Consider the following 115,343-nt stretch of genomic DNA (forward strand, 5'->3'; position numbering starts at 1 on the left):
TCACGCCTATGCGGTGATCACCACCTCAGCCTTGCCGCCGACGATCTCCGGCGGGATCGGCTGCAGGTCGGCCACATTCTCCTGCAGCCACTTGGCGGCGATCTCGTTGGAATCAAGCGCCATGCGCTCGGTCGAGAAGACGCTGACCGTCGCCATCGTGCCCCCACCACAGTCAACCGCGTAGTAGGCGATAAAACCAGGCGATTTGCGGAGCAACGGTACGAACGTCAGCGCGATCTTGCGACAGACCTCGGCGACAGAGACCACCTTCTCATATTTACGAATACTCACATGCACGAGCGTTTACTCCCCGTCCGGGGACGGACTGTGCAACGCGACGCGGCGCACGCCGTCCCAGCGCTGATCCGGCTTACGCGCTCTGATAATCGAAGAAACCGCGTCCGGTCTTGCGACCAAGGTAGCCGGCATCGACCATCTGCTTCAGCAGCGGGCTCGGCCGATATTTCGGATCTTCAAAGCCTTGGTACAATGTTTCCATGACATTGAGGATGATATCGAGGCCGATCAGGTCGGCGAGCGCCAGTGGGCCCATCGGGTGGTTGGCACCCAATTTCATCACCGCATCAATGTCCTCCGGCTGGGTCAGGCCTTCGTACAGGCAGTTGACCGCCTCGTTGACCATCGGGATGAGCACCCGGTTGACGACGAAACCGAAGCTGTCCTTCACCACGTGCGGTGTCTTGCCGATCTTTTTGCCGGTTGCTTCGATCGTAGCGACCACTTCTTCCTTCGTCTGCAGCGCCCGGACGATCTCTACCAGTTGCATCACCGGCACCGGGTTGAAGAAGTGCATGCCGATCACCTGCCCTGGGCGCTTGGTCGCCGCGGCGATCTTGGTGACCGAGATCGAAGAGGTGTTGGTGGCGAGGATCGCCTCCGGTTTGGCGATGCCATCAAGCTCGCGAAACAGTTGCAGTTTCAGGCTGACCTCTTCCAGCGCCGCTTCGACGATGAGATCACGATCGGCAAACGGGGCCAGTTCGGTGGTGGTATGAATATTGGCTAGCGCCGCGTCCTTGGCCTCCGCCGCCATCTTGTTGCGCGAGACCATTCGCTCCAGGTTTTTCTTGATCGTCGACAAGCCGCGCGCGACGAATTCATCTTTGATATCGCGCATCAGCACGTCATAGCCGGCAGCAGCAAACACTTGCGCGATGCCGTTGCCCATGGTGCCGGCACCGACTACGCCTACCTTCTTGATTTCCATAATGATCCTCCCCATCGGATATTGCCTTGGCGATGTTTTGGGCGCCGAGCGGGGCGTTGCCTGCACTCGCCCAGCCACCATCTCGCACGGTAGCCGCGGTAAACGGAAGCAAAAAGCATTGCCTGGCAGCTATGGTCGGACACGCCATCGAGGCAACGTGGGCGGGCGTACAAAATTGCTTCCGCGCTGGCACGCTGCTTCGGTGGCCAGGTGCAAGTAACCAAGTCCTGAGCACTGCTCTATACGCCGGCGGATATGCAGAGGTTGCCCGGCGGTATGCAGTGAGCTGCCGCCGCGTCTGGCGATATTACGTAACGCAGGCTTGGAGATGCTGTGAACCGCCGAGACCCTCGCCGCTGACGCGAGGCAACAGTCCGCCGCCTCTCTCCGCGCAACGCCGATCTTTGTTACACGCGGAGGCAATGCGCTATGCTCCCTGGCCAATCCGACCGAACAGACCCTCCGCACAAGCAAACTGGACTTAAGTCATGACCACTCTGGTCGTCTTCGACATTGAAGCCGTACCCGACTTCGCTGCGGCACGCCGCCTCCTGGCCAGCCCGGAGGATATGCCCGATGCCGAAGTGCGGCGGAAGCTGGGCGAACGCTACGCGCGCGACGGCGCCGATCCGGCAACGACCTTTCTCAAAGTACCGATGTACCGGATCGTCTGCATCGCGGCCCTGAATGCAAAGCGCGAGGATGCGGGAGGCCCGTGGGCGGTGAACCTGATGGGTAGCCGGCTGGTGGGCGAGAAGTCCGAGGCCGAGGTTCTCCTCGGTTTCCTCAAGGCGTTGCCGCTGGATGGCCGNGGGGTTGGCCCGATGCTGGTCACCTTCGGTGGCAACGGTTTCGATCTGCCGTTGTTGCGCTATCGCGCCTTTGCCCTGGGCCTGCCGGTGCCGACGCTGCATGGCGGCGGCCGCCGCGACTACTGGCACCGCTTCGGTCAGGACCACATCGATCTCTGCGATGTTCTGAGCACGTTTGGTGCCTCGACAAAGCCCAGTCTCGCCGAGCTGGCGGCGCTCGCCAGCATTCCGGTCAAGATCGGCGGCATCGATGGCAGCCAGGTGGAAGCCTACGTGGAGGCCGGTCGGCTTCCCGAGGTGGCGGACTATTGCCTGACCGACGTGCTCGCCACCTACAGCGTGTTCCTTCGCTTTGGACTCGTTCGCGGAGATCTCTCGCCGGCTCACTATGAAGCGTCGATGGAGAGCATGCGGGCGACGGTCAGGAAGCACGTCGACCGGCGCCCGTTGCTGGAGGCGTTTCTCACTTAGGCGGGAAACGCTTGGCGCTCAGCCTTGCTCGCTGGCCGCGGTCATGCGAGTGGCTTCGACGAAGCGCTCGGTCGCATCATCGATCGCCCGTCCCTTCCGCCCCTGCGGGGCGTGGATGTAGAGATCGCGGCGGACTAAGGGCTGGCCCGGGGCCGGTGGCGGTCGCAAGGCATAGCTGATCGGCCGGGCGTGATCGGCCAGCAGCAGCTTGGCATCGAAGACGCTGTTGAACTTCCACAGCGAGCGGACGAAGTTGGTTTGTCCGCGCAGCAACAGTCCGCCAATCTCTCCTGCCAGCTGGCGAACGATGGTCCAGCCGAGGTGCTTCATGTTCAGCACCCGCTGCGTTGCTACCAGTTCGGCGTAGAAGACGTCGAGCGGCAGTTTCGTCGGCACCACCGCATGCTGGATATCGAACAGACGATAATCGAGGGTAGCAAGGTCGCCTCCGTGCGTATGCCACAGCTCGGTGCCGGGGTAGGGGGTGCTGACGCTGATGTTGACGATCTCCGGAATCTCCAGGCACCACTCGCGGATGACGCGGAAGCGTTCGCGATCCCAGTCCGGCTCGGCGATGATGTTGATCGCAACGTTGAGGCCAAGCGAGCGAGCATACTCTAGTGCCTCGAAATTGTGACCGAGCGGGACTCGCTTGCGAAAGCGGCTGAGCCCGTCCTCGTCGATGGCCTCGATGCCGATAAAGATGAATTCGAGCCCCAGGTCGCGCCAGAACCGAAACACCTCCTTGTGGCGCAGCAGTACGTCGGCGCGGGTTTCCAGGTAGTATTGCTTTTTCAGTCCTCGCCGGGCGATCGCTTCACCGATGGCCATACCGTGTTCGGAGCGAATAAACGCCACGTCATCAACGATAAAGATGCCGGGTTCGCGAATACCGGCGATCTCCTCGGCTGCCACTTCGGCGCTCTTGGTCCGGTAGCTGCGGCCGTAGAAGGTCCAGGCGCTGCAGAAGGAACAGTCCCAAGGACAACCGCGGGAAAACTCGATCGAGGCGCACGGATCCATCCGGCCGAGGAAATACTTGCGCCGGTTGCGCAACAGATCGCGCGCGGGGAGGATATCGTCCAGGTTGCCGACGAATTGCGGCGCCGGGCCGGCACCATCGGCAAACACCGCCCCGGGGATGGTGGCGAGATCGTAACCGCCTTCGGCAACGGCCTCCAGCAGCTGGATGATCGACACTTCGCCTTCGCCTTTGAGAATGCAATCAAGCGCTCCCTCGGCGTGGGCCAGCATGTCATTGGCGATAAACGATACGCTGTGACCGCCGGCGAAAACAAAGGCGTTCGGGCAGGTCTCTTTCGTTCGCTTGGCGAGGTCGATGATTTCCGGAACATTAGCGAGGTAGTTTCCGGCCAGCGCCACCACGTCAGGCTGCCATTGCCGCAGCTGCTTGTCGAAGTATTTGAGCGTGTCTGCCTGCAAGTCGATCAGGCGCACGTCATGACCGGCACGTCGTGCCGCTGCCGCTATCAACTCAAGGCCGAGCGGTTCCAGGCGTAGAAACACCTTCGTGTACATTAGAGGGCCTGGATGGACGCATAACAGCTTCATGCCGATTGACTCGCTTCATTGCTATCGTTGTTCGGCCTCAGAGTAGCCCAGGTGGCTGCAGCGACGAAGCATTCCTGTGCCAAGGGTGGGGTTGTCGCCCCATACGCTTGCCTCAGGCCGCCTCGTCGCTCAGGCCAGAGCCAACTCGCTGGCGAGTTCGGCCACCAGCCTTGCTGCCGGCTGGCAGCGGGCAAGCGGTGCGCCCTGGCCTGCCCAATGGGCGCCAAAGCCTGGTTTGCCCGCCGCTTTCGCTGCCGCATTCAGTGCCTTGCCGGCATTGTAGGCGATGGGATAGTTCGGGATCCGGTCGACGGGGATGGTGGCGCCGAGTGTGGTAAAGCGGTTGGCGAGACAGCGGGCAGGACGGCCGGAGATGGCCCGTGTCATCACCGTGTGTCGGGAAGCCTCACTGTGTAGCGCCGCTCGAAAATCGTCATTGGCCAGCGACTCGGGGCAGGCGATGAAGGCGGTGCCCGGCTGGGCGGCGCTGGCGCCAAGCATCAGCGCCGCGGCAATGCCTGCACCATCCATGATGCCGCCGGCGGCAATCACCGGAATATCAAGGCTGCGCACGAGCAGGCGGGCAGGGAGAGTGACGTTGCAGCGGGCGAATTCGGGCACCTGCCGCGCCAGCCACGCCGCGTTCCGGATTCGCCATGGCCGGAGAATGACAGAACACGTTGACGTTGAAGGCGCGCGCGGTCGCCACCCGCATCGCGGCGATCATCGCCGATGTGTGTATGGCGGTGACAAATTAGGCCACGTAGCGGCGGCGATTGGTGCGGCCGCGCCGGAGTAAAATCTGGCCAGTGGTTAGGCGGTCTCTTTTTTGTGGGGGGCGGCCGGGGATGTTTGCCGTGGAAGTCTACGCCGCCGTTCGGCATTTCGTTTTCATCGAGGGCAACAGCCGGCGTGAGGCGGCCCGGGTGTTCGGGCTGAGCCGTGAGACGGTTTCGAAGATGTGCCGGTTCTCGTTGCCGCCCGGCTACACGCGAACGAAGCCGGTGAAGAAGCCGAAGCTCGGGGTGCTGCTGCCGGTGATCGACGCCATCCTCGAGGCCGACAGGACGGCGCCTTCGAAGCAGCGGCATTCGGCCAAGCGGATCTTCGAGCGACTGCGCGACGAGCACGGTTATGCCGGCGGTCTGACGGTGGTGAGGGACTACGTCCGGGTNTGCTCGGGGAGATTGCGGGAGACCTTCGTGCCGTTGGCTCATCCGTCCGGTCATGCGCAGGTCGACTTTGGCGAGGCGATCGGCGTGATCGGCGGCGTCCGGCAGAAGATCCACTTCTTCTGCATGGACCTGCCGCAATCGGATACTGCTTTCGTGAAGGCCTATCCGGCGGAGACGACGGAAGCCTTCCTCGACGGGCATGTGTCGGCATTCGCATTCTTCGGCGGCGTGCCGTTGTCGGTGCTTTACGACAACACGACGCTCGCGGTGGCGAAGATCTGCGGCGACGGCAGGCGGGAGCGCACCCGGGCCTTTACGGAACTGCAGAGCCATTACCTGTTCCAGGATCGCTTCGGCCGTCCCGGCAAGGGCAACGACAAGGGCAAGGTCGAGGGGCTGGTGAAGTATGCTCGATCGAACTTCCTGACGCCGATCCCCCAGGCGGCAAGCTTCGACGATCTCAATGCCATGCTGGAAGATCGCTGCCGGCAGCGACGAGGCGAACGCGCCGGTCGCCACGGCGAAACCATCGGCGAGCGTCTCGTCGCCGACCTCGAAGCCTTCCGGGATTTGCCGGCGGTGCCATTGGAGCCGAGCGAGAAGCGGGCGGCCCGTGTCTCATCGACCGCCCTGGTCCGCTACCGCGGCAACGACTACTCGGTACCGACGGCATACGGCTTCCGGGATGTTGTGGTGAAGGGCTTCGTCGACGAGGTGGTGATCCTTTGTGCCGGCGAGGCGATCGCCCGGCATCGTCGCTGCTATGGCACGGGCACCTTCGTATTCGAGCCGCTGCACTATCTGGCGCTGATCGAGACGAAGCCGAATGCCCTCGACCAGGCGGCGGCGCTGAAAGACTGGGATCTGCCGGAGGCGTTCCAGCACCTGCGCCATCTCCTCGAGGCGCGCATGGGCAACCGCGGCAGGCGGGAGTTCATCCAGGTGCTGCGGCTGATGGAGGCGATCCCGATGGAGATGGTGGCGAGCGCGGTCAGCGAAGCGATCCGGCTCGGCGTCATCGGCTTTGATGCGGTCAAGCAGATTGCTCTGGCGCGCGTCGAGCGGCGGCCGGCCCGGCTCGACCTGACGGCCTATCCACATCTGCCGAAAATGGACGTCAGGATGACGGCGGCGGCTGACTACGCCGTTCTCGTTCCCGGGACAACGGCATGACCGGCAAGGCGGGCGCTGATGCGATGCCGGCGGGAACGACAAGCGGCACACCGCAGGTTCTGCTGGCGCATCACCTCAAGCAGTTGAAGCTGCCGACCGTTCTGCGGGAATACGACAAGATCGCCCGCGAATGCGCACGCGACGGCGTCGATCATCCCCGCTATCTGCTGCGCCTGGTGGAACTCGAACTGATCGACCGAGAACGCCGAATGGTCGAGCGGCGGATCAAGGCAGCACGCTTCCCGGCGGTCAAAAGCCTCGACACCTTCGACTTCACCGCGATTCCCAGCCTCAACAAGATGCTGGTGCTCGAGCTGGCCCGCTGCGAGTTCATCCTGCGCCGGGAGAACGTCATCGCGCTCGGCAACAGTGGCACCGGCAAGACCCATGTCGGGCTCGCCCTCGCTCTTGCCGCCTGCCAGAAGGGGTTCACCGTCGCCTTCACCACCGCAGCCGCCCTCGTGCACCAGTTGATGGAGGCGCGTGACGAGCGCCGCTTGCTGAAGCTGCAACGCGATCTCCAGTCGGTGATGTTGCTCATCGTCGACGAACTCGGTTACCTGCCGCTGTCGCCGACCGGGGCGGAACTTCTGTTCGAGGTGTTCTCCCAGCGCTACGAGCGCGGCTCGACCCTCGTCACCTCCAATCTGCCGTTCGAGGACTGGACCTCGGTGCTGGGATCGGAACGGCTCACCGGCGCGCTGCTCGACCGCCTGACCCACCACGTCCATATCCTCACCATGAACGGCGACAGCTACCGGTTGAAGCAATCCGCCGGACGTCGTCGTCCCCCCACCGCAGCCGATCGGGCGGAGCAAAACCAGACCACCGCCGAGACCGTCGATCCCGAGACCGGCGAAACCAGCAAGCCCTGATCCCCGAGGCAAAGCCGACGCACGGCAAGGGGCCCGATCGGGCCCCTTGCCGTGATTGCACCGCTCTCGCCCAAATGGCCTGCTTTGACTCCGCTACAGTGGCCCAGAATTGCTCCGCCGTTGACACCGATGCCGCATCGACGTTGCTGGCGCCGATGACAATCGAGCCCAAAGCCCCGGCATTGCGGACGGCCGCCGCCATCGTCGGGGTGGACACGCCGGCCATGGGTGCCTGGATAATCGGCTGGTCGATAGCGAGACGATCACTGAGGTGGCGAGGCTGCGCGAGAGTCTTCCGGCAGCTTCCTCTCTTTTACCTGCCTCATAGCAAAAAGGCAGTGGGGAGCCCACTGCCTCAAAGTATTTAGATTTTGCGTCTGCGTCTTGATTTGTTATGCGCTCGCGCTGGTCCGAAGTTGCCGCTTTCCCTCGCCTTCCCTGGACGGAAGTGGCAATCCGGCGGAGCTATGACGGTGAATGGCCCGCGACTGCGGCGGCCGTCCACCGATCTCGATAAAAAATGTGCCTGCCAATCTGCGTGATCCGGGACATGGTCTGCGACCAGCTTGGCCGAACATAGTCAGCATGGAAGTAAAGCGCGCCGCCGGTCGGATCAAACCAGTCGATATGCAGGAGGATATTGGCCACATCCTTCGCCTCTTCCCAGGCGATGCCGCGCGGCATCCGGTTCTTGCGCCCAGTGCACATCCAACTGAATTGGCAGATTCCCGATCGCTGTTGGACGACGCCGCAGATCGTCTTCGGATACCGCTCATCCTCAACCCGGTTGAGGGTAACCGCAGCGATCGCCACCTTGCCTTCGAAGGGCTCGCCGCCGCCTTCCCAATAGATGTTGCGAGCGAGACAGTCCTCCTCATCGCTCTCGCTGGCGCGGCCGGCAGTTGCGAGCCAACCGCGCTGCGTTGGGATATCCTGCGTCATGCCCGACCCATCGGCGGCGACGTTGGAGGAGGCAGCGAGCCGCTCGCCAATGGCTCCGAGGCTCAGCATCTCGGCCCTGGATTGCGCCGGCAGAAACAGGGCGATCGCCCACAAGAGAATTCCGATCCCAGCCCCGATCTGGATAACGCGAGACTTCTGTCCCAAGAGCCACTCCTTCCCAAGCGAACCTTGCTTCGGTTCATCAATCTCCTTGAATTCCTGCCCACATCACGCAAGCAAGACAGTATTGTTGAAGGCCACCTTACGGACGAAGCTGAAGCTGTCAATGCAAATCTGTTTTGATTGCAGCGGAAAGACCCTGTCTGTTGGCAGGGTATAGCAAGCCGCCTACGATATATTGTGGAGTTCAGCATTCTGGCGATTTGCTTAGAAGCTATGCTTATCGCCAGCGCGAAGCCTGTAACACTTTGAAATTTCAGTAAATGCCGTAAGACTAGCAAGAGCGGCGGGTACCGTCCCGGTCACGCGGGCATAGCCCCATATCTGCCCCGTCCCGGAGAGGTTGGCGGGAGCGAAAAAAGCGCCGACGGCGCTGCAATGCGGTGAAACGTGGGCGGCAAATGAGACGCAGGTGCACAAAAATGGCGATGGTGGATCAGGCCGTTCGGCTTCTGAGGGCGGCCGCCGGCATCCTCACGCCGGGGAGGCGGGGGATCCGCTGCACCTGCGGCAGCAGCGAAAAGGCGGTGCAGTTCGTCCCACAGCGTCGCTGTATCGGTGGCCGGGCGGATAAACGGCACCCGCGCCCAACGGCTCTTTCGGCCCAGGTCGCAACCATCCGGATCGATGCCCACCATCTCCCAGCCCTCGCCGGTGAGGCCGAGCCGCCGGGAGGCAAGCGTGGCGATGGAGGTGGCATGCAGGGTGTTCACGGCGGCGAGCACCGTCTCCTCGCAGGCTGCGATCGCCGCCGCCCCCTCTGGCTGAAGCAGACCCTCCGCCGGCAGCCATTCGGCGCGGCCGAAGCCGCCGATGGAATGAGCGCGCTCGATCGCCAGCCGAAAGACGTGAAAATCGGCGAAATCGGCGTAGAGTGCGGCGCCGGGATGGCGGGCGAGGAATCGTCGCCGCAAGCGTGGTTCGGCGTCGGCGATGACGCGGCCAACGAGGGTGACCCGGGCGCCCGTTTGCGGATTGGCGCGCCGCGACGCTTCCTCCAGCATCAACGAGGCGCGCGCATCGGCCTGCAGGTTGCGGGTGTGATCGGACAGGTTGGACAGCAGCAGGATCGGACTGAGGTCGGTGTCGCAGGCGAGCGTCACCAGCGAGACGTACGGCCAGCCCTCATCTGCAGCGAGGGCGGTGGCCAGCGCACCACAGCGGGCGCGCCGGATGAGAGCACGAATAGCGTCGACGGCCACGTCAATTACCCTCCCGATCGAGACACTGCGCCTTGTCCGCATCCCCGGGACAACGGTGAACCTCCACCGTTGCGTGGACGATGCGCGCCGCGGGCGGCAGCCGTCGCTTGTAGTCTTCGGCCGTGAGCGGCTGCTCGCTGACCACCGACAGGGCGGCGGCATAACCGGCCGTGCCCACCGACCACAGGTGCAGATCGGCAACACGGGCGTCGTCGCTTTCGATGGCGGCGCGGACCGTGGCAGTGACGCTTTCCTCCACCTCGCGGTCCAGCAGCACGAAGCCGCTCGAGCGCAACAGGCCGAGCGCCCAGTGCCCGACCATGACCGCACCGACGATGCCGATCGTCGCATCGAGCCACGACCAGCCGAAATACTTGCCACCCAATAGTGCCAGAATGGCGAGAACGGAGGTGAGCGCGTCGGCGATCACGTGCAGATAGGCGCCGCGCAGGTTGTGGTCACGAGGCCGCGCCTGCTCGTGGTCGTGATGGTGGCCTTTCCCCTGCTGCGGCGTGTGATCATGCGCATGATGACCAGCATGCGTATGGCCCGGCTGATGTCCATGACCGGCATGGTCGTCGTCTTCGCGATGGCCAAGTAACAGGGCGGAAACGCCGTTGACCACGAGGCCAACGACGGCAACCAGCAACGCGTCGCTGAAGGCAATCGGCACCGGCGACAGCAGCCGTTCGGCGCACTCGGCGGCCATGACCAAGGCGAAAAGCGCCAGTAGCAAGGCGCTCGAATAGCCGGCAAGGGCGTTGATCTTGCCAGTGCCGAAGCTGAAGCGATGGTCTGTGGCGTGACGGCGGGCGTAAACATAGGCAACGTAGGCGATGCTGAGGGCGGCGAAATGCGAGCCCATGTGCAAGCCGTCGGCGAGGAGTGCCATTGAGCCGAAGGCGATGCCGCCGACGATCTCCACCACCATCATCACCGCCGTGAGCACGGCAACGAGCAGCACCCGCCGTTCGCCACCGTGCGGCCGATCCTGGCCGAAGACGTGATGGTGCTGCCAGGGCTCGAGCGATTGGGTGTGCATGCCGGCCTCCGTGTTGAGCTCGAACGGTTGTTCGCGTCGCCAGCGAGTTTACGGTTCAATGGCCCTGGATGCCACCGACCTGGACGGCTGATATCACTCATGCGCGACGAGACCGTGGGATGGCGCTCAGCCGAGGGCAAACTTGAGGCAGAAGAGCAGGGCGACGGCGATCACCGGTAGCGATACGTCGCGCCACCGGCCGGCCGCCAGCTTGATGGTGGCGTAAGTTATGAAACCGAGACCGATGCCGGTGGCGATCGAGTAGGTGAGTGGCATGGTTATCGCGGTGACAATGGCTGGCGCGTACTCGGTGACATCCTCCCAGTCCAGTTCCGCCAGACCGCGCGCCATCAAACAGGCGATCGACATCAGGGCGCCAGCCGTTGCGTAACTCGGGACCATCGCCGCCAGAGGTGCCAGGAACAGGGTGAGGAGAAACAGCACTGCGGTGACGGCGGCGGTGAGGCCGGTGCGTCCCCCGGCGGCGACACCTGCAGCACTCTCGATGTAGCTGGTGGTGTTGGAGGTGCCGATGAGGGCGCCGAATACGGTGGCCGAACTGTCGGCGAGCAGGGCGCGGCGCAGGCGAGGCCGCCGTCCATTGGCATCAAGGAGGCCGCCGCGATGGGCGACGCCGATCAGGGTTCCGGCGGTATCAAAAAAGTCGACGAACAACAGGCTGAAGCCGACGAGTGCGAGGATGGCTGGTGCCTGGGTCAGGTCACCCGCAGCGATAAGGGTCGCCGGATGGGCAACGACGATGCCGGCATGCATCAGGGCGATGATCGCGAGAAACAGGCCGATCCCGGCCGAGGTCGCCCGCCTGAGGCTGGCCGGAAAAGCGCCGAGGATGCGCTCGCGCAGTCGTGATAGGCTCAGCAGCACGAACAATACGCCGGAGCAGAACACGGCGCCCAGCGCCTGCTGCCAGGAATAGCCCTGGCTGGCAACTACGGTGAAGGCGAAGTAGGCGTTGAGGCCCATGCCCGGAGCAAGGGCGATTGGGTAGTTCGCCGCGAGCGCCATCACCAGACTGCCGAAGGCGGCGGCAAGACAGGTGGCAACGAAGACCGCACCCGGCTCCATCCCCGTGGTGGCGAGGATCTGCGGATTGACGAAGACTATGTAGGGCCTGTTGAGATTCAGGATTCCATCCTTGGCTTGATTGTGATTCAAGCTATGGATGGAACGTTTTGTACTGACAGACGCCCAATGGGCGAGAATGGAACCGCACTGCCTGGGCAAGCCAACGGACGCGGGTCGCAGCGGCAGAGACAATCGGCTCTTTGTCGAGGCGGTTCTGTGGGTGGTTCGCACGGGCAGTCCCTGGCGTGATTTGCCGGCCTTTTTCGGCAACTGGAACACCGTCTTCAAGCGCTACCGAGACTGGGTCAAAGCCGATGTTTTCATTCGGCTTTTCGAGGCTTGCTCGGATGATCCCGATATGGAGTACGCCATGGTCGACGCCACCATCGTCAAGGTTCACCGCCATGGCCAGGGCGCAAAAGGNGGGACTCAGAGCCAGGCCATAGGGCGCTCCAAAGGCGGCATGACGACCAAGATCCTGGCCCTGACCGATGCCCTGGGCAATCTCGTGCGCTTCGCACTCCTGCCGGGCCACCGCTTCGATACCGTCGGCGTTGCCCCGCTCATCGACGGCCTCCAATTCGACGCTTTCATCGCCGACAAAGCCTTCGACAGCAACGACATCGTCGCTGAGCTCAACGAGCGCGGCGCCAAGATCGTCATCTCCCAGCATCCGCGCCGGAGCAAGCCTCTCCCATTCGATGCCGAGATGTACAAATGGCGCCATCTCATCGAAAACTTCTTCTGTAAGCTCAAAGAGTTCAAGCGCATCGCCATGCGTGCCGACAAAACAGACCAAAGCTTCAGCGCCAATATCTATCTCGTCGCCGCCGTCATAAACTCACGGTGAATCTCAACAGGCCCTAGACCATGGTCAGAAAGGTGCTGACCCCCGCGAGTGTTTCGGTGCGCAGGGACGTTCCATGTTGCCGCAGTTTGAAGCAGGTTTCCAACATTGGCAGGCATCCCCCATCGCCTGCCAACCCGCGAGACGACCCTTCAGTGGCAGCGCCGGCTGTAGGCAACGCAGGCCGTTGCCAGGGGCGCCCCCTCAGTGGGAATGCCCAAGCAACACCGATGCCAACGAGCAATTGACAGCGGCGCTGGTCGCTCGCTTACGGCTTGCAGCAGTCGCTGCCGGACACGCCACTGGCCAAGTCTGCCGTTACACCACTTTGCCCCTCGCTGCCGGGGTGTACAGTGTCACTATTGGAGGAGGTGGTGGGCGAGAAAACGCTCTGCGGCGCGGGGGCCTGCGCCACATGAGTTTCGCGGGCACCGGCGCCTGCGGAGCTGGCTTGGCGGGGTTCGCACCCCTGCGGCCAGTCCCGCAAGTATAGGGGTCAGGACAGAGGTCTAGTCTCAGTTCAAGGTTGACTGGACGCCACCGGTGCCGGATGTGCGGTGACCCAGGGTGGGAGGCAGCGAGCGAGGGAGGCAGGCGGCGGCCCCACGCCGCAGACGTGGCTGCAACTGCGCAAGAGGGGCCGTAGCGGATGGCACGGCCACGCCGCGTGGGCTCACCGATCCGATCCGACGCGTCTGCCGATAAAGCGTCTCGCCAGTAAAAAGTGCTAGCATGAACAGCACCGTTAGACAGTAGCAGGATGGAACAGCAGGCTCTCAAGGAAATTATAGAGGGCAATGGCCAGGATGACGGCGAACATGGTCGCGATCAGCCGCTGCTCTTCGCTGCTCCAGTGACGCTGGCGCAACAGGTTGGCGTAGACCCAGATTGCCCGCAGGATCGTTGCAACCAGGAGCAAGAGACCAACCAGCCCCGCCTGCAGCCACATGTCGATGTAGCCGTTGTGAGCGGTATTGATCTCGGTGGCGCGCAGTACCCAGCTCCGCGGCGGCGCATTGATGGGATTAATTGGTGAGCCGGTTTCCCAAAAGGCACCCCAGCCCGCGCCGAGGTACGGGTGACGATCAATGTTGCCTTGCAGGTACGCCCAGAGTTCGGTGCGTAACGTCAATGTCGCATCACCGAAGACGAATTCGAAGACATCGTCGCGCGAGTAGCCGGCGATGCCGACGAGCAGGACGATGAAGGCAACTGCGCTCACCAGCAGCACCGGAACCACCGCCGGAGCCGCCGACCAACGCTTGAAGAAAAGATAGAACGCGGGAAAGGCGGCATAGATCACCGCCAGGAGGCCAAGGCTGGTCTTCGATTTGGTGAGAACGATAAAGACAAATCCGAGTAGAATAACTGGTACCAGTCCGGCGCGGATTCGCCAATTGCGACAGGCAAGAAAGGACCNCCCGCAGAATATCAGCGCGATTAGGGTCACCGCGCCAGCCGTGTTCTTGTTGGAGTGTAGCCCGAATGCTCCCATCGGTCCAATCGTCTGACCAGGTAGCAGTATCACGACCAGCATATCACTGAGGATGATCACCACCGCAGCCACAGCGATGGGATAGACAATCTCTCGCCAAGAGCGCATGGCGCAGGTGGCTGCGGCAACCATCGCAAGCAATAGCGTTTCGGCGATGATCCGGCGTAATGTCAGTGGCGGATGCATCGACCAGAGAGCCGTGGTTGCCAGCCAGGCATAGATGCTGAGCGGCAGGATGTTCGTTCGCAGCACGTCGGCAAGGCGACGACGGTAGACGAAGAGGATGGGCAGTGAGCCGCAGAACAGGCTGATGATCAGGATTTGGCGGACTACGTTGGTTCCACCGGTCGTCTGTGGTGCTGCACCGTGGTTTAACGGCGTTGGCTCGATGCCGACAAAGCAGAAAAGGAAATAGATGAACAGCAGACACGTCATCCAACGCGAGCCGTAGTGGTCGACGAGTGCCACCAGGCGTTGCCGTTGATCGACGGTCTGTGGAAAGGCCGCATTGGCGTGCTGCATAACCAGCCTCGAACGTTGTCAGTCGAGTAAACAATATCCCTCTGGCGTTGCGGGTCAGTGAGACACATCACTGATAGGCGTCGCATGAACGATTAAAACGGACGTGAACTGCCGGCGGGATTACCTGATCGGCGCGCGCTGTTTGTATCGGAGATGGTGCCAAATCTCCGTACCGAGAGGAATTCGCTCGATGCCAGCAAACGAGGCCAATACCACCGGGCGCCGCTTGTTTTCGCGCACGGAAATTCCCATGCGGATTACTATCGATGGCCAATCGATCCCAGTACTCAACTGGTCGCTGGGTGGATTGGCGCTTCCCAGTTCCTGTCAGCTGTCCATCGCCGAGGACGACACTGTCGTCGGTATGCTGGAATTGCTGGTAAGCGGTGTCGATCTTTCGGTTAAGGTAACTCTGCGTCTCGTCAATGAAGGCGCTGACCGGCTTGGTTTTGCCTTCGTCGGTATGACGCCGGAACAGATGGGGATGCTGCGGGCGCTTCTGGTGCGCGGCGGCCGGAGCCCCTTGAACGTCCTCTGGTACCAGCGTCGGCAGCACCGCTGCCTACAACGCCGCAACGCCGTGCGAGGCCCGCAAGGCGCAAACGGTATGTCGGGCGCTGGCTGATGCGGGTCGCTGCCGTTCTGGCACTGATCGGTACGTTTGGCGCCATGGGCGCCTACGCACTGGTGAAGAAATCAAAGATTGAGTCCGCCGAGGCAGCGGTCGTCCCATTCCCTCACAACTCGCGGTCAGCGTCGATCGTGGCTACGTGGATCAGATTATCACCAAGCCTGGGCAGTCTGTCGCCGTGGGACAGCCGCTGTTGAGCATCCGCCGGCGGGCCGAACCGGCGAAGGCGGTACAGGTTACGAGTCCCTGTGCGTGCACCGTCATCAATGTGCTCACCCGCGCTGGTGATGACGTCATGGTCGGGCAGCCGCTCGTGCAACTGGCGTCTTCGAAGGCTGGAGAGCCGTTTATCGAGGCGCTGGTACCGGCCGATATCGATCTCGCCGTCGGCAGGCAGGTGCGGGTCGCCGTTGAAGGGTCGTCGACCATGGGCCGCGGGCGGATTACCGCCATTGGCAGCGACCGTCCTGCGTTCAGCCACTACGGCCTTCCCGAGGTACTTCGGCAAGACCCACGTTACCAGCTGGTCATTGTCAGCGATTTGGCGGGGCTTCGCGCGTTGCCACCCGGCGCCGCCGCGCGCCTGCGCCTGAGCGACGATGTGAGTTGGCCGGAGCGGCTGCGTGGCGAAGTGGTCAAGCTGGGCGAACAGGCACGCCAATTTCTCGATCAGCGGCACGCGGAGGGCGAGGATGCCAATGGCTGAGGGCCGCGTGCCCCGGGTGCCGGTCGCTCTTTCAACAATCGGCGACACCTTCTTGCGTTACCGATGGCGGCGAGCGGCCTCTCGTCACGGGGAAGGCGACGCATTCGGGGACGGACGTTCGGCTGACGGACGGGCGGCTAAAGGGTCGTTCCACCGCGTCCTGGCGACAATCGCATGGTCGAGGAGAGAGCCAGCAATGGTCGGTGTGCCGCTTAGTATAATGCCACATTCTGTCAGTCGTGTTTCGCCTACCGCATTCGCCGGTCGAATGACCGCGACACCGCCTGCGCCAGCACTTGCGCCTGTGGATCTCAGTATCGTTGTTTGTACCTATCGCCGCCCTGAGTTGCTCGCCGCTTGTTTGCGTTCCTGTCTCGCGCAGCAGCGGCCAACGGACATTCGTTACGAGATCATTGTCGTTGACAACGATGCTCAGCGTTCAGCGTGGCCGGTAGTCACTACGGTGGAGGCTGAGAGCCCGATCACATTGCGCTACTGTCACGAGTCGGTGGCGAACATCGCCACGGCGCGCAATCGCGGGATGCGAGAGGCTGCTGGCACCTTCATCGCGTTTATCGATGACGATTTCATCGTGCCGCCCGGCTGGTTGGCCGCAGTCCTGCGTGCATTCGCCGCCACGGGTGCCGATGTGGTGCTGGGGGACGTGCAGCCGATTTTCGAGGGTACCGTAACGCCGGATGCCGGCTTGGTGGCGGCGTTCACCCGTCACGCGCCGGAACGCCAGGGGCGGGTGACCGTGCGGGAAGATGGTTTCACGTCCGGCGCCCGCAGTGGCAATGCCATATTGCGCCGGTCCTTCTGCTTTGTCGACGATGAGCCTTGGTTCGATCCGGCGTTTGGTCGCTCGGGCGGCGAGGATGCGGAGTTTTTCCTCCGATTGNNGGGGCGTCGCCGGCCGCATATCGTCGCTAGCAGCGATGCCTATGTCTTCGATTTCGTCCCGTTGGTGCGGCAGTCGGAAGCCTATGCCGTCAGCCGTGCGGAACGCGAGGGACGAAACTATGCCCGACTGGTGTGCAAGAACGCACGTCATCCACGCTGGCGAGCGCTCGATCTGATCGGCCGTGGCATGATCCAGACCCTGGTTCTTTCCCTGCAGCTTGCGCTTGCGCCAAGGCTCACCGCCGAACGGCGGCTCGATCTGCGGATTCGCCGCGGACTAGCGCGCGGCAAGGCCTTTATCGCCGGGCGGGCGGGCGATGAACCCTATCGCTGATCGGGACATTTGGGCATCGATGGCCAACGGCGTGGTACGCTGCCATTCTTTGCTGCAGCTTGGCTGATGCGGCTGGGCCACCAGCTACGGGATCAGGCATGCGAAACCGGCGTCTGCCGCCAAATTCCGCCACCGTCACGCGCTGGCTTAGCGGCTCGCGGGGCTGACCGGTATCACCGCGATGCGGCCGCCTTCGCTGCCACATGCCAGCACCCGGCCATCACAGCTCCATGCCATGGACGTAACCGCTCCATCCCCGGGGGCAAGCGCGGGAAGGGTGCGTCCGTCGGCGAAGTGGATCAACTCGACGCAGCCGTCATCGTAGCCGGCGGCGAGAACGTCTTCCCTGGGGTGAAATGCGAGTTGTGTGACGAGCACGCCGGTTCCGTCGGTATCGGGCACTGCGCCGTGGTCGCCGCGGTGTAACGGAGCCTTGCCCATCGGCCCGTCGCTGCCGGTGAACGGCCAGCACACAACCTGCGGTGCACCGGCGCTGGCCAGCCAGCGGCCCTTCTGCGACCAGGCAAAGGCGCGTGTTTTCGCCGTATAGCCGGACATCCGCATGTGCATTTCATCGTCAATCCGCCATCCGTGCAAGGTGTGCTCCTGCATGGCGGTGATGACGAAGCGGCCGTTGGGGCTCCAGGTGGTTGCCAGGTGCGATCCCTTCCATTCCAGGCAACGAGGATTGCCGCCGTCGATGCCGAGCCACCACAGGTTGACGCCGCCGTAGTACGAGGCGGCGATCCGCCGCCCCTTGGGATCAAGTGCGAGGCCACCGATGGAACTGGGATGCGGAAACTGTCGGATGGATTCGCCGCTGCGGACATCGAAGACGATCAGGTCCTTGCCGGCGGCGGCAGCGACAAGGTGAAGCGGCGGCGACAGCAGTAGATGCTCGATCCAGCGGCCGGGCAAGCGTGCCATCTGCACACTGGCTTCAGGACCAACGTGGCGCATGAGCTGACCATCGTCACCACCAGTGATCAGCGCGGTGGCATCGGCGGCGGCGCACAGTACCGCGCCAGTGTGCGCCGCTTGCATCTCCACCTGCGGCGCCGCCGGGTCGATCCAGCCGATCCGTCCCTCGCCGTCGGCAATTGCCAGCCGCCGGCCAACCCAGACGCAGCTGACGACCACCGCGTCGATGGTGCCAATCCATCCTTGCCGTTTCGCCAGCGTTGTGGCGATGTCACCGCTCATCCGATGCAGGCCTCGAACTCGCGACGCAGCCTAGCCGCATCCAGATTACGACCGATGAACACGAGGCGACTGCGCCGTGGCTCGCCATCCGCCCAGGGGCGCTGCAGGTTGCCATCGATGATCATGTGTACGCCTTGAAAGACGAACCGTCGGTCTTCACCGGTAAATGCGAGAATACCCTTGCTGCGCAGGATGTCGCCGCCCTGCTCCGCCAGCAGCGTCTCCACCCAGGGCACGAAGCGATCGGGGTTCACCAGTTGATCCGTGCTAAGGGCGACACTGAGGATACCGTCGGTGTGTAATGCCGCAGCTGGCGGCGTCGCCTCGGCGTCATCCTCGTGATGGTGGGCATGGCCATCGTCGCCGTGTTCGTGATGATGCTCATGCTCATGCTCATGCTCATGCTCATGCTCATGACCATGGTCGTGTTCGTGTTCGTGCTCCGGATCGGCGGCGGCGGTGAGGAAGTCCGGCTCAAGTGTCAGGATGCGGTCGAGATCGAAGGCGCGCCGATCGAGGATCGCCGCCAGATCCACCTCGCAGTGGCTGGTCCGATGCAGTCGGGCATAGGGATTGATCGCCCGAACTAGCTGTTCCGCCCGGCCAAGTCCTGCTGCGTCCACCAGATCGGACTTGTTGAGAAGAACCACGTCGGCGAAGGCAATCTGTTCGGGGATCTCGCTGCTGTGCTCCAGGCCGCGAGGCAGATGGTGAGCGTCGACGATGGTGACGATGGAATCGAGCCGTGTCTTGGCGCGAACCGCGTCGTCGGTGAAAAAGGTCTGTGCGACCGGGGCAGGGCGGGCAAGTCCCGTCGTCTCTACCAGGATCGCATCGAGCCGCCGCCGGCGCTTCAATAGGCCGTCGATGATCCGGATCAGGTCGCCGCGCACGGTGCAGCAGACGCAGCCGTTGTTCATCTCGAAGATTTCTTCGTCGGCGGCGACGACGAGGTCGTTATCGATGCCAATCTCGCCGAATTCGTTGACGATGACGGCGTAGGTGCGGCCGTGTGGTTCGGAGAGAATGCGGTTGAGAAGCGTCGTTTTGCCGGCACCGAGATAGCCGGTGAGGACGGTTACGGGGATCTTGTCCAAAGTGTTACGTCTCCTGCGGCGTACGTGCGGCATTCGGTCGCGGACCAGGGGGCGGCGCGGATCAGGCTCAGGTTTTCAGCGGACAGCCGCGCGGCCAGCATGATGCCAAGGCGTCGCGCCGACCACCAGCGGTTAACGCATCGCCGCGACGCCGGGCGGCGAACGCCCGGACCACTCCTGGTGTCGTCGATAGTATCCTCTTCACCGGTTTTCTCGTCGCCTGGCGTCCTGGCGATGGTCTCGCGCCAACGCTCGGCAGGGTGAAAACGGCAAGCTGGGTCAATTCGCCGGATCGACCGCCGCTGCCTCGCCTGGTCGCTCGCCGGTCTTCTCTGCCACCAGTGCGGCCATCATGAACGCATCGAGATCGCCGTCGAGCACTCCTTGCGTGTTCGATGTCTCGATGCCGGTGCGCAGGTCCTTGACCATCTGGTACGGGTGCAGGACGTAGGAGCAGATCTGGTGCCCCCAGCCGATCTCCGATTTCGCCTGGTGTTCGGCGTGCACCGCCTCCTCGCGCTTGCGCAGTTCGAGCTCGTAGAGGCGTGCGCGCAGCATCTGCATCGCCATCGCCCGGTTGCGGTGCTGCGAACGGTCGGTCTGGCACTGGACGACGACGCCGGTGGGCAAGTGGGTGATCCGTACTGCGCTATCGGTGCGGTTGACGTGCTGGCCGCCGGCACCGGATGCGCGGTAGGTGTCGATGCGCAGATCCTTGTCCAGCACCTCCACCTCAATGGAGTCGTCGATCACCGGATAGGCACCCACCGAAGCAAAGCTGGTGTGGCGCCGGGCGCTGCTGTCAAAGGGCGAGATGCGCACCAGCCGGTGGACGCCGCACTCGGTCTTCATCCAGCCGAAGGCGTCGGTACCGAGGATACGCATGGTCGCTGATTTGATGCCGGCTTCTTCGCCCGGACTCTCTTCGATCCATTCGACTTTGAAGCGTCGCCGCTCTGCCCAGCGGGTGTACATCCGCGCCAGCATTTCGGCCCAGTCCTGCGCCTCGGTGCCGCCGGCGCCGGCATGCACCTCCACATAGCAGTCGTTGCCGTCCGCTTCGCCGGAGAGAAACGCCTCAAGCTCCGCTCGCGCCGCCGCCTTTTGCATGTCGGCGAGCGCCGCCTCGGCCTCGGCGACCACGCCGACGTCGCCCTCTGCCTCCCCCAACTCGACCAGTTCGATGGTGTCGGTTAGCTCGCGCAGCAGGTCATCGATTCGGTCGAGCCGACTCTGGACGCGGGTCCGTTCGCGCATCACCGCCTGGGCGCGCACCTGATCGTTCCACAAGGCCGGGTCTTCTGCCGCGACGTTCAGTTCGTTCAGTCGTGCCGTGGCCGCATCGTAGTCNNAAAGATGCCTCCGCAACCGGTCAATGGAGCGGCTGATCTGCTGAGCGAGGGCCTCGGTTTCGGCGCGCATTCTCAATTCACTCCCATTCCGTCGCGGTTACGAGGATGTAACGAGCGTCGCCCGTGGGAGCAAGCCGGGACAAGGGCGTGTGAGCTGCCGTGATGGGCGCCCGCATCAATAGAGGCCGCCGGTCCCGGTAATGGGCCCCGCGGTATATTGTGACGGCTTGCGCGGCGCACTGCCTGCGGCCACTGTATCTGGGGTGGTTCCCGGCTTGAACGCTTCGAGGATGGCATTGGGATTGCCGGAGTTGGTCGGCTTGCCGGACTTGGCGTCGACGCGGACAAGCCGTGCCTCGGCGGGAACGCGGAAGGGGGTAGGCGGGGTACCCTCCAGCGCTTTTTCGATGAAGGCGCGGAAGATCGGCGCCGCAATCGTGCCGCCGGCGGCGTGGTCGCCCAGCGAACGCGGCTCGTCGTAGCCGATGAAGACGCCGGCCACCAGGTCGGGCGTGAAGCCGATGAACCAGACGTCGCGGGCCTCGTTGCTGGTGCCGGTCTTGCCGGCGAGAGGGCGATCGATGCCGGCCATGGCCTTTTGCGCTGTCCCACGCTCGACGACGCCCTGCAGCAGCGAAACCACCTGATAGGCACTGGCTTCGTCAGTGACTTGCGGCCGGTCGTCGATGACCTCCGGGATGACTGCACCTCCGTCGCCGCCAAGACAACCGACGCAGATGCGCGGGTCGTAGCGGTAGACGATGCGGCCATAACGGTCCTGGATCCGGTCGATCACTGTGGGCACGATCTGATGACCGCCGTTGACGAGCATGCCGTAGGCTGCGGTGAGCCTCATCAGCGTCGTTTCGCCGGCACCGAGGGCATAGGCGAGGTAGGGGGNCATGTTATCGGTGACGCCGAGACGTTTTGCCGCGTCGACGACCCGATCCATGCCGATCTCGTCGGCGAGGCGGACGGCGACAACGTTGCGCGACTGTTCGAGGCCAACGCGGAGCGTGGTCGGCCCGTAGTATTTGTTGGAGTAGTTGCCGGGCGTCCAGGGGCGCATCCCCGGCCCCTGGTCAGCGACGAAGGGGGCGTCGTTAATGATCGACGACGGCGTGTAGCCCTGTTCAAAGGCGGCAAGATAGACGATGGGCTTGAAGGTCGAACCCGGCTGCCGCATCGCCTGAGTGGCGCGATTGAACTGGCTCAGCTTAAAGGAGTAGCCGCCAGTCATCGCCAGGACGCGGCCGGTGTGCGGGTCGAGCGCTAGCAGTGCGCCTTCGACCATCGGCGGTTGGTGGACGGCGTAGGTGTCGGCGCCGATGGGGTCGACGCCAATAACATCGCCCACCGCCACCGTGCCGCCGTGGTAGCTGGTGGCGGGGCGCATCCAGCGGGTCTGCGCCGCCGGGACCGTTCCTTGAGTGCCGTCGGCAAAGCCGATCCTGAGGCCGGCATCCGTCCGCTGCAGCACGGCGGCCAGCCGCAGCCGCTCGTAGCCTCCCGGCGTTTCGATCGCCGCCAGTTGGGCTTGCCAGTCGGCAGGCGGTGTTCCCTTTTTCGCGCCGCTACCCGTGAGTTCGGCAATCGGCCCCCGCCAGCCGTGCGGGCGGTCGAGACGTTCGAGCGCATTGTGCAGCACCGAGTCGGCGATAGACTGCAGCCGCGCATCGAGGGTGGAATGAACGGTCAGGCCGCCTTTGTAGAGGGCGTTCTCGCCGTAGCGTTTGGCGATGTCGCGGCGCACTTCCTCGCCGAAGTAATCAGCCTGGACGAGGCCGGCGGCCTGCCGTGGCTGGGTGACGAGTGGCGTTTGCCGCGCTACTTCCGCCTCCTCGGCGGTGATCCGGCCGTCTTCCTGCATCCGGCCGATAACCCAATCGCGTCGCGCCTTCGCCATCGCCGGCTGGCGAACCGGATCGTAGGTGCTGGGCGCTTTCGGCAGGCCGGCGAGGAAAGCCGCTTCGGCGATGGTCAGTTCGTCGAGGTTCTTGTTGAAGTAGTTGAGCGCGGCCGCGGCGACGCCGTAGGCACCGCCACCCAGATAAATCTCGTTCAGGTAGAGTTCGAGGATATGATCCTTGCTGAAGGCGCGTTCGATGCGGAAGGCCAGGATAGCTTCCTTGACCTTGCGCTGCAGTGTCATGTCGTTGCCGACGAGAAAGTTTTTCGCCACCTGCTGGGTTATCGTCGACGCACCGATCGGTCGCCGGTCCGATCCCAGGTTGTTCAAGTTGGTGAGCGCCGCGCGCACGACGCCGGAGATGTCGATGCCAGGGTGGGAGTAGAAGGTCTTGTCCTCGGCGGAGATGAAGGCATCGATCACCCGACGCGGAATGGTATCGATCGGCAGAAAAATTCGCTTCTCGGTGGCATACTCTGCCAGCAGACCGCCGTCGCCGGTGTAGACCCGGGTTGCCACTGGTGGCTCATAGCGCGCCAGCTGCGTATGGTCAGGCAGATCCTGCTGCAGCGTGTGCACAAAAATCACGCTGCCGGCGATGCCGACGATGACGACAACCGCGAGAGCGGCGAAGAGCGACGAAATAAAACGCAACACTTGTCCCAGTCCCAGAAAGCGTCGATGCGGTTCGCGCTTATTGATACAGGGATAAGGTTAACCGATTTGCTACCAGTCTGTACATGCCATTGCGGAACCGCCACCGATGGTGGCGGCGGTCGCGCCAGTGCATCACACGCTTGTTATCACTGCTCCGCTAGCTAACGGCTGTTCGCCATCTCGACACGGGCGAAGTAGGCATCGATGCCGCGCGCCAGCGCGCGCACCAGTTTGCGTCGGCCGTCGGCGGAGGCGAGCGTGGTGGCGTCCTCCTTGTTGGAAATAAAGCCGAGTTCGACGAGGATAGAGGGAACATCCGGCGCCTTTAGCACGGCGAAGCCGGCGAAACGGTGCGGGCGGACCAGCAGCGGCCCGTCGCGCCCTACCCGATCGACCACCAGCGAGGCGAGACGGGAGGAACTGTTCATCGTCTCCCGCTGCGCCAGATCGATGAGAATGTTCGTCACTTCGGGCGTTGCCCCGCGAAGGTCGAGATGGCTAATCACATCGGCCTTGTTTTCCGACTCTGCCAGCGCAGCCGCCTCGGCATCAGAGGCGTTTTCCGAGAGGGTGTAGACTGAGAGACCACGAATGGAGGGATTGTCCAGCTTGTTGGCGTGGATTGAAACCATCACGTCCGCTCCGGCCTTACGTGCGATGGCGATCCGGTCACGCAGCGCAATGAAGGTATCGCGGTTGCGGGTCAGGATTACCCGATAACCGCCGATTGCCTCCAGTTCGCGCCGCAGCTCACGCGCGGTCGCTAGGGTTATCGCCTTCTCCATCAGCCCCGATGGGGTCATCGCCCCAGGATCGTGGCCGCCGTGGCCGGGATCAAGCGCCACCACCTTGCGCACCGGCAGCAGGCTGTCGCTGCGCACTTCGCCCGGTGGACGGCGCGGCGGCGGCGCTGTCCAGCCGGTGGCCGCATACCGCCCGGTGGTCGTAGGGGGAATGACCGCTGCCAGACCGGAGTCGCTGCGGGACTTGGCTGACCGCAGGCTGACGGTCAGGATATGACTGCGGCCCTGCTGCGTCGGGCGCAGCTGCGTCGCGGCGACGGTGACCGGCTCGGTGCATTCGATCACTAGGCGGGAGGACCCGGCACTGGGTCGCCCGGTACGAACGGTGCCGATCAGGCCGGTATCGCGCGGCAGGTTGCGCGACGTCAGTTGCATCTCGGGCAGGTCGATGACAATCCGATCCGGGTTGGCCAGGGCAAAGACATGGTAGGTCACCGGCTCACTGAGCGTCAGCGACAAGGTGGAGAGAGGCCCATTGGCTTGGGCGTTCAATGCCGTCAGACGCGGCGTGCTGGCAAGGAGCGGCCCGGGAAGCAGTGCCGCCATGAGTAGCACGGCCAGAAGAAGCATGCGGGCGCGGCATGCGAAGCCCCGCGGGGCGATTCGCCAAAGGGGCCTTGCCATTGACGGACGGTGAGGGCGTTCGGGTGAATTTGTCGGCGCTACGACAAAGCGTCGCGCGATAGCCAGCAACTGGGAGGCGAGCATCGTTGACCCCGTAAGCCGACACACGAAGTGCCTGGAGGACGGCAAATTCATGACACGCCATCGCAGGATTACGCTGGAGACCTCGGATTTTCAACAGGTTTCGCCGTATCGCAACGGTAGGACAGGCGAACTTTGTGTTTGTTCTCGAACGCGCGTGGCCTTATTGTATCAGATGTGGGATGCTTGGGGGCAAGTGTATTCCCGAATGCAGATCTGGATGCGACGCTCGCGGTAAAGATGACCTGATGAAGGCGCGCTCGCGGTAGCCACCAGGAACGCAATGCAGCTGGAAGAAGCCAAATTTTGATCATGCCGATGCAAGCAGCGCGTTTTGACCGTCAACCGCTCCTCTCGTGTGGAGCGGCTGGCGAGTTGGGCGCAAGCGCCTTCGGCATTCTGTTGCCACGCCGCCGTTGGTCGGGTCGCACGCGACCGGGGCCGAGTGCGGCGCCATGGAGTTCTATGTATGCCATCGAAGCGAATGTTAATCGACGCCGCGCATCCCGAGGAGACCCGGGTCGTGGTGATCGACGGGGCGCGCCTTGAAGAGTTTGACGTCGAGGTAGCTTCTCGGAAACAACTAAAAGGCAATATCTACCTTGCGAAAATTACCCGCGTAGAGCCGTCGCTGCAGGCGGCCTTCGTCGACTATGGCGGAAACCGCCATGGTTTTCTCGCCTTCAACGAAATTCACCCTGACTACTATCAAATTCCGGTCGCCGATCGCGAACGGCTGCTGGCCGAAGAGGCCGCGCTGGCGCGCGAGGCAGAAAGCCGTGCCGCGGCTGAGGAGGCTGAGGACGGCGAGGCCATCGACGATGACGACGACATGGAGCGACGGCACCTACGCTTGCCGTCGCGTCACTACAAAATCCAAGAGGTGATCAAGCGTCGTCAGATCATGCTGGTGCAGGTGGCGAAGGAAGAGCGCGGCAACAAGGGCGCCGCACTCACCACCTATCTGTCGCTGGCTGGCCGCTATTGCGTGTTGATGCCGAACACGGCGCGCGGCGGCGGCATCTCGCGCAAGATCACAGTCACCACCGATCGCAAGCGGCTGAAGAAAATCCTTACCGATCTGGAGGTGCCGGAGGGGATGGCGGTCATCGTCCGCACCGCCGGCTCCGGTCGCAGCAAGGCCGAAATCAAGCGCGACTACGAATACCTGATGCGATTGTGGAGCAGCATCCGCGAAACCACGCTAGGATCGACAGCGCCCGCCCTCGTCTACGAGGAAGGCAGCCTGATCAAGCGATCGATCCGCGATCACTACGAGCGCGACATCGAAGAGATCATCATCCAGGGCGAGCCGGAGTACAAGATCGCCCGCGAATTCATGAAGCTGTTCATTCCGAGCCACGCCAAGCGGGTCAAGCTTTACGAGGAGCCGGAAGGCGGGCTGTACCAAGCGTACAACGTGGAAGACCAGCTGGACGCCATGCACCAGCCGGTCGTCCAGCTGCGCTCGGGTGGGTATCTGGTGATCAATCCCACCGAAGCGCTGGTGACGATCGACGTCAACTCCGGCCGCTCCACCCGCGAACGGCATATCGAGGAGACGGCGCTTCGGACCAACCTGGAGGCTTCGGACGAGATTGGCCGCCAATTGCGGCTGCGCGATCTGGCCGGGCTGATCGTCATCGACTTCATCGACATGGAGGTCCCGCGCAATCAGGCGCTGGTGGAGCGGCGGCTGAAGGACGCGATGAAGGGCGATCGGGCCCGCACCCAGATCGGCCGCATCAGTCCCTTCGGTCTGCTCGAACTGTCCCGCCAACGGATGCGTCCGAGCCTGCTCGAAACCAGCTTCGAGGTTTGCCCGCATTGCCGCGGCGCGGGGGTGCGCCGCACCACCGAGTCAACGGCGCTCGCCGTGCTGCGCAAGATCGAAGAAGAAGGGAGCCGGCATCGCGCCGCCGAGATCAGCGTGGCGATGGCGTCGGCGGTGGCGAATTATCTGCTCAATATCAAGCGTCGTTCGCTGGTGGCCATCGAGGACCGCTACGATTTGATCGTCGCCGTCACCGCCGATGACTCGCTGATCCCGCCCGATTGCCGCATCGAACGCCTTCGCGGCATCGAAGCGCGCGTTGAAGAGGTGGCCGCTGCCGCGGTGGTCGAGGAGGTCGCCGCTGTTGCGGCGGTCGAGGACGAGGCAGAGACGCAGGCAGAGCAGGAGGACAGCGCCAAGCGAGGACGCCGTCGTCGCGGTCGTCGACGTCGGCGCCCGGAGGACGAAGCAGCGGCGATGGAGGCGCTGCCGGTTGCCGATGCTGGCTACGATCCGGCCTTGGAGTTCGTCGACGAGGACATGGAAGACGACGAAGAGGAACTCGACGATGCGGGCGAGGCGGACGGCGAGAGCGAAGCCGAAGCCGGCGCCGGCGCGACGGCCGAACCGGCGAAGAAGCGCCGGCGGCGCGGCAAGCGCGGCGGTCGTCGGCGGTCGCGCCGCAGCGATGATCGGGAGATCACCGGCGACATGGCCGCGTCAGCGCCCGTCGAGCAGCCGGAGGATGACGCCGACATCGCTGCCAATACCTTTACGGTCGACGACGAGCCAGAGGACTTTGTTGACGACGACGAAGTCCGCCCGTCGGACGGGTTGCTCACCGAAGACGCAGCCGACGTGGTTGCGGCGCAAGACGATGTTGGCGACGATGGCACTGACAACGATAGCGAGCCATCAATCGCCGCGGTGCTGAGCGAGGAGAGGGCGGCGGAGAAGAGCGATACGCCGGCGGACGGCGCTGCTGCAGCCCCTGCTAAGCGGCCGCGGACACGGCGGCGGACGCCGCGTCCGCGCAAAACGGCGGAGAGCGAACCACCAGCAGAACCGCAGATGGATTTGCCGCCAGTAGATCCATTGCCGGTGGCACCGATCGTGGAAGAGCCGCAAACGGCCGCGTTCACCTTTCTCGATAGCGTGGTCAATCCACCCCTGACCGGGTTCGTTCCGGACTATCGCGATCGGGCGGTCATCGGTGAAACCTTCGTGGCGAGCGATCCACTACCGCCGTTGGAGCCGATGCCCGAAGCTGTCAGCATGGACGACGGTGGCTTCCCTGCCGCCGGCGAAGCGGATGCAGATGCGCCGCGTGCCGACTCTGCCTGGACCGCTGCTGAGCCTATCGTCATTGAGCCAATGGCGGCCGAAGCGATCGCAATCGAAGCCGTCACCGCCGAGGCGAGCGATGCCCCGGCACCGGCAAGTGATGCCCCCGAGATCGACGCCCCGGAGATGGCCGCTGCTATCGATGCGGACGTCACGACTGCCGTTGCGAGCGATGTCGCCGATCTTGCGGGCGAGACGGTAGCCGATGCGGCGTCAATGCCGCTGACACCGCCAGCTGTCGACGTTGTCGACGACGCGACCCCGCCATGGCGATGCAACTTGAAGCGGACTTTGCGCCGGCGGAGCCGGAGTTCATCCAGCCAGCGCGCCGTCGTTTGACGGGGAGCCGTTTGTGGCCGTGCCGGTGGAAGACGCGCCGCCGCCGGTTTTCGCCTTGCCGGGCGACTTACCTGCGGAGCCTGCCGAGGCCGCCATGGTTGGCGAGGATCGCGGGCAGGCAGAGGGCGAAATGCTCGAACGAGAGTCCGAGCCGTCGCCAGCGACGGAAGATCTGCGCCGTACCGAGGTTATCCACGTCGGCGAGGATGACGACGACGAGCAGCACAAGGCCCGTCGTGGTTGGTGGACACGGTTCCTGACCTAGCAGGACAAGGACTGAGCGCTAAGATGATGACGTCGCGGGCGGCCTGGTGCCGCCCGTGGTGCCACGCCACGCCGCTAGACGGGCGATGGCGTCTTCGATTTCGCTGGTGGCGCCGGCGTAGGACAGACGCAGCCAGCAATGGCCGTTGACCGGATCGAAGTCCACCCCCGGGGTGGTGGCGACACCCGCCTCGGCGAGCAGGCGCTGGCTGAAGCGCAAGCTATCGTTGGTATCAGCGCTCACGTCCACGTAGGTGTAGAAGGCCCCGTCGGCAGGGGCAAAGCGTGGCCAACCGAGCTCAGGCAGGGTCGCTGCCAGTAGCGCCCGATTGCGTGCGTAGCGGGTGACGTTGCGCTGCAACTCCTCTTCACAGTCGAAGGCAACGATCGCCGCGTGTTGCGACAGGCTGGGCGGTGAGATGTAGAAGTTCTGCGCCAGGCATTCGATCCGCCGCGTCATCGCCTCAGGGACGACGAGCCAGCCGATCCGCCAGCCGGTCATGGAAAAATACTTCGAAAAGCTGTTGACGACGATGGCATCGTCGGTGGCGGCCAGGGCGCTGCAGGCCGGCGCATCGTAGGTGATGCCGTGGTAGATCTCGTCCGAGATCAATGTGATATCCCGCTCGGCACAGATCGCCGCCAGATTGGCGAGGGCCTCGCTGCCGAGCACGGTACCGGTGGGATTGGCCGGGCTGGCGACGATGAGCCCCTGCGGGGGCACCTCCGCGGTGACCATCGCCGCCGTCGGCTGAAAGCGCGTCGCCGCTTCGACCACGATCGGCGCGGTGACGATGCCAAAGGCGCTGGCGATGTGACGGTAGGCAGGATAGCCGGGGATAGCCATTGCCAGGCGATCGCCGGCATCGAAGGCGGCAAGGAAGGCGAGGACGAAGCCGGCAGAGGACCCGGTGGTGACGACGATGCGTCGCCAGTCGATGCTCAGGTCATAACGTTCGCCGTAATGGCGGGCGATCCGTTGCCGCAAAGCAGGCAGGCCGAGCGCATCGGTATAGCCGAGGCGATCACGCAGCAATGCCAGGCGTGCCGCCTCGATCACCGGCGGTGGCGCGGAAGTGGAGGGTTGGCCCACTTCCAGATGCACCACAGGGTCACCGGCGGCGGCACGCGCGTCGGCGGCGCGCATCACGTCCATGACGATGAACGGCGGAATGGCGCTGCGGCCGGACAGTCTCACCATCGGCTACCGCGAGGAGCGCTCACCGCGTGGTCAACGCCACGCCGAAGCCGCGCTTATCGGTCGCCGGAACACAGAGGTCCGGACGGTCCGGCACGCCGCTCGGACAGAAGATGGCATTGACCTGACCAAGCAACCGCGTCGGCACCGGCACGTGGCCGGCCTGCTGCAGCGCGGCCGTATCGGCGCCATTCATCGATTCTTCTACCAGTACACGCTCGGTTTCCGGCAAGGCAACGAGACGGGGATAGGCCATTGCTTCGGCAAGGGGCTGATCAGCCAGCAGCGTGCGCGCGGCCACGTTCATCAGCGCCTGCGGCGCAGCGACGCCGCCGGCGGCGGTGGAAGCGTAATAGAAGTAGCGCGTCTTATCGTCGGTGGCGATCATCGGTGCCAGCATCGCTGAACCGCGTCCTCCCGTCCCCGGATCGGCGGCGAGGACAATGCCGGTGCCGGGGGCAATCCGGCCGGTTCCGAACAGGTTGTTCATCGTCACCGTACAGGCCACGGCGTTGCCGCCGCCATCAACGGCAATCAGTCCGGCGCCGGCGGGTGTTTCCAGGCGCGGACTGACAGTGCTGCTTGTTGGGGCGGTTCGCCGTCGGGGCGAGTAGTCGGTAAACAGGCCGGCGATGTGCGGCGCGTTGACCAGAGCCTGCTTGTCGCCCGTAGCGACAGTCTCTCCTCTGTCGGCGGCGGCGAAGGCGCGAATGGCAGCTTCAGCGAGCATATGCACGCGCTCTGCCGGGGACGCGTCGGCGAAACGGTCGTCACCTGCAAGGATGGCCCACATCTGCCCTTCGATGCCGCCGGCGAGCGGCGGGACCGATGGGAAATAGGCTTTACGGTCGTTGGCGGTGACAACGATCGGGGCGTTCCAGCTGGGGAGCATGGCCGCGAGATCGGCACGGTCGAGCGAACCGCCGGCGCGTAACGTCGCGGCGACCAATTGGCCCGCAGACTGTCCGGTGTAGAACTCGCTCGGCGTCTCGGTGCGCAGGCGGGCGATGGTCGTCGCCAGATCGAGTTGGACCACGGTATCGCCGTCGCCAACCAGGCCATTGCCGTCGGCCCGGCCGAAGATGCGCCGGAACTCCGGATCACCGGCGAGGGCCGGAGCCATCGGTGCCAGGTCACGGTCAAGCTGGCGCGACACCGGGGTGCCGAACCGGGCGAGGTTTTCTGCCGGTGCCAGCAGTTCCGACCAGCGCATCCGGCCGAAGCGCGCGTGCAGGGCGAAGAAGCCGCGTGGATTGCCGGGCACAGCGCTGGGGCGGTCTGCCGTCGGCGGAACTGTCCCCGGCGAACGCGGAAGGAAGTCGAGTGTCTCCACCTTTTTGTCGGCAGCAGAAAAGACGAGACAGAGGCCGCCACCACCCAGGCTGGCGTTCGCCGGCGCAGTTACCGCCATGGTAAAATACATGGCGACCGCCGCATCGGCGGCGGTACCTCCCGTAGATATGATATCGCGGCCGATGAGAGCCGCTTGCGGATCGTCAGCCGCCGTCGCACCATACTGCGCCGACTGGACACTGCCCGTCCCCCTCGGCAGGCGGGGCCCGCTACTGCAGCCAACCACACAGGCGAGCCCGATCGCCACTGCCGTAATCGCAACCTTCGATTGACGTGGGCGGTTTCGGTTACTAGCTAAGCCCAGCGGTCGTTGTGGGTATTCTCCGGTGCCGGTGCTGTTCAAATCCGTTCTCGCTCTTGTTCTGACGCTGGTGCTGTGTCTGCCGGCCCGCGCCCAGAGCCAATCCATTTCGCTCATTCGCGACACGGAAATCGAGACGACGATCCGAGCCTATGCGACGCCGGTGTTTCTCGCTGCCGGGCTCGATCCGTCCTCAGTCCGGATCTACCTTGTCAATGACAGGCAGATCAATGCCTTCGTTGCCGGCGGGCAGAATCTGTTCATCAATACTGGGTTGTTGGTGCAAAGCGAGAACGCCGGGCAGGTGATCGGGGTGATCGCGCATGAAACCGGTCATATTGCCGGCGGCCATCTGATTCGGGTGCAGGAAGCGCAGAAGCGCGGGACGGCGGAAAGCATCCTTGCCTTCGTGCTCGGCACCGCGGCAGCAGCGGCCGGCCGGCCGGACGTGGGTGCGGCGGTGATGTCCGGCGGCCAGAACATCGCCCTGCGCAATTATCTGCAGTATTCACGGACGCAGGAAGGGTCTGCCGATGCGGCGGCGATGAAATTCCTCGACGAGACGCATCAGTCAGCGCAGGGACTGCTCGACTTCATGCAAATCCTGTCGAATCAGGAGCTGTTGGCGCCCGCACGTCAGGACCCTTACCTGCGCACTCATCCGCTCAGCCAAGATCGTATCGAGGCGCTGGCCGATTTCGTCGCCAAATCGCCTTATAGCAAGGTCCCGGTCAGCCCGGCGCTGGAACGGCAGCACCAGCGCATGGTCGCTAAGCTGCGCGCGTTTCTCGACGAGCCGGGAATGACCATGCGGCGCTATCCGGAGAGTGACCAGAGTGATGAAGCGCTTTATGCCCGTGCCATCGCCGCCCATCGCGCTGCCGACTCGAAGAAGTCGATTGTGCTGATTGATCAGTTGCTGGCGCATCATCCCGATGATCCGTACTACTATGAACTGAAGGGACAGGTTCTGTTCGAGAGTGGCCACCCGCTGGAGGCCGTGGGTCCCTACACCACCGCCGTTCGCTTGCTGCCGGACGCGCCGCTGCTACGCCTTGACCTTGCTCGCTGCCAACTTGCGACCAACGATCCGAAGATGCTGCCATCGGCGATCGAGAATTTGCAGGTGTCCCTTGCGATAGAACCAAACCGGCCGTTTGTCTGGCGGCAGCTGGCGATCGCTACCGGCCGCAATGGCCAGGAAGCGGAGAGTTCGCTGGCGCTGGCAGAAGAGGCGATGCTGCTGAACAAGCCGGCAGAAGCGAAATTCCACGCCGGGCAGGCGGAACACCTGCTGCCGACGGGGTCGCCAAATTGGCTAAAAGCACAAGATATTATTGCCGCCGTCGATCAGGCGCGCGAAGAGTGACGCTCACTCGGTTCGCAAGCATCTGGAACGGCAGCGCACCCTCTGTTTAACCCCTATAGCCATCATATTGAACGAAAGGTCGCAACCGTGCGCATGAAATGGGCTTTCTGGATACTATCAGCGGTTGTCGTCGCCTCCACCGTCACCCCAGCGACCGCGCAGGATCCGAGTGATGCCGAGCGGCGGCGGATCGAGGCGATTGTCAAAGACTACCTGACCGCCAATCCCGAGGTGATCGTCGACGCGTTGCGTGGATATGAAGCCAAGCGTCAGGCCTCCGCCGAGAAGGATGCGCAGGCCGCTATCGTTGCCAATCGCGCCGCCCTGGAAAACGACTCGACGTCGCCCTCGGTGGGCAATCCGAAGGCCGATGTAACCGTCGTCGAATTCTTCGACTACCATTGCGGCTATTGCAAGAAGGTGCTGCCGTCGCTGCAGGAGGTACTGAAAGGGGATCCGAAGGTTCGCACCGTATTTATGGACCTGCCAATTCTCGGCCCTGGCTCGCAACAGGCGGCGCTGGCCGGTCAGGCGGTTTGGACGCTGGCTCCGGCGAAGTTCTTCGACTTCCATGTGGCGTTGATGCAAACCCGCGGGGCGCTGGACGAAACCGTCATCATGGACACGGCGAAGAGTGTCGGCATTGATCCGGCGAAGCTGAAGACGGCGATGGCCAATCCGGCGCTGAAAGCGAAGATCGACGCCAACATGGAACTGGCGCAGAAACTGAATATCAACGGTACGCCGGCGTTTATCGTTGGTGAACAGTTGATGCCAGGCGCCGTCGATGCCGACACCTTGAAGCAGGCCATCGCCGACGCGCGCAAACAATAGCGCCATCGCCGGCAAGCGATCAGGGGCGTTTCGGGAGGTTCGCTTCGAACAACGTGCGGAAAGCCGCGAGTTCATCGGCGTTCAGGTCGGAGACGGCGATGTAGCTCACGCCGCCGGCCTGCCAGCCGAGCAGGTTGTAGCCCTGGCGTTTCGCCGCAGGTTNGCTCCAAGGGAAGGCGGACCCGGTTTCGCGTGCGGCAAAGACACTGATTACGTGTTGCCGCCTCCGGTAAACGAGCGCCGCCACCATCTGCTGACTGACGTAATCCAGCCGTCCCCNCTCCAGCGCAAATCCCTCAGCGCCCAAGTCGGGCGCCGCCGGGGCGAAATCGAGGCGGCCGGCGAACCACGGCCGTACCGAATNGCGATCGTCCGACGCGATCCGGGCCGGTTGCTCGTCGAGGAGCAGACGAACGTGCGCCGTCAGCACGTCTGCCAGCGGGTCGGTGATGTCCTTGCCGCCGCCGCTCGGGCCGGCAAGGATGAACGCGGTGATCGCGGCTGCGGCCGTTGCCGATAGCAGGGGAGCGATCGCTATCGCTACACGTTTGCCGGCACGTGCCCGCCGCATGCGGCTTTGTTCGCGCAAGCCCGCTCGCACGCGCGCCTCGAAACCCTCCGGCAACCTTGGCTGCGGCGCGGCACGGATTCGGTGAGAAAGGTCTGCAAGTTCTTCGTGAACGCGGCGGCAGCGGGGGCATGCGTCTAAATGACGGATGACGGCATCCTGCCGTTCGATCGGCAATTCGCCGTCGACAAATTCGCTCAAGGATCGCAACACCGCATCGCAGGTCATTCTCGTTTCCCGCTGGTTTCAGGGTCCGCCAGCATCGCCCGAAGCTGTTCNGCGGGCGCGATGCAGCCGTGACATCACCGTGCCCACCGGCACGCTCACCACGGCGGCGATCTCCTGATAGGAAAGCTCTTCCACCTCGCGCAGCAGGATCGCCTCGCGATAGGCGGCCGGCAACTCGGCGAGGGCGCTTTGCACCCGCTCGAATTCACCGCGCTGGGCTGCGATGTATTCCGGCGATGGCTCGCCGCTGACAGCGAACGCACCGTGGAGACCGGCGTCGAAGGGGATGACATTGGCATGCTTGGCGCGCGTCCGTAGCGCTTGCCGCGCTTCATTGCGGACGATGGCAAGCAGCCATGCCCGCTCGCTGTCGCCGCGATATTGCTTGAAGGCGGCGTGCGCACGCAAGAACGCCTCTTGGACGACGTCGGCGGCATCGTCGCTGTTACCCAATATCGCGCGGGCCAATCGATATGCCGCCGGCATCCATGGCAGCATCAGCCGTTCGAATTCCTGCAGACGGCGATGTTCCCACCACATGCCCGATCCAACCTCGCAGCGACCTCGCAGCCGTGCTGACCCTGACGATCGCTTCTCAAGGAGATGACGCTCGACCGTAGAATATTCCGCAGAATATTCCGGTCGGTGCGGAATAATGGCGGGATGCCAGCCATCTTTGTCCTCGACCCGGCCACTGGCTCGGGTTTGTCCCCTTCTCAAGGAGGCTTCAAGGATGTCTGCACCTGTCCAGCTTCGCCGTAGATGGTCGGTCGTGCCGCTGGCGGCAACCGCCCTCGCGATGTTCGCAGCCGCTGCCGCACCAGCCATCGCGCAGCCGGCTAAGGAATATCAGAAGGCCGCACCTGCCGCTGCCGGAGCGGGCCCAGTCGGTGGTCGGCGACAGGGACGTGTTCATCGCTACGGTCCACCTCGACGGCAATGCCAACATCAAGGGTGATGGCATGCACCCCACTGAACCGTTTCCGACCGATGCGTTACCGCCCGGTGGCGGGCTGCTGCTGACGTCGCCGGGGAGGATGGTGCGTGGCATGTCCGCACCTTCGTCTTTGAGCCGCGACAGGTGGTGGTCTTTCAGGGGGCACCAGTGACGCTCCACTTCACCGGCATCCAGGGGCCGTCCTATCGGATTCAGGTCGACGGCCACAGCGAGATCATCGAGTTGAAGCGTGGCGAGGTGAAAACCGTTACCCTTGCCGCCGATACCCCCGGTGTCATCGGCTTTCGGTCACTTGATCACCTGCCATCGATGCAGGGTAGCGTCGTCGTCTTGCCGCACCCTTAAGCCAACGAACGAAATCGGTAGCGAACCGGAGTGGGTCGCCCGGTGGAAGGCCGGACGGGCACGCGTTCGCTCGCAACGCGTCCACGTTCTACACCGTCACCGGGCGAGTCCGCACCGAGCGCAAGGCCGGCGCGCCAGCGATAGCCTTTGTCGTCCTTACTCCTTCACCTCCGGCGTCGTTCGCATCTGCGTCGCCCTGCCCGCCTGAATGGCGGCGATGTCGCGGGCGACCTTGGCCACACTCTCCCGGTCGGTCAGGATGGTGTAATCGAGGTCGAAGGATTGTGACTTCCCTGCCGCCAGCTTCGGCACCCGCCCGAACGTCCGCTCGATTACCCGCGGGTAGGCAAAGCCGGTTCCCGGTTCGAGACCGGTGACGTAGCCCTCGCGCAGCGTGTCGGTGTTCTTCCACAAGGTGAAATAGGGCAGCGCGGCGACGCCATAGGTCAGCCGGATGCCTCGGTCAGCCGCCTTGTTGCGCAGCATCACCGTCGTCGAGCCGTTGGCATCGACGAAGGGGATGACGTTGTAGACCTGCTCGCCAAAGTTCTTGGTCGGTCCCAGGTAGGTGGTCCAGGTGTCGAGGCCTTTTGCCGCGTCGTCGTTGAAGGGAGTGACCTGCTTGACCGGGGCGACGAATTCGGATCCCGCCTCCAACAGCGGCGGACCGAAGTTGCCGTGATAGAGCACCTGGTATTCGCGGTCGTAATCGCTTTGGTTGGTCAGCGTATCGCTGATGCGCAGGCTTTCGCTGCCGGGTTCGGTCGACACCTCGGTCCAGGCCTCGTAGTCGGCGAACTTGAACACCTTCTCGTCGACGCGGCCGCGGATATGAATGCGGCGCGGCGCGGCATCGTCGACCACCACCACCACCTTCGACGCCGGGGTGTTGCCGACGCGGCCATGCAGGGTGAGGAGCTTGCCGTCGTCCATGCCCGGATGGCCGGCCCACTCGTAGCCGCAGCGTACCAGCCACTCGTTGAAGCCATCGAGCCAGCCGAGGCCGGCGCGGCTGTCGAGGGTGATGAACGCCGGATTGACGATCTCTTTCACCGGCGAGTTCCAGCCGAGGGTGACATCGCCGCTGGTGACCCGCTCGATGTTCATCCCCCGCGTCGGTACCACGGTGAACGACAGCCGGCCGTTGTCGACATCGATCACTTGGACGCCTTCCTGTTTGCCGCCATCGAGCATACGCGAGTGCACACTGAACGCGGGGCCGGCGGCGATGCCCAGATCGCGGCTGGTGATTGACCACTCGGTCTCGCGCTTGCCGGCCTCGGCATCGACGAGAACGAATTCCTTCGCCACCGCGGCACTGGAAAGGAGGCCGAAGCCGACACTCAGCAATGCTGAAAGGATCGGGTGCATGCTGCCCTCCTACCGCGCTTGCGGTGTGGTCGATGAAAGTGCCGCCACCGGTTTCGGCTCGTTAAGCGGCCGTTTGACGATGAGCAGGGCTGCGGTGGTCACCAGAGTGCCGGCGACGATGGCGATGGCGTAGCCGCCGAGGTGGCTCACTGCGTTGGGGATGGCGAGGACGAACACGCCGCCGTGGGGTGCTCGTAGACCACAGCCAAAGTACATCGACAGCGCCCCTGCCACCGCCGAGCCGGCAACCATCGACGGGATGACGCGTAGCGGGTCCTTCGCCGCGAAGGGAATGGCACCCTCGGTGATGAAGGAGAGGCCGAGAACGCCGGCGGCCTTGCCGGCCTCCCGTTCGGCTTGGGTGAAGCGGCTGCGGCCGATGAGGGTGGCGATACAAATACCGAGCGGCGGCGTCATCCCGGCGGCCATGACCGCAGCCATCGGCGTGAAGGTGTCACTGGTCAGGAGACCAACGGAAAAGGCATAGGCCGCCTTGTTCACTGGACCGCCCATGTCGATGGCCATCATCCCGCCGAGGAGCAGGCCGAGCAGCACGGCGTTGGTCGTCCCCATCCCTTGGAGGAAGCGGGTCAGGCCGTCCATGATCGCGTGCACCGGACCGCCGACGACGTAGACCATTAGCAGGCCGACGACGAGGGTGGAGAGCAGCGGGATGACCAGTACCGGCTTCAGTCCCTCGAAATTCGCGCCGGNCAGGCGGACGTAGTCCCGCACCGCCTTGGCCACGTATCCGGCGAGGAAACCGGAGACGATACCGCCAAGAAAGCCGGCCTGCAGGTTGACCGCAAGCATGCCACCGATCAGCCCTGGTGCCAGGCCCGGCCGGTCGGCGATCGAGTAGGCGATGAACCCGGACAGCACCGGGATCATGATGGCGAAGGCGGCACCGCCGCCGATTTGCATCAGCGCCGCCGCCAGGGTGCCTGGCTCCTTGAACGCCTCGATGCCGAAGATGAACGACAGCGCGATCGTCAGTCCGCCGGCGACAACGATCGGCAACATGTAGGAGACGCCGGTGAGAAGGTGTTTGTACGGCCCGGCCGCCTTTTCCTGTGCTCTTGGCTTCGCGGCCTCCTTCACATGCGCAGCGGGCGCTGCCGTCGCCGGCATGGTGAGCGCACTGTCGATGACGCCTGCCGCCTGTTTCACCGCCGATCCCACCGACGTCTGGTGCAGCGGTTTGCCGGCAAAACGGCCGAGATCCACGTGGGTGTCGGCGGCGATGATCACCACGTCGGCCTGGGCGATGTCTTCGTCGCTGAGCTGGTTCTTCGCCCCGACCGAGCCTTGCGTTTCCACCTTGATCGTATGTCCGGCCAATGCCGCCGCCTTCTTCAGCGCCTCCGCGGCCATGAAGGTGTGGGCAATGCCGGTGGGACACGCGGTAATGGCGACGATCCGCTTGCCGGCCGGTTCGGCGGTCGCTGCCGGTTCGGCGGGCCGGGCGGTGGCCGGCGGCGCTGCGGACAGGGTGACGATCCCCGCTGCGGCGAGCGCCGACGCCAACACCGCGTTGGTTTCGCGAATGGTGCGGCTGGTGGAGACCTCGAACGTTGGCAGGCTGCCAAACCGGTCGCGTTCCACATGGATATCGGCAGCGAGGATGACCACGTCAGCGGCGGCTATGTCCTCGTCGCTCAGCGTGTCGGTGGTGCCTTCGGCGCCCTGGCACTCGATCTTCACCGTGTGGCCGGCGATGCGGCCAACGTTGCGCAAGGCCTCTGCGGCCATTAGAGAATGGGCGATGCCGGTCGGGCACGCGGTAACGCCGATAATGTTCGCCATTTTACTGTTTCCTCCGCCTCAAGCCGCAATGAGTCGCGTCGTGACCTGGTAGGTGAATGCCTCGATCACGTCGCGCGGCGGCAGTCGTGGTCCGATTTCGCCGAGGGCACCGAGCGAGAAGGCGGTGGCGAGGCGTGCGCACTCCTCAACACCCAGGTGTTGCAGGGTTGAATGGATAATTCCGGCGACCATCGCGTCACCGGCACCGACGGTGCTCTTGATCGATACCGGCGCCGCCGCTGCGTGAACCGCCGCATCGGCGGACACAAAGATTGCACCGCGGCTGCCCATGGAGACGACGACCAAGTGGATCCCTCGCTGCCTGAGGGCGCGCGCCGCGGTGACGATCGCCGTCTCGTCCTCGAGATGATGGCCAACCAGTTCTGCGAGTTCGTCGATGTTGGGCTTGATGACGTCGGGAGCGGCTTCGATCGCCTGGGCAAAGGCCTCGCCACTGGTATCGAGGACGACGCTGCGGCCACGTGCCTTCAGCCGCGTCACGAACTCACGGTAGATCGACGGACTGGCGCCTGCCGGCAAGCTGCCGGACAGCACGAAGATTTCCCCTCCCTCGTCGCTCAACGTATCGATCGCCGCGGACACGGCACCCAGGTCTTCGCCGTGGGTGGTGATTCCGGGAAAATTGATATCGGTCACCCGATGGCCCACCTCGTCGACGACCTTGACGTTCACCCGGGTATGGCCGGGGACGCGAACGAACCGATCGATCAGCCCCTTTTCGGCGAACAGGCGAACGAACAGCTCTTGGTTGGCCGCCCCAAGGAGGCCGGTCACCGCAACCGGATGGCCGAAATCGGCCAGAAACGAGGCGACGTTCACTCCCTTGCCACCGGCATCCGATTGCTCCCAGGCGACGCGGTTGACCTCGCCGGCGGTAAAGTTGGGGATGCTCGCGGTCTGATCGATCGAAGGGTTGAGCGTCACCGTGACGATGCTTGCTCCAGCGCTCATGCTCTTTATCCTTGTTCCATCATCGCGCCGGCGTTCACGCCAGGGCCCTAACTTCGGCGGCAGTACGGCAGGCGAGCGCGCGTTGCGCCAGGGCGCGCGTCTTCTCCCGTGACAAGCCGCGGATCTGCGCCTTGACGGCGGCGATGCTTGGGATGCTGACGCTGAGTTCGTGCACGCCGAGGCCGCTGAGGAGGACGACACCGAGCGGATCGCCGGCAATACCGCCGCAGGCGCCCACCCATTTGCCCGCGGCGTCGGCCGCCCGTACCGTTTGGTCGATCATCCTGAGGACTGCCGGATGGAGACCGTCCGCCTGCTTCGCCAACTGCGGGTGCAGGCGGTCCATGGCCAGGACGTACTGGGTCAGATCGTTGGTGCCGATCGAAAAGAAGTCCACCTCAGGGGCGAAGACGTCGGCCATCACTGCCGACGACGGGACCTCGATCATCATGCCGATCTCCACCGGGTCGGCGCCGAGCGAGTTCCGTACCTCCTCGGTGATCTCCTTCGCCTTCTGCAGTTCCTCGAAGGTGGCGATCATCGGATACATGATCCTGACCGGCCCCGTCGCCGCGGCGCGGAAAATGGCACGAAGCTGGGTGCGGAACAGATCCTTGCGGGCGAAGCACAGGCGGATGCCGCGCTCGCCGAGGAAAGGGTTCATCTCCGCCGGCATCTGCAGATACGGCACCTCCTTGTCGCCGCCGATGTCGAGGGTGCGGATGATGATCGGCAGGCCATTCAGCGCCTTGGTCATAGCCGCATAGGTCTCGAACTGCTCGTCCTCGGTGGGCGCACTGTCCCGCTGCAAGAAGAGAAACTCGGTGCGTAGCAGGCCGACGCCCTCGCCGCCGGCTTCCACCGCGGCCGCGGCCTCGGCCACATCGCTGATGTTGGCAACCACTTCGATGCGGGCGCCATCGGTCATGATCGCCGGCTTGTAGCATGCCTTGCGCTCGGCATCGCGCTGCGTCTGGTGATCCACCAGCGCCTGCCGTGCCTGTGCGGTGTCCGCTTCCGTCGGCTCGATCACCAGCAGGCCGCCGTTGCCATCAAGGATGGCGAGGGTCCCGTCGGCTAGATTGAGCACCGAGTCACCGGCACTGACCACCGCCGGAATATCCAGCGAGCGGGCAATGATCGAGGTATGCGAGGTGGGACCACCACCGGCAGTGCACAGGCCGAGGGCGAATTTCGGATCGAGCCGGGCGGTATCCGACGGCGTCAAGTCGTCGGCGACGAGGATGACCGGCTGATCCGGCAGCTGAGGCTCGTCTTCAATCGTCTCGGCCAGCAACTTGAGGACGCGACGGCCGGCGTCGCGTAGGTCGGATGCCCGTGCCGCCAGCACGGCGTCTTTCATCGACGCCAGAATCCCCGCCCGCTCCTCGTAGACGTGCTGCCAAGCCCAGCCGGCGCTTCGGCCCTCGCGGATCAGGCTGCGTGCCGCATCCAGCATCTCCGGGTCTTCGAGGAATTCGGCGTGCGCCTTGAAGATGCCGGCCTTGGCCGGACCCGACTTCTTCCACACTTCGTCGAACAATTCTTCGAGCTGGCGCTTGGCACTTTCGATCGCCCGATCGAGTTTCTTCAGCTCCGCCGCTGCGTCACGCGCCGTCGCCTCGACGACGATCTTGGCGCGGACGAACTGCCGGATCGGACCGATGGCGAGACCGGGTGAGGCGGATATGGCGGCTACGGTCCGCGCTTCGTAGCGGATGGTCTGTCGGGCATCAACGATGGGCAGGGCGGCATCGGCGGCAGCCTGGGCTTCGTCTTCCAGACCTTTCTCGATCGCCGCCTTCAGGGTCGCAAGCGCCTTGGCTGCGTCCGCACCATCGGCGGTTACGCGCAGCTTGGCGCCCTTCTCGGCGCCTAGCTTCAACAGCGAGATCAGGCTTTTGCCATCCGCCACCTTGTCGCCATGACGCACCCGGACGGTTGCCTGAAATGATTTCGCCAAATTGACAAAGGCAGTTGCCGGGCGGGCGTGCAGGCCATGCGGGTTGTCGATAGTGACGTCAAAGCCGTCCCCCAGTTCCTCCACCACCGCTGCCGGGGCGGATGCCGCCGCCGCGGCGCTGGCAGCGCTTCCCGACAGGCGGGCGGCGATCCGCCCCGCATCGGTCGTCTTCGCCAGTTGCGCCGCTTCTTCCGGCTCGCCCAGGACATCGGTGAGATTGGCGAGGATCTCGAGGTGTTCGTCGGACTTGGCGGCGATACCAACGACGAGATGCACCATCTCGCCGGGATTCCATTCGACCCCGAGCGGCACCTGCAGCACCGCGACGCCGGTCTTGCGGATCAGCTCCCGGTCCTTGGGAATGCCATGCGGAATGGCGATGCCGTTGCCGAGGAAGGTGTTGGCAATCTTTTCCCGTGCCAACATGCTGGCAACGTAACCGGGATCGATATGGCCAGCTTCGACCAGGAGCTCACCAACCTGACGGATGGCCTCTGCCTTGGTGTGGGGGTTGCTGCCGACGCGGACAGCTTTGGCGTCGAGAGCGAGCATGTCTCGGATCCTCCCAGGAAAGATGGGCGCTAAGTGGTTGGCTGTGGTCGTGGGGAGAAGCGCGCGGCTACTCCATCGCTTCCAGCTCTATCCCTTTAGTTTCCTTGATGAAACGCAGGACGAAGAAGAATGACAGCGCCGCAAAGCCGGCGTAGAGGCCATAAGCGATCCCGAGCCCCAGGTTGAAGACGATCGGCGGGAACGAGGTCGAAATGATGAAGTTGGCGATCCATTGCACGCCGGCGCCGAGAGCGAGAGCGGAGGCGCGGATCCTGTTATTGAACATTTCGCCCAGCAGCACCCAGACGACCGGACCCCAGGAAAAACCGAAACAGAAGACGTAGATATTGGCGGCGAAGAGCGCGATCAGCCCAGCGGTGGAACTCAACACTGGAAAGCCTTCGGCGTTGACCGGTGCGGTGCCGAACACCCAGGTCATCGCACCCAGTGTGACCACCATGCCGATCGAGCCGAGAAGCAGCAGCGGCTTGCGGCCGAACCGGTCGATGAAGGCGATCGCCACCAGCGTCGTGATGATATTGATGAGGCCGGTGATCATGGTGATCAGGAGTGCGTTCGCTTCGGTGAAGCCAACGATCCGCCAGAGCGCGCTGCTGTAGTAGAAGATGACGTTGATGCCGACGAACTGCTGGAACAGCGACAGTGCCATGCCAACCCAGACGATCGGCAGGAGACCGAAGCGGCCGCGCAGGTCGTTGAAGCTCGGCTTACGCTCGCGGCGGACGGTCCGGGCGATCTCCTCGACCTTGACGGAAGCGTGCGGGCCAATCATTCGCGCCAGCACGGCACGCGCCTCGGTGTGACGGCCCTGGGCGACCAGATAACGCGGCGNATCCGGGATGACGAGGGCGAAAATGCCGTACATGATCGCTGGTGGCACTTCCGACCAGAACATCCAGCGCCAGGCTTCGAAACCGAACCAGAAGGGCGCGCTCGCCGAGCCGGCCACCGAAGCAATGCCATAGTTGCCAAGAAGGGCGGCGAAGATGCCGACGACGATCGCCAGTTGCTGCAACGAGCCGAGGCGACCACGCATCTCGGCAGGTGAGCACTCTGCGATATAGGCGGGGGCGATGACGCTTGCTGCACCGACACCGATGCCGCCCAGGATCCGCCAAAAAATGAAGTCGTATAGCCCGATCGGCGCGCCGGAACCAATGGCACTGATGGTGAAGAGGATGGCGGCGATGACCATGCAGTGGGTACGGCCGATGCGGTCAGACAGTGGGCCGACGATGAAGGCGCCTGCAGCCGACCCGAGGAGTGCCAGCGAAACGGCAAGTCCGATCCCGAGGCTGGACGCGTTGAATTCGCTCTTCAGTGCCAGCACCGCGCCGTTGATCACCGCAGTATCGAAGCCAAACAGGAACCCACCCATCGCCGCCGCGGCGGCGATCAGGATCACGTAGCCGATGTTGGGGACGACGACGCGTTGCGAAGCCGTTGTAGCCATTGGATGTCCACTCCCAAAATATTGCTCTTCGAGCAGGGTTCGCTTGTATTGGAGGCTAGAAATCGATTCCAGCCTCGAAGCCGATTACGAAAGCGTTGTCGATATCCTGGTATCCACTCGGATTGAACACGAATTGGACATCGGGCCGAACATAGAAGAACTTCGTGACTTGAACCTGATAGTTTAATTCAAGAATGGTTTCCGCGTGTTGCTTTTCAACATCGGCGTTGCTTTGGGCATTGCGTAGATCGTTGCTGTAGAAACCGCTGGCGACAGCAAAGGCCGCCTTGTCCTTTGGCCGTGCATCAAACAGGCCTTCGTAGATGAGGCCGCCGGAAACGAAGTAGGGGATGACGTTTTGCTGCTGATCCGGCGCGGCAACGAAGACGAACAGGCCGTATAGTCCCTGTGTTGCGCCTGGTTCTTCGCGATAGAGCATTTGGTCGACGAGGGTGTAGATGCCGCTTGCCCCGGAATGAGTCTGCGGCGCCCTGGTGGNAATTGAAGATCGTCCCCCGCCTTGCGCCTTGGCGACGTCGTTGAAGTCGCCTGTGTGATAGTAGCCGCCGATCTTGTAGGCGGCGGGGAGACCGAGCAGCCCCTGCTGCGGCTTGTAGCCTGCCTCGGTCAGGATCAGGACGCCGTTGTCGCCAAAGGTAAAGTCGGTGCCGTGGTCGTCGCGGCCTTCCTGGCCCGGATCACCGTCATAGACGCCGACCTGGAGATAGGTATCCTGCGTCGGATGCACCCGGGCGCGGGCGCCCCAGGTGGCTTGCGGATAGGCAGTGATACCGTCCGGCATGTTGAAGAATGGCGCCGGCGGCTGGCCGCAGATGGCATTGCTGACGAACTGGCAGTAGAGCGGTGAGGTCAGGAAGTCGTTGGTGGCAGCGAGGCGCCCATAGGCGAGGTTGAGTCGGCCATCGAACAGGTCGTGATCCATCTCTCCTTCGACCAGCCGCCAGGTCTGGCCGCCGCCGTAGAGTTGTTGCACGCTGAAGGCGTTGCCGATGTAATCCTTGCTGAGGCTGTCGCCGGAGCGTTGCGAGCCGCGAATGCGAAACTTCGAGTTCGGCAGGCCGATCAGCTTGTCCAGGTCAAAATTCAGGCCAAGCAGCACGTTGTGAACGTAGGTTTGTCCCTGATCGTCACCACCGACGGGATTGGCCATGAATTCCATCGCATAGCCGAGCTCGACGGTGAAGCCTTTCTCGGACAGCGTGTTGCGCAAGCCGCCCCAATCTCCGGTGAGATTGGTATCCCAGCTATACTTCGGCGGCGGCGCTTCGCTGCTCGCCTCCGGCTCTTCCGACACGCCGGTTCCCGGCTCCTGTGGTTCGTCAATCTGTGCCAGCGCCGGCGAGGACACAGCACCAAACAGCCCGATCGTCGCGGCCAGGAGTATCAAGCGCGTGCGCCGTTGTGCCAGTCCTTGCCGCTGAGGACCGCTCGCTTGACTTGGAGCCTCCAGGCAAGTGGTTGCCGGGATTTTCGAGCTGTCTTTCGCTGTCACGACGTCATCTCCCTCAAACACGATATTGTTGTTCGCGTTAGAAAGATCTGAACAAGTTGATATGAACCGTTAATCTCATCAAAGCACCGTGAGCTTGAAATAATTGCAACATGGCGTGCCCGGGAGTTGCTGCGGTCGCATGCACCGCGGGTCGCTGCTGACGGGAAGCCGCAACGTCCGGGTAAATTAAAAGGCCGGGACAAAAAAAAGTGCAGGCGACGTGATCGTCGCCTGCACCGATATGACCGACATGCAATCGGTCCGGGCTTGGGAGGAGGCTCTATCCAAGCGGTTTCGTGTGAACCGATGATGTCAGCGACAGCCGCTAGTTCGTAAATTTTGTCATATGGAACGATGACGTGACGGCGGAGGCAACGGGCACGGGCAGTGATGGGACGTTGATTCGACGCCGGACGGTGCTGCGGACGGCTGCCCGGTGCACTACTGCTGGGGGTGAAGGCACCTGCGGCGATCGCCTCGCCGACTCCGCTCACTGTGATCACCCGCGACACCGAAGCCATTGCCGGCCCGGCGGCCCGGCATGGGCACAGCTTCGCCGCTGCTACCGGCATCGCGGTCAAGGTTGTCCGCGCTCCCTTCGACCAGCTGTATGACGATATCATGGTCGGCTTCATCACCGGCCGCAGCCTCTACGACGTGGTCATCGTGCCGTCGACGTGGCTGGCCGATCTGGCTCCCTACCTGGCGCCGGTGCCGGACTGGCTGGTCAAAGGCATCGATCTTGCCGACATCTATCCCGCCTATCGCGATGTGATGATGCGTTGGCAGGGCGACTGGAAGGCGGTCACCATCGACGGTGACCTGCAGATCGGCGCCTATCGGACCGATCTGTTTGCCGATCCGTCGCATCAGCGCGCCTTTGCCGCGGCGTATGGGCAACCCCTGGCGCCGCCGGAGACCTGGGAGGATTACCATCGCATCGCCGAATATTTCCATGGCCGGACCGATGCGGATGGTCGAACAGTGGCCGGGACAGTGGAGGCGTTTGCGTCGCGAGGCCAGCGACTGTGGACCCTCTTCAGTCGCGCCGCCGCCTACGTCAATCATCCAGCGCAACCGGGGGCGATGTTCTTCGATCCGCAGTCGATGATCCCTTCGATCGACAACCCGGGATGGGTGCGGGCGCTGAGCGAGTACGCTGGCGTCCGCGCCTTCGCGCCGGTGGACGCGGCTCGGATGGACAGTTTCGAGATCCGCGCCCGCTTCATCGCCGGGCGATCGGCGATGGCCGTTGACTGGACCGATGTGGGCGTCCTTGCCGCCGATGCCCGCGTTTCGACCATTGCCGACCGAGTGGGGTTCTTCATCCTGCCGGGCAGCAGCTCGGTGTGGAATCCGACGACGCAACAATGGGATAGCCTAGATCGGGTTCGCCGCGTCCCTTTTATTGCCTTCGGTGGCTGGATCGCCGCGGTACCGGCGGATCGGCAGCGGCGTGACGACGCCTGGCGGTATGTTGCCTGGCTTGCCGATCCCACGCGTAGCGCCGTCGATGTCATGGACGGGAGCTCCGGGATCAATCCCTACCGCATCTCGCATCTGGCCGACGTGACGCGCTGGCGGCGGGCCTTCGGCTCAACGGTGCAGGCTTCGGCCTACCTTGCGGCTATTCGCGCCAGCCTGGAGTCGCCGGAGGTTGTCGGCGACCTGCGGATCCCCGGCTTTCGTGCCTACGCCGCGGCGCTGGACGCCGCAATCGAAGCGGCCTTGAGTGGGAAAACGGAGCCGCAGGTGGCACTGAGCGAGGCGGCTGGCGCCTGGGAGCGCATTACCGACCGGCTGGGACGGCAAGGGCAGCGGCAGCATTACCGCCGGGCAATGGGGCTGGATGAATGAGGGCAGCAGACCGGGTGGCGAGCCGCAGCATCCAGCAGCGCCTGTTCCTCATTTTGGCGGTGGCGTCCGCCTTGGTGACGATTGCCAGCCTGCTTGCCATTTTCGCCATGAGCCGGATCCGCGCCGAATTCGAAAGCGTCTCGGCGCGTGAGCTGCCGGAAACCACCGCAGCGCTGCGTCTGGCGCAGATCGGCGAGCGGCTGCAGGGGAGGGCAGGGGCGCTGATTGCCGCCAAGGATGCCGTTCAACGCACGATGCAGATGCGGCTGATCGCCGCCGATGTGGATGCCCTCGCGCACGAGGTCCAACAGCTGAAGGCGGCGCAAAGCCACGAAACCGACCTTATCGGCGGCATTTCGACCAATGCGCTGGCGCTGCGGGAGAACCTGACCGCCATCGGCGAGTTGTTGACCCGTCAGTCGGACCTGACGGCAAGGCTGAACGAGGGGCTGTTGCGAACGCTTCAACTGCAGGACAGCATCCGGCAGATTCTTGGTCCATCCATTCTGGCGATCACCGACGCTGTCGATCGCGGCTTGGCGCGGTCGATCGCAGGAACGGCGGCAGGGCCGGGAGATGCGTCGAAGGAGACGTTCACCGCCGCAGTCGCCGCGCAGGCACCCTTGCGTGAAGCGGAGCGGCTGGCTGATGCGGCGCTCAACAGTCTGCTGATCGCGATCGAGGCGGGCGACGAAGCCGAACTGGAGGCAACGCTCGACCGCTTTCGCCGCGCCCTCGGCGAATGGCAGCAGTTGATCCCGACCATGCCGGCGGGCCTGCGCCTGCCCTTGCGCGTGGTGACCGGCCATCTCACCCGGCAGGTGCAAGGGTCGGAAAGCATATTCCGCATTCGCCGTGAGGCACTGGCGACGCTGCAGCGGGCGGATGCGCTGATGGCCGACAATCGCCTCCTCGCCGATCGGTTGTCGGAACAAGTAGATCGGCTTGTCGCCTCCGCCAGCGCGACGGTAGCCCGGGCCGAGCGCTCGATGAATTCAACCATCGTTCGCTACACGTTTCTCCTCGCCGGCCTGAGCATTGCCGCCATCGCTACCGCCGTGTTCATTTCCTACCTCTTCATCATTCGCGATCTCGGCGCCGGCATGCGCAGCATCACCTCGGCGATGATGCGCCTGGCTGGCGGCGAACATGACACCGCCGTGCCGGCGATCGACCGGCGTGACGAAATCGGCGATCTGGCGCGCGCCTTCGCCGTTTTTCAGGCCAACGCCCGCCGGATGGTGACCCTCGACCGGCAACTGGTCGAAAAGTCCAATCTGCTCGTCGCCACCTTCGACAACATGAACGACGGCTTCAGTGTCTACGACGGGAAGGCGCGGCTGGTGGCGTGGAACGCGCAATTCGTCCACCTGTACGAACTGCCGGAGGATATTCTCGTCCCTGGCACGCCGATCGAGGCGATCCAGCGGATTGTCGCCAACCGCGGCGTGGTGATCCGGACGCCTGTCGGCCGGCAGGTGGAGCCGCCTGAGCTGTCGCTGCAGCGGCTGCGAGTCGCTGAGCGCTTCGAAATCGATCTCACCAACGGACGCACCATCGAACTGCGCAGCAATCCGATCCCCACCGGTGGTTTCGTCACCATTCATATCGATATCACCGAGCGCAAGGCGATCGAGCTGCAACTGCGCCAGGCGCAGAAGATGGAGGTGGTGGGTCAACTGACCGGCGGCCTCGCGCACGACTTCAACAACCTCCTGGCGGTGATTCAGGGCAACCTTCACCTGCTGGAGGACCAGCTCCATGACCAGCCGCAGCTGCAAGAGCGGGCGACGCGGGCGCTGGCCGCGGGCGAACGGGCGGCGATGCAGATCGAACGCTTGCTGGCGTTTTCGCGCCGGCAGAAGCTCCACCCGGAGAGCGTCGATATCCGTGAGCTTGTGGTCGGCATCACCGATCTCCTTGCCTACAGCGTGGGTGAGGGGGTGGAGATTCGCACCGAACTGGCAAACGGGCTGCCGCCGGTGCTGGTGGACCCGGGGCAGCTGGACAATGCACTGCTTAACCTGGCCCTGAACGCCCGCGACGCCATGGATGGACGGGGAACTCTGACCATCGGTGTCGGCCCGGCGACCACCTCCGGCGCTACTGGCCAGCCGTCGGGAGCATTCGTGGAAATCAGTGTGCGGGATACCGGCCGCGGCATGTCAGCTGACGTCATCGAGCGCGCGATCGAGCCCTTCTTCACCACCAAGGCGCCAGGCAAGGGCAGCGGCCTCGGCCTCAGCATGGTTTACGGCTTCGTTCGCCAGTCGGGTGGCGTGTTTCGCCTCGAAAGTGTGCCGGGTGCCGGCACGTCGATCATCTTCACCCTTCCCGTGACCGATCAAGCCAGAGCTGCAGCTGCGCGCTCAGGCGAAGCCGCTGTCGTTGCTGTCGCTGCCGATCACGACCGGCCGCTTGGCGACGTGGCGGGCACGACGGTGCTCGTCGTCGAGGATGATCCCGGTCTGCGCGAGATCGTCTCCGCTCAGGTGCGAGGGCTTGGCTATCGTGTTGTCGAAGCGGCCGACGCCAACGCGGCTCTCGAGTGCTTGCGTGCCGACGCTGCCATCCGGCTGCTCTACACCGACATCGTCCTTGGCGACGGCGCCAATGGCTTCGTGCTCGCCAGCACCGCGCGGGCGATGCGGCCGTCGATCGGCATCATCTTCACGTCAGCCGAACGGCCGGCTGCCCTCGAAGCGTTGACCGATGATCCGGGACTTCGTGACCTGCTGCAAAAGCCGGTGCGTCTGGACAATCTCGCCGCGGCGTTCACCCGTTGCCTGGCGCAAGCGGCCGACGCTCACACCTCCTCAACCAGCGAATCAAAGACATAGCCGGCACCGCGTTCGGTGCGGATGAGATGCGGTGCATGCGGGTTCGGCTCGATTTTCCGCCGTAACCTGAGGACGAGGACGTCGATCGTCCGATCGAAGACATCGCCGCCATGGGAGCGGGTCAGATCCAGCAGTTGCTCACGGCTCAGCACCCGCCGGGGTGCACCGACGAAGGCCTGCAACAGGAGAAACTCGGCATTGGTCAGCGGCACCGGCTTGCCGTCGGGGCCGATCAGCCGGTGCGCCGTCAGATCGAGGAGGTAGCCGGCGAAGCGCCGGCAGCAATGGCCCAGCGTCGGCGCTGAAGAGACGTCGCCGGCGGTGCCCTTCACCCGCCTGAGCACGGCCTTCGCCCGCGCCACCAACTCGCGCGGGTTGAAGGGCTTGACCACGTAGTCGTCGGCGCCGAGCTCAAGGCCGATAATGCGGTCGACGTCACCACCTAGCCCGGTGAGGATAATGATCGGTACGTCGGAGGTCAGTCGCAGCTTGCCGGCAATCGCCAGTCCGTCGCTGTCGGGCAGGCGAATATCGAGGAGGATCAGGTCGGGTTGGCCGTTGCGCAGCCGCTGCGCCAGCTCATTGCTGTCGGCGGCGTCCTCCACCGCAAAGCCCTGGGATTCGAACGCATGGCGCACCACGTCGCGGACCTCGGCGTCGTCGTCAACAACGAGGATGCGCGATGCCATCATAGCTCCCGGCCTCTCATCCGCTGGCCATGCAACCGAACAGACAGGTGCAGCACTTCAAATGTACTCACCCAATGCGTCCCAACAACGACCGAGGCTGGCCGTCTTCAATGCCGGAAGGATGCGCGACACCGATCGGGGATGTTCCGCCGCAGGATAGGCCGCTGCCGGCTTCGCACCGTCACGGCTTCGCATCCTCAGGCGGAGTGACAACATGACGGTCGTTGTCGCGCGCTGGGTTCAGGCGGATTTCTTCAAGTCGGGGAAATCCTCCTCCCAGAACTCGAGTTCTCCCCGCTCGTCGCCCTTACGACGCTGGTCTTCGAGGCGGCGCAACTCCACGCGGCGAATTTTGCCGGAGATGGTCTTCGGCAATTCGGCGAACTCGATGCGGCGGATCCGCTTGTACGGCGCCAGTCGATCGCGGACGAACTTGAGGATGTCCTCGGCCAGTTCTCGGCTCGGTCGATACCCGTCCACCAGCGTCAGCACCGCCTTCGGCACCGCTAGACGCAGCGGATCGGGGCTCGGCACCACCGCTGCCTCNNGGGCGACAGCTTCATGCTCGATCAGCACGCTTTCCAGTTCGAAGGGGCTGATCCGATAGTCGGAGGCTTTGAACACGTCGTCAGCGCGGCCAACGTAAGTAATGTAGCCGTCGGCGTCACGCATGGCTACGTCGCCTGTGCGGTAATAGCCGCCGGCGGTAACCTCTGCCGTTTTCGCCGCATCGTCCTTGTAGCCGAGCATCAGCCCCGTGGGGCGCGGGTCGAGCATGAGGCTGAGTTCGCCCTCGTCGGCCGGCTTACCGTCCACATCCACCAGTACCACCTGGAAGCCGGGCATCGGCCGGCCCATCGAACCAGGCTGCAGCTTCTGGCGCGGCGAGTTGCCGATCTGGCAGGTGGTTTCGGTCTGGCCGAAGCCGTCGCGCAGCGTTAGTCCCCACGCCTTTTCGACCTGCTCGATCACCTCCGGATTGAGCGGTTCGCCAGCACCGGCCACTTCGCGCAGCTTCACCGGAAAGGCCGCCATGTCCTCTTGGATCAACATCCGCCAGACGGTGGGCGGCGCGCACAAGGTCGTCACCCCATGGCGGACGATGGCGTCAAGCACCACCTTGGCGTTGAACCGGCTGTAGTTGTAGATGAAGATCGTCGCGCCGGCATTCCAGGGAGCGAAAAAGCAGCTCCAGGCGTGCTTGGCCCAACCGGGCGAACTGATATTCCAGTGAATGTCGCCTTCCCGCAGGCCGAGCCAGTACATGGTGGACAGATGGCCGACGGGATAGCTCTGGTGTGAATGCTCCACCAGTTTCGGCTTGGACGTGGTGCCCGAGGTGAAATAGAGCAGCAGCGGATCATTCGCCATGGTTTGCCCATCCGGGGTGAACGCGGACGGTGCGGCAGCGGCGTCGGCATACGATTGCCAGTCGGCAGCGGCGCCGCCGACGATGATCCGGGTATAATCGCCAGGAAGATCTGCGAACTTGCCGATATCGGCGGCGCCGACAACCACGTGACGGACGCCGCCGCGATCGAACCGGTCAAGCAGGTCTTCGCGGGCGAGCAGCGTCGTCGCCGGGATGACCACCGCGCCCAGCTTGATCGCCGCCAGCATGACTTCCCACAGCGGAACGACGTTGTTCAGCATCAGCAGCATGCGGTCGCCGCGCTTGACGCCGAGGCCACGGAGGAAGTTCGCCGTACGGTTGGAGCGTTCCAACAGCTCGGCGAAGCTGAGCTNGCTCTCGCTGCCGTCCTCGTCGACCACCCAAAGCGCTGGCCGAGCGTTGTCGCGGGCGATGACGTCGAAGTAATCGAGTGCCCAGTTGAAGGTGTCGAGCTGGGGCCAACGAAACTCGCGGTAAGCGGTATCGTAATCTTCGCGGTGGGCAACGAGGAAATCGCGCGCAGCAAGAAACGCCTTCGTGGACGACATAAGACCCTCCTATGTTGTTGTTCGTGCGGGACGCTACCTCGCAGTCACGTCGGGCATCCGACGCCTACTGGCAAAGGGGCGACCATCATCTTTTCCGTGAGGGTATCTCAAGTAACTAGCCTCGGCGCAAGTACGCATTGAAGCGATGCAACTGCAGCGGCTGGCATGTGCTTAATCATCACCAACCGACCAGTCGATATCGGCGGCGAAGATGTAGCCGGCACCGTAGACGGTCTTGATGATCTGCGGTGTCTTCGGATCGCTCTCCAGCTTCTGACGCAGTCGCGAGATGCGCACGTCGATGGAGCGATCGAAAGGAGAGCGGTCCTCGGCGCTGCGAATGCCGAGGAGCATGTCGCGGGTCAGCACCCGATTTGGCGCGCGGCAAAACGCCAACAGCAACCGGGCCTCGGCGGCACTTAACTCAGTGCAGCTGCCGCCGGCGTCGGTCAGCGTTAGCCGGTCAAAGTCGCAGGTCCAGGAAGCGAAGCGGGCGATACCGATGGCCTTGTTCGCCGCAACGGTCACGGCGCGCTCGCTTCGGCGTAGCACCGCTTTCACCCGCGCCACCAATTCGCGCGGATCGAACGGCTTGACCAGGTAGTCGTCGGCGCCGAGTTCCAGTCCGAGCACCCGGTCGACCGGATCGCTGCGGCCGGTGAGAATGATCACCGGCACTGGGTCGCGGCCGTGCACGTCGCGGATCACCGCTAGGCCATCGCGGTCGGGCAGTCCCAGATCGACGATGCAGAGGTCCGGCCGGCGAACCCGTATCTGGTTGAGGAACGCGGCGGCGCGCGGAAACCATTCGGTGTGAAAACCGTGCTCTTCCAGCGTCCGGCAGACCAGCCGACCAATCTCCGGATGGTCTTCGAGCACGAACACCCGCTGTCCTGCCGCAGCCATTGGTCCGTCCGATCTCATTGCCAGGATGGGCTCTGCCGACCGGCGGCGCGGCGCTGGTACGGCGTCAATCTCGGCGAAGCATACGTGGGAATGCCGCCGGCTGAAAGGCGCACGGTTACCGCCGGGCAGCCTTGTTCAGGCATAGTCCGCATGCTGCTGTTCACTTAAGCTCATGCCGATTGCGTCGCCTGGCGCAGGGCTTCGATCAACTGCGCCCTGTCGAAGGGCTTGCGGAGAACCGGAAACGGGCAGCGATCGAATTGCCGGGAGCGGTCGCGGCCGGCGTAGCCGGTGATCAGGACGATGCCGAGCCTGGGTCGCAATTGGTGCGCCGCGTGACCGAGGTCGATACCGCTCATCGAGCCCGGCATCACCACATCGCTGACCAGCAGTGTAAAGTCCTCGATGCGTTGCAGCAGAGCCAACGCCTCGTCGGCCGCCGCCGCTTCAACCAACCGGAACCCCAGGTCGGTCAACTGCCGGCGGATCACCGCGCGGACCCGCTCGTCGTCTTCCACCAGCAGGACCAGGTCTTCGGGCAGGGCGCGAAACGCGCTGGCCGGCGCGGCACCGTCCATGGCATCGGACTCGTCGGCCTGCGGCAGCAGGATCACCACTCGTGTTCCCTCTCCCGGCGCACTGTCGATCTGTACCGCACCGTGTGACTGGCGGACGAAGCCATAGACCATGCTGAGGCCGAGGCCGCTGCCGTCACCGACGGCCTTGGTGGTAAAGAAGGGCTCAAACANCCGCGCGCGCGTTGCCGCATCCATGCCGGTGCCGGAATCGGCGACGACGATCTGGACATAACCACCGGGGGCGACGCCGAGGCTGGCCGCGGCATCGGTGTCCAGGTGGACGAACGTCGTTTCGAAGGTCAGCCGGCCACCACGCGGCATGGCGTCACGGGCGTTGAGGGCGAGATTCAGCAGCGCGTTTTCCAGCTGATGCGGATCGACGAGGGCGGCGTAGGGGCGGCCGCGGGTGGCAATGACGATCTCGATGTGACTGGGCAGTGAGCGACGCAGCAAGCGGACCATGGTGCCGATCCGCTCCTCGATATCCACCGCGCGCGGTTCCAGCGACTGGCGGCGGGCAAAGCTCAGCAGACGCTGCGTCAGTTCGGCGCCCTTGCGCGCGGCTTCGATCGCCGGATCGATGAACTCAGCGAGGGCCGCCTCGGTGGTCTGTTCACGCAACGGCAGCAGGTTGCCGAGGATGACGGTGAGCAGATTGTTGAAATCGTGGGCAATGCCGCTTGTCAACTGGCCCACCGCCTCCATCTTCGCCGCCTGGACGATGGCGGCCTCCGCCTGCTTCTGCCGGGCGATGTCGAGCGACAGGATGAAGAAGCCGACGATGCCGCCCGGTTCCTGGATCTCCGGGACCAGCCAGGTGCGGATCGCCGTTCGCCGTCCCTGGGCATCGGCGGTCTCGTACTCAAAGGTGACGTCCTTGCCGTCGAGCACGGTGGCGATGTGCGGGCGCATCTCCGCCAAGGTTTGCTCGCCCACCACCTCCAGCGCCGGTCGGCCGACGATGGCAGCCTTGGCGAAACCGTAGGCGGCGGCGAAGCGGCGATTGGCAAACAGACACAGCAGATCGCGGTTCCAGTAGGCAATGCCGGCAGGGAGGCTGTCGGTGACCAGCAGCAAGCGTGACTCGCTGCTGCGCAGTGCCGCGGCGATCTCCTTCTGCTTGGCGACGGCACCGAGAAGCTTGTCGTGTGCGGCCTGCAGTTCGGCCGTTCGCACCTCCACGCGTCGCTCCAGATCCTCGTTGTGCGCGCGGACCAGGCGCTCGGCGCGGCGCTGGGCGGTCACGTCAGTATAGACGCGGAAGAAGCCGCCGCCCGGAAGCGGCTCGCCCCGGACGGCGAGAATGGTGCCGTCCGGCCGCACCCGCTCGAAGCTCTGCGGCTGCAATGCGGCCGCCTGCTGCCGGCGTTCGTTCACCTGCGTTTCGATCTCGCCGCAGCCATACTCGCCGCGCACCGCGTTGAAGCGGATCAGGTCGGCGAAGGCGACGCCGGGGCAGACAAGCTCGGGTGGGAGGGCGAGAAGCTCAATAAAGCGCTGGTTCCAGCCGACCAGACGCAAACGGCTGTCAAAGACGGCAATGCCCTGGTCGAGGCGGTCCAGTCCTGCTTGCAGCAGCGCGTAAACTTCGGTCTCGGTGGATCTCGCGGGCAGCGCCAGCGTCATCGTTCGCCTCCCGTCTGCGACATCTGCAGCGATTGTACGAGACGGCAACGAAGGGCGACAAAGCCTTTACCGGTAAATGGCGTCGCCGTTACAATTCGATACATTGAGCAGACAGTTCTGCAAGATCGCTTGGCTAAAAGTACTCAGCGGAACGAGATGATCGTCTGGAGGTGAAGGTCCGGGCATTCGGAGACGAAACTGCGTCGCGAATACCGTCCGCCTTTGAACGCAAGGATCGTCGCCGGCCAATGGCGGTTGCTCTGACGATTGCCTCTCCGGATGCTATGACGCTGAACGCGGCACCCGCCCCGCGAGCGGCGGCTGACCGGGCAAAGAACATCGCGCCGCAACAGTGACGGCGCTCAGGGAAGGAACGGCGCGACCATGACCATCTACACGGCACCCATTCGTGACATGCGCTTCATCATGGAAGAGCTGTGCGGTCTCGATGAGATTGCGAGCCTTCCCGGTCTCGAGGAAGCGACGCCCGACGTGGTNGGCGCCGTCCTCGAAGAAGCAGCGAAGGTCGCTGGCGAGGTCCTGGCGCCGATCAATCAGCAAGGCGACGTGCAGGGGTCGGTTTGGAGTGATGGCAAGGTAACGACGCCGGACGGCTGGAAAGACGCCTACGCCACGTTCATCGCCGGCGGCTGGAACGGCGCGGTCAATGAACCGGAGTGGGGCGGCATGGGGCTACCGTGGCTGGTCAATGCCGCGGTGCAGGAGATGATTCATTCCGCCAACATGGCCTTCGCACTATGCCCGATGCTGACGCAAGGCGCGATCGAGGCGATCACCCTTAACGGCTCGGAAGAGCTGAAGCAGCGCTTCCTGCCGAAGATGGTCAGCGGCGAGTGGACGGGGACGATGAATCTGACCGAGCCGCAGGCCGGCTCGGATCTGAGCGCCGTTCGCAGCCGCGCCGAGCGCGCCGACGGCCACTACCTGATCTCCGGGCAGAAGATCTTCATCACCTACGGCGATCACGACCTCACCGACAACATCATCCACCTGGTGCTGGCCCGCTGCCCCGATGCGCCTCCGGGAGTGAAGGGCATCTCGCTGTTCGTGGTGCCGAAGTTCATCCTCGACGACAACGGCGCGCCGGGCGAGTTGAACGACGTCCAGTGCGTCTCGATCGAACACAAGCTCGGCATCCACGGCAGCCCGACGGCAGTGCTGTCGTTCGGCGACAAGGGCGGCGCCGTCGGCTACCTGGTCGGCGAGGAAAACCGCGGCCTCGAATACATGTTCGTGATGATGAACCTGGAGCGTCTCGTCGTCGGCATCCAGGGCCTCGGCATCTCCGAGCGCGCCTATCAGCAGGCGGTAAGCTACGCCCGCGAGCGGGTCCAGGGCCAGCCCGTCGGCACCAAGGGCGAGCGGCTGCCGATCATTCATCACCCGAACATCCGCCGCAAATTGCTGGCGATGCGCGCCGAAATCGAGGCGATGCGGGCGGTGGCTTTTGCCGCCGCACGGGCGAGCGATCTTTACGATCGCCATCCCGACGCCGCGGTGCAGGCGTTCAATAAGGCGCGGCTGGAGCTGCTGACCCCGATCGTCAAGGGCTGGTGCACCGAGCGCTCGGTTGAACTGACATCGATCGGCGTCCAGGTGCACGGCGGCATGGGCTACATCGAAGAAACCGGTGCCAGCCAGCACTTCCGCGACGCGCGGATCACGCCGATCTACGAAGGCACCACCGCCATTCAGGCCAATGACCTGGTCGGCCGCAAGATCATCCGCGACAAGGGCCAGACGGTCCGCGCTTTGCTCGACGAGATGCGTGGCCTCGAGAGCGCACTCGCGTCCAACCGCGACGACCAAGCCTCGGCAGCGGCGTTATCGGCAGCGCTGATGGCCGGTATCGCCGATGCCAGCAGCGTCGTCGACTGGCTGCTCGACGCGGCCGGGCGCGACCAGCGGCTGCCGTTGGTGGCGGCAAACTATGTCCTGCTGCTGTTTGGCACCCTGATCGGCGGCCACGAAATGGCGCGCGCCGCGCTGGCGGCCGGCCGGCGGCTGGCGGCGGGTGAGGGCGATCCGGCGTTCCTCACCGCCAAGATCACCACCGCGCGCTACTACGCTGAGCACGTGATGCCGCGCATTGCCGGCTTCACCCGCGCCATCATCGACGGCTCGGCAACGGTGCTTGCGCTCGATACCGAACTTCTCTGATCGCCGGCGCGTCGCCGCCGCGGCGGCAGCACACCGGCGAGAGTGACTTCAACGGGCCCGGCGCGTCGGCGTGGGCCCACGCAGCGCCGCAGGCGCGGCAAGAGTGGAGATTGTTGAAATGCCTGATGACCTAGTGGTTGTGGACCGGCAGACCGAGGCTGATCCGGCGCCGGCGGAAGCGGCGAAAGCCCGAGGCCCGGTACGGTTCGTGACCGCGGCGAGCTTGTTCGATGGCCACGATGCGTCGATCAACATCGTTCGCCGGGTGCTGCAGGGTGCCGGCGCCGAGGTGATCCATCTCGGGCATAACCGCTCGGTCGAGGAGATCGTCAACGCCGCGCTGCAGGAAGACGTCCACGGCATCGCCTTAAGTTCGTACCAGGGCGGTCACATGGAGTTCTTCAAGTACATGATCGACCTGCTGCGCGAGCGGGGCGGCGCGGAAATCCAGGTCTTCGGCGGCGGCGGCGGCGTCATCGTCGCCGAGGAGGTGGCCGAGCTGCACGCTTACGGCGTTGCCCGCATCTACACGCCGGAGGACGGCCGGCGGATGGGTCTGCAGGGGATGATCGACGATATGATCGCCCGCTGCAATTTCTCGCTCTCGGAGTCGGTGCCGACCGACTTCCATGCCCTTGCAGAAGGCAACCTCCGCGACCTGGCGAAGGTGATCACCGCGCTCGAAGACGGCGTCCTCGACGAGGCCGCCCGTGACCAGCTGCACGCTCTGGCGCACCGCCGTGGCGTCGTCCCGGTGATCGGTGTCACCGGCACCGGCGGTGCCGGCAAGTCTTCGCTCAACGATGAGTTGATCCGCCGCTTCCGTATGTATTCTGGCGAGCCGAAGATCGCGGTGATCGCCATCGATCCGTCGCGGCGCAAAACCGGCGGTGCCTTGCTCGGCGACCGCATCCGGATGAACGCCATCGACGCGGCCAATATCTACGTCCGCTCGCTCGCCACCCGCTCGCCCAACGCCGAAGTGCCGGAGGCGATGAAGGACATCATCACCGCCTGCAAGGCTGCCGGCTTCCAGCTGATCATCGTCGAGACGCCGGGTATCGGCCAGGGTGACGCCGGCATCGTGCCGTTCGTCGATCTGTCACTGTACGTGATGACGCCTGAGTTCGGTGCTGCCTCACAGCTCGAAAAAATCGACATGCTCGATTTCGCCGACATCGTCGCCATCAACAAGTTCGACCGGCAGGGGGCGCAGGACGCACTGCGCGATGTGGCGAAGCAAATTCAACGCAATCGCGAGGCGTTTACCACCCCGGTCGATACGATGCCGGTGTTCGGCACCATGTCGTCGCGGTTCAATGACTTAGGCGTGACCGCGCTCTACCAGGAGCTGATCCGCCAGTGCAACGACAAGAGCCTTGGCCGCTGGCAGAGCAGTGCGGCGGAGGTGACCGCCAAGCATGCCGAGCCGGGGGCGGGGATCGTCCCGGCGGCGCGGCGCAACTATCTGGCGGAGATCGCCGATACCGTCCGTGGCTATCATACCGCCGTCCGCGGCCAGGTGGCGATCGCCCGCAAGCGGCAGGCGCTGCGCCAGACCAAGGAGATGCTCGCCGCCGCGGGCCGCCCCGCCGCCGACGTGGAGGCGCTGCTGGACGACCAGAATGAGGCCCTTGATCCGCGCTGCCGCAAGCTGATCGACATGTGGCCAACCGTTGTCCAGGCCTACTCGGGCGACGAGTATGTGGTCCGGATGCGCGACAAAGAAACCCGCACCGCTCTGACCAGTCAGTCACTCTCCGGTACCCGCATTCCCAAGGTGGCGCTGCCGCGGTTCGAGGATGAAGGCGAAATCCTCAGGTGGCAGTTGAAGGAAAATGTCCCCGGTGCCTTCCCGTTCACCGCCGGGGTGTTCTCCTTCAAACGTGAGGGCGAGGATCCCACCCGGATGTTCGCCGGCGAAGGTGATCCGTTCCGCACCAACCGCCGTTTCAAGTTCCTGGCCAAGGACATGCCGGCGAAGCGGTTGTCCACTGCCTTCGATTCCGTGACCCTCTACGGCTTCGACCCCGACGAGCGGCCGGACATCTATGGCAAGGTGGGCAACTCCGGGGTGTCGATCGCCACGCTTGATGACCTGAAGACGCTCTACGACGGCTTCGAGCTGTGCGACCCGCAGACGTCGGTGTCGATGACGATCAACGGTCCGGCGCCGTCCATCCTGGCGATGTTCTTCAATGCCGCCATCGACCAGCAGATCTGTCGCTTCGAGGCGGAGAATGGCCGTCGTCCCACCGAGGATGAAGCGCTCAAGATTCGCGACTGGGTGATGAAAAACGTCCGCGGCACCGTGCAGGCTGACATCCTCAAGGAAGACCAGGGACAGAACACCTGCATCTTCTCCACCGAGTTTGCCCTGAAGATGATGGCGGATATCCAGGAGTATTTCGTCCACCACCAAGTGCGAAATTTCTATTCGGTGTCGATCTCCGGCTACCACATCGCCGAGGCTGGCGCCAACCCGATCAGCCAGTTGGCCTTTACTCTCGCCAACGGCTTCACCTACGTCGAGGCGTATCTGGCGCGCGGCATGCACATCGATGACTTCGCGCCCAACCTGTCGTTCTTCTTCTCCGCCGGCATGGAGCCGGAGTACGCGGTGATGGGCCGGGTCGCCCGGCGCATCTGGTCGACGGCGCTGCGGTTCAAGTACGGTGCCAACGAGCGCTCGCAGAAGCTCAAGTACCACACCCAGACCTCGGGCCGCTCGCTGCACGCCCAGGAGTACGCGTTCAACGACGTGCGCACGACGCTGCAGGCGCTGATCGCCACCTACGACAACACCAACAGCCTGCACACCAACGCCTACGACGAGGCGATCACCACGCCGACCGAGGAAAGCGTCCGCCGCGCCCTGGCGATCCAGATGATCATCAACCGTGAGTGGGGCCTCGCCAAGAACGAGAACCCCAATCAGGGCGCATTCATCATCGATGAGCTGACCGACTTGGTGGAAGAAGCGGTGCTGCAGGAGTTCGAGCGCATCTCGGCGCGTGGTGGGGTGCTGGGGGCGATGGAGACCGGCTATCAGCGCGGCAAGATCCAGGACGAGTCCCTCTACTACGAGCGGAAGAAGCACGACGGCTCGTACCCGATCATCGGCGTCAACACCTTCGTCAATCCCCAGGGGAGCGAACTACCGACACCGGAGCTGGCGCGTTCCACCGACGAGGAAAAGCAGGGTCAGCTCGCCCGGCTGGCGGCATTCCATGCGCGCAACGCGGATCAGGCCGAGGCGATGACGGCACGGCTGAAGGCGGTGGCGGTTGCCGGCGGTAACATCTTCGAGGTCCTGGTGGACGCGGTTCGCGTGCTTTCCCTCGGCCAGATCAGCCAAGCGCTGTTCGAGGTCGGCGGCAAATACCGCCGCAGCATGTGATGTGCGCCTGATGCCGCCGCCGGCGGCCGGGGTGCCGAGGCGCCCCGTTCGCCGGCGGAAGCCTTCGCTCAGAGGATGAAGTCGCCGGCAACCCACTGGCTCGGCAGCACGGTGCCGTCCTGGACCAGGATTTCGAAGTCGGCCACTTTGTCGCCGTTGATGTCACCCTGGACGAGGGTGTTGGTGCCGCTTGCCACCACATGCAGCTGACCGGCGACGCCGCTGAACGCCGCGGTGCCAATGAAGGTGAAGGCCTGGTTGCCGGCAACGAGCGTGCTGGCATCGATCAGCGACAGATCGATCTGATCGCCGGCGGCGGCGCCGACGCCGTCGAAGGCGACGATACTGTCATGGTTGACGCCCACGGCAGAGTCGGTTATCGCGGCGAAGACGAACTTGTCGGCCCCGGTGCCGCCACTAGGATGTCGGTGCCAGCGCCGCCGAGGAGGGTGTCGAGCCCGTCACCGCCGCTCAGGCTGTCATTCCCGGCACCCCCGTCGTGGGAGTCGTTGCCGATGCCGCCGGCGAGCGTATCGTTACCGGCCGCGCCGATCAGCGAGTCATTGCCGTTGCCGCCATCAAGGCTGTTGTTGAGGGCGTTGCCGGTGAGCGTGTCGTTGAACGCCGAGCCGACGACGTTTTCCACGTTGGCGAGGGTATCGATGCCGGCGCCGACGGTGTTCTGTGCCGTGGCGAGCGCCAGGTTGACCGTCACCCCGGTAGCGGAGGCGGCGTAGCTCACCGTATCGATGCCGCCCCCACCATCGATGGAGTCGTTGCCGGCCCCGCCGTCGAGGACATCGTTGCCAAGGCCACCGATGAGAGTGTCGTTGCCGACCGCGGCGCTGAGTGAATCATTGCCGCTGCCGCCATCGAGGCTGTTGTTGAGGGCGTTGCCGGTAAGCGTGTCGTTGAACGCCGAGCCGACGACGTTTTCCACGTTGGCGAGGGTATCGATGCCGGCGCCGACGGTGTTCTGAGCCGTGACGAGCGCCAGGTTGACCGTCACCGCCGCCAGCGCCGAGGCGTAGCTCGCGGTATCGATGCCACCACCGCCATCGATGGAGTCGCTGCCGGCGCCGCCGTCGAGGACATCGTTGCCGAGGCCACCGATGAGCGTGTCGTTGCCGGCCGCGGTGGACAGCGAATCATTGCCGCTGCCGCCATCGAAGCTGTTGTTGAGGGCGTTGCCGGTAAGCGTGTCGTTGAAGGTGGATCCCAGGATGTCTTCGATGTTGGCGAGGGTCTCGATGCCGCCGCCGCCAGTGTTTTGCGCCGTGGTCAGCGAGAGATTGACCGTTACCCCGGCGGCGGTTCCGGCGTAGCTCACCCGATCGATCCCGGCGCCGCCGTCGATGGAGTCGTTGCCGGCACCCCCGTGCAGGGAATCGTTGCCGATGCCGCCCGCCAGGGTGTCGTTGCCGTCGCCACCCCAGATCTGATCGTCACCGCCGCCACCATCGATGCTGTTGTTGTCGGCGCTGCCGGTGAAGATATCAGCGAAGGTCGAGCCGAGAAGGTTTTCGATCCCGACAAGGGTGTCGATGCCGCCGCCAACGGTGTTCTGCGCCACGGTGAGCGCCAGGTTGACCGTTACTCCGGCGGCGGTTCCAGCATAGCTCAGCGTATCGATCCCGGTACCGCCATCGATGGAGTCGTTGCCGGCACCCCCGTGGAGGAAATCGTTGCCGATGCCGCCCACCAGGGTGTCGTTGCCGTCGCCACCCCAGATCTGATCGTTACCGCCGCCGCCATCGATGCTGTTGTTGCCGGCACTGCCGGTGAACACGTCGTGGAAGGTGGATCCCAGGATGTTTTCAATGTTGATGAGGGTGTCGACGCCAGCACCGACAGTGTTCTGCGCCGTGGTGAGCGCCAGGTTGACCGTCACCCCGGCGGCGGTTCCGGCGTAGCTTACCTCTGTCAATCCCGATGCCGCCGTCGATGGAGTCGTTACCGGCACCCCCGTGCAGGGCATCGTTGCCGATGCCGCCCGCCAGGGTGTCGTTGCCGTCGCCACCCCAGATCTGATCGTCGCCGCTGCCGCCATCGATGCTGTTGTTGCCGGCACTCCCGGTGAGTACGTCGGCGAAGGCGGATCCCAGGATGTTTTCGATGTTGACGAGGGTATCGATGCCGGCACCGACGGTGTTCTGTGCCGTGGCGAGTGCCAGATTGATCGTCACCCCGGCGCCGGTTCCAGCATAGCTCACCGTATCGATGCCATCACCGCCGTCGATGGAGTCGTTGCCGGCACCGCCGTGCAGGGAATCATTGCCGGTGCCGCCGGCCAGGGTGTCGTTGCCGTCGCCGCCCCAGATCTGATCGTTACCGCCGCTGCCATCGATGCTGTTGTTGTCGGCACTGCCGGTCAGCAGATCGTTGAAGGTGGATCCCAGGATGTTTTCGATGTTGATGAGGGTATCGATGCCGGCGCCGACGGTATTCTGCGCTCCGGTTAGCGCCAGATTGACCGTCACCCCGGTGGTGGTTCCAGCATAGCTCACCGTATCGATCCCATCGCCGCCGTCGATAGAGTCGTTGCCGTCACCGCCGCGGAGAGTATCGCTGTCAGCGCCTCCGAGGATGGTATCGTTGCCAGTGCCGCCGATTAACAAGTCAGCCCCGTCACCCCCGGACAGGGCATCCACGCCGTCGCCGCCGTCTACCGTGTCGTTGCCGGTGCCACCGTCGATGCTGTCGTTGCCGATATTGCCGAGCAGAGTGTCGTTGCCGTCGCCGCCGCGGATGGTGTCGTCGTCGGCACCACCTGCAACCGTGTCGTCGCCGGCACCGCCGATCAGGAGTCGTTGCCGCCACTGCCGGCCAGCGCATCTGCGCCGTCGCCGCCGTCGACCGTATCGTTGCCTTCGTTGCCGTCGACGCTGTCGTTGCCGATATTGCCCAGCAAGCTGTCGTCGTTGCCATCACCTCCCTGGATGCTGTCGTTATCGGCTCCACCCGCCGCCGTGTCGTCGCCGGCGTCACCACTCAGCGAGTCATTCCCGCCGCTGCCGGCCAGCGCATCCGCGCCGTCGCCGCCGCCAACCGTATCGTTGCCTTCGTTGCCGTCGACGCTGTCGTTGCCGGCATCGCCTTGCAGGGTGTCGTTGCCGTCACCGCCCTGGATGCTATCGTTGCCGTCGCCGCCGGACACCGTGTCGTCACCAGCATCGCTGCTCAGGGAGTCATTGCCGCCACTGCCGGCCAGCGCATCCGCGCCGTCACCGCCGGACACGGTGTCGTCACCGGCATCGCCACTTACGGAGTCATTTCCGCCACTGCCGGCCAGTGCGTCCGCGCCGTCACTGCCGCTAACCGTGTCGTTGCCGTCACCACCGTCAATGCTGTCGTTGCCACCACTTCCGAGGAGTACATCACTCCCAGAACCGCCAGTGATGCAGTCATCTCCTAGGCTGCCGACGCTAATCGTATCATTGCCGGCTCCGCCCGTGATCGTCGCGCTCAAATTGTTGGCAGCGCCAATTATACTGTCATTGCCGTCACCGCCATCAATGCTATTGCCTTGGTATGAATTATTAATAGTTATCGTGTCGTTCCCATTGCCTCCACTTAACGTGTCATTATTCAATGTGCTTCCGACAATCCTATCATCGCCATCACCTCCGTAAACAATAATTGTACTATCACTGTACCTATCATATTGATTCGCTCCAATGGTGTCATTACCTAGCCCGCCGGTAATTGAGACAGTACCTTCGGAGTTAAATGCGATTTGGCCGCTTATGCTGTCGTTGCCATCGCCGCCGTCGATTACAACACTATTGACCCCGTACGAGACAACGATCGTATCGTTGCCGCCGCCACCTGTAATACCGAACGCACTGAAACTGCCGGTGCCATCGATGCTATCGTTGCCGTCATCACCTGAAATCGAGAAATTTTCGACGGCATAACCAAAGGCGCGAATGGTATCGTTGCCGCCGCCGCCGAAGATGGTGTCACTGCCGCCGTTACCATAGATGGAATCGTTACCATCCCCGCCGTCGACGATATCATCGCCCTCATTGCTATAGATCAGGTCGTTACCACCGCCACCTATGATACTATCATTTACAAGACTACCTTCGATCGTGTCGTTGCCGATGCCGCCGTCAATACTGGTGCTACCAAAGATCGAGTCATCGCCAGTACCGCCGACGATAGTGCCGTTGCCGCCGTTGATCGTGTCGTTACCGCTTCCACAGTCGATACTATTGTTGCCGATGTCGGCATAGACTTCGTCGTCGCCGCCACCACCCAGGATGGTGTTGTTGCCGGTGCCCCCATCGATGGTGTCGTTACCATCGCCGCCGTCGATGCTGTCGTTGCCCGTCCCACCGATGAGCGAGTCGCCGGCACCGAGGCCGACGACCGTGTCATTGCCGGCAAGAGCGTCGATGGTGTCCGACCCCGCGGTCCCCGTGAGCGAGTCGTCCCCAGTTGTCGGGCCTGTACCGACAAGGCCGATGAAGTCGGCCTGGGTAAGCGTTGCGAGGGTGGCGCCGGTGACGGTGATGGCGTTGCTGCCGATCGTCAGCAGCACGCCGCCGCTGACCGCGGTCTTGCCGATGGCGTTCCACGAGGTGTTGAAGGCACTCAGGTCGATGAGGTCCTGGCCATCGGTGAAGTCGTCGATGACGTCGGCACCGTCGCCGCTGTGGAAGACGAAGACGTCGTTGCCGTTACCGCCCTGCAACTCGTCGTTGCCGGTGCCGCCATCGACCGTGTCGTTGCCGACGGCACCGATCACCGTATCCACGCCGTCGTCACCGGTCATCGAGTCGGCGCCATCGCCGCCAAATACAATGTCGTTTCCCGAACCGCCGCTAATCGTCTCGTCGCCAGCCGTGCCGATGATACTGTCGTTGCCGAGACCGCCGACGATCGAGGCGATCCGGCCGCCGGTAACGACGCTGTTGAAAAATCGAGGCTGTCCGAACCCGAGGAGCCCTGGACGGTCACCGGAGCAAGGCCCGCGGCGACCTCCCAGGCATCCACGTTGGCGATAAGACGGACACCGCTCAGCACTGCGACATTAATGAGCCCGGTGTCGCTGCCAAGACCTCCGTCGATGGAAATCGCGTTGCCATCGATAATAAGCCGATCATTGCCGGCTCCCGCGTCGAGAACGTCGCCATCTCCCCCGCGGAGGGTCTCGTTTCCATTGCCTCCATAGAGCGAGTCAGCGCCGTCACCCCCATCAATGGAAGTATTTCCAAGATAACTGTAAAGATAGTCGTTGCCTTCACCTCCATATATAGTGCTTCCTCCGTAATATGATGCCGATATTGTGTCATTACCTGCACCTCCATCAAGGCTGTCGCTTCCTTTACTATTTGAATTATTAATGACGTCGTTTCCGGCGCCGCCACTAAGTGTATCATCATCATAGCTATAATTATTGCTTTCAATTGTATCGTTGCCATCGCCGCCGGACAGCGAGTCGTTACCTGTATTGTTGATGAGCAGATCGTTTCCCGTTCCACCAAGCAAGGTGTCGTCGCTACTGCCGCCGTCGAGGGTATCGTTGCCACCGCCGCCGTCGAGGGAATCGGCGCCGCTGCCGGGGAAGCTGCCGGCGGGCGAGCGGTTCACCGTCGGTGAGACAGAGTCTGGGCTGATGACTTCGTTGAAGGTCGTGCCGGTGAACGTCGCCATGGTCTTGTCCCTCCATTGTAATTGGGAGGGCAGCGGCAACCGTCACCTCCCCCAAAGGTGTTATGAATGGGACTTTAAACCAGGTGTCGAACAGGTTCAACGGTCGGTTGTCATTACAGTGCCGCGTTGGCCTATGCTCAGCGGGATGCGGCGATCATGGCGTCGGCGGCTCTGCGCGCCGCCTGATGCCGGCGGCGGCAGAGGGCCGGGGAGGCTGACGGGGTCAGAGGATGAAGTCGCCGGCGACCCACTGGCTCGGCAGCACGGCGCCGTCCTGCACCAGGATCTCGAAGTCGGCCACTTTGTCGCCGTTGATGTCGCCCTGGACGAGGGTGTTGGTGCCGCTTGCCACCACATGCAGCTGACCGGCGACGCCGCTGAACGCCGCGGTGCCAATGAAGGTGAAGGCCTGGTTGCCGGCAACGAGCGTGCTGGCATCGATCAGCGACAGATCGATCTGATCGCCGGCGGCGGCGCCGACGCCATCAAAGGCGACGATGCTGTCATGATTGACGCCGAGGCCCGAGTCGGCCACGGCGGCGAAGACGAACTTGTCGGCGCCAGCGCCGCCGCTCAGGATGTCGGCGCCAGCGCCGCCGTTGAGGCTGTCGTTCCCGGCCAGTCCGGCCAGCGAGTCGCTACCGCCGTTACCGCTGAGGCTGTTGTTGCCGGCACCGCCGCTGAGCGTGTCGTTGTAGGCCGAGCCGGCAAGGTTCTCGATGCCGACCAGGGTGTCGATGCCGGCGCCCTGCGTATTCTGCGCCGTGGTCAACGTCAGGTTGACACTGACCGCCGCCGCTGCCGCGGCGTAGTTGGCGATGTCGCTGCCGTCGCCGCCGTCGATGGAGTCGTTGCCGAGGCCGCCATCGAGGGTGTCGTTGCCAAGGCCGCCAATGAGGGTATCGGCACCGCCGGCAGCGGCGAGCCAATCGTTACCGTTGCCGCCGCTGAGATTGTTGGCCAGCGCGTTGCCGCTTACCGTGTCGTTGTAGGCGGAGCCGAGGAGATTCTCGATGCCGGTGAGGGTGTCGATGCCGCCACCCAGCGTATTCTGCGCCGTGGTGAGCGCCAGCTTGACCGATACCGCCGCCGTCGCCCCGTTGTAGCTCACCGTGTCGATGCCAGCACCGCCGTCGATGGAGTCGTCGCCGGCGCCACCGCTGATCGTGTCGTTGCCGGCGCCGGCAACAATCGTCGCGTCCGCTCCGTTGATGCTGGCGAGGATACTGTCGTTGCCGTCGTCGCCCGAGAGATAGACGCCGGACCCATCGCCGCCGGAGGAGCCGGTGACGGTGAGCGTATCGTCGCCAGATCCGCCGTACACGACAACCGTGTGCGCATCGATGCCGAGAGACAGGTTGATGCGGTCGCTGCCATATCCGCCCTGAATCGAAATATTATCGGAGTACGAGCCGCTATTACTATAGTTTATTATGTCGTTGCCGTCACCGCCATCGATACTGACGAGTGCCTTCCAATTATCAATGGTTATCGTATCATTTCCGGCAGCTGCAGATAATGTTTCATCGCCAGATCTACTGCCGATGATGCTATCATCTCCCTCGCCTCCATAAACAATGATGCTATTATTTCCATACTTCGTGCATTGTGCTGCATCGATTGTATCATTCCCCAGGCCGCCATTAATCGACACGTTGCCCTCGGAATAACACCATAAGCCGCCCCTTATGCTGTCGTTGCCATCACCGCCATCGACATTCAGATGAGTCCAGGCCGACTGAGCGATGATCGTGTCATTACCGCTGCCGCCGCCGGCGATGTCGAAATCACCGTAGTTCCCGGAAATGCTGTCGTTGCCGTCATCGCCCGAGATGGAAAACGATCCGTCGGCATAGGATGCCGTGTGGATGGTGTCGTCACCGGTTCCGCCGAAGACGGTATCATTCCCGCCGCCGCTGTCGATGGAATCGTTACCGCCACGGCCGTCGATGGAATCGTCACCGTCGCCGGGACGGCTGCCAGGAGGGGAGGCAGTGACACCGGCGGAAACGGTGTCGGGGGAAATGATTTCGTTGGAATCTGTGCCGATAAAGGTCGCCATGGCCCCACCCTTTTTATGGCTTTTAAGGAAGGCACGAGCGACAGTCAGCGTGTCTTCCCCCAAAACAGTTAATATATAGGATTTTAAAACAAATAGTTGGATGAATCAACTCAAACGATTCCCCAAACGAAGCAATCACTCCGGCGGGTAAGTAGCCGCAAGCAAAGCATGGTTAATATAGGGCTGAAATGCCCCGTATGGGGGTGGTAACTTCACGCGCGCTGCTGCCGCTGCCCCACGCGTGCGTGGCGCCAATCAGTGGAGCGATCGATGGGGACAGGCAGTGGACAGGCGAGCCCGTTGGCTTGCTTAGCTGCCGTCCACGTAGGGGTTGCGCGAGCCGCGCAGCGTCAGTCGCAGTGGGATGCCGTCGAGGTCGAAGGCTTCGCGCAGGCCGTTGGCCAAATAGCGGATGTAGCTCTCCGGGATCGCCGCCGGGCGGTTGGCGAACAAGACGAAGGTGGGCGGCCGGCTGCGGGTCTGGGTGACGTAGCGCAGCCGCAGCCGCCGGCCTTCCACCGCCGGGGGCGGGTGGCGCTCCAGCATGACTGCCAGCCAGCGGTTGAGCGGCGAAGTGGCGATCTGGCTGTTCCAGACGTCGTAGACGGCGACCGCCGCCGGCAGCAGCCGCTCTACGCCCCTGCCGGTCAGCGCCGACAGCGGGACGAGACGCAGCCCGCGTAGCTGCGGCAGCGACGCTTCCGCCTGTTCGAGCAGGTGGCGGCGGATCGCATCCTTGTCCGCCACCAGATCCCACTTGTTGGCGACGAGCAGCGGCGCCCGGCCTTCCTCGGCGATCATCCGGGCGATGGTCAGATCCTGCTTCTCGATCCCCTGCACTGCATCCACCACCACGGCGACCACGTGGGCGAAGCGGATGGCGCGCAGCGTATCCTGTACCGAGAGTTCTTCCAGCGCATCGTTGATTCGGGCGCGGCGGCGCAGCCCGGCGGTATCGATCAGCCGCAGGCGGCGGCCGTCGTGCAGCCAGTCGATGCTGATCGCATCGCGGGTGATGCCGGCTTCGGGACCGGTCACCAGCCGCTCGTCACCGATCAGCCGGTTGACCAGGGTCGATTTTCCCACGTTAGGGCGGCCCACCACCGCCAGCTGCAGCGGCGCTCCTGCATCGCCGGCGTCCGTCACCCCGTTTGTACCCTCCACATCGCTCCCGCTATCGTCCGCGGGCACGTCCGCCACCGGTTCGCGGTCGGCGATTTCGCGCAGGGCGTCGTAGAGGTCGCCCATCCCCTCGCCGTGCGCCGCGGAGAAGGGGATCGGCTCGCCCAGGCCAAGGCGGAAGGCTTCGAGCAGCCCCGGTTGCCCGGCACGCCCCTCGCATTTGTTTGCGATCAAAATGACCGGTACGGCGCTGCGCCGCAGCACTGCTGCCAGCACCTCGTCGATGGGCGTCAGGCCGGCACGCGCATCGATCAGGAACAGGGCGACGTCGGCGGCGCCAACTGCCCGCTCGGTCTGCTGCTGGATGCGGCTGGCCAGCTCGCCGTCGCGGGCATCCTCGAAGCCGGCGGTATCGACGATGCGGAACTCCAGATCGGCGACGCGGGCGTTGCCCTCGCGGCGATCGCGGGTGACGCCGGGGGTGTCGCTGACGATGGCGAGCCGCTTGCCGACGAGGCGGTTGAAGAAGGTGGACTTGCCGACGTTCGGCCGTCCGATGATGGCAGCGGTAAAGCTCATGATACGAGGCGACCGGGCGGCGGCTACTGGTAGGCGCTGATGTTGCCGTCATCAGTCACGATGAACAGCCGGCCACCGGCGACGATTGGGGGCGTGCTGGAAGCGTCGCTCAGCTCCTGCGTGGTCTGGATCCGGCCGTCATAGGGCGAGACGGTCACCGCCTTGCCGTTGGTTCCCACCGCAATCAACCGTTCGCCGGCGAGAATCGGGCCGGTCCACAGGACCGGATGCTTTTTTGCCTTCTCATCTTTGAAGCGGGGCAGCGAGGTAACCCAGTAGACGCGGCCGTTATCGGCGGAGATGCAGGTAAGGTCCTGGGTGTTGGTGATGACGAACAGGTAGCGGCCGGCAATCCAGGGGGTGGATAGGCCGCCGATGTCACGGTCCCACAACCGCTGCCCGGACCGCAGGTCGATCGCGGCGAGCATGCCGCCCTGACTCATGGCGTAGACACGGCCACGATCAATGATCGGCAGGGCGCGGATCTGCGACAGGCTGGCAATCTCGTCGGTCTTGCGGGTGCTTGCCAGTGAATCCGACCAGACGACGCGGCCGGTATCGGAGCGCAGAGCAAACAGTTCGCCGGAGGAGAAGGGGGCAACCACCGCTTCGCCGGCGACTGCGGGACCGGCGCCACCGAGGATGCGCGCGAGATCGGACATGGTCCGGTGCGGCGGCCATTCCGTGGTGCCGTCGTCGCTCTTCAGCGCATGCAGGTTGTTCTCGACGGTGATGACGAAGACGCGACCGTCGGCCACCACCGGCGGCGCGTGGATCGGCGATTCCACCGTGCGCCGCCAGATCACCTTGCCGGTACGCGCATCGAGGGCGAACACCTTGGCGAAGCCGGTGGTGACGAACAACCGGCCGCTATCGTAGGCAAGGCCGCCCGACATGGCATCGTCGTCGTCTTCGTGGTCAGTCAGGTCGCGGTCCCAGACTTTGTTGCCGCTGGCCACATCGAAGGCACGCACCTCGTTACGGGAATCAACGGTGTAGACGCGGCCTTCGGCAACCACCGGGGGCGGCAGCAAAGGACGCTCGCTCTCCGTGCCGGCGCCGATACTGGACTGCCAGAGAAGCTTCGGCTGTGCCGCAAAGGCCAAGTGCTGCATCGCGTGATCGGGCGAGCCGCCGGCCTGCGGCCAGTCGACGTTGGCAACCGCGCGCGGCAGAATGATCTCGTCTGCGCGGGCGGCGGCGTCCGGGGTGAGTGTCTTCTGGTGCTGGAGGACGGAAACCCGAGTGCCTGGCAAGGGGGCGTCCGTCTTGCCGAACCATGAGTCGCAGCCACTGAGTGCGACGCTCGCAAGGGTCAGACAGAGCGGGATCGCGGCGAGGTGCCGCCAGTGAGTATGCCGCATGAACGCACGCCCTTCCGTCAACTTTGGCCGGTTTGGGTTAGTAGCATCCGCGCGCGACTGCGGATCCCGGCGGGGGTGGCCTGATCGGCGATCAGGGCATTGGCAAGGCGCTCGGCTTCGGGCTTGTTGCCGGCGGCAANGGCCATCTGTGCCTGCAATTCGCGGGCGGAAAAGCGCCACGGATTGGCGTCACCGGCGAGGCGGAGGAGGCGGGGGTTGATCTCGTCGGCATTGATCTCGCTGGCAGGAGCCTGCAAAGACACCAGCACGTCGAGCAGCGTTGCCAGGTCGCGGTAAGCCGGCTCGGGCGCCTCAGTCTCCAGTTGCCGAAAGATGGCGAGCGCACCGGCGCGGTCGCCCTGCCCAGTCATGAGAGCTGCGGCCTGCAGGCGCGCCAGCAGCGCATATCCCTTCGGGCCGCTGCCAGCCAGCGACTGGAACGCGGCGAGGGCGGCCGCAGGGTCCTTGGCGCTCAAGGCACTCGCGTTGGCGAACTGCAGGGAGGCCTTGGCCAGCTCTTCCTGCCGATAATGCTGCCAGATCTGAGTGCCGGCGACGGCGAGGAGAATTCCGGCAATGGCACTGATCACCAGCCACTGATAGCGCTTCCACAAGCGCTGCCATTGATCGCGTCGCAGGTCTTCGTCGATCTCGCGAAACAGCGGTTCTTCCAGGAGTTCGTCTTTCGCCATCTTATTCCGTCCAGACTGAGCCGTCGGTCGCACCGAACCGGCGCGTGACGCGGGAATGGTCATGTCGCTGTCCGGGATCGCCGCCGATCACGGCGCTTCCGCGCGCCAGTTGCCGATCATGGAGCATCGTCGCGCCACTTGATTGAACAGCCGATGCTAGGCGTTTGCGTCACCGGGCCGCGTCCGGTAACGGCGACCAGCCGCATCGCTTCGAACAGTTCGCGTGGCGCGCCGGCCACTGGCTGCATCCGCGAGGCGTCGAGCCGGCCACGATACTGCAGATCAAGATGGGAGCCGTAGCCGAAGAAATCCGGAGTGCAGACGGCACCGTAAGCGCGCGCCACCACCTGCGTTTCGTCGATGAGGTAGGGAAAGGCAAGCGCGTGTGCGGCGGCAAACTCGCGCATCCGCGCTGGCGCGTCGTCGGGATAGCGGCTGTAGTCGTTGGCCATGATTGCGACGCTGCCAATGCCATATGCTGTCAGTTCTCGGGCGTCACGGACGATCCGGTCGATCACTGCCCGGACGTAGGGACAGTGATTGCAAATGAACATGACCAAGGTGCCCTTGACGCCACGAACGCTGGCGAGGGTATGGATGCGGCCTTCGGCGTCAGCCAGCCGGAAGTCAGGGGCCTGTACCCCAAACTCGCAGACCGGCGTTTCCAGCGCGGCCATTCCTTGCCTCCTCGTTTTCGCGATACGGCCGCCGTCGGCGACGGTTGCAGGCCGCAAAACCCCGTGTTAGCCGAAAGAGGGCCAGTTAAGCAACCGCGGCGCGGGCGCAACCAATACCGGGTGTTGGCTGCGGCCACCACCCTACCCCGGCGCTAAGGACTTGGCGGCTAGACTGCCAAGACCGAGTTAACCCTGCTGCAGCGAAAGCGTCCAGTTCATGCTGGCTCTCCGGGCGATCCTTGTCCTTCTTTTAATGTTGCTCACCGGCTGCGTGTGCCCCTGTTCGGCATTGCGGCGGCGCCGGTGGGTGCTATCGGCACCACGGTCGTGTCGGGGAAAACACCCATCGATCACGTTCTCTCGCTCGTCTCCGGCAAGGATTGTTCCTTGCGTCGCCATCGCCAGGGGCTGACCTATTGTCTTGAGGACGAGCCACCGCCGCCAGACGGCATTGTCTGTTACCGCAGCTTGGGCGACGTGGCTTGCTACGATCGCCCCAATCCCTTCAGCAGCCGGCAGCGGGCAGTGGTCGAGGATCCGGGGGTGGCGGTACTGGTTCCCTTTGTCACCGGCCAGCCAATACCGCCGCCGCTCCTCCCGGGGAGACGACAGGACACCGCCACCACCGATGGTCGCGAAGATGGAGTGGTGCCTGTGGCAAGCCCACCGGCTCCTGCCGGCAGCTCGGATTGAGGCGGGTGGACGGGGCAATTTACCGGGCGATCGGCAAAGGCCGGCGGGGACTGCGGTCAAGGCACGATTGGTGCATTGAGGCCGTCGCGGAGGCCGCGGGATCGGGAGAGGCCCTGGTTGCCGCCGTTGGCCGTGGCGTTGCGCCATGTTCCCAGTGCCTCATTCAGCCGCTCGAACGCCACGTCGTCGGCGGGAATACCGAAACGCAGTCGCTGCGGTTGGTCGTGAAAGCGGCGGACCAGGATGGCGGCGCGGACCAGATGCTCGAACAGTTCGGCCGCCCGGCGAGCTTCTACCAGACGGAACAGACTCGTGCCGCCGGCGATGGCAAGACCGGCACGGACGAGAATGCCGTCGAGCCGGGCCGCCGCTGCCTTGAGGCGCACCCGCGTCGATTGCGACCAACCTTCGTCGGCAAGCGCCACCGCACCCACGACGGCCGCCGGCCCGCTAACCGGCCACGGGCCGAAGGCTTGGCGTAGTTGCGATGCGATCGGCTCCGAGGTGAGGCAGAAGCCAAGCCGCATGCCGGCGAGACCGAAGAACTTGCCCATCGATCGAAGCACCAGCAGATTGGTTCGGCCCACAGCCGCGGCGACGCTGATGTCCGGCACCAGATCCGCGTACGCCTCATCGACCACCAGCAGCCGCGATTTGGCGACGACGAGTAATCGCTCGGGGTCGATCGTCCGACCGTCGGGGTTATTCGGATTGACGACGACGACGACGTCGGCGTCGGCCGGGATCTGCTCCAGGGAGGTTACTTCGCTGACCTGACAGTCGGCCCAGGCCCAACTGGCCGTATGGTCGCGATAGGTGGGACCGAGAACCGCCACCCGCGTCGCTGGAATCAGCCGCGGCAGCCACTGGATGGCTGCCTGCGAACCGGAACAGGGGATCACGTACGCCGGATCGGCGACGCCGTAGCGCGTGGCGGCGGCTTCGCGCAGCCAAGCATCGACTCCACTGTCGGGGAGGCGGTGCCAGTACTCGCGCGCCAGATCGGGGATAGGGAAGGCGACCGGATTAATCCCGGTGGACAGGTCGATCCAGTGTTCGCGCGGCGTCTGATAGGCCTCGGCGAAGGCATCGACTTCGCCACCGTGAATCTCCTGATGCGTCACGCCAACTCCCGATTGATCCTCGCGCTTGCGGCGCAATCTGCTGTTGCTAAGGCCGGCTGCAACCGGCGAACCGTCGGCAAAGACGTATCCATGCGCGGGTGCGTCGACAACCTCAACCCATCCGATAATGTTTGCGAACGGCCCTGCGAATGTTCCAGTGACATTTCAACCCGGCTGGAAAGGTAACCAGATCGCCCGGTCCGAACTCGACTATTTGGCCGTCCGTCGTGGTGACGCGCACGTCACCTTCGAGCAGGTAACAAACTTCCTCTATATCATATTCCCAGTCAAAGCGGCTGGCCTCCCGGCTCCAGGTGGGAAGCCGCTTCATTTCGGCAATTTCTTGTTCTGATGGCTTTTTTACCGTAATCGCCATCGCCGTTTACCCTCCTGAAGTCCGTGTGTCAGTCTAGATTGATGCGAATCACATAATGACTGTAGCATCCCCGGGGCCCCGGGCGCACGGTGCTGCCTGGCTTGACGTCGGTCGTCCATCTGCCTAGGTCATCTCACATCGCGTGGGACGGGGGGACGAGGATTGTTGCGGATGCCTGAGGACAGAACCGTCTCGATGACACGGCGGCATGCGCTGGTGCTTGCCGCCGGTGGGCTGGTTGCGTTTGCCGGAGCGCCGGCACGAGCGGCCGATCTTCCCGGGCCAATGGCACCGGGGATTCCGCTGCGCTTCGATATCGTCGTGCTAAATCAACTCATCGGTATACATCGGGTGGAATTCACCGGGCGGGGCGACCAGTTTTCGGTGACGACGACGATCGACGTGGACGCGAAGCTGCTCGGTTTGCCGGTGCTGCGCTATGTGCAAACCACCAGTGAAGCCTGGAACGGCGGGCGCCTGCAGCGTTTCCTAAGCGAGGGCGAGCAGAACGGTAGTCGCTTCCGTGCCACCGGTCAGGCGATCGACGAGGGCTTTGAGATGTTTGGCGAAGATGGGCGTTCGGTTGCTCCACGCGACACCATGCTCGCCACCTGCTGGAGCCCGCTGATGCTAGAGCGGTCGCAGGTGATCAACCCGAAGCGCGGCAAGCTGAAACGGCAGACGGTGGAGTCGCGCGAACCCACCACCTTCATGGTTGGCAATGCACCGACCGCCGTCACCCGCTACGTGGTCGACAGCGTCATCGATGGGACGATCTACTACGATGATCGCCAGACATGGGTTGCGGCTGCGTTCGAAAAGCGTGGTGCCCAGATCAACTACGTGCTGCACGCGTAGGATATATCATCCTTCAGTCGCAGACTATAATTACCCATTTTGGGGGTAATTATATCCCAATCAGGCCATATCCTCTGCTATACTGATCCGCGTCAAAGGGCGTGATCGGCCGTGTTGTCGCGGCGAAGGCAGAGGTGGCACGATGCTCTCGAAGACTCTGTGCGTGCTCGCGTTGTCGCTGCTCACTCTGTGTGGGTGCACGACGCTGACCAAGGAGTACGCGTCGTCGCCGCCGGAGCAAACTTCGATCGTTGTCGTCGGCTACTTCGATCCCTCCCGCACCGAATGGGAGCGGGACGCGTTGCGGTTTCAGCGTTCGTTGAACGCTGAACTGCGCGCATCCGGCGCGTTTGCCGAGGTGCGGTCGAGCGTGCCGCGATCGTTGCCGGCGGATGCGCTGGTGATCAATGGCACGGTGCTCGATGCCTATGGCGGCAATGACTTGGCGCAAGCCGTGCTCGGGCTCGGTGGGCCGTCGGCGCAGGTGGAGGTTCGCGTCAGCGACGGGCAGGATCGGGTTCTGCTCGTGTTCAATCAAGGCAGCCTGATCGCGCGCAAGCACCTTGATGTTCGCTCCTGGTCACCCTTGGAGGTGAGCAATCTTATGGACGATCTGGCGGCAGACGCGGCGCATGCGATCACGCGCTGGCGAGAAGGCAAACCGATCAATGATACGCTGTTCTGAGTGGTGTCAAGGCAGGCCGGAAGCGCTTTCGCGGCTGGCAATGCAGCGATGGCAAATCAAAAAAAAAGAAATCGGCGGACACGCGGGGGCGCGGGTCCGCCGGTCAATTCAATAAAGTCTAGCTTATTCTTATGGTTAAGTCAGAACTACTTCTTTACGACCGGGCCAAGCGGCCAAACGACACGACCATACACCTCGTTCAGCACCTGTGCCAGACCGGTGTAGAAGGCGGAGAAGCCAAGGACGATGCCGAACCAGCCGCCCAAATTCTTCAGCCCAGCGTTAGCGGTCAGGTCGCCGATGCACAACAGGGCGAAGGTGATGACCAACAGGAAGAATACGATCTGCAAGGCCCGGTTGAGGCGGAAGGTGCCGATGAACATGACGACGGACATCAGGCCCCAGACGCCTAGCCAACTCGCGATCCCGACATCGGTCGGCTTGTCGATGAGGCCCAGTTTCGGCAGGAGGACGATGGCGGCGAACGATAGCCAGAAGCAACCGTAGGATACGAAGGCGACGGTGGCGAAGGTATTGTTCTTCCGCCATTCCATGATCCCGGCGATCATCTGCCCGATCCCGCCATAGAAAATGGCCATGCCGAGGATAGCAGAATCAATCCCGAAGAACCCTGCATTGTGCATGCTGAGCAGGATCGTCGTCAGCGCGAAGCAGAGCAGTCCGAGCGGTCCCGGGTTGGCTGTTTGATCTTTGATAACAATCGTCTGTGGCATCGCCGGAACGACCGGAGAGGATTTAATATCGTTCATGTTCTTAAGCCTCCTAGTGGGCGGCGCAGTCGGCAGCGTTTTTCGTTGCTTCGCACTGCGGTCGCGCGCCGCGGATTGTCCCTGAACTCGCGTCTGTCCAACCAGCCAAACCAGCCAAACCAGTCGGACGGGGAGGACTGGTGTCCTCCTAGGCACGCTGCGCTGTGGCCGCACCGAAATCGTGGCGATACAGCGAGGTGGCAATGGCGCGGTGTTGGTTGATGCAGGCATCGAGAATGCCTTGGGCACAGTCCGTAGCTACGGCTGCGGTGGCGGCCGCCTCGGTGACCAATTGGCCAATCGGGACGGACTCAGCCAGCATGCCTGCGCACTCAGCAGCAAGCAGGCGGATCGGGTGCTTCATCAGTCTCCCCTCCCAAGGGTTTTTTGTTATCGAGTTTGGGTAGAAATGCTTTTTTGTTGTTGCCCGTCTTCCCCGACAGGATGATCCTTGCTTAGCGGGTCGCGTCGCCGACGGCTAGCGGGAATTCGACTTTTGTCGCATGGCGCTCTACTTTTTTGAACTGGGCGGGCAGGAATATCGCGCCGATTCGGTGTCGTAGGCATCGAAGCCGACGAGGTGACGCAGGGTTGCGAACTCAACGAGTTGGTTTGCCGGCGGCCATCCGCCGGCGGCCATCGCCGCCAGAGCATCCTGCATCGCCCGGACCGCGCTGCTGAGGAGTGTCAGCGGGTAGGCGGCAATCGCATAGCCGAGTTCGCGTAAGCGGGCGGCCGGGAGCACCGGGGTTGCCCCGCCTTCCAGCATGTTGGCGAGGTGTGTACCCGGCACCTCGCTGCAGATCCGTCGCATCTCCGCTTCACTGGTGGGGGCCTCGACGAACAGGATATCGGCGCCGAGATCTCTGAAGGCACGGGCACGGCACAGCGCCTCGTCCAGGCCATGGGTTGCCCGGGCATCGGTGCGAGCGAGAATGAGAATATCGGCGCCTTCGTTGCGGGCATCCACCGCCGCCCGGATCCGCAGCATCGCCTCTTCGCGGTCCACCACCTGCTTGCCGGTGGTGTGGCCGCAGCGTTTCGGCGCAACTTGGTCTTCGATCATCACCGCGGCGAAACCGGCCTGGGCGTAGCCGGCGACGGTGCGTTTGACGTTGAGCGGGTTGCCGTAGCCGGTATCTCCGTCACCGATCACCGGGATGCCGACGGCGGCGCAGATGTTGCGCCCCTGATCGAGCATCTCGGCATAGGAAATCAGGCCGGTATCCGGCAGCCCGAGGCGGGCGGCTGAGACGGCGAAGCCGCTNNTGAAGGTGAAGGTGAGGGGAAAGCCGGCCATTTCCACCAGCCGCGCCGACAACGCATCGAAGCAGCACGGCATGACCGTGCAATCGGCCGTGGCAAGTAGCGTTCGAAGACGGCTGGCAGGCGTCGAGGGAGATGTCGGCGGGGTGGACATCGACAGGGGGCCTCCGTTGGCTGGTCGAGGCCGATCCTGCCAAGTGTCATAATACTGTCAATTGTTGTCATCACCTGGCCCGCGGATGATGCGCCGCGCATTGGCGCTCGGCGACGAAGCAACAAAAGGTGCGACGGTGAATACGGACGAGGTACGCAGGCTTCTTTCGGACATGCAGCAGGTTCGTGAACACGTCCTGACCCAAGGGCAGTCCCATCTGCAGTCCTGGTCACCGATGCTGAATCGCCGTGTCTTCGAGGCGGGTGCTACCAACCTTGCCCATTACCTCGCCTTTCGCGGCCTGGAACTGCGGCCGTTGCAGAAGCCCTTGGTCACCCTCGGCCTGTCCGGTCTCGGACGCAGTGAGGGACGGGTGCTGCCAACCCTGGACGCGGTGATCGCCAACCTGCGCCTGCTGAGCGGTGAAGCGGTGGCACCGGACACCTGGCCAACGGAGGAGACCTTTTATGGCGGCGCCCAGGCGCTGCACCAGCACACGGAGACCCTGTTCGGGCCGGCGAGCGACGGTCGTGAAACGCGGATCATGGTGACCATGGCGCCGAAGGCGGCGAAGGATATCGAGCACGTCCGGGCGCTGTTTGCGGCCGGCATGGATGCGGCACGGATCAACTGTGCACACGACACGCCCGCCGCCTGGACGACAACGATCAACAACATCCGCTCCGTGGCGCAGGAATTCGGCCGCAGCTGCTCGATCCTGATGGATCTGCAAGGTCCGAAGATCCGCACCCGTACGGTGATCACCCCGGGGAAAGGCAAGTCGGTCAAGCCGGGCGATCGCATCCTCATCACCTTTGGCGAGCCGGCAGAAAACAGTGACTACCCGTTCCAGGCCAGCTGCGCGATGCCGCAAGTGCTACACCAAGTGGCCGCGGGGGCTTCGGTGTCGATCAAGGACGGGCTGATTGTCGGTCACGTGGAAGATATTCGCCCCGAGGGGCTACTGGTGGCGGTGACGCGCACGCCGCCGGAAGGCCAGCCGCTGGAAAAGGAGAAGGGGATCAACTTTCCCGGCACGCCGCTTACCGTCTCGCCACTCACCGACGAGGATCTGCGCCACCTGAATTTCGTCGCCGAACACGCCGACATGGTGGGCTACTCCTTCGTACAGCGGCCCGAGGATATCGCCTGGCTGCAGGCGGAATTGCAGGCCCGCCGCGGCGACCGGCCGCCGCTCGGCATCGTTGCCAAGATCGAGACCAAGCTCGCCTTCGCCAACCTGCCGGAGATGATCGTCCAGGCGGCCGGCAACAATCCCTTCGCGGTGATGATTGCCCGCGGCGATCTGGCGGTGGAGATCGGCTACGAGCGGCTGTCGGAAGTGCAGGAAGAAATTCTCTGGGTGTGCGAGGCGGCGCATGTGCCGGTGATCTGGGCAACGCAGGTGCTGGAAAGCCTGGTCAAGCGCGGCATGCCGTCGCGCGGCGAGTTCACCGACGCGGCGATGGGCAACCGGGCCGAGTGCGTGATGCTGAACAAGGGCCCCTACATCCGCGACGGCGTCGCCGTCCTCGACAATGTGCTGAAGCGAATGGAACANGCACATGCACAAAAAAAAAGCCCGCAACTTCGCGCCCTGTCCGCCTGGGCCGACGACGCCTGATTTCCACGACACGCGCTCTGCCCCGGCGGCACGCTGGCGCTCGGGCAAGGGGGCGGTCGCGTTGTTGGCGCTGAGTGGTCGCATAGCAAATATGGTGCCGCGCTATAGATTGTAGCGTTGACCCCTTAGTCTTGAATTTTGATGAACTCCTGTTCGCTGCTCCGTAGCGCCGGCGATCGTAATGGCGCAAGGACCCGGTGGCACTTTGCTGTCTGTTTCCGTTGAGGAGGGAACAGCGGGAGTGGGCGCTGACTACCGGTAGATACTGTAGAGAAAGCGGGTGGGAACGCCAACGCGGTACAGGCCGAGAAGCAGCAGATTACATATTGGCCGCAACACGTAGCCGTCGCGGCGGTACTTGGCGGCAGACGTGATCGCCGTCGCTGCCAGTGGCACCAGATGGGCCCGGCCGATGCGCCGGACGATGTCCACATCCTCCATCAGCGCGACGCCCTTGAACCCGCCCAGGCTTTCGTACATTTCCCGGCTTATCAGCAAGCCCTGATCGCCATAGGGAAGGCCCAGGAAGCGACTACGCCAAGCGACAATCCGCTCAAGCACGCGGGCGGCCCGGTTATCATCATCCAAGGCAAGACGAAAATAGCCGGCGCGCCGTTGATTTGTCGCGTCGGCTATGAAGGCGGTTACCACTGCAATCCAATTGGCATTGAGGTGGGTGTCGGCATGAAGGAAAAGCAACCAGTCGCCGGCAGCCGCTTCGGCGCCGGCGCTCATTTGTCGTCCGCGGCCACGTTGCGCTTCGACGAAGATCGCATCGCCCTGACTGGCGACAAAGTACGTATTGTCGGTAGACCCGCCGTCGGCGACGATGATTTCGCACGGCAGGAGGCCGCGCGCCTGCGAAAACGACTCAAGAAGGGGTTTGAGCAGGTCACCCGCGTTCAATGTCGGAATAATTACGCTCAGCACTGTCTCAAAATCCCCAAGCCAATCCCCTTCTTTTTATACTATGCCGAGCGTGAAGCAAAGGTCACTGCTTGCAAAACGCCCGGCAGCGTTGCATAGCGGCAACGCGTTTGTGTTGATACCCAATTTATAATACGGCCGCGACAGCTCGATGGATCGATACAAGGCCGCATCAGCGTCGCTGATTCGACGGCGTTCTTGTTTTGTCCATGGTGCTGTGGCATGCTTTGATCATGGACGCGCATCGACCACGCAGCACTCCAGCCAGCGCAGCATGCAAACGAAAAGGCCGGGGTGCCCTTGGCAATCCCGTCGGCCGCTACGAACGTCTCGAACGCGAGCCTGTCGCCGACGGCTGGTGGCAAGAAGAGGAGAACGGATCGCTCGCAACCTGCGTTCGTGACGAGCCGGCGCGTCGCATAATTTCCCGTAACGCGTCACCTGACATCCCCTTCGATCAATCGCTCAACCCCTATCGTGGTTGCGAGCACGGCTGCATTTATTGCTATGCCCGGCCGTCACATGCTTACCTGGGACTGTCGCCCGGGCTTGATTTCGAGACTCAGCTGTTTGCCAAGCCGGATGCACCGGCCATCCTTGAGCGCGAACTGCGCCAGCCGGGCTACCGCCCGAAGACGCTGATGATCGGCAGCAACACCGATCCTTATCAGCCGCTGGAACGTCGGCGACAGATCACCCGACAGGTGCTGCAGGTGCTGGCGGCATTTGCTCACCCGGTGGCGATTACTACCAAGTCGGCATTGGTGGCGCGCGATATCGACGTTCTCGCCCCTATGGCAGGCCGCCGCTTGGCGGCGGTCGCTATCTCGATCACTACCCTTGACCCCAGGCTGGCGCGGACGATGGAGCCGCGGGCGGTAAGTCCGCAGCGACGCCTGCAGGCGGTGCGGGCGTTGAGCGCTGCCGGCATCCCGGTGAGCGTCATGGCGGCGCCGATGATCCCGCACGTCAACGATCATGAGCTGGAGCGCATTCTCGAGGCAGCCGCCGCCGCCGGTGCTACCGCGGCCAGCTACACGCTGCTGCGACTGCCGCTGGAGCTGAAGGAGCTTTTCGCCGATTGGCTGGCGGCGACCATGCCGGCCAGGGCGGCCCGCGTCCTCAATCGCTTGCGCGATTGCCGCGACGGCAGTCTTTATGTGGCCGACTGGGGCACGCGGATGAGCGGCAGCGGCTCCTATGCCGCACTGCTGGCGCAGCGGTTTGATCTCGCGCTCCGCCGCAGTAGGCTGCAGCATCTGTCGGCTGGTGCGCGTGAGCTGGATACAACGCAATTTCACCCACCCGCGNNGCCAAACGATCAGCTGAGACTATTCTAGGGAAGATAGGCGACCATGGCGGTGGAGTTCTGGTTCGAGTTCGCCAGCACCTACTCCTATCCGGCGGCAATGCGGATCGAGGCGCTGGCGGCGGCGCAGCAGGTGCCGATCATCTGGCGGCCGTTCCTGCTAGGGCCGATCTTCGCCGCCCAGGGCTGGGGCGACTCGCCGTTCAATATTTATCCCGCCAAGGGCCGCTACATGTGGCGCGATATGGAGCGGCTGTGCGCCAAGTACGCATTGCCCTTGTGCCGACCCAGTACCTTTCCGCGCAGCGGCTTGCTGGCTGCACGCATAGCATTGCTTGCCGCGGAAGAAGCCTGGCTGCCCGACTTTGTCCGTGGCGTTTACCAGGCGAATTTTGTCCGGGACCAGAACGTAACCGACCCGGCGGTGGTCGCAGCGATCCTCGACGCTATGGGGCTTCCGAGCGCCGAATTGCTGCGCGCGTCTGCCACAGCCGAGGTCAAGGCGCGATTGCAGCAGCAAACGGCAGCGGCGGTAGCGCGNGGGATCTTCGGCGCACCGACCTTTGTTGCCGGCGAGGAGATGTTCTGGGGCAACGACCGGTTGGAAGACGCACTCGCCTGGCCGGGCGCGGCGGCTTAACGAGCGAGATGCAGGGGGTGCGGGCTGGCGGGAGTATGCGGCGATGCCCGATTTGAGCCGGGAGCTTGCGGCCGGCGGTATCGTCGCCGGGGTGGACGAGGTTGGGCGCGGCCCATGGGCGGGGCCGGTGCTTGCCGCGGCGGTGGTCCTCGACATTGCGCATCTGCCAGCGGGTCTCGCCGCCGCTATCGATGATTCGAAGATGCTGAGCCGGGTGCGACGCGAGCGCATCTTCGCAGCCTTGCCGGCATTCGCCTGCATCGGCGTCGGCCAAGCCTCGGTGGAAGAGATCGACCGGCTGAACATCCTGCAGGCGGCACTGCTGGCGATGCAGCGGGCAGTGGCGGCTCTCACCATTTGTCCTGATCTGGTGCTGGTGGATGGCAACAGAGCGCCGGTACTGCCCTGTCCGGCGCAGCCGGTGGTGGGCGGCGATGCCCTCTGCCTTTCGATCGCCGCTGCCTCGATCGTCGCCAAGGTGACCCGCGATCGACTGATGGCCGATCTCGCCGTCCGTTATCCGGGCTACGGCTGGGAACGCAATGCCGGCTACGGCACCGCGGAGCATCGGGCGGTGCTCGCCCGCCTCGGTCCGACGCCGGAGCACCGCCGCAGCTTCCGGCCGGTGCGGGAGCTGTGCGGCGGCTAGCTGCGAATCACTTTCGCATCACCCACCGCACCCCCTTAATAACCTGTTGCAAAGACTCCCTGTTTGACTTGGAGTCCAGGACACCTATGATTCTCGGCATGGTTGAGTCATGCCGTATAGAAGTCGATCGAATCATTTCTGGCGATTGCCTGCGGGTTATGGGCGAGCTGCCGGCTGCCTGTGTCGATCTGGTGTTTGCCGATCCGCCGTACAATCTGCAGCTCGCGGCAGAGCCATTGCTGCGGCCCGATAACAGCCGGGTTGATGGCGTTGATGAAAGCTGGGATCGCTTCGACGATTTTGCCGCCTACGACGCGTTTACGCGCGCCTGGCTGGCAGCGGCGCGCCGGCTGCTGAAGCCAGACGGAACCCTGTGGGTGATCGGCACCTACCACAACATCTACCGGGTGGGAAGCATCCTGCAGGACCTGGGTTACTGGATTCTTAACGATATTATCTGGCGCAAGACCAACCCGATGCCGAACTTCCGCGGCCGCCGCTTCACCAACGCGCACGAAACGCTGCTCTGGTGTGCCCGCGATCGCGACACCCGCTATCGCTTCAATCACTGGACGACGAAGCGGCTGAACGACGACTTGCAGATGCGGTCTGACTGGTTGATTCCGCTTTGTACCGGCCCGGAGCGGCTGAAGGAAGCGGGGCGCAAGGCGCATGCGACGCAGAAGCCGGAGGCGCTGCTCTACCGGNNGGTGCTGATGGCGGCGACGGCGCCGGGCGATGTGGTGCTCGACCCCTTCTTCGGCTCCGGGACCACCGGCGCGGTGGCGCGCCGGCTGCACCGGCGTTTTCTCGGCATCGAGCGCGATCCGCATTATGTGCAACTGGCACACGAGCGGCTGCAGGCCGTTCAGCCGCTGGCCGATCCGACGCTACTGGCGACGCCGGAGAAGCGCGAAGAGCCGCGCATTCCCTTCGGCTGGCTGGTGGAGCAGGGGCTGCTGCAGCCGGGTGATCTGCTGTTCGACCAGCGTCGACGCTACCTTGCGCGCGTAGCCGCCGACGGCACTATTGCCACTGCCGACCACCGCGGCTCGATTCATCGGGTGGGTGCGCTGGTCCAGCAAGCGACGGCCTGCAACGGCTGGGTATTCTGGCACACCGAGATCAACGGCGAACCGCAGCCGATCGATGTCTTCAGGCAGAAGTTGCGGGCGCTGCGTCCGTGATCGGCGGCGCGGACGCCACCTGTTCCCGCCTGCCGCCGCCAGCAGCACTGCATTGGCCTCCGCGACGCCAGCCACCACCGCGGCCTCCGCCGCACGGGCCAGACGCTTGCGGTCGCCGATCTGGCGGCTGTAGATCGGTGCATGGAAGCGCAGTTCCACGTGACAGCCGGGTAGCCGCAGCATGCGCATCAGATGCGGGAACAGCGACGCATCGCCATACCAGCAATAGAGTTCCCGCAAGGGTCCGACAAGCGGGGTGCCGTCGAGGCCGCGGGCGTAGATCATCGAAATCGGCTGTATGATCAGCTCTGGATCGTCCGTCTGCACCTGGGCGAGGCCGAAGAGTGCTGATTTGAACGGCGCAACGCCGCTGCCGTCGGTGCTGGTGCCTTCGGGGAACAAAATCAGCCGTTCACCGCTCATCAGCCGTTCGTGCATCATCTTTCGCTGCGCCTGCGCTTCGCTGCTGACGCGGTTGATGAACACGGTACGGGTGATGCGGGCGGCAAAGCCGAACAGGGGCCAGTGGGCCACTTCCGCCTTGGCGACGAAGGTTCCCTCAACAACGCTGGAGAGGACCGGAATATCCATATAGGACAAGTGATTGACGACATAGAGGGTGGGGCCATCGATGCGTGTTTCACCGACGGTATGGACGCGAATGCCGACGAAGCCGAGCATCGAGCGACACCAGCGGAGCTGGATGGCTCGCCGGTAGCGTGCAAGCGGACCGCCGCACACGGCATAGAGCGAAAAGGAGAACAGGCAGGAGAAAAGGAAACGAATGCCGCGCAGCAGCCCTCGCAGCCGCGATTCCTCCATGCCTAGCTTTCCTCTTGTTCCGCGGCCAACCGCTTATAGCGGCGCTCGTATTTGCCGGTGAGCTGATCGGTGTTGACGATGACGCAGACGTCGGTGGTGTTGAACTGGTGATCGACCACGGCGCCGTCACCAACGTAGCCGCCGACGCGAAGGTAGCCTTTGATCAGCGGCGGCAGGTCGTTCAGCACCGCCTGACCGTCGACCTCACTGGCGGAGAGCAGGTTCATCGAGACGTAGAGCTCGGGGAGGGCACGCGGGCGAATCGCTTCTGGCGCCAGATGGTGGTGATAGAGGTAGGACAGTTGCGCCCCCACCTGCGTCGGATCGGTGCCAGAAAAGCTGGCACAGCCGAACATCACCTGAATCTCATGGACGCGAACATAATCCGCCAGTCCCCGCCACAGCAGTTGCATTACGCCGCGACTGCGATAGGCGGCATCGACGCACGACCGGCCCACTTCGACGATCTCGCCCGGATGGGTTAGTACGCCATCCAGGTCATATTCCTGCTCGGTGTAGAAGCCGCTATGCTGAAGCGCTACCGACCGCCGCAGCAGACGGTACGTACCGACAACGCTCCCCTGGCCGCCGCCATTCATGTCGAGGACGAGCAGGTGGTCGCAAACCGGATCGAAGTGGTCGAAGTCGCGGCGGCGCGCCTGTACCTCAGGACTCGGAATCGCCGCCATCTCCTCGTAGAAGACGCGATACCTGAGCGCTTGCGACGCATCCAGGTCAGCATCGCTGGCCGCGAGTCGAACCTGGAAATTCTTAACCGTAAAGGGCTGCACGTTTCCTTCCTGCGCCGTCGCCGTTGATAGCCGGCGCAACCAAAACGCAACGAACTAAAATTCTACGTATCGTCAATCGTCGACGATGCTTCAAGTACAAATCGCGTACCTGCGCGAGGAGCAACGTCAGCGGGTCGGGATGGGCTTATCGCCCGAATAATCATAGAAGCCACGTCCCGTCTTGCGGCCGAGCCAACCCGCTTCCACGTACTTCACCAGCAGCGGGCACGGGCGGTATTTGGAATCCGCCAGACCATCATGCAACGTTTGCATGATCCCGAGGCAGGTATCAAGGCCGATAAAATCGGCCAGTTCCAGCGGACCCATCGGGTGATGGGTGCCGAGGCGCATAGCCGTATCGATGCTCTCCACTGATCCCACCCCTTCATAGAGGGTGTAGATCGCTTCGTTGACCATCGGCATCAGGATGCGGTGGACGACAAAGGCAGGAAAGTCTTCGGCGCTGATCGGGGTCTTGCCGAGGTGTTTGGCGAAATCATGGACGATGCGGTAAGTGTCTTCCTCGGTGGCGATACCGCGGATCAACTCCACCAATCCCATCCGCGGCACCGGATTCATGAAGTGGGTGCCGATGAAACGTCCCGGTCGATCAGTTTGCGCCGCGAGGCGGGTGATCGACAAGGTGGATGTGTTGGTGGTGATGATGGCGTCCTTAGGCAGCACCGGCCAAAGCTGCTTCAGGATCTCCTTCTTGATGCCTTCGTTTTCGACCGCGGCCTCGATCGCAAGCTGGCAATCGTGGAAGCCGGCGAAATCGGTCCCAGTTTCGATCCGGGCGAAGGCGTTCGCGGCGTCGCCTTCTTTCATCCAGCCGCGGTTCACCGAGCGGTCGAGCGAGGCAGCGATGGCCTCGCGGGCAACGTCCAATTGCTCCGGTTTTGCGTCCATGAGGTAGACCGCATAGCCGGCACGGGCGCATACGATAGCAATGCCGATTCCCATCTGACCGGCACCGACGATCCCAACCTTCTTGATGTCCATCAACCGACCCGAGGCCGCATCGCTCAGCGGGCTTTTGCCAGCTCGGAGGTAAACTCCGGCACCGCCTGAAACAGGTCCGCCACCAAGCCGTAATCGGCGACCTGGAAGATCGGCGCTTCCTCGTCCTTGTTGATCGCAACGATGATCTTGGAATCCTTCATGCCTGCCAGATGCTGAATCGCACCGGAAATGCCGACGGCGATGTAAAGGTCGGGTGCCACGACCTTGCCGGTCTGGCCCACCTGGTAGTCATTAGGAACGTAGCCGGCGTCCACCGCGGCGCGTGAGGCGCCGACGGCCGCTCCCAGCTTATCGGCCAGCGTCTCGATCAGATGAAAATTCTCGCTGGAGCCCATGCCACGGCCGCCGGAGACGACAATCTTGGCGCTGATGAGTTCGGGGCGCTCGCTCTTGGTCAGTTCCTGGCCGATGAACCGGGACAGTGCAGGATCCGCGGCGCCAGGAACTGCCTCGATCGTAGCACTTCCGCCCGTGCTCGCCGCTGCATCAAAGGTAGTGGTGCGGACGGTGAGGACCTTGATCGGATCGACGCTCTGCACCGTCGCCATGGCGTTGCCGGCGTAGATCGGCCTGACGAAGGTGTCGGCGCCGTTGATCGCGCAGACCTCCGAAAGCTGCGCCACATCGAGCATGGCAGCTACCCGCGGCATGATGTTCTTGCCGGAGGTTGTCGCCGCGGTAAGCACATGCGAATAGGCCGGGGCAAGGGCGACAATCAGCGGTGTGATCGCTTCCGCCAGCGGATGGCCATACATTGGCGCGTCAGCCAGCAGGACCTTGCCGACACCGGCAACCTTGGCTGCGGCTTCGGCAACGCCGGTGCAATCGCTGCCGGCGACCAGCAGGTGCACGTCGCCAACCTTCGCAGCGGCGGTAATGGCATGCAACGTCGCCGATTTGAGCGTGGCGTTGTCGTGGTCAGCAAGTACGAGGACGGTCATCAGATCACCTTCGCTTCGTCGCGAAGCTTCGCTNNACCAGCTCGGCCACGCTCTNNTTACCATGATGCCGGCCTGACGCTTCGGCGGTTCCTCCACCTTGAGCGTCCGCAACCGCGGTGCCGTGTCGACGCCAAGTGCCGCCGGCGTGATCGTCTCGATCGGTTTCTTCTTCGCCTTCATGATGTTGGGCAGTGACGCATAGCGCGGCGTATTCAGGCGCAGATCCACGGTGATCACCGCCGGTAGTGTGAGGGCAATGGTTTCCAGCCCACCGTCCACTTCCCGGGTCACCAGCGCTTCACCACCGTCCAGCACCAGCTTCGAGGCAAACGTTCCCTGGGCCCAGCCAAGCAGCGCCGACAGCATCTGTCCGGTCTGATTGGCGTCATCGTCGATCGCCTGCTTGCCGAGGATCACCAGATCGGGCTTGTCGCGCTCAACCAGTGCCTTCAGCAGCTTGGCTACCGCTAGCGGCTGCAGGTCATCGCTTGATTCCACAAGGATGCCGCGGTCGGCGCCGACGGCGAGCGCGGTGCGGATCGTTTCCTGACACTGGCTCACTCCCATCGATACGGCGATGATTTCAGTCGCCTTGCCGGCCTCCTTCAGCCGTACCGCTTCTTCGACCGCGATTTCGTCGAAGGGATTCATGGACATCTTGACGTTCGCCAGCTCAACACCGGTCTGATCTGCCTTGACGCGGACCTTGACGTTGTAATCGACGACGCGCTTCACAGAGACGAGGATTTTCATGGACGACCCGCGACGTGGTTGTTTTGGTTGTCGCTTGCAGGACACAGACGCGGCGGCCAGCCACCGACAAGACCATCCGCCCGATACCCGTGTTCGAGGCGCTTCCACCTCAAACTATATCTTTAGCCGAAGCCCGCAAGTTAAGGAGTACCTGCGCCGAGGTCAAGGCAGCGATGCGAGTGGTGCAACTTGCTTACGCACCGCCATTGCGGCTTCCCCGGGCGGTGAGCGGCACGGGATGAGCGGACAATGGCGGGCGGCATGGTGCGCGGCGGTGGTCGTACGGCTGACGCTGTTGTTGCCGCTGGATGCGATCAACCGGCTGTCTTCTGCATCCCAGGATAGTAAATCATAGGTTATGCATCCTTTGTGGGCATTGATGAGGCTTTCCTGCGTGTGGATGCCTAGTTTTTTGCGCAAGTGTTTCGCTGCCAGCTGCGTGGAATTTGGCAAGGGGGCAAGAAAAGGGCACGGGGCGCAGGGCTTCGGAACAGTTGCGAGCATCCATGGGTGACGACCCGTCGGACGACAGCCTGTTGGGCGCCGTTGCCGCAGGCGACAAGCGCGCGTTGGAGGTGCTAATGGCGCGGCATGTGGCTGGCGTGCTTGCATTGGCACAACGGATGACCGGCAGCGCCGATGATGCCGACGAGGTGGCGCAGGAGGCTTTTCTTCGGGTGTGGAAATCGGCGTATCGCTGGCAACCCGAGGGCACCGCCCGCTTCAGCACTTGGCTCTATCGCGTCGTTGTCAATCTTTGTCTCGATCGGCGGCGCAAGAAAAGCATGCTTCCGCTCGAAGATGCGTTGGAAGCAGTAGATATGGCGCCCTGTGGCCTCGATGTGCTGGCCTCGCGTGAAGGCTCGGTGCTGGTGGCAGCGGCGCTGGCGGAGTTGCCGCCGCGACAGCGGGCCGCCGTCTGCCTCTACTACTTTGCCGGCAAGTCGGCACCGGAGGCGGCGCAGGTCTTGTCGCTCTCAGCTTCAGCCATGGAGTCGTTGCTGGTGCGGGGACGCCGGGCACTCAAGAAGAAGCTGATGGGACGCGGGATAAACAAATTGGGAGACGTGCTATGAACCATGGCATGACCTCTGAGGATTTCGTGCTGGCTCTGGAGCGTTATGGGGGAAACCTCAGTCGGTGGCCACGCGAGTTGGGTGAAGCTGCCAGGGCTCTGCTCGTACAATCGCCGGCGTCGGGTGCTGCATTGGACCATGCGCGAGCGTTCGATGCCTACCTTCGTGCCAACGATCCGGCAGCGGCGATCGAACCGGAGCGCTGTGTCAAAATCATCCGCCGGGTGATGGCGCAAACGCATACCGTCAGCGACGATCGGGGCAGCAGTGTTTGGCGTTGGCGAAGCCTTGCCTGCGTCGCCGCCCCAGTGCGCGTTTCCGCGCTTCGCTTCGCCGCGACAGCGCTGACAGCGGCGACGCTTGGCGTTCTCGCCGGTCGCGGCCTGACCCAGGTCACCGACGGGGAGATGGGGGCTATCGTAGCCAACAGCGGTGTCGTGGTAACGACCGCCGGCTTGGCGGCACTGCTGCACCAACCGCAGCTGATGCTCGCGGAGCCGCAGTGACGATGCAGATTTCGTTGCCGCGCTGGGCGCTGCCGGTTTCGCTGCTGCTCAACGTCTTTTTGCCGGGGTCGTGACGGCGCTCGTCCTGCCGGTGATCGTCGGTTCACCGCGGCCACATCGCCACGGCCCTCCGGATGCACTGCGGATGGCCGATGACATGGCGGCGACATTGCCGGCGGCGGATGCGACGCTTCTCCGCCGTGCCTTCGAGGCTCGTACAGCAGTCATTCGCGACAATCAGGCGAAGATGGCAGCGTTCCCCGATCGGTTGCGTGCGGCCACCGACGCTGAGCCCTTCCGTATCGACGCGCTGGCGGCGGTCTTCGCTGACGGGCAGGCGGCGCGGGGCGCCTTTGAAGAGGCGATTGCGATCTCGGTTCTCGATGCCGTCGGCCAGATGTCGCAGGAGGGTCGTCACCGCTTGGCCGCCTGGCGGCCAGGCGCACCTGACCGGTTGCCGCCGCCACCACCCGATCGCCGCTGATTGCTGCCGGCTGTGGCCCCCTTACCCCCCGGGGTTGCGGCAACGGCTCGATCTTGGCGGCAATAGCCGGAGAGTTGCTCGCGGTATATGAAGCATCGACCGGTGAAGGGGCTCCGGCGGATTGCCGCCCTTGCCGTTGCCAATGCGACGGAGGGCCAACGGGGTCCACCGGAGCCTTGCTTTCAGTCCTGGCGACGAATGGGTACGCCCGTGCGTTGCCGTGGCGCGGCCTGCCAGGACGGCAGGCTTGGCCACGACGTCCCTTCCCTCAGTCGGCTATACCCTGCGCAAGCTGGCGCAGGCCCTGGAGAAACGACGACAGGCTGCAACTGCGCAGCGGGACAAAGGCCGAGGCCCGTTGCCGACAATGACGTTTCGCCCGCATGCAGGCGTCGTGGCTGATGCAGTCCACAGGGCAGAAGACCGCGTCGCCCTGGGCGAGGATGCGGTCGAGCCGGGTGTTCCGTTCCTCCATGCCACCATCGTGGTGCAGGAACACGCCACCGAAGCGTTCTACAGCCGCACGCAGGTGGGGAATGGTGCTGCCGCGCCCGCCGACGTAGACGATGCGCTGCCCGGAGAGATCGATCGCGTCATCGTTCTCGTCGTCGTTGGCCACCCCGTCCGCTGGCGGGGCAAGTCGTGCACGAAGCAAACGTTCCATCGCCTCGCATTCGGCGGCGACGTCGCGCACCGTTCCTTCCGCCTCCGTTGCCGTCTGCTGCAGCCGCGTCTGCTCACACTCAAGTTTCGCCAGCAGCGCGTCCTGCCGCACCAGTTCGTCCGCCTCCGCTCGCACTTTGTCGCCGACCGCGGCCAGTACCTGCCGCAGCGCTTGCATGGCTGTGCCACTCTCAAGGTTATGGAGCCAGACCTCGCTGCGCTGGAGGCATGCGGCCACGTCCTCTTCACCGAAAAGACGCGCCTGCAGGTCGCGGACATCCGCTGCGTGGCAATCCGCCAACTGGCGCATCTCGCGTTCACGTTCCAGTTGCCGCTGCTTTAGCGCGGCGAGCACGTCCGCCACCGCATCGCGCTCACGTTCGATCGCCATCAGCCGCCGGGCATCGCCGCGATTGGCGGCACCCATCACGTGTGAGAGCATATGCACCTCGCCGAAGGCACGCATCATCAGAACTTCGGAAGCTACAGGATGCGTCAACAGTGCCCAGTACGGCCCCGGAACGTCGCCGTCATCGATGCTTGTCGTCCACGATGCGGCGAGATCGTCGATGCTCGATGCTGCGGCAAAGCGGCGGACCGCCACCATATAGCGCCGGTCGAGGAGCTTATGCATCTGCTTCGCCACCGGTCCCGGCTGTGCCGCCCAGACGACAAAAGTTCCGTGGACGTGAAAGTCGCTGGCGGTCTGCAGCTGATCGATCTTCAGCCGGCGCTCGATTCGCCGCAGGTCGCCGAGGGTGAGACATGTGCCCACAAGCGAGCAGAGGAGGCTGCTCCTGATCTCCCAGAGCTTACGCCGCCGGCCGGCGGCTGCGTTGCACGCCGCATGGTCCGGAGCAACGCGTGGTGCGGGCCGTGTGAAGGGGGTGTAGTGAAAGCAGGACATGGCGATATGCAATTAATAATTATTCGCAAAAGATAATTACCACATGATATTTGCGGTTACAAATTGAAAAACCGCCCGGAAGCAGGCCGTGTGGCGCCGTCTCGATCGGCATCAGGCGACAGGCACGTGGCCACCGCCGATGCGACATTGCGGCCACGCAGGATTACCCGAGGCTTTTGCCGTCGGCGTTGGGGCCGCTGATCCGGCACGGCCTTGGAACCTGATCGAAGAGCGAAACGTTGTTAGGCATCTGCAATTCTGAGGAGGCGAACAGATGCATTCCAAGTTGACCCGACCGCTTATCGTTGCGGCGGCAGCACTTGCCGTCGGTGGGCTGGTTTCAACTGGTCCCCTTCTGGCGCAAGGTACATCACAGACGGTGGCAATCGCCCGCATTGACATCCAGAAGCTTGCTACCGGTTTCCGCGCATCGAAGCTTATCGGCGGCACCGTGGTCAATCACGCGGGCGACAAGATTGGCACCCTCGACGATCTTATCCTTGAGCCGAACGCCAACACGCCGGTCGCCATCCTTTCCATCGGCGGCTTCCTCGGCGTCGGCGATCACCTCGTCGCCGTACCCTTCAGCAGCCTGACCATCAACAAGGAGAAGATCGTCCTGCCCCGCGCGACCAAGGAGGAACTGAAGGCGTTGCCCGAGTTCAAATACGCATCCAGCTAAGCCGTATGCTCGGTGTCAATGGGTGGCGTGCGGATACCGGCGCATGCCACCCGGACCCCCTGTCGTGTCAGTGCCGCGCTGGCTGAGGGAACGCCAATCTCTGCGCGGCGATCAGGAACAAGCGCCAACCAGGCTCAGCCAGTTGCCGAATTTTGCTCCCCACGATTTCAGTGCCAGATCGACCTCGCGCCATGACGTGAGTGGCGTGCCGCGGGCGGCATCGGTCGGACGTCGGTCGATTGTCTGCCAAAGGACCGCGCCGGTGGTCGCGTCGCGGGCGATCGTCTTCAGCATGGCGTGGCCGACGAAAGTGCCGGCAACGGGGTCGAAGGGAGTGGTGCCGATGGTATCGGCGAGACGAAGGCCGGGCTTGGTCGAGGAGATGGCGTTGAGGGCCGGATCCGGCGTGTCAGCCTCGACGAGTGCGACGTTGACGATCAGTGTGCCGACCGAAGGCGTGTCAACCATCTCGCAGAGCTGCTCGCTGACGAATTGCATTTCGCTGAAGACGGCGTTGGCCAAAGTCTTGCGTTGCGCCGGCGGAACAGTCGCCAAGCCGCCGTACGATCCGCTCCACAATGTTGCCGGCTCAAGGATCATCTTGGTGTAGCTGTACCAGACGACGCCGGAATAGGTGGAGAAGAGCGCCGGTTCGCCAACGCCGCCCGGTTGCAATGCCTGCGTGTCGGACAGGAACCCATCCGTCGCCGGCCCTTCACTGACTCGCGACCGCGTGCTGCAGGCAGCCAGTACCAGCATAGAAGCGGTAATGGCAAACCACCCCACCTTGCGATCCATTCCCGTGACCCCCTTGCCAGATGCCCTGTTTACCCGCCGCTTGCGTTCGCGTCATGACGGGTCCTTGCATCAGCTGAGAGGCGGATGTCAATGGGTTCACCGTTCCTGCTTGCCACTGCTGCCGCCACCAAAGCTGGTGTCAGTTGGGATGGCGGAAACGTCCGGATAACACGGTCTGTGGGCTCGCGACAGCCGGGAGTGCCTGGGGAGGTGCCGGGGGCGATGCCTGCATCAACCCATGATATTGTAGCCACCGTCCATATAGAGGACCTCGCCGGTGATGATCTTCAGATAGTCGCAGGCGAGGACGGCGGTGGCGACACCCACCTGGTCCGGGGTGACGAGGGTATTGGTGGGCGCTCGCTCCTTGGTCTTCTCGAGGAGTTCGTCGAAGCGGCTGATCCCCGATGCAGCGCGGGTGAGCACCGGCCCGGGCGAAACGACGTTGACGCGGATGCCCTTCGGTCCCAGCTCGGCCGCCATGTATTTGGCCGCAGTCTCCAGCGCCGCCTTCGCCGGACCCATGATGCCGTAGTGGGGGACCACCTTCTCACCGCCGAAGTAGCTGACAGTGAAAATGGCGCCGCCGGACTTTGCCATCAGCGGCTCCGCCAACTGCGCCAAATGCATCAGCGACCAGACGGAGATCTCCATCGTCGAGAGGAAGCCAGGCAGGCTGCAGTCAGTAACCCGGCCGTGCAGGTCGTCGCGCGGGCTGAAGGCGATAGAGTGAACCAGGACCTGCAGAGAGCCCCATTCGCGCTCAATCGCGGCGATGACGTTTCCCACCTGCCCGTGTTCGCGCACGTCGCAGGGCAAATAGAGTGCGGGGGCCACGCCGAGGGCCTCGGCCAGCTGTTGCGTGTAGGGCTTGGATTTTTCGTTGAGGTAGGTAATCGCCAGATCGGCTCCGAAGGCGCGCAGCGCCCGGGCGATGCCATAGGCGATCGAATCCTTATTGGCGATGCCGACAACGAGTGCCTTGTGGCCGGCGAGCGGTTTCTCGGGAATTTGCAGCGGTTGCAGGATGGGGTCGTTGGGATCGATCTGCGGGTCGGCCATGGTCGGTCTCCTCAACGTCTGGAACGGTCTGGCAAGTCCTCAGCCGCGCCCCAGCAGGTCGCGTGTGTGTATTGCTATCATCAGCTCTTCGTTGGTCGGGATGCACCAGGCGGAGATTGGGCTGTCGGGGGTCGAAATGCGGCGTTCATTGCGGGCGTTGGCTTCGGCATCCAGTTGCACGCCGAGCCATGCCGCGCGCCGGCAGACATTGGCCCGCACCGGCGGCGCGTGCTCGCCAATGCCAGCGGTAAAGACGATCGCATCAAGGCCGCCCAGCGTCATCGCCAAAGCGCCGAGAAACTTGCCAACAGCATAGCAGAACACTTCGACCGCCTCTGCTGCCTCCCGCGCCGGGCTGGCCAACAGATCGCGCATGTCGTTGGAGATGCCGGAGACGCCGAGGAGGCCAGACTCCTTATAGAGAAGGCGCTCAATCGCCACCGCGTCGTAATCGCGAGACTGCAGCAGATAGAGCAGGAGTCCGGGATCGAGCGCGCCGGTGCGGGTGCCCATCGGCAGACCGTCGACGGCGGTGAAACCCATCGTCGACTCCACACTGATGCCGTCGAGCATTGCGCACATACTGGCGCCGCTGCCGAGGTGGGCAACGACGACGCGATGCGCGTTGGGAGCGTATATGGGAAGCTGGCGGGCGATGTACTCGTAGGAGATGCCGTGAAAGCCGTAGCGGACAATGCCTTGCTCGGTCATCTGCCGCGGGATGGCGAACATTTGCGCGACCCGCGACTGGGTGCGGTGAAAGGAGGTATCGAAGCAGGCGACCTGCGGCAGATGCGGGTGGGTTTCGGTAATCGCCTGCATCGCTGCCAGATGATGCGGCTGATGCAGCGGTGCTAATGGCGTTAGCTTGGCGAGATCCTCGATCACCCCGGCATCGATGCGGGTCGCGCTGCGATACTTCATCCCCCCGTGCGCCACCCGATGGCCGCAGGCAACAATTTCGATGTCCTTCTCGTTTTCCGCCAGCCAGTCGAGCAGAAACGCGGTCGCGGCCTGATGGCTGAGGGTATTGCCGTCCGGCCACGCCATTTTGTCGAGCACCTCGCCGCTCTGGTTCTTGCCGACAAAGCTGGGGGCAGTGCCGAGGCCCTGGATCTGGCCACGGCCGAGGAGTGTCAGTTCGCCGGCATCGAGATGCCCGTAGGCAGCATACTTGATCGACGACGAACCGGCATTGATGATGAGAATNNGCCGGGATCGAGCGTTCCTTTTGCCATCAACCTTTACTCCGCTGCGCCCTTGAGCAGGCTCGGATCGAGCCTCGATGCTTCGGCAAACAGCACTGCCAGCGCCGAAGAGACGATGCGGGCATAGTCGCTGTCGGCACGACTGGTGAGGATAATCGGGCAGCGGGCGCCAAGCACCAGTCCGGCAGCGTCGGCGTAGGCCATGAATGTCAGCTGCTTTGCCACCATGTTGCCCGACTCCAGGTCGGGCACCAGGAGCACGTCCGCCTCACCAGCAACCACTGAGTCGATACCCTTGNNGTGCGCGCAGCGTCTTGCTGCTCACCGCGTTGTCAAAGGCAAGCGGGCCGTCAAGGATGCCGCCGATAATCTGATGCCGGTCTGCCATCTTGCAGAGAGCGGCGGCGTCGAGCGTGGCCTGCATCTTTGGATTCACCGTTTCGATCGCCGCAAGGATGGCGATCTTCGGCAGCGGGATACCGATGGCGCGAGCAAAACTGATGGCATTCTGGCAGATGTCGATTTTGTCTTCCAGCGTTGGCTGGATGGTGATCGCCGCATCGGTGACGATGATCCTGCGGGCGTAGGTCGGCGCGGAGATCAGAAAGCAGTGGCTCAGACGGCGCTCCGTGCGCAGGCCGCTCTCCTTTAGCATGACTTGATGCAGCAGTTCGTCGGTGTGCAGGCTGCCCTTCATGATGCCGAGCGCCCGGCCGGTTCGCACCTGGGCAACGGTCTCCTCGGCGGCAGCGTGGCTGTGCGGCACATCGATCAACGTATAAGGGGAAAGATCGGCGCCGATCTTCGCCGCAACCGCTTCGATCTTTGCCTTCGGGCCGATCAGGATCGGGCTGATCAGCTTGCGCTCCGCCGCTTCGATTGCGCCGCTCAGCGCATAGTCGCTGCACGGGTGGCAGACCGCGGTAGGCATGGGCGGCAGACCGCTGCAGCGGTCGATCAGGTCGTCGAAGCGTTCATTGCGGAGCAGCGCCACCTGCGGCAGTTCTTCGCGCGAGCGGCGGATCTTCGTCGTTGGCGCCAGGACCTCGGCGGTACCGTTGGCGATCATATTGCCGGCGGCATCGGTCGCCGTGCAGTCCAAAACGACGGTGCCGGTTTCCGGCCGCTTCTCGATGACAGTCACCGTGGCCTTGATCGCCTGATTGGTGGCGAGTGGCGAATGGAACTCCACAGTTGCGCCACGGGTGATCGACCCGAGCCCAGGGAGCTGGTTGCCTGCGATGGTGGAGAATAAGGTGGCCGCCCACATCGCCTGGCCACCGCCACGCTCGAAGGTTTCCGGAAGGTTGAGGTTCCCGGTGACCGCAGCCCAGCGCTCGATATGTTCGCGAGTAACCGTGCCGACGAAAAAGGCGCTGTCACCGACGGCGATTTCGTCGAACGTCTTGTTCTCGATAATTTCCGACATGCGGCTTCGTCCCCTTGCGCGTGCAATGCGGTTGCGGCGATGGGCAGTTCGGTCAGCAGCAGGCGAACCGATCCGACTCCACCCGCCTCGCCGCGCGAGACTTCATCACCTTGCAGCTACACCTCGATTGTGCACTGCGTCAATCCACGCCAACATTAATCCTGCGTTGCAATGTTGAGTACGCACCGCTTCGGCTGTGGCGGCTTTTGGTCAAACTACAGGCGGGCAACGATGATGAGCATGGCTAGCACCACAGCGATCAGCCCGGGCACCCAGGCCATGGGCGGCAGACTGCGACGCACTGCAGCATGGGCATCCTTGCCGGCTAGCGGGGCGCCGGGTCTCACCCCTTCCGCCCGCTGATTGATCGCAAAGGCAAATCGGGTCATGGCGTCGTCGACGTACGCGTGCGCCGCCGCGAGCAAGGCGCTGGCGCCAGACAGCGCGGGCGTGGCGTCGTCGGTGACGTCAACGGCATAGGCGAGGCCGGTGGCGTTGCCCTCGCCGGTGAGGCGGATGATGCAGTGCCCGCGGACGCTTCCCGTTGTCGTACTCTCGCACTGGCCTTCGATCTGCCATTCGTTTGGCGGATCGATGCGTGCAAGGCGAAACGTGCCAACAAAAGGCGCATCGCGCCCGTCGACCGCTACGTGGAGGGTGGCGGCGAGCCGATCATCCGGCAATCGTTCGAGGCGCTCGCAACCGGGCAAGCAGCGGCGGACGAACTCAAGTTCGTTTGCCGCTGCGCATACGGCTTCGGGCGGCGAGGCCAGCCGTCGCGTTCCCTCCAGATGCATTGGTGCGTATCCTCGCTTTCGTGCCGCATGCGTTCAGCTGCTGGTGCGGTTGCGCAGTGCCGATCGGACACCGATATGAGTACATGCGGTGGTATTCGTCATTGTGTGCTGTCCGAAGCGGCGAAAAACTGCCTCGCTCGCCATGATAGACAATGACCGCCGCGTGCCATAGCGCCAACGCTGCCCTGGCGACGGGCCGCCGGGCTCCCGCTCCATCGGGAAAACCGATTAAAGTAACCGATATTTTGCGTGTGCATCGATTAATGGCGTCTTCTATATCGTCTTCAGGACAAACACACCCCTCAACGACGATAGGAGATAAGAGCATGCTGACCGTCGGTGACAAGTTTCCGAGTTTCGCACTCAAGGCCGTTGTGTCAACCGATCCGAAGACTGCATTTGTGGACGTGACCGATGCTACAGACGCAGGGAAATGGAAGATCGTCTTCTTCTGGCCGAAGGATTTCACCTTTGTCTGCCCGACCGAGATCGCCGCTTTCGGTAAGCTCAATGATGACTTCGCCGATCGTGATACGGTCGTCTACGGTGCCAGCACCGACAGTGAGTTCGTTCACCTTGCGTGGCGGCAGCATCACCCGGACCTCAACGATCTGCCGTTCCCGATGCTGGCCGATATCAAGCGCGAGCTGAGCGAGGCGCTGGGGATTCTCGACAAGCAGGAAGGTGTCTGCCTTCGCGCCACCTTCGTCGTCGATCCGGAGGGTGTCATCCGCTTCGTCGCGGTGAATGATCTCAGTGTCGGTCGCAACACGCAGGAGGTTCTGCGCGTCCTTGATGCCCTGCAGACGGACGAGCTGTGCCCGTGCAACTGGCAAAAGGGTGAGGCAGTGCTGCAGGCGGCCTAACGGGTCAACTGTCGGGTCCGGGGAGCGGCATTTGCCGCCCCCTTCGGCTCCCCCTGGATGACCAGGAAAAGGCCACGCGCACGCGTCTAGGATAAGGATGAGATAATGTCGATCGAATCAATCAAGAATGCCTTGCCCGGCTACGCCAAAGACCTGAAACTTAATCTGTCGTCATTGGCAGGAGAAGCGGGGCTGACCGAGCAGCAGAAGGCCGGAACGTTTATTGCGTCAGCCATCGCGTCGGGCAGCGCCAGGGTGATTGCCGGATTAACGGCAGAATTTGCGCCGAAACTGTCATCGCAGGCACTTGATGCGGCGAAAGCAGCGGCAGCGATCATGGGCATGAACAATATTTACTATCGCTTCACGCACCTGGTTTCTGCCGCCGATTACAAGACTCTCCCGGCACGCCTGCGGATGAACGTTATCGGCAGCCCGGGGGTGGAGAAGGTGGATTTTGAGTTGTGGTCGCTCGCGGTCTCAGCGATTAACGGCTGCGGCGCATGTGTGGATGCGCACGAGCGCGAGCTGCGCAAACATGGCGTTGCGGTGGAAACCGTGCAGGCTGCGGTGCGTATCGCTGCGGTGGTGAAGGCGATTGCGGTAACGTTGGACGGTGAACAGGCTTTGGCGGAGACGGCAGCTCTCGTTGCTTAGCGCGAGTCGACGAGGCGAGGCGCTGTTCCGGGCGCGCTGGAAAACGGTGAGAGATGAAGATTAAAGGCAATGTGATCCTCTGGATCGCGATCGGACTGGTGGTGGTTGCCCTGTTCAGTCAGATGCAGGGCAGCAACGGGCGGCCGCCCGACAACCAGCTGGCTTACTCGGATTTTCTCGCCAGCGTCGATTCCGGCCAGGTCAAGTCGGCGACGATCCGCGGCCAGGAAGTGGTCGGTACACTGCAGGACGGCCTGAGCTTTCGCAGTTTCGCCCCCGAGGGCGCCGACGTGGTCGGGCCGCTGCTCAACAAGGGCGTGCGCATTCAGGCTTCGCCGCCGCAGCAGCCCAGCTTCCTGATGTCGCTACTTATCTCTTCGTTCCCTGTCCTGCTGTTGATCGGCGTCTGGGTCTATTTCATGCGCCGGATGCAAGGTGGGCCGGGCGGCGTCCTCGGTTTTGGCAAGAGCCGGGCGCGCCTGCTGCAGCAGGATCAGCGGCGGGTGACGTTTACCGACGTTGCCGGCATCGACGAAGCCAAGCTTGAACTTGAGGAAATCGTTGAATTCCTCAAGGATCCGCAGAAGTTCCAGCGGCTGGGCGGACGCATTCCCAAGGGCTGCCTGCTCGTCGGCCCTCCGGGTACCGGCAAAACGCTGCTCGCTCGCGCCATCGCCGGTGAGGCCAACGTTCCTTTCTTCACCATCTCTGGCTCGGACTTCGTCGAGATGTTCGTCGGCGTCGGCGCGTCGCGGGTGCGCGATATGTTTGAGCAGGCGAAGCGTAACGCGCCGTGCATCGTATTCATTGACGAGATCGATGCCGTCGGCCGGCATCGCGGTACCGGGCTCGGCGGCGGTCATGACGAGCGCGAGCAGACGCTCAACCAGCTGCTGGTGGAGATGGACGGTTTTGAATCCAACGAAGGCGTGATCCTGATCGCCGCCACCAACCGGCCGGACGTGCTTGACCCGGCATTACTGCGTCCCGGTCGCTTCGACCGCCAAGTGGTAGTCCCCAATCCAGACATCCTCGGTCGCGAGCAAATCCTCAAGGTGCACATGCGGAAGATTCCAGTCTCGCCGGACGTGGATCCGCGGGTGATTGCGCGTGGGAGCCCGGGATTCTCCGGCGCCGATCTGGCGAACTTGGTCAATGAGGCGGCTCTTCTTGCCGCGCGCGCCAATAAGCGCCTGGTGACGATGATGGATTTCGAGTCGGCCAAGGATAAGGTGCTGATGGGTACCGAGCGCCGGTCAATGGTCATGACCGAGCATGAGAAGCGGCTGACCGCCTATCACGAGGCCGGGCATGCGCTGGTGGGCCTGTTCGTGCCGGGTAACGATCCGCTGCACAAGGTGACGATCATTCCCCGTGGTCGGGCACTGGGGGTGACGATGAACCTGCCCGAGCGCGACCGTTACACCTTCAAGAAGCGGGAGATCGAGGCGCGCCTGGCGATGATGTTCGGAGGCCGAGTGGCTGAGCAGCTGATTTTCGGCGACTCGAACGTGACCACCGGAGCATCGAACGACATCCAGCAGGCAACCGACATGGGGCGGCGGATGGTGACCGAGTGGGGCATGAGCGACAGCCTCGGGCGGCTCCGCTATTCCGAAAACGAGGAAGAGATCTTTCTCGGCCGTTCGATCACCCGCACGCGCAATATCTCCGAGGATACCGCCCGGCTGATCGACGCCGAGGTTCGGCGGATCGTCGAGGAGGCAGAAGGGCGCGCGCGGGGGGTACTCAGCGAGCATTTGGAAGATCTGCATAAGGTGTCGGCGGCGTTGCTCGAATATGAGTCACTTTCCGGCGACGATGTCTACCGGGTCCTGCGGGACGAGCCGATCGAACGTTCCGACCCCAATGATCCGGGAACCGAGCGGCCGGGGACGCCACGACGGACTTCGGTCCCGACGGGCGGCCTGTCGACGAAGCGGCCGGGTGCTTCGTCCGGTGGTAACCTCTCTGGTCTGCAACCGGGGAACTGAACTGGCCGCCGTGGAGACCAAGGACCTGGCAAGGACCCTGGCTTGAAGTCAATGTGGTTAAATCGATGTGGTTCGGGCGGCGTCGTTTTGCATGAAAATGCTTAACGGTCGCCGCCGGCGCACCGTCGTCACGGTACGGGGAGGGATTGATGCCACGCTCTGATGATGGACCGGCTCGCGTTTCCGTTTGGGATGTGCCGACCCGCCTGTTTCACTGGCTCCTGGTCCTTCTCGTCACTGTCAGCCTGATCACCGGAAATGTGGGCGGCGTACAAGGCATGGATGTGCACATGCTGGCCGGCTACGTCATTCTGGCCCTGGTGGTGTTCCGTATCGGCTGNGGGTTCGTCGGTAGTCGCCACTCGCGGTTCAGCGATTTTGTCGCCGGTCCAGGGCGGGTGATCGGCTATGCCCGCGAACTGCTGACCGGCACACACCGGCCGACCCTCGGCCACAATCCGCTCGGCGGTTGGTCGGTGATGGCCCTGCTCACCAGCCTGCTGCTGCAGGCGGTCACCGGCCTGTTTGCCAACGACGACATTCTCACCGAAGGACCGTTGGCGTCGCGGGTGGGCAAGGGCNNGGCGAGTAACCTGTTGACCGCGGTGCATGAGGTCAACGCCAATGTGCTCTACATCCTGATCGGCGTGCACTTGGCCGCGATCACCTTTTACTGGCTGGTGCAGCGGGAAAACCTGGTACGGCCGATGCTGACCGGTTGCAAGGAGTCGACCGGGGTGGTCGGCGGCGAAACCAGCTTTGCCAATCCGCTGCTGGCGCTGCTCATTTTTGTCATCGCTGCGGCGGCGGTCTGGGCACTCGTGTCATGATGCAGTATCCGCCCCGCGTCACCGCACTCACCGCTGTGGCTGTAGCCGATGCCGCCGTCGCCGGGCGGCGACGGCGTGTCGATCGACCGATTACTTCTTCTTGAAGTCGTCGTGGCAGCCCTTGCAGGTCTTGACCATTGCCCCGAAGGCGGGAGCCATGGCCGCAGGCGACGCGTCCGCCTGCTTCGCCAACTCGGCAGCGGCCAACTGGAATGCCTCGACCGCCTTCTTGAAGTCAGTCGGCTTTTCCCAGATCGCCGGCAACGCCTCGGTTTCGCCCTTGTTGGAACCGGCCGGAAACAGGTGGTCGACGAGCTTGGAAAGTGCCGCGATCCCTAGAACATGCACCTTCGCGTCGTCGCTGAAGTCAACCTTGCCAGTGATCAACTGCTTCAAGGCGCTGGTATGGCCGCCGATCGCCTCCATCACGCCCTCGCGATACTCGACAATGGGTTCCTTTGCCAGCGCAGCGGAGGCCACGAACAGAGAGAAGGCGGCGACGCTAGCGGCGCCGAAGTGATGATGGAAAACGGACATAGGAAAACTCCTCGGAGAATCGGGCAGGAAGAAAAGCGTAGCGAGAGATAAACGCTGACGCAGCGTTTGTGCAATTCAAGAAAAGGTGTAGACGCTTTGGGTATCGCTTGCCATGTCGATGCCGTATGCTCACGCTAAACATGGGAGTGCGCGTGTGGAGGCGGGGCCTCCGGCTGGTGGAGGAAGAATGACCAATATGCTCTCGCTTTGTGTGCTCTGCGGGTCCCGCGATGGCGGCGATCCGGCGTTTCGCGAGGCAACGGTTCGTCTCGGCCATCTGATGGCGCGCCGGGGCGTCCGCTTGGTCTACGGCGGTGGGTCCATAGGCCTGATGGGAATCCTGGCCGACTCGGTGCTGGCCGCGGGTGGCGAGGTGATCGGCATCATTCCCGATTTTCTCATTCGCCGCGAGGTGGGGCATCGGCGGTTGACTGATCTGATCGTCACCACCAGCATGCATGACCGCAAGCGACGGATGTTCGAGATGGCCGATGCCTTCGTAATCCTGCCGGGCGGTCTCGGCACTCTCGACGAAACCTTTGAAATCGTCACCTGGAAGCAGATCAAGCTGCACGATGCGCCAATCGTCGTCCTCGACGTGAACGGCTACTGGGAGCCGTTGAAGGCGCTGATCGATGCGACCATCACCGGCGAATTTGCTCATGCGAGCGTCCGCGAACTCGTTACCTTCGTTACCACCCCAGAAGCCGTGTTCGACGAGTTACCGGTTACCCACCAGCAGACGCGTGAAGAAATCCTGACCAGCCAGCTCTAGTCAGGCAACGGCAGGGTTAGCGGCGCTATGCGCATGACTGCGGCGTCATTCCTGGGGCTAGCTCGGAGCGAACGGGGGTTGCCACTGCACTTGTTCTCCTGCTCATGACTGACATCGCCTGGGAGCTCCTCGTAATTCTGTTGCTGGTGGCGCTGAATGGCTTTCTCGCCATGTCGGAACTGGCAGTGGTTTCCTCCCGGCGGGCCCGGCTGCAGCAGTGGGCACAGAAGGGCAGGTGCGGCGCGCTCGACGTCCCACCGGCGCGGCAGCCGGCCGAGTGATTTCAGTCCATGGCGTCTTCGTGACTCTCGTCTTGCTCGTAGCCTGACAGAATCGCAACCCACTGAAATCAATCAATCTTTTTCAGCTTGGATCTAAGGAAGGCAGAAAGAGCGCGCAACAATAGCCAGCGTTAAGCGATCGCTGCGCGCGCTGTACGCGATTAGGTGGTCAAGCGAACGATCTTCGCGATGGAAGGTACGCCGTCTTGGTTGAAGACGAACAGCATGTAATACCCCGGTATCGCCCGGTTGGGATCGCTCGGCATGGTGAGCTGATAGTCCCTTCCAGATACGGTATTCGAACGTGAAAAGCTCACATCGAGAAACCGCTGTTCGGAGTTGTGGGTATGGGTTATCGAACCCAGCCGCACGAGAGTGACGCGGCTGACCGTGTCAAGCAATTGGCCGCCACGAAGGCCGACCGCCATGCCTTTGGCTTGGCCGAGTTTGGCAGCGTCCCAGTTGGTGGCGAAAGTAGGCCGCGGTGCGGGTTGCCCCGAGCCATCTTTCTTGTAGAGATAAGGCGGATAATAGATCTCCGCGTTCAGATTGTTGACGGGGCCTGGCGCACCGCCAGCACCTGTAAGCACGGTGGCGTCGGGCATCAGCAGGGCGATGGAGTGATAGAGGCGTGCCTTTTTGGCGCTGGCGCCCGTGGTCCACTGGCCGGTTGCCGGATCCCAGATGAGCGCGGAATAGGCGACGCCGGTGAGGGTATTCGCAACGGCGGAACCACCGGTCAGCAGGACTTTTCCGTCCGCCATCACCGTCAGCGTCGACCAGAAACGATCCTGGTCGATGTCGCCGACCTGTTGGACGACTGGCTTTGGTGTAGCGTTCAGGTCGATGAGCACGACCTTGTGGTCGAAGCGCAACGAAAGAACCATGCCAGGCGCATACATCACAGTTGGCAACTGGTTGTTGGCCTTCAGGGTTCTGGGGAGGGAGATTAGGTTGAAGGTGCCTTGTCCGGTCGTGCCCATGTAGAACATGGCACCGTCAATGGAGAGGAGGAAAATCTGTCCGTTGGGTGCAACAAATGTCCGCGGATAGTACCAGACTCCGGCGAATATGTTGGTCGGGTTGATTCCGGGCAGCAACTTCCAGCCGCTCCCCGGCGTGTATACTTCAGGAATTGAGACAGGCGCGTTGGGAAACTGATCCGAACGACCGCCGATCGCAACCATCGTTCCATTCGGCATCGTTACCAGCGACGGATACCAACGGGCATACGTCATCGCCGTTTCCGGCTGCAGGGTCGGCGTATTGGACAGTGTCGTTTTTTCGGCGAAAATTTCTGTCTGGTTCGTCGAGTAATTGCGCTGGGTGCCGATGGTCTGATCACCGCCGGTGATCAGGACATTGCCGTTCGAGGGGATGATGGCCTGGCCACTGCAGAAAATATCGACAGCGGTCGTATTGGGCAGCAGCAAATGGGCGTCGAGGCCGGTTCCGAGGGATGGATCCCACACGTCATAGTTAAACTGTGCACCCTGCTGACCTAATTGATTGGTCCCATAGCTCAGGACCTTGCCTGACGGCAGCAGAACTTCGTGCAGGCCGTTAATTGTCCAGGGTACGGGATCGCCGAATTTGCCGGTGACGTTGGCATTTGCCGCGCCGGTGGGGGTGGCGGCTTGCGCTTGTACCGCGATGGAGCCAAGAACTCCTGACGCGAGCGCGGCGGCGGCGAGAGCGGCAAAGCGCAGCCGGGCGACACACCACGAGTGCCTAACTGTGCTGCGAATCAAGCCAGCCATCGTTATTTCCCCCTGCTGCGTGGACCCTGTCGCCGTCGACGTGTCCGATTTGGCCTTACTGCCGGTCGGTGTCTTCGTCGCCTGACTAGGCTTGACGCCTGGCCCGTATCCCCAGTCGATAGGCGCCGTCCGTTCCCGCTCGCTTTGGCCGTGCATCGCCTCGTCATCCGCTGCCTGGGCGGCAGCGCCGACAAAGCTTGCTAAGCAAAAACATAATGCAAGCATCAGGTTGTTTGGTGTCCGCATGTGCTTTTGACTCTCCCCTTGGCATAAAATCGAAAGTAAAGAGCGTATGCTCCATACTTATTTGACCTGATAACACGAGTATTCATTTTTATTCTTCGTTTAGTCGTCCTCATATGTTTGCGCGATTGTTCTCCTTTGCTGCAATGTAAAGTTTGTTCGCTGTGTGTAAGTAAAAGCGGGGACCTCATTCATCGCTCGTCGCAACTGTACGTCCTAGGCCAGGGAGGCGGTATGGTGGTCGTAAAACCGACTCGCCGTGCGCCGGAGTGGCCGTCGCCTGTTCAAGCCGGGATTGGCGCGAGATGATGCGCACCATTTCAATGCACCGCTTTGTTCCCCAATAGGTAGCGCTGGTTCCCACAAAAAATAGAAGGTTACGCAAGGCAGTTGCCAGAGATATGCCCGTAAAAATAGTATATCCGTGCGCACGGCGGCCATTTTTTGCCACAAAGGGGCGGTCAAACGTTGAATCATGTTTACAGTGTGTCCCAGCTATGGCAAACGCGACCTATTATGCCGTAAGGCCCGTTGAAATTGCATCTTAAGAATTAGTGATATGGGATGTATGTGAGCTGCGTCTCACTCACGTCATAGTAGAATTCAGGCAGTGCCGGCAGGACAGCGCAGCGTGGATTGCGAACTGACGATGGCTCGGCCATAATCACTGCCCATGCAGAATCCTCTTCGAACTCAGCGTGGCCGCGCCGCGAGGCTGTTGGTGATGGCAAGCCTGTGCATCGCCGTCGCAGCGTGCGAAACGCCAGGCGACGTTAGCGCACCGTCGACCGAACCGGAGACGACCGGTGTAGCGGCGCCGCCGCACTTCCCCTTGCCCGTTCCCCGTCCCCCTCGCCCTGTGATCACGGCGCGGCCAGCCACGGAGTCGCAGCCAGCCGTCCCCGATTTGCGCAACAAGCCGCGACCGGCGACGCATGTGGTCAAGAGCGGCGAGGACATCTATCTGATCGCGACCATGTACGGGATCGATGCCTACACGCTGGCAACGAGCAATGGACTTGCCCCGCCTTTTACCGTGGTTCCAGGCCAACAGCTGACGCTTCCTCCGTCCGAAGCCCAGATCGCCGCTGCCGCAAGCGCTGCGGAGGGTTCCGCCACCAGCGCCAGCGAGCTGGGCGCCGGCGGTGAGCAACGAAGGCGCCTGCCGCATCATCAGCACCCGGGGGTGACGGCAGCTCGGAAACGGCTGCCGTGGTACCCCCGCCGCGCCCGCCGGTCGCCCCCANNGGCTGTCGAGGAGGAAGGCTTCATCTGGCCGGTGAGCGGCGAGGTGATTTCGGATTTCGGACCGAAGGGCAACGGTCTGTTCAATGACGGCATCAACATTGCCGCCGCGCGCGGGGCACCGATCCGGGCCGCCGAAAGCGGCGTCGTCGCTTACGCCGGCAATGAGTTGCGCGGCTTCGGCAACATGCTGCTGATCAAGCACTCAGACGGCTGGGTAACCGCCTATGCGCACGCCGAAGAGTTGCTGGTGAGCAAGGGGGAGCGGGTGAGCAAGGGGCAGGTCATCGGCCGGGTCGGCTCCACCGGCAACGTCGGCTCGCCGCAACTGCACTTCGAAATGCGCAAAGGCAAGCGGGCCGTCGATCCGGTCCGCTATCTTCGTCGCAGCGCCGCCTGATCACGGCAGCTCGACGCGGTCATCGCGGCAGAGTGATCTAGCTTACCGAATATTAAGCACGCGTCGGCGACAATCAGTGTCGGGCGCGAGCCGGTCGCCCCATGGCAGCGACGACGAGGTAGGCAATGGCGGCCATCGAAAAGGATCCCTTCCTGCGCCGCTTCTACGCGCGCATTCCCGCCAACATGGTGCAGTCGTTCAGCGATGGTCAGCTTGACGCCATCAAGCGCGCATTCGGTTCGCGAACACGGGGAGCGCATCGCGTCGATATCCGGGTGTCCATCCCCCTCGGCTCGCGCTCGTTCTACCTCGTTCTGCTCGCCGGACGTGAACGCCGGTCGCCGCGTCGGATTGCCTGGGAACGGACGCTGCGGCCCCTGTGGACCGCAGCCAATTTGATCGTCATGCTGCTCTTCGCAGCGCTGGTCTGCCTGTCANNCTCGCTGCTGTGCTTCACGTCGGTGAGCGGGCGGCCCATATCGATATCTTTCCCGGCATCGACATGCTCCCGGACCAGTAGATCGAGCGCATCCTCAAGTGATGGGTGGTGTTGGCCGGCTGCGGGTGTGATTTCGGCCGTGTCACATATTGCAGTGATTTTTGAACGCCCATCTCACCTGACGGGATTGACCGGTTGCAGGGTCACAGCCCAGGTTTAGGCGACGTTGCAAATTGGTTCAATGTTGCCGGAGCACCGCCATGTCGCTTATTGCTGAGCCTGTTGTGTCCCGCACCTCTGCCCTTGTGACCCACGCGCTTTCGCCTGCCCTGGGGATCGAGGTGCGTGGGTTGGACGTCTCCCGGCCGGTGGATGATGCGACCATTGCCACCCTGCGCCGCTTGGTGGACGACCACGGCGTCGTTGTCTTTCGTCACCAGGATATCGACGCTGATACGCAGATCGCCTTCAGCCGCCGCTTCGGGCCGCTGCAGGAAGTGGCGCAGAAGCAATATCAGATGCCAGGCAAACCGTTCATCTACGTCATCGGCAATGTCGTCGAGAACGGCNNCCGCGCGGTGAGCGATCCCAGTGTCGGCCGCTTGTGGCACTCGGACCAGTCGTTCCTGCCGAATCCGGCTTTGGGTTCACTGCTCTATGGCGTCGAGTGCCCGCCCGAGGGTGCGGATACGCTGTTCGCCAACATGTATCTCGCCTACGAGACACTGCCGGCCGACGTCCGCCAGCGGATCGAGCATCTGCATGCCGTCCACAGCTTCTCCGAATACTACGAGGAATTGCGCCTGCGTGACGCAACCCAGCCGGAGCTCACCGACAGCCGCCGCGCGCTCTATCCCGACGTCGTACACCCCCTGGTGCGTCGCAGCCCGCTGAGCGGACGGAAGGCGCTCTACATCAATCCCGGTTACGCCACCCGCATCGTCGAGATGCCGGAGGACGAAGGGCGCGACCTGATGGACCTGCTCATTACGCACAGCCGGCGCGAGGACCTGGTCTACGCGCACAAGTGGCGCGCAGGCGATCTGCTGTTCTGGAACAACCTCGCCGTCAATCACAAGGGCACCGAGTTCGATGGCAGTCGTTTCGTCCGGCGGATGCACCGCACCACGGTGGCAGGCGACCCCGCCTCCTATCAGGCATCCTTGCTCGCCCATTAGTCCCGCGCCGCTCGCGGCCGGCTGACCGCATGCTGCCCGGTCTCAGTCGGCCGTCTGGTCGGAATGCCCGAGTGGCCGGCCAGGGGCGATGCAATCACGCAGCCGCTGCTTGAGTTCTTTCATTTCGGGAAACCGTCCTTCGTCGCGCCGCGACCAGATGGTTTTCCCACCGCTTCGGACAGTGAACACGCCGCCGTGACCGGGGATCAGCGTGATCCCGCCGAGATCCTCCTCGAAAGTTACGAGCAGTTCCTGCGCCATCCATGCGGCGCGCAGCAGCCAGCGGCACTGGGTGCAGTATTCGATCTCGGCGATGGGTTTCTCCGTGTGCATGGCGCGCCAGCCTGTTCCGTTGTCTCAGCCTTTCGCCGCCGGCTCACCCGTCTCCGCCGCCAATGATGCCGCCGCTGCATCGTTCAAGACCGCCGGCCCGTCGACGATGACGCGCCGCGGGGCGAAGCGGAGGCCGTTGGCATAGAACGCTTCCTGCAGCCGCCGGTACACCTCGCGGCGGAGGATGAACTGCTCACCCGGCTTGGCCATGAACTTGACGCGGATGATGAATGCTGAATCATCCATCCGGTGCACCCCCTGCGATTTCAGCGGTTGCAGGAAGTTGGGACCGAGCTCAGGGTCGGCCAGCATGTCGCGGCCGACGCCTTTCACCAGCTTGCGCACCCGCTCCAGATCTGTATCGAAGGGCAGCCGCAGTTCGAGCTTCATGATCACCCAGTCGCGGCTGAAGTTGGTGACGTTCTTGATCTCACCAAAGGGGATGGTGTTGATCTGTCCCAGGTGGTGACGCAACCGGAGCGATCGGATGGAGATTTTTTCGACGCTACCCTTGGCCAAGCCCACATCAATGTACTCGCCGGTGCGAAAGGCGTCGTCAATCAGGAAGAAAACGCCGGAAACAATGTCACGCACCAGCGCCTGGGCGCCAAAACCGATGGCAATGCCGACGACGCCGGCACCGGCCAGCAGCGGACCGATATTCAAGCCCAGCGCCGAGACACAGATCATCACCGTCATCACCACCAGCACGACGAGGATGAATTTGCGCAACAATGGCAGCAGCGTCTCCAACCGTGACAACCCGCCACCGCCTTCGGCATCTTCCTGGGCAAGCGGATCAATCTCCTCGTGTGGCACCCTGCGGTTGATCGCTGTCTTGATCACCCNCCAGGCGGCAAAGGCAAGAACGAGCGTCAGGCCGATCGTCAATATTGCCTGCGCCGCCCGGCTGCCGACGCTGTTGTCGGCGAGCAGCGCCACGTCGATGCCCCACAGGCGGGCGACAACCAGGACGACGATGACCGCCAGGACCATGCGCAGGTTGCGCATGATGACTGGCGCGTAATCGCCATCGGCGGGGGCGGGGGCGCCAGGTTGGGCAACGAGCGGCGACACCGGCGGCAGCAGGTTGCGCACGGTCATCCGGAGCAGGCCGTCCACCAGCGGCACAGCGATGAGGACGCCGACTGTGCCCAGGAAGCGCGGTGCCTGTGACTGCAGGGTCAACAGCCGGCAAATGATTGCATAGAGCCCCATCCCGGCCAGCGCCGTGGCGAGGAAGACGTGCCATTTGGCCAGCAACTGTTCCGAAAGACCGGCATCGGCACTGCGAGCGACAGCCGTCGGCAGGCCGATCAGCGCGGCGATGGCACGGCGCTGCAGACAGACGAACAGCAGCAGCGAAAGGGTGACCAGAGTAATCAGCGTGGCGGCCAGCAATTCCAGCAGCGGTTCAGGCAGACCGGCGAGGTGCAGGCCTTCGCCGAACACGGTGGTGAACAAAATGATCGCGGCGAGCGTGACCAGCCAGCGGGCAAGGCCACGCGCTGTCCGGCTATCGATCGGCGGCAGCCGCAGATCGGCCCGACGGGGAGCGAGAACGAGCCGTGCCAGTACGGATGCGATGCGGGTGCCGACGATGACCAGCAGAATGCCCCAGAATGCGCGCTGTACCAGTTGTCCACCTGGATGCAGCACCAGGTAGCCGAGCAACGCCGTCAGGGCGAAGACGGTGATACCCAGAAGGTGAATGACGGCGCGCAGGATCAAGGTTCCCAACCGGCGAAACTCGCTCGGCGACACCGGCGCGCGGCTGGCGGGGCCGAAGGCGCCAAACAGACCGCGGAAGGACCACTCTGCCAGCCCGGCGGCTGTGAGGATGGCAAAGAGCCCGGCAAGGCGCTTGCCGATGACAAGGGGGGAGCGGTTGTCGGTGAGAAGGTCGATGATGAACAGCAGTGCGTAGGGCAGGTCAGGCAGCGCCGCGACGATCTCGCCCAGGCGATAGCGAAGGGTCTGGACGCTGTTGACCACCAGCGTCACCGTGTCGGGCGAGGGCGTTGCCGCTGTCTCGGCTGCCGCTGCTGCTGTTGCCCATGCGCCGAGAGCAACCAGGGTGAAGACAAACGCAAGCTGAATACGCCGCCGCCAGCAACTGCCGCCGCCGTACCCGCTATGCATACCTTTACTGCAAAGCGACCGGTCGCGGCGCCGCGCCACGCACTACGCCAAGACCTGCGATCATGCGGTCGCTTAGATCGCCAAGTGTGGCGCTCAGTGCCGCCACATAGGCCTCGTAGCTGCTGCTCGTTGCCTGTTGCCGCAACGTATCGTCGGTGACCAGGAGCGCCTGCGTACCCTGCTGGCCGTAAATCTGCCAATGGGCGACCAGCGTCGCCAACCCGCTCGTGTCCACATCGAAGCGGTTGATGCTGACGGCGATGCGGTAGTCGAAGGACGGACCGCTCACTTCAGGAAAGGAAACCACCCGGTCGCTTGGCGACCGCTGCGCCATGTCTTCCACCAGGACCCGTGGCAGCATGTCGGTGAGCGGCCCAGCCCACTGATCGAAGCTGGACAGGCTCATGGCGTAGGCGCTGGTGCGGATGACGATCTGCGGCCGGTCCAGGTAGTCCGGCAGATTCACCGGGCCGATGGCGACGACGTTCGCCGTCTGGCGCGGCGAGGATGCTGCAGTGGTGTCAGTACCGCCACTGGCCAGCGTGTAGAAGTTGGTCGGCGGTGAACTGCTGCACGCCGCGAGCAGTGACGTGCACAGCACAGTGGCGACGACAGGGAGGAGCAGGCGGCGAATGCGGTTCATGGCTTTTCCGGAAGCGGTTTGCCGAGGAGGAGCGCATCGGGATTGCGTTCGAGAAGGTCGGCCAGCGTCCGCAGCGAGCGAGCGGTGTTGGTCAGCTCTTTCAGCAGCCGATCGAGATTATAGCGGACCGGCGCATCGGGGCCGAGCAGGGCGTTCGCCGATTGCACCGTCGTCTGCGCGTCGTCGACGAGTAGAGTTTGCCGAGTCCGCGGNNTGCGCTTCAGGCTGTCGAGCAGTGGCCCCACGTCCTTCAGCCCGTCGACCCCCTTCTGCAGCCCCGGCGATCCCATGACTTTCCCCGCCTGTTGCACCGTGTTGCGCGCATCGGTCACCAGTTCGGTGATCGGCGCCTTGTCCAGCTTGTCAAGGAAGGCACTGACCTTGTTGGTGAGCGCTTCAACTTCCGACGGCACGGTCGGTATGACAGGCTTTCCATCGACGTAGGTGAGCGCGGCCGGCGGCGCCTTGGGAAACACCTGTAGGGCGATAACCTGTTGGCCGGTGAGGAGGTTGCCGGACTGCAGTTGTGCCCGCAGGCCATTTTTGATCCAGAGTGACATCCGTTCCTGGAGCATCGCATGGGTCATGCGCTCCACAGCCTCCGGCGGCAGCCAGCGCTGCGGCTCCAGTGCGATCGTCACTGGAATCTTCACCTTCGTTGCCGTCGGGTCGACTTCGAGGCGAACGCTGGTCACCTCGCCCATCTTCAAGCCGAAGCTCAGCACCGGTGCGCCGACCTCGAGCCCCGCGACCGAACCTTCAAAGAAGAGGACGAACGGTATCTTGACCGTGTATTTCGCCTGACTGATCGCGTCGAAGGAGTCGAACAGCGTATAGCTGGCGCCGTCAACCGCCGCGTCCGAGACGGTCTCCTCCAGCGGCGTGTCGAACGCAACGCCGCCGGTGAGCACCGATTCGAGCGATTCCGTCCGTACCGAAACGCCGCTGGCACCGAGCGAGACGTCGATGCCGCTGGCGTTCCAAAAGTTGCTGCTTTGCCGCACCAGTTGGTCGTAGGGGGCGCGGACGAACGCATACATCGTTACGTCCTTGCCGTCCTCGGCGAGGCTGTAGCCGAGGATGCCGCCGACCTCGATGCCGCGAAAGTAGATCGAACTGCCTTGCGAGACAGAGCCGAGCCTGGATGCGTGCAGAATGAAGTTCTTGCCGGGAATGTTCACTTNGGTAGAGGG

At 63.5% G+C, this 115,343-nt stretch carries 96 protein-coding genes and 4 pseudogenes (1 of these 100 running past the window's edge); 36 read left to right on the forward strand and 64 right to left on the reverse strand.

Features of this window, described 5'->3' with window-relative positions:
* Positions 1–6 precede the first annotated feature (6 nt).
* Both HQ394_RS11715 and HQ394_RS11720 read right to left on the reverse strand, forming a co-directional pair.
* Positions 7–297, reverse strand: coding sequence for a hypothetical protein (locus tag HQ394_RS11715; protein ID WP_190260400.1), 291 nt, complete (start codon positions 295–297; stop codon positions 7–9).
* 73 nt (positions 298–370) lie between these two features.
* Positions 371–1,228, reverse strand: coding sequence for a 3-hydroxybutyryl-CoA dehydrogenase (locus HQ394_RS11720; RefSeq protein ID WP_190260401.1), 858 nt, complete (start codon positions 1,226–1,228; stop codon positions 371–373).
* Positions 1,229–1,797: 569 nt separating this feature from the next.
* On the opposite strand from HQ394_RS11720, the gene HQ394_RS11725 reads away from it, so the two are divergent.
* Positions 1,798–2,511, forward strand: coding sequence for a ribonuclease H-like domain-containing protein (locus tag HQ394_RS11725; RefSeq protein ID WP_456151597.1), 714 nt, complete (start codon positions 1,798–1,800; stop codon positions 2,509–2,511).
* A gap of 18 nt (positions 2,512–2,529) precedes the next feature.
* Here the strand turns inward: HQ394_RS11725 and hpnR are convergent, their stop codons facing one another.
* Entirely contained in the window at positions 2,530–4,083 is a 1,554-nt protein-coding gene (hpnR, locus tag HQ394_RS11730; RefSeq protein WP_190260403.1) for a hopanoid C-3 methylase HpnR, read from the reverse strand.
* Between the two features lie 129 nt (positions 4,084–4,212).
* Entirely contained in the window at positions 4,213–4,704 is a 492-nt protein-coding gene (locus HQ394_RS11735; protein WP_223291540.1) for an NAD(P)H-dependent flavin oxidoreductase, read from the reverse strand.
* 227 nt (positions 4,705–4,931) lie between these two features.
* Here HQ394_RS11735 and istA point away from each other — a divergent pair, with 227 nt between their 5' ends.
* Both istA and istB read left to right on the forward strand, forming a co-directional pair.
* Positions 4,932–6,431: an IS21 family transposase gene (istA, locus tag HQ394_RS11740; protein WP_190260404.1), complete on the forward strand. Its 1,500-nt coding sequence runs from the start codon at positions 4,932–4,934 to the stop codon at positions 6,429–6,431.
* Positions 6,428–7,306, forward strand: a complete 879-nt coding sequence (gene istB, locus HQ394_RS11745; protein WP_317628934.1) for an IS21-like element helper ATPase IstB — start codon at positions 6,428–6,430, stop codon at positions 7,304–7,306. The genes istA and istB overlap by 4 nt, the downstream gene beginning before the upstream one ends.
* A 148-nt stretch (positions 7,307–7,454) precedes the next feature.
* On the opposite strand, the pseudogene HQ394_RS11750 reads toward istB, so the two are convergent.
* The 5 genes and pseudogenes from HQ394_RS11750 to HQ394_RS11770 form a co-directional block, all read right to left on the reverse strand.
* Positions 7,455–7,565 (reverse strand): annotated as a pseudogene (locus HQ394_RS11750) (nitronate monooxygenase); the annotation flags it as partial.
* 206 nt (positions 7,566–7,771) lie between these two features.
* Entirely contained in the window at positions 7,772–8,413 is a 642-nt protein-coding gene (locus tag HQ394_RS11755) for a cell wall hydrolase (RefSeq protein WP_190260405.1), read from the reverse strand.
* A gap of 317 nt (positions 8,414–8,730) precedes the next feature.
* A complete protein-coding gene (locus tag HQ394_RS11760) occupies positions 8,731–9,630 on the reverse strand; it encodes a HugZ family pyridoxamine 5'-phosphate oxidase (protein WP_190260406.1) in 900 nt (299 codons plus the stop codon).
* Between the two features lies 1 nt (position 9,631).
* Positions 9,632–10,672 carry a CDF family Co(II)/Ni(II) efflux transporter DmeF gene (gene dmeF / locus HQ394_RS11765; protein WP_190260407.1) on the reverse strand — a complete coding sequence of 347 codons (1,041 nt, stop codon included), beginning with the start codon at positions 10,670–10,672 and terminating at the stop codon, positions 9,632–9,634.
* Between the two features lie 126 nt (positions 10,673–10,798).
* Positions 10,799–11,848 (reverse strand): NCS2 family permease, encoded by a 1,050-nt coding sequence (locus tag HQ394_RS11770; RefSeq protein WP_223291541.1) that lies wholly within the window; start codon positions 11,846–11,848, stop codon positions 10,799–10,801.
* A gap of 7 nt (positions 11,849–11,855) precedes the next feature.
* On the opposite strand from HQ394_RS11770, the gene HQ394_RS11775 reads away from it, so the two are divergent.
* Positions 11,856–12,608, forward strand: a complete 753-nt coding sequence (locus HQ394_RS11775) for an IS5 family transposase (RefSeq protein WP_190260408.1) — start codon at positions 11,856–11,858, stop codon at positions 12,606–12,608.
* 742 nt (positions 12,609–13,350) lie between these two features.
* Here HQ394_RS11775 and HQ394_RS11780 read toward each other — a convergent pair.
* Positions 13,351–14,622 (reverse strand): O-antigen ligase family protein, encoded by a 1,272-nt coding sequence (locus HQ394_RS11780; protein ID WP_190260409.1) that lies wholly within the window; start codon positions 14,620–14,622, stop codon positions 13,351–13,353.
* Between the two features lie 190 nt (positions 14,623–14,812).
* On the opposite strand from HQ394_RS11780, the gene HQ394_RS11785 reads away from it, so the two are divergent.
* From HQ394_RS11785 to HQ394_RS11795, 3 genes are all read left to right on the forward strand, one after another.
* A complete protein-coding gene (locus HQ394_RS11785; RefSeq protein WP_190260410.1) occupies positions 14,813–15,247 on the forward strand; it encodes a PilZ domain-containing protein in 435 nt (144 codons plus the stop codon).
* A 184-nt stretch (positions 15,248–15,431) separates the two neighbouring features.
* Positions 15,432–15,959, forward strand: coding sequence for an HlyD family secretion protein (locus HQ394_RS11790; RefSeq protein WP_190260411.1), 528 nt, complete (start codon positions 15,432–15,434; stop codon positions 15,957–15,959).
* Positions 15,960–16,227: 268 nt separating this feature from the next.
* Positions 16,228–17,196, forward strand: coding sequence for a glycosyltransferase family 2 protein (locus tag HQ394_RS11795; protein ID WP_190260412.1), 969 nt, complete (start codon positions 16,228–16,230; stop codon positions 17,194–17,196).
* A 147-nt stretch (positions 17,197–17,343) separates the two neighbouring features.
* Here HQ394_RS11795 and HQ394_RS11800 read toward each other — a convergent pair whose 3' ends face one another.
* The 5 genes from HQ394_RS11800 to HQ394_RS11820 form a co-directional block, all read right to left on the reverse strand.
* On the reverse strand, positions 17,344–18,399 hold the full coding sequence (locus tag HQ394_RS11800; RefSeq protein WP_190260413.1) for a WD40 repeat domain-containing protein: 1,056 nt from the start codon (positions 18,397–18,399) through the stop codon (positions 17,344–17,346).
* Complete coding sequence (locus HQ394_RS11805) at positions 18,396–19,496, reverse strand: CobW family GTP-binding protein (protein WP_223291542.1); 1,101 nt, start codon at positions 19,494–19,496, stop codon at positions 18,396–18,398. Before HQ394_RS11805 ends, HQ394_RS11800 begins: the two co-directional genes overlap by 4 nt.
* Before the next feature lie 279 nt (positions 19,497–19,775).
* A complete protein-coding gene (prfB, locus tag HQ394_RS11810; protein WP_190260415.1) occupies positions 19,776–20,918 on the reverse strand; it encodes a peptide chain release factor 2 in 1,143 nt (380 codons plus the stop codon).
* A gap of 105 nt (positions 20,919–21,023) precedes the next feature.
* A complete protein-coding gene (locus HQ394_RS11815; protein WP_190260416.1) occupies positions 21,024–23,414 on the reverse strand; it encodes a penicillin-binding protein 1A in 2,391 nt (796 codons plus the stop codon).
* A 161-nt stretch (positions 23,415–23,575) separates the two neighbouring features.
* Positions 23,576–24,787 (reverse strand): N-acetylmuramoyl-L-alanine amidase, encoded by a 1,212-nt coding sequence (locus tag HQ394_RS11820; RefSeq protein ID WP_190260417.1) that lies wholly within the window; start codon positions 24,785–24,787, stop codon positions 23,576–23,578.
* Positions 24,788–25,406: 619 nt separating this feature from the next.
* Between HQ394_RS11820 and HQ394_RS11825 the strand changes: the two genes are divergently transcribed.
* Both HQ394_RS11825 and HQ394_RS11830 read left to right on the forward strand, forming a co-directional pair.
* On the forward strand, positions 25,407–28,379 hold the full coding sequence (locus tag HQ394_RS11825; RefSeq protein ID WP_190260418.1) for an Rne/Rng family ribonuclease: 2,973 nt from the start codon (positions 25,407–25,409) through the stop codon (positions 28,377–28,379).
* A 13-nt stretch (positions 28,380–28,392) separates the two neighbouring features.
* Positions 28,393–28,644: a hypothetical protein gene (locus HQ394_RS11830; RefSeq protein ID WP_190260419.1), complete on the forward strand. Its 252-nt coding sequence runs from the start codon at positions 28,393–28,395 to the stop codon at positions 28,642–28,644.
* Positions 28,645–28,662: 18 nt separating this feature from the next.
* Here HQ394_RS11830 and HQ394_RS11835 read toward each other — a convergent pair whose 3' ends face one another.
* Together HQ394_RS11835 and HQ394_RS11840 are read right to left on the reverse strand one after the other, a co-directional pair.
* Entirely contained in the window at positions 28,663–29,844 is a 1,182-nt protein-coding gene (locus tag HQ394_RS11835) for a pyridoxal phosphate-dependent aminotransferase (protein WP_190260420.1), read from the reverse strand.
* Between the two features lie 19 nt (positions 29,845–29,863).
* On the reverse strand, positions 29,864–31,441 hold the full coding sequence (locus tag HQ394_RS11840) for a gamma-glutamyltransferase (RefSeq protein ID WP_190260421.1): 1,578 nt from the start codon (positions 31,439–31,441) through the stop codon (positions 29,864–29,866).
* A gap of 79 nt (positions 31,442–31,520) precedes the next feature.
* On the opposite strand from HQ394_RS11840, the gene HQ394_RS11845 reads away from it, so the two are divergent.
* Both HQ394_RS11845 and HQ394_RS11850 read left to right on the forward strand, forming a co-directional pair.
* Positions 31,521–32,864: a M48 family metalloprotease gene (locus HQ394_RS11845; RefSeq protein ID WP_223291543.1), complete on the forward strand. Its 1,344-nt coding sequence runs from the start codon at positions 31,521–31,523 to the stop codon at positions 32,862–32,864.
* A 93-nt stretch (positions 32,865–32,957) separates the two neighbouring features.
* Positions 32,958–33,698: a DsbA family protein gene (locus HQ394_RS11850; protein ID WP_190260422.1), complete on the forward strand. Its 741-nt coding sequence runs from the start codon at positions 32,958–32,960 to the stop codon at positions 33,696–33,698.
* 19 nt (positions 33,699–33,717) lie between these two features.
* Here HQ394_RS11850 and HQ394_RS21560 read toward each other — a convergent pair whose 3' ends face one another.
* Complete coding sequence (locus tag HQ394_RS21560; protein WP_190260423.1) at positions 33,718–34,494, reverse strand: anti-sigma factor family protein; 777 nt, start codon at positions 34,492–34,494, stop codon at positions 33,718–33,720.
* An 18-nt stretch (positions 34,495–34,512) separates the two neighbouring features.
* The gene (locus tag HQ394_RS21565; protein ID WP_456151419.1) at positions 34,513–35,322 is read right to left on the reverse strand and encodes a sigma-70 family RNA polymerase sigma factor; all 810 of its coding nucleotides are present in this window, start codon (positions 35,320–35,322) and stop codon (positions 34,513–34,515) included.
* 253 nt (positions 35,323–35,575) lie between these two features.
* Here HQ394_RS21565 and HQ394_RS11865 point away from each other — a divergent pair, with 253 nt between their 5' ends.
* A complete protein-coding gene (locus tag HQ394_RS11865) occupies positions 35,576–35,797 on the forward strand; it encodes a hypothetical protein (protein WP_190260425.1) in 222 nt (73 codons plus the stop codon).
* A 156-nt stretch (positions 35,798–35,953) separates the two neighbouring features.
* Here HQ394_RS11865 and HQ394_RS11870 read toward each other — a convergent pair whose 3' ends face one another.
* The 6 genes from HQ394_RS11870 to HQ394_RS11895 all read right to left on the reverse strand — a co-directional run bounded on the left by HQ394_RS11870 (position 35,954) and on the right by HQ394_RS11895 (position 45,115).
* Complete coding sequence (locus tag HQ394_RS11870) at positions 35,954–37,168, reverse strand: aldose 1-epimerase family protein (RefSeq protein WP_190260426.1); 1,215 nt, start codon at positions 37,166–37,168, stop codon at positions 35,954–35,956.
* A 9-nt stretch (positions 37,169–37,177) separates the two neighbouring features.
* Positions 37,178–38,974, reverse strand: coding sequence for a PTS fructose-like transporter subunit IIB (locus HQ394_RS11875; protein WP_190260427.1), 1,797 nt, complete (start codon positions 38,972–38,974; stop codon positions 37,178–37,180).
* 18 nt (positions 38,975–38,992) lie between these two features.
* Positions 38,993–39,946: a 1-phosphofructokinase gene (pfkB, locus tag HQ394_RS11880; protein WP_190260428.1), complete on the reverse strand. Its 954-nt coding sequence runs from the start codon at positions 39,944–39,946 to the stop codon at positions 38,993–38,995.
* A 34-nt stretch (positions 39,947–39,980) separates the two neighbouring features.
* Positions 39,981–42,461 (reverse strand): phosphoenolpyruvate--protein phosphotransferase, encoded by a 2,481-nt coding sequence (gene ptsP, locus HQ394_RS11885; RefSeq protein ID WP_190260429.1) that lies wholly within the window; start codon positions 42,459–42,461, stop codon positions 39,981–39,983.
* Positions 42,462–42,528: 67 nt separating this feature from the next.
* Positions 42,529–43,935: a sugar porter family MFS transporter gene (locus HQ394_RS11890; protein WP_190260430.1), complete on the reverse strand. Its 1,407-nt coding sequence runs from the start codon at positions 43,933–43,935 to the stop codon at positions 42,529–42,531.
* Positions 43,936–43,990: 55 nt separating this feature from the next.
* Entirely contained in the window at positions 43,991–45,115 is a 1,125-nt protein-coding gene (locus tag HQ394_RS11895; protein ID WP_456151598.1) for a carbohydrate porin, read from the reverse strand.
* 786 nt (positions 45,116–45,901) lie between these two features.
* On the opposite strand from HQ394_RS11895, the gene HQ394_RS11900 reads away from it, so the two are divergent.
* Together HQ394_RS11900 and HQ394_RS11905 are read left to right on the forward strand one after the other, a co-directional pair.
* The gene (locus tag HQ394_RS11900; protein ID WP_223291544.1) at positions 45,902–47,305 is read left to right on the forward strand and encodes an ABC transporter substrate-binding protein; all 1,404 of its coding nucleotides are present in this window, start codon (positions 45,902–45,904) and stop codon (positions 47,303–47,305) included.
* Positions 47,302–50,145 carry a PAS-domain containing protein gene (locus HQ394_RS11905; protein WP_190260432.1) on the forward strand — a complete coding sequence of 948 codons (2,844 nt, stop codon included), beginning with the start codon at positions 47,302–47,304 and terminating at the stop codon, positions 50,143–50,145. Before HQ394_RS11900 ends, HQ394_RS11905 begins: the two co-directional genes overlap by 4 nt.
* Here the strand turns inward: HQ394_RS11905 and HQ394_RS11910 are convergent.
* The 4 genes from HQ394_RS11910 to HQ394_RS11925 all read right to left on the reverse strand — a co-directional run bounded on the left by HQ394_RS11910 (position 50,112) and on the right by HQ394_RS11925 (position 55,885).
* Positions 50,112–50,834 (reverse strand): response regulator, encoded by a 723-nt coding sequence (locus tag HQ394_RS11910; protein ID WP_190263282.1) that lies wholly within the window; start codon positions 50,832–50,834, stop codon positions 50,112–50,114. The two genes, HQ394_RS11905 and HQ394_RS11910, sit on opposite strands and share 34 nt — an antisense overlap.
* Before the next feature lie 240 nt (positions 50,835–51,074).
* Entirely contained in the window at positions 51,075–52,775 is a 1,701-nt protein-coding gene (locus HQ394_RS11915; protein WP_190260433.1) for an AMP-binding protein, read from the reverse strand.
* Positions 52,776–52,946: 171 nt separating this feature from the next.
* On the reverse strand, positions 52,947–53,681 hold the full coding sequence (locus HQ394_RS11920) for a response regulator transcription factor (protein ID WP_190260434.1): 735 nt from the start codon (positions 53,679–53,681) through the stop codon (positions 52,947–52,949).
* A 170-nt stretch (positions 53,682–53,851) separates the two neighbouring features.
* The gene (locus tag HQ394_RS11925) at positions 53,852–55,885 is read right to left on the reverse strand and encodes a PAS-domain containing protein (protein WP_190260435.1); all 2,034 of its coding nucleotides are present in this window, start codon (positions 55,883–55,885) and stop codon (positions 53,852–53,854) included.
* Positions 55,886–56,311: 426 nt separating this feature from the next.
* Here HQ394_RS11925 and HQ394_RS11930 point away from each other — a divergent pair, with 426 nt between their 5' ends.
* Complete coding sequence (locus tag HQ394_RS11930; protein WP_456151599.1) at positions 56,312–58,066, forward strand: acyl-CoA dehydrogenase; 1,755 nt, start codon at positions 56,312–56,314, stop codon at positions 58,064–58,066.
* 118 nt (positions 58,067–58,184) lie between these two features.
* Positions 58,185–61,466 carry a fused isobutyryl-CoA mutase/GTPase IcmF gene (gene icmF / locus HQ394_RS11935; protein ID WP_190260437.1) on the forward strand — a complete coding sequence of 1,094 codons (3,282 nt, stop codon included), beginning with the start codon at positions 58,185–58,187 and terminating at the stop codon, positions 61,464–61,466.
* A 68-nt stretch (positions 61,467–61,534) separates the two neighbouring features.
* Here the strand turns inward: icmF and HQ394_RS11940 are convergent, their stop codons facing one another.
* The 11 genes and pseudogenes from HQ394_RS11940 to HQ394_RS11985 form a co-directional block, all read right to left on the reverse strand.
* Positions 61,535–61,831 carry a hypothetical protein gene (locus HQ394_RS11940; RefSeq protein ID WP_190260438.1) on the reverse strand — a complete coding sequence of 99 codons (297 nt, stop codon included), beginning with the start codon at positions 61,829–61,831 and terminating at the stop codon, positions 61,535–61,537.
* Between the two features lie 11 nt (positions 61,832–61,842).
* Positions 61,843–63,393 (reverse strand): beta strand repeat-containing protein, encoded by a 1,551-nt coding sequence (locus HQ394_RS11945; protein WP_190260439.1) that lies wholly within the window; start codon positions 63,391–63,393, stop codon positions 61,843–61,845.
* On the reverse strand, positions 63,284–64,117 hold the full coding sequence (locus HQ394_RS11950; protein ID WP_190260440.1) for a calcium-binding protein: 834 nt from the start codon (positions 64,115–64,117) through the stop codon (positions 63,284–63,286). Before HQ394_RS11950 ends, HQ394_RS11945 begins: the two co-directional genes overlap by 110 nt.
* A gap of 9 nt (positions 64,118–64,126) precedes the next feature.
* A pseudogene (locus HQ394_RS20515) lies at positions 64,127–64,270 on the reverse strand (calcium-binding protein); the annotation flags it as partial.
* Positions 64,267–66,354, reverse strand: coding sequence for a beta strand repeat-containing protein (locus HQ394_RS11955; protein ID WP_407644743.1), 2,088 nt, complete (start codon positions 66,352–66,354; stop codon positions 64,267–64,269). The gene HQ394_RS11955 and the pseudogene HQ394_RS20515, both read right to left, overlap by 4 nt.
* On the reverse strand, positions 66,243–67,127 hold the full coding sequence (locus HQ394_RS11960) for a calcium-binding protein (RefSeq protein ID WP_190260442.1): 885 nt from the start codon (positions 67,125–67,127) through the stop codon (positions 66,243–66,245). Before HQ394_RS11960 ends, HQ394_RS11955 begins: the two co-directional genes overlap by 112 nt.
* Before the next feature lie 223 nt (positions 67,128–67,350).
* Entirely contained in the window at positions 67,351–69,189 is a 1,839-nt protein-coding gene (locus HQ394_RS11965; protein ID WP_190260443.1) for a beta strand repeat-containing protein, read from the reverse strand.
* A gap of 309 nt (positions 69,190–69,498) precedes the next feature.
* Complete coding sequence (der, locus tag HQ394_RS11970) at positions 69,499–70,890, reverse strand: ribosome biogenesis GTPase Der (RefSeq protein ID WP_190260444.1); 1,392 nt, start codon at positions 70,888–70,890, stop codon at positions 69,499–69,501.
* 23 nt (positions 70,891–70,913) lie between these two features.
* Positions 70,914–72,254: an outer membrane protein assembly factor BamB family protein gene (locus HQ394_RS11975; RefSeq protein ID WP_190260445.1), complete on the reverse strand. Its 1,341-nt coding sequence runs from the start codon at positions 72,252–72,254 to the stop codon at positions 70,914–70,916.
* A gap of 17 nt (positions 72,255–72,271) precedes the next feature.
* On the reverse strand, positions 72,272–73,009 hold the full coding sequence (locus HQ394_RS11980) for a tetratricopeptide repeat protein (protein ID WP_456151420.1): 738 nt from the start codon (positions 73,007–73,009) through the stop codon (positions 72,272–72,274).
* A 53-nt stretch (positions 73,010–73,062) separates the two neighbouring features.
* Positions 73,063–73,623 (reverse strand): thioredoxin family protein, encoded by a 561-nt coding sequence (locus HQ394_RS11985; RefSeq protein WP_190260447.1) that lies wholly within the window; start codon positions 73,621–73,623, stop codon positions 73,063–73,065.
* Positions 73,624–73,896: 273 nt separating this feature from the next.
* On the opposite strand from HQ394_RS11985, the gene HQ394_RS11990 reads away from it, so the two are divergent.
* The gene (locus HQ394_RS11990; RefSeq protein ID WP_223291545.1) at positions 73,897–74,316 is read left to right on the forward strand and encodes a hypothetical protein; all 420 of its coding nucleotides are present in this window, start codon (positions 73,897–73,899) and stop codon (positions 74,314–74,316) included.
* A gap of 56 nt (positions 74,317–74,372) precedes the next feature.
* On the opposite strand, the gene cobD is transcribed toward HQ394_RS11990, so the two are convergent.
* Positions 74,373–75,440, reverse strand: coding sequence for a threonine-phosphate decarboxylase CobD (cobD, locus tag HQ394_RS11995; RefSeq protein ID WP_223291546.1), 1,068 nt, complete (start codon positions 75,438–75,440; stop codon positions 74,373–74,375).
* Positions 75,441–75,552: 112 nt separating this feature from the next.
* Entirely contained in the window at positions 75,553–75,816 is a 264-nt protein-coding gene (locus HQ394_RS12000; RefSeq protein ID WP_190260450.1) for a cupin domain-containing protein, read from the reverse strand.
* Between the two features lie 171 nt (positions 75,817–75,987).
* On the opposite strand from HQ394_RS12000, the gene HQ394_RS12005 reads away from it, so the two are divergent.
* Both HQ394_RS12005 and HQ394_RS12010 read left to right on the forward strand, forming a co-directional pair.
* A complete protein-coding gene (locus HQ394_RS12005) occupies positions 75,988–76,674 on the forward strand; it encodes a DUF6134 family protein (RefSeq protein ID WP_190260451.1) in 687 nt (228 codons plus the stop codon).
* 142 nt (positions 76,675–76,816) lie between these two features.
* Entirely contained in the window at positions 76,817–77,359 is a 543-nt protein-coding gene (locus HQ394_RS12010) for a DUF4410 domain-containing protein (RefSeq protein WP_190260452.1), read from the forward strand.
* 146 nt (positions 77,360–77,505) lie between these two features.
* On the opposite strand, the gene HQ394_RS12015 is transcribed toward HQ394_RS12010, so the two are convergent.
* The 3 genes from HQ394_RS12015 to HQ394_RS12025 all read right to left on the reverse strand — a co-directional run bounded on the left by HQ394_RS12015 (position 77,506) and on the right by HQ394_RS12025 (position 79,549).
* Entirely contained in the window at positions 77,506–78,129 is a 624-nt protein-coding gene (locus tag HQ394_RS12015) for an acetate uptake transporter (RefSeq protein WP_223291547.1), read from the reverse strand.
* A gap of 148 nt (positions 78,130–78,277) precedes the next feature.
* Entirely contained in the window at positions 78,278–78,493 is a 216-nt protein-coding gene (locus HQ394_RS12020) for a hypothetical protein (RefSeq protein WP_190260453.1), read from the reverse strand.
* A gap of 147 nt (positions 78,494–78,640) precedes the next feature.
* Positions 78,641–79,549 carry an isocitrate lyase/PEP mutase family protein gene (locus HQ394_RS12025; RefSeq protein ID WP_190260454.1) on the reverse strand — a complete coding sequence of 303 codons (909 nt, stop codon included), beginning with the start codon at positions 79,547–79,549 and terminating at the stop codon, positions 78,641–78,643.
* A gap of 235 nt (positions 79,550–79,784) precedes the next feature.
* Here HQ394_RS12025 and HQ394_RS12030 point away from each other — a divergent pair, with 235 nt between their 5' ends.
* Complete coding sequence (locus HQ394_RS12030) at positions 79,785–81,173, forward strand: pyruvate kinase (protein WP_223291548.1); 1,389 nt, start codon at positions 79,785–79,787, stop codon at positions 81,171–81,173.
* 252 nt (positions 81,174–81,425) lie between these two features.
* Here the strand turns inward: HQ394_RS12030 and HQ394_RS12035 are convergent, their stop codons facing one another.
* Positions 81,426–82,103 carry a TIGR04283 family arsenosugar biosynthesis glycosyltransferase gene (locus HQ394_RS12035; RefSeq protein ID WP_190260455.1) on the reverse strand — a complete coding sequence of 226 codons (678 nt, stop codon included), beginning with the start codon at positions 82,101–82,103 and terminating at the stop codon, positions 81,426–81,428.
* Between the two features lie 230 nt (positions 82,104–82,333).
* Between HQ394_RS12035 and HQ394_RS12040 the strand changes: the two genes are divergently transcribed.
* The 4 genes from HQ394_RS12040 (at position 82,334) to HQ394_RS12055 (ending at position 85,885) form a co-directional block, all read left to right on the forward strand.
* Positions 82,334–83,440, forward strand: a complete 1,107-nt coding sequence (locus HQ394_RS12040) for a PA0069 family radical SAM protein (RefSeq protein ID WP_223291549.1) — start codon at positions 82,334–82,336, stop codon at positions 83,438–83,440.
* Positions 83,441–83,455: 15 nt separating this feature from the next.
* Positions 83,456–84,049 (forward strand): 2-hydroxychromene-2-carboxylate isomerase, encoded by a 594-nt coding sequence (locus tag HQ394_RS12045; protein WP_190260457.1) that lies wholly within the window; start codon positions 83,456–83,458, stop codon positions 84,047–84,049.
* A 43-nt stretch (positions 84,050–84,092) separates the two neighbouring features.
* Positions 84,093–84,698, forward strand: a complete 606-nt coding sequence (locus HQ394_RS12050; protein ID WP_190260458.1) for a ribonuclease HII — start codon at positions 84,093–84,095, stop codon at positions 84,696–84,698.
* Positions 84,699–84,796: 98 nt separating this feature from the next.
* Positions 84,797–85,885 (forward strand): site-specific DNA-methyltransferase, encoded by a 1,089-nt coding sequence (locus tag HQ394_RS12055; RefSeq protein ID WP_190260459.1) that lies wholly within the window; start codon positions 84,797–84,799, stop codon positions 85,883–85,885.
* A 294-nt stretch (positions 85,886–86,179) separates the two neighbouring features.
* Here HQ394_RS12055 and HQ394_RS19950 read toward each other — a convergent pair.
* The 5 genes and pseudogenes from HQ394_RS19950 to HQ394_RS19960 all read right to left on the reverse strand — a co-directional run.
* Positions 86,180–86,707 (reverse strand): annotated as a pseudogene (locus HQ394_RS19950) (lysophospholipid acyltransferase family protein); the annotation flags it as partial.
* Between the two features lie 2 nt (positions 86,708–86,709).
* Positions 86,710–87,498: a GNAT family N-acetyltransferase gene (locus HQ394_RS12060; RefSeq protein WP_223291550.1), complete on the reverse strand. Its 789-nt coding sequence runs from the start codon at positions 87,496–87,498 to the stop codon at positions 86,710–86,712.
* Positions 87,499–87,624: 126 nt separating this feature from the next.
* The gene (locus tag HQ394_RS12065) at positions 87,625–88,503 is read right to left on the reverse strand and encodes a 3-hydroxybutyryl-CoA dehydrogenase (protein ID WP_190260461.1); all 879 of its coding nucleotides are present in this window, start codon (positions 88,501–88,503) and stop codon (positions 87,625–87,627) included.
* Positions 88,504–88,523: 20 nt separating this feature from the next.
* Complete coding sequence (locus HQ394_RS19955; protein WP_223292096.1) at positions 88,524–89,462, reverse strand: electron transfer flavoprotein subunit alpha/FixB family protein; 939 nt, start codon at positions 89,460–89,462, stop codon at positions 88,524–88,526.
* 57 nt (positions 89,463–89,519) lie between these two features.
* Positions 89,520–90,215, reverse strand: a pseudogene (locus HQ394_RS19960) (electron transfer flavoprotein subunit beta/FixA family protein); the annotation flags it as partial.
* Between the two features lie 506 nt (positions 90,216–90,721).
* Here HQ394_RS19960 and HQ394_RS12080 point away from each other — a divergent pair.
* From HQ394_RS12080 to HQ394_RS12090, 3 genes are all read left to right on the forward strand, one after another.
* Positions 90,722–91,291 carry an RNA polymerase sigma factor gene (locus HQ394_RS12080; protein WP_190260464.1) on the forward strand — a complete coding sequence of 190 codons (570 nt, stop codon included), beginning with the start codon at positions 90,722–90,724 and terminating at the stop codon, positions 91,289–91,291.
* 8 nt (positions 91,292–91,299) lie between these two features.
* On the forward strand, positions 91,300–91,797 hold the full coding sequence (locus HQ394_RS12085; RefSeq protein ID WP_190260465.1) for a hypothetical protein: 498 nt from the start codon (positions 91,300–91,302) through the stop codon (positions 91,795–91,797).
* Positions 91,798–91,867: 70 nt separating this feature from the next.
* A complete protein-coding gene (locus HQ394_RS12090) occupies positions 91,868–92,281 on the forward strand; it encodes a periplasmic heavy metal sensor (protein WP_190260466.1) in 414 nt (137 codons plus the stop codon).
* A 268-nt stretch (positions 92,282–92,549) separates the two neighbouring features.
* On the opposite strand, the gene HQ394_RS12095 is transcribed toward HQ394_RS12090, so the two are convergent.
* Entirely contained in the window at positions 92,550–93,851 is a 1,302-nt protein-coding gene (locus HQ394_RS12095; RefSeq protein ID WP_190260467.1) for a DUF2325 domain-containing protein, read from the reverse strand.
* 274 nt (positions 93,852–94,125) lie between these two features.
* Here HQ394_RS12095 and HQ394_RS12100 point away from each other — a divergent pair, with 274 nt between their 5' ends.
* The gene (locus HQ394_RS12100) at positions 94,126–94,533 is read left to right on the forward strand and encodes a PRC-barrel domain-containing protein (protein ID WP_190260468.1); all 408 of its coding nucleotides are present in this window, start codon (positions 94,126–94,128) and stop codon (positions 94,531–94,533) included.
* 111 nt (positions 94,534–94,644) lie between these two features.
* On the opposite strand, the gene HQ394_RS12105 is transcribed toward HQ394_RS12100, so the two are convergent.
* The 6 genes from HQ394_RS12105 to HQ394_RS12125 form a co-directional block, all read right to left on the reverse strand.
* Complete coding sequence (locus tag HQ394_RS12105; RefSeq protein WP_190260469.1) at positions 94,645–95,331, reverse strand: DUF3313 family protein; 687 nt, start codon at positions 95,329–95,331, stop codon at positions 94,645–94,647.
* Positions 95,332–95,562: 231 nt separating this feature from the next.
* Complete coding sequence (gene fabI, locus HQ394_RS12110) at positions 95,563–96,393, reverse strand: enoyl-ACP reductase FabI (RefSeq protein WP_190260470.1); 831 nt, start codon at positions 96,391–96,393, stop codon at positions 95,563–95,565.
* 39 nt (positions 96,394–96,432) lie between these two features.
* The gene (locus HQ394_RS12115; RefSeq protein ID WP_407644744.1) at positions 96,433–97,680 is read right to left on the reverse strand and encodes an acetate/propionate family kinase; all 1,248 of its coding nucleotides are present in this window, start codon (positions 97,678–97,680) and stop codon (positions 96,433–96,435) included.
* On the reverse strand, positions 97,638–97,883 hold the full coding sequence (locus HQ394_RS20805; RefSeq protein WP_317628943.1) for a phosphate acyltransferase: 246 nt from the start codon (positions 97,881–97,883) through the stop codon (positions 97,638–97,640). The genes HQ394_RS12115 and HQ394_RS20805 overlap by 43 nt, the downstream gene beginning before the upstream one ends.
* On the reverse strand, positions 97,870–99,030 hold the full coding sequence (locus HQ394_RS12120) for a bifunctional enoyl-CoA hydratase/phosphate acetyltransferase (protein WP_317628944.1): 1,161 nt from the start codon (positions 99,028–99,030) through the stop codon (positions 97,870–97,872). Before HQ394_RS12120 ends, HQ394_RS20805 begins: the two co-directional genes overlap by 14 nt.
* A 215-nt stretch (positions 99,031–99,245) precedes the next feature.
* Complete coding sequence (locus HQ394_RS12125; protein ID WP_190260471.1) at positions 99,246–99,827, reverse strand: CoxG family protein; 582 nt, start codon at positions 99,825–99,827, stop codon at positions 99,246–99,248.
* 326 nt (positions 99,828–100,153) lie between these two features.
* Between HQ394_RS12125 and HQ394_RS12130 the strand changes: the two genes are divergently transcribed.
* From HQ394_RS12130 to HQ394_RS12145, 4 genes are all read left to right on the forward strand, one after another.
* The gene (locus tag HQ394_RS12130) at positions 100,154–100,693 is read left to right on the forward strand and encodes a peroxiredoxin (RefSeq protein WP_190260472.1); all 540 of its coding nucleotides are present in this window, start codon (positions 100,154–100,156) and stop codon (positions 100,691–100,693) included.
* A gap of 105 nt (positions 100,694–100,798) precedes the next feature.
* On the forward strand, positions 100,799–101,350 hold the full coding sequence (locus tag HQ394_RS12135; protein WP_190260473.1) for a carboxymuconolactone decarboxylase family protein: 552 nt from the start codon (positions 100,799–100,801) through the stop codon (positions 101,348–101,350).
* Between the two features lie 53 nt (positions 101,351–101,403).
* Entirely contained in the window at positions 101,404–103,344 is a 1,941-nt protein-coding gene (ftsH, locus tag HQ394_RS12140) for an ATP-dependent zinc metalloprotease FtsH (RefSeq protein ID WP_190260474.1), read from the forward strand.
* A 149-nt stretch (positions 103,345–103,493) separates the two neighbouring features.
* The gene (locus HQ394_RS12145) at positions 103,494–104,174 is read left to right on the forward strand and encodes a cytochrome b/b6 domain-containing protein (RefSeq protein WP_190260475.1); all 681 of its coding nucleotides are present in this window, start codon (positions 103,494–103,496) and stop codon (positions 104,172–104,174) included.
* Positions 104,175–104,264: 90 nt separating this feature from the next.
* Here the strand turns inward: HQ394_RS12145 and HQ394_RS12150 are convergent, their stop codons facing one another.
* Positions 104,265–104,711, reverse strand: a complete 447-nt coding sequence (locus HQ394_RS12150; protein WP_190260476.1) for a c-type cytochrome — start codon at positions 104,709–104,711, stop codon at positions 104,265–104,267.
* A gap of 187 nt (positions 104,712–104,898) precedes the next feature.
* Between HQ394_RS12150 and HQ394_RS12155 the strand changes: the two genes are divergently transcribed.
* Positions 104,899–105,486, forward strand: coding sequence for an LOG family protein (locus HQ394_RS12155; protein ID WP_190260477.1), 588 nt, complete (start codon positions 104,899–104,901; stop codon positions 105,484–105,486).
* Positions 105,487–105,590: 104 nt separating this feature from the next.
* Complete coding sequence (locus tag HQ394_RS19965) at positions 105,591–105,767, forward strand: CNNM domain-containing protein (RefSeq protein WP_317628945.1); 177 nt, start codon at positions 105,591–105,593, stop codon at positions 105,765–105,767.
* 161 nt (positions 105,768–105,928) lie between these two features.
* On the opposite strand, the gene HQ394_RS12165 is transcribed toward HQ394_RS19965, so the two are convergent.
* Positions 105,929–107,773, reverse strand: a complete 1,845-nt coding sequence (locus HQ394_RS12165; RefSeq protein WP_190260478.1) for a galactose oxidase early set domain-containing protein — start codon at positions 107,771–107,773, stop codon at positions 105,929–105,931.
* Between the two features lie 973 nt (positions 107,774–108,746).
* Between HQ394_RS12165 and HQ394_RS12170 the strand changes: the two genes are divergently transcribed.
* Together HQ394_RS12170 and HQ394_RS12180 are read left to right on the forward strand one after the other, a co-directional pair.
* Positions 108,747–109,415 carry a murein hydrolase activator EnvC family protein gene (locus tag HQ394_RS12170; protein WP_456151600.1) on the forward strand — a complete coding sequence of 223 codons (669 nt, stop codon included), beginning with the start codon at positions 108,747–108,749 and terminating at the stop codon, positions 109,413–109,415.
* A gap of 699 nt (positions 109,416–110,114) precedes the next feature.
* The gene (locus tag HQ394_RS12180; RefSeq protein WP_190260481.1) at positions 110,115–111,032 is read left to right on the forward strand and encodes a TauD/TfdA dioxygenase family protein; all 918 of its coding nucleotides are present in this window, start codon (positions 110,115–110,117) and stop codon (positions 111,030–111,032) included.
* Between the two features lie 42 nt (positions 111,033–111,074).
* On the opposite strand, the gene HQ394_RS12185 is transcribed toward HQ394_RS12180, so the two are convergent.
* The 4 genes from HQ394_RS12185 to HQ394_RS12200 all read right to left on the reverse strand — a co-directional run.
* The gene (locus tag HQ394_RS12185; protein WP_190260482.1) at positions 111,075–111,365 is read right to left on the reverse strand and encodes a SelT/SelW/SelH family protein; all 291 of its coding nucleotides are present in this window, start codon (positions 111,363–111,365) and stop codon (positions 111,075–111,077) included.
* Between the two features lie 24 nt (positions 111,366–111,389).
* Positions 111,390–113,507 carry a mechanosensitive ion channel family protein gene (locus tag HQ394_RS12190; RefSeq protein ID WP_190260483.1) on the reverse strand — a complete coding sequence of 706 codons (2,118 nt, stop codon included), beginning with the start codon at positions 113,505–113,507 and terminating at the stop codon, positions 111,390–111,392.
* Between the two features lie 4 nt (positions 113,508–113,511).
* Positions 113,512–114,150 carry a PqiC family protein gene (locus tag HQ394_RS12195; protein ID WP_190260484.1) on the reverse strand — a complete coding sequence of 213 codons (639 nt, stop codon included), beginning with the start codon at positions 114,148–114,150 and terminating at the stop codon, positions 113,512–113,514.
* A protein-coding gene (locus HQ394_RS12200) for a PqiB family protein (RefSeq protein WP_317629040.1) crosses the window boundary here: on the reverse strand, positions 114,147–115,343 show its 3' portion. Its footprint extends 396 nt past the window's final position; the window shows 1,197 of its 1,593 coding nt (coding positions 397–1,593); its start codon lies beyond the right edge, outside the window; the stop codon is at positions 114,147–114,149. The genes HQ394_RS12195 and HQ394_RS12200 overlap by 4 nt, the downstream gene beginning before the upstream one ends.

It is taken from the genome of Defluviicoccus vanus (genome assembly GCF_014672695.1).
Taxonomy (GTDB): Bacteria; Pseudomonadota; Alphaproteobacteria; order Rhodospirillales; family Defluviicoccaceae; genus Defluviicoccus; species Defluviicoccus vanus.

Coding starts and splice junctions, on each gene's coding strand:
- HQ394_RS11720 (WP_190260401.1), bottom strand. CDS start 1,228: ATGGAAATCAAGAAGGTAGGCGTAGTCGGTGCCGGCACCATGGGCAAC.
- hpnR (WP_190260403.1), bottom strand. CDS start 4,083: ATGAAGCTGTTATGCGTCCATCCAGGCCCTCTAATGTACACGAAGGTG.
- istB (WP_317628934.1), top strand. CDS start 6,428: ATGACCGGCAAGGCGGGCGCTGATGCGATGCCGGCGGGAACGACAAGC.
- dmeF (WP_190260407.1), bottom strand. CDS start 10,672: ATGCACACCCAATCGCTCGAGCCCTGGCAGCACCATCACGTCTTCGGC.
- HQ394_RS11785 (WP_190260410.1), top strand. CDS start 14,813: ATGCCAGCAAACGAGGCCAATACCACCGGGCGCCGCTTGTTTTCGCGC.
- HQ394_RS11800 (WP_190260413.1), bottom strand. CDS start 18,399: ATGAGCGGTGACATCGCCACAACGCTGGCGAAACGGCAAGGATGGATT.
- HQ394_RS11820 (WP_190260417.1), bottom strand. CDS start 24,787: ATGCTTCTTCTGGCCGTGCTACTCATGGCGGCACTGCTTCCCGGGCCG.
- HQ394_RS11825 (WP_190260418.1), top strand. CDS start 25,407: ATGTTAATCGACGCCGCGCATCCCGAGGAGACCCGGGTCGTGGTGATC.
- HQ394_RS11835 (WP_190260420.1), bottom strand. CDS start 29,844: ATGGTGAGACTGTCCGGCCGCAGCGCCATTCCGCCGTTCATCGTCATG.
- HQ394_RS11850 (WP_190260422.1), top strand. CDS start 32,958: ATGAAATGGGCTTTCTGGATACTATCAGCGGTTGTCGTCGCCTCCACC.
- HQ394_RS11870 (WP_190260426.1), bottom strand. CDS start 37,168: ATGCACCCGATCCTTTCAGCATTGCTGAGTGTCGGCTTCGGCCTCCTT.
- pfkB (WP_190260428.1), bottom strand. CDS start 39,946: ATGAGCGCTGGAGCAAGCATCGTCACGGTGACGCTCAACCCTTCGATC.
- ptsP (WP_190260429.1), bottom strand. CDS start 42,461: ATGCTCGCTCTCGACGCCAAAGCTGTCCGCGTCGGCAGCAACCCCCAC.
- HQ394_RS11905 (WP_190260432.1), top strand. CDS start 47,302: ATGAGGGCAGCAGACCGGGTGGCGAGCCGCAGCATCCAGCAGCGCCTG.
- HQ394_RS11910 (WP_190263282.1), bottom strand. CDS start 50,834: ATGGCATCGCGCATCCTCGTTGTTGACGACGACGCCGAGGTCCGCGAC.
- HQ394_RS11920 (WP_190260434.1), bottom strand. CDS start 53,681: ATGGCTGCGGCAGGACAGCGGGTGTTCGTGCTCGAAGACCATCCGGAG.
- icmF (WP_190260437.1), top strand. CDS start 58,185: ATGCCTGATGACCTAGTGGTTGTGGACCGGCAGACCGAGGCTGATCCG.
- HQ394_RS11960 (WP_190260442.1), bottom strand. CDS start 67,127: ATGGCGACGTTCACCGGCACGACCTTCAACGAAGTCATCAGCCCAGAC.
- HQ394_RS11965 (WP_190260443.1), bottom strand. CDS start 69,189: ATGGCGACCTTTATCGGCACAGATTCCAACGAAATCATTTCCCCCGAC.
- der (WP_190260444.1), bottom strand. CDS start 70,890: ATGAGCTTTACCGCTGCCATCATCGGACGGCCGAACGTCGGCAAGTCC.
- HQ394_RS11975 (WP_190260445.1), bottom strand. CDS start 72,254: ATGCGGCATACTCACTGGCGGCACCTCGCCGCGATCCCGCTCTGTCTG.
- HQ394_RS11985 (WP_190260447.1), bottom strand. CDS start 73,623: ATGGCCGCGCTGGAAACGCCGGTCTGCGAGTTTGGGGTACAGGCCCCT.
- HQ394_RS12000 (WP_190260450.1), bottom strand. CDS start 75,816: ATGGCGATTACGGTAAAAAAGCCATCAGAACAAGAAATTGCCGAAATG.
- HQ394_RS12005 (WP_190260451.1), top strand. CDS start 75,988: ATGCCTGAGGACAGAACCGTCTCGATGACACGGCGGCATGCGCTGGTG.
- HQ394_RS12010 (WP_190260452.1), top strand. CDS start 76,817: ATGCTCTCGAAGACTCTGTGCGTGCTCGCGTTGTCGCTGCTCACTCTG.
- HQ394_RS12015 (WP_223291547.1), bottom strand. CDS start 78,129: ATGAACGATATTAAATCCTCTCCGGTCGTTCCGGCGATGCCACAGACG.
- HQ394_RS12020 (WP_190260453.1), bottom strand. CDS start 78,493: ATGAAGCACCCGATCCGCCTGCTTGCTGCTGAGTGCGCAGGCATGCTG.
- HQ394_RS12050 (WP_190260458.1), top strand. CDS start 84,093: ATGCCCGATTTGAGCCGGGAGCTTGCGGCCGGCGGTATCGTCGCCGGG.
- HQ394_RS19955 (WP_223292096.1), bottom strand. CDS start 89,462: ATGACCGTCCTCGTACTTGCTGACCACGACAACGCCACGCTCAAATCG.
- HQ394_RS12080 (WP_190260464.1), top strand. CDS start 90,722: ATGGGTGACGACCCGTCGGACGACAGCCTGTTGGGCGCCGTTGCCGCA.
- HQ394_RS12085 (WP_190260465.1), top strand. CDS start 91,300: ATGACCTCTGAGGATTTCGTGCTGGCTCTGGAGCGTTATGGGGGAAAC.
- HQ394_RS12095 (WP_190260467.1), bottom strand. CDS start 93,851: ATGTCCTGCTTTCACTACACCCCCTTCACACGGCCCGCACCACGCGTT.
- HQ394_RS12100 (WP_190260468.1), top strand. CDS start 94,126: ATGCATTCCAAGTTGACCCGACCGCTTATCGTTGCGGCGGCAGCACTT.
- HQ394_RS12105 (WP_190260469.1), bottom strand. CDS start 95,331: ATGGATCGCAAGGTGGGGTGGTTTGCCATTACCGCTTCTATGCTGGTA.
- fabI (WP_190260470.1), bottom strand. CDS start 96,393: ATGGCCGACCCGCAGATCGATCCCAACGACCCCATCCTGCAACCGCTG.
- HQ394_RS12125 (WP_190260471.1), bottom strand. CDS start 99,827: ATGCATCTGGAGGGAACGCGACGGCTGGCCTCGCCGCCCGAAGCCGTA.
- HQ394_RS12130 (WP_190260472.1), top strand. CDS start 100,154: ATGCTGACCGTCGGTGACAAGTTTCCGAGTTTCGCACTCAAGGCCGTT.
- HQ394_RS12135 (WP_190260473.1), top strand. CDS start 100,799: ATGTCGATCGAATCAATCAAGAATGCCTTGCCCGGCTACGCCAAAGAC.
- ftsH (WP_190260474.1), top strand. CDS start 101,404: ATGAAGATTAAAGGCAATGTGATCCTCTGGATCGCGATCGGACTGGTG.
- HQ394_RS12150 (WP_190260476.1), bottom strand. CDS start 104,711: ATGTCCGTTTTCCATCATCACTTCGGCGCCGCTAGCGTCGCCGCCTTC.
- HQ394_RS12155 (WP_190260477.1), top strand. CDS start 104,899: ATGACCAATATGCTCTCGCTTTGTGTGCTCTGCGGGTCCCGCGATGGC.
- HQ394_RS19965 (WP_317628945.1), top strand. CDS start 105,591: ATGACTGACATCGCCTGGGAGCTCCTCGTAATTCTGTTGCTGGTGGCG.
- HQ394_RS12165 (WP_190260478.1), bottom strand. CDS start 107,773: ATGCGGACACCAAACAACCTGATGCTTGCATTATGTTTTTGCTTAGCA.
- HQ394_RS12185 (WP_190260482.1), bottom strand. CDS start 111,365: ATGCACACGGAGAAACCCATCGCCGAGATCGAATACTGCACCCAGTGC.
- HQ394_RS12195 (WP_190260484.1), bottom strand. CDS start 114,150: ATGAACCGCATTCGCCGCCTGCTCCTCCCTGTCGTCGCCACTGTGCTG.